96 protein-coding genes and 2 tRNA genes are annotated in these 95,552 nt (G+C 71.7%); 66 read left to right on the top strand and 32 right to left on the bottom strand.

Going from position 1 to position 95,552, the window contains the following annotated elements; translation table 11 throughout:
- Positions 1-48 precede the first annotated feature (48 nt).
- A complete protein-coding gene (locus ACO1X9_RS02785) occupies positions 49-1,068 on the bottom strand; it encodes an endonuclease/exonuclease/phosphatase family protein (RefSeq protein WP_486349301.1) in 1,020 nt (339 codons plus the stop codon).
- 25 nt (positions 1,069-1,093) lie between these two features.
- Between ACO1X9_RS02785 and ACO1X9_RS02790 the strand changes: the two genes are divergently transcribed.
- Positions 1,094-1,963: a PHP domain-containing protein gene (locus ACO1X9_RS02790; protein ID WP_486349302.1), complete on the top strand. Its 870-nt coding sequence runs from the start codon at positions 1,094-1,096 to the stop codon at positions 1,961-1,963.
- A gap of 30 nt (positions 1,964-1,993) precedes the next feature.
- Here ACO1X9_RS02790 and ACO1X9_RS02795 read toward each other — a convergent pair whose 3' ends face one another.
- From ACO1X9_RS02795 to ACO1X9_RS02810, 4 genes are read right to left on the bottom strand one after another with little or no spacing between them, the layout of a single operon-like run.
- Positions 1,994-2,494, bottom strand: coding sequence for a hypothetical protein (locus ACO1X9_RS02795; RefSeq protein WP_486349303.1), 501 nt, complete (start codon positions 2,492-2,494; stop codon positions 1,994-1,996).
- Positions 2,491-3,180, bottom strand: coding sequence for a hypothetical protein (locus ACO1X9_RS02800; RefSeq protein WP_486349304.1), 690 nt, complete (start codon positions 3,178-3,180; stop codon positions 2,491-2,493). Before ACO1X9_RS02800 ends, ACO1X9_RS02795 begins: the two co-directional genes overlap by 4 nt.
- Entirely contained in the window at positions 3,177-3,545 is a 369-nt protein-coding gene (locus ACO1X9_RS02805) for a PadR family transcriptional regulator (RefSeq protein ID WP_486349305.1), read from the bottom strand. Before ACO1X9_RS02805 ends, ACO1X9_RS02800 begins: the two co-directional genes overlap by 4 nt.
- A gap of 45 nt (positions 3,546-3,590) precedes the next feature.
- The gene (locus ACO1X9_RS02810) at positions 3,591-4,148 is read right to left on the bottom strand and encodes a hypothetical protein (protein WP_486349306.1); all 558 of its coding nucleotides are present in this window, start codon (positions 4,146-4,148) and stop codon (positions 3,591-3,593) included.
- Between the two features lie 74 nt (positions 4,149-4,222).
- Here ACO1X9_RS02810 and ACO1X9_RS02815 point away from each other — a divergent pair, with 74 nt between their 5' ends.
- Positions 4,223-4,990 (top strand): lysophospholipid acyltransferase family protein, encoded by a 768-nt coding sequence (locus tag ACO1X9_RS02815; protein WP_486349307.1) that lies wholly within the window; start codon positions 4,223-4,225, stop codon positions 4,988-4,990.
- Between the two features lie 19 nt (positions 4,991-5,009).
- Here the strand turns inward: ACO1X9_RS02815 and ACO1X9_RS02820 are convergent, their stop codons facing one another.
- Positions 5,010-6,479: a DEAD/DEAH box helicase gene (locus tag ACO1X9_RS02820; protein WP_486349308.1), complete on the bottom strand. Its 1,470-nt coding sequence runs from the start codon at positions 6,477-6,479 to the stop codon at positions 5,010-5,012.
- A gap of 113 nt (positions 6,480-6,592) precedes the next feature.
- Between ACO1X9_RS02820 and ACO1X9_RS02825 the strand changes: the two genes are divergently transcribed.
- Positions 6,593-7,237: a ferritin-like fold-containing protein gene (locus ACO1X9_RS02825; RefSeq protein WP_486349309.1), complete on the top strand. Its 645-nt coding sequence runs from the start codon at positions 6,593-6,595 to the stop codon at positions 7,235-7,237.
- A 61-nt stretch (positions 7,238-7,298) separates the two neighbouring features.
- On the opposite strand, the gene ACO1X9_RS02830 is transcribed toward ACO1X9_RS02825, so the two are convergent.
- Together ACO1X9_RS02830 and ACO1X9_RS02835 are read right to left on the bottom strand one after the other, a co-directional pair.
- The gene (locus ACO1X9_RS02830) at positions 7,299-7,595 is read right to left on the bottom strand and encodes a hypothetical protein (RefSeq protein WP_486349310.1); all 297 of its coding nucleotides are present in this window, start codon (positions 7,593-7,595) and stop codon (positions 7,299-7,301) included.
- A 28-nt stretch (positions 7,596-7,623) separates the two neighbouring features.
- On the bottom strand, positions 7,624-7,848 hold the full coding sequence (locus ACO1X9_RS02835; protein ID WP_486349311.1) for a DUF3107 domain-containing protein: 225 nt from the start codon (positions 7,846-7,848) through the stop codon (positions 7,624-7,626).
- A gap of 269 nt (positions 7,849-8,117) precedes the next feature.
- On the opposite strand from ACO1X9_RS02835, the gene ACO1X9_RS02840 reads away from it, so the two are divergent.
- The 3 genes from ACO1X9_RS02840 to ACO1X9_RS02850 are packed head-to-tail and all read left to right on the top strand — an operon-like array spanning position 8,118 to position 15,790.
- Complete coding sequence (locus tag ACO1X9_RS02840; protein ID WP_486349312.1) at positions 8,118-11,213, top strand: PD-(D/E)XK nuclease family protein; 3,096 nt, start codon at positions 8,118-8,120, stop codon at positions 11,211-11,213.
- Positions 11,210-14,413 (top strand): ATP-dependent helicase, encoded by a 3,204-nt coding sequence (locus tag ACO1X9_RS02845; protein ID WP_486349313.1) that lies wholly within the window; start codon positions 11,210-11,212, stop codon positions 14,411-14,413. Before ACO1X9_RS02840 ends, ACO1X9_RS02845 begins: the two co-directional genes overlap by 4 nt.
- Positions 14,414-14,440: 27 nt before the next feature.
- The gene (locus ACO1X9_RS02850; protein WP_486349314.1) at positions 14,441-15,790 is read left to right on the top strand and encodes an MFS transporter; all 1,350 of its coding nucleotides are present in this window, start codon (positions 14,441-14,443) and stop codon (positions 15,788-15,790) included.
- On the opposite strand, the gene ACO1X9_RS02855 is transcribed toward ACO1X9_RS02850, so the two are convergent.
- Positions 15,781-16,242, bottom strand: a complete 462-nt coding sequence (locus ACO1X9_RS02855) for an SRPBCC domain-containing protein (RefSeq protein WP_486349315.1) — start codon at positions 16,240-16,242, stop codon at positions 15,781-15,783. The genes ACO1X9_RS02850 and ACO1X9_RS02855 overlap by 10 nt on opposite strands.
- A gap of 16 nt (positions 16,243-16,258) precedes the next feature.
- Here ACO1X9_RS02855 and ACO1X9_RS02860 point away from each other — a divergent pair, with 16 nt between their 5' ends.
- Positions 16,259-16,579, top strand: coding sequence for an ArsR/SmtB family transcription factor (locus ACO1X9_RS02860; RefSeq protein ID WP_486349316.1), 321 nt, complete (start codon positions 16,259-16,261; stop codon positions 16,577-16,579).
- Between the two features lie 15 nt (positions 16,580-16,594).
- Here ACO1X9_RS02860 and ACO1X9_RS02865 read toward each other — a convergent pair whose 3' ends face one another.
- Positions 16,595-17,581 (bottom strand): NAD-dependent epimerase/dehydratase family protein, encoded by a 987-nt coding sequence (locus tag ACO1X9_RS02865; protein ID WP_486349317.1) that lies wholly within the window; start codon positions 17,579-17,581, stop codon positions 16,595-16,597.
- Positions 17,582-17,668: 87 nt separating this feature from the next.
- On the opposite strand from ACO1X9_RS02865, the gene ACO1X9_RS02870 reads away from it, so the two are divergent.
- Both ACO1X9_RS02870 and ACO1X9_RS02875 read left to right on the top strand, forming a co-directional pair.
- The gene (locus ACO1X9_RS02870) at positions 17,669-18,133 is read left to right on the top strand and encodes a hypothetical protein (RefSeq protein ID WP_486349318.1); all 465 of its coding nucleotides are present in this window, start codon (positions 17,669-17,671) and stop codon (positions 18,131-18,133) included.
- On the top strand, positions 18,130-18,435 hold the full coding sequence (locus tag ACO1X9_RS02875) for a hypothetical protein (RefSeq protein WP_486349319.1): 306 nt from the start codon (positions 18,130-18,132) through the stop codon (positions 18,433-18,435). The genes ACO1X9_RS02870 and ACO1X9_RS02875 overlap by 4 nt, the downstream gene beginning before the upstream one ends.
- 125 nt (positions 18,436-18,560) lie before the next feature.
- Here the strand turns inward: ACO1X9_RS02875 and ACO1X9_RS02880 are convergent, their stop codons facing one another.
- Entirely contained in the window at positions 18,561-18,971 is a 411-nt protein-coding gene (locus ACO1X9_RS02880) for a DoxX family protein (RefSeq protein WP_486349320.1), read from the bottom strand.
- Between the two features lie 86 nt (positions 18,972-19,057).
- Here ACO1X9_RS02880 and serA point away from each other — a divergent pair, with 86 nt between their 5' ends.
- Together serA and ACO1X9_RS02890 are read left to right on the top strand one after the other, a co-directional pair.
- Complete coding sequence (gene serA, locus ACO1X9_RS02885) at positions 19,058-20,653, top strand: phosphoglycerate dehydrogenase (protein ID WP_486349321.1); 1,596 nt, start codon at positions 19,058-19,060, stop codon at positions 20,651-20,653.
- A 44-nt stretch (positions 20,654-20,697) separates the two neighbouring features.
- Positions 20,698-21,075 (top strand): hypothetical protein, encoded by a 378-nt coding sequence (locus ACO1X9_RS02890; RefSeq protein WP_486349322.1) that lies wholly within the window; start codon positions 20,698-20,700, stop codon positions 21,073-21,075.
- Between the two features lie 18 nt (positions 21,076-21,093).
- Here the strand turns inward: ACO1X9_RS02890 and ACO1X9_RS02895 are convergent, their stop codons facing one another.
- Entirely contained in the window at positions 21,094-21,975 is an 882-nt protein-coding gene (locus ACO1X9_RS02895) for a neutral zinc metallopeptidase (protein ID WP_486349323.1), read from the bottom strand.
- A gap of 191 nt (positions 21,976-22,166) precedes the next feature.
- Here ACO1X9_RS02895 and ACO1X9_RS02900 point away from each other — a divergent pair, with 191 nt between their 5' ends.
- The 4 genes from ACO1X9_RS02900 (at position 22,167) to ACO1X9_RS02915 (ending at position 26,107) form a co-directional block, all read left to right on the top strand.
- Entirely contained in the window at positions 22,167-23,135 is a 969-nt protein-coding gene (locus ACO1X9_RS02900; RefSeq protein ID WP_486349324.1) for a hypothetical protein, read from the top strand.
- A gap of 20 nt (positions 23,136-23,155) precedes the next feature.
- Complete coding sequence (locus ACO1X9_RS02905; RefSeq protein ID WP_486349325.1) at positions 23,156-24,208, top strand: 3-isopropylmalate dehydrogenase; 1,053 nt, start codon at positions 23,156-23,158, stop codon at positions 24,206-24,208.
- 26 nt (positions 24,209-24,234) lie between these two features.
- The gene (locus ACO1X9_RS02910) at positions 24,235-25,347 is read left to right on the top strand and encodes a branched-chain amino acid aminotransferase (RefSeq protein WP_486349326.1); all 1,113 of its coding nucleotides are present in this window, start codon (positions 24,235-24,237) and stop codon (positions 25,345-25,347) included.
- Between the two features lie 133 nt (positions 25,348-25,480).
- On the top strand, positions 25,481-26,107 hold the full coding sequence (locus ACO1X9_RS02915) for a DUF998 domain-containing protein (protein WP_486349327.1): 627 nt from the start codon (positions 25,481-25,483) through the stop codon (positions 26,105-26,107).
- On the opposite strand, the gene ACO1X9_RS02920 is transcribed toward ACO1X9_RS02915, so the two are convergent.
- Complete coding sequence (locus ACO1X9_RS02920) at positions 26,100-26,714, bottom strand: alpha/beta hydrolase family protein (protein WP_486349328.1); 615 nt, start codon at positions 26,712-26,714, stop codon at positions 26,100-26,102. The two genes, ACO1X9_RS02915 and ACO1X9_RS02920, sit on opposite strands and share 8 nt — an antisense overlap.
- A gap of 74 nt (positions 26,715-26,788) precedes the next feature.
- On the opposite strand from ACO1X9_RS02920, the gene ACO1X9_RS02925 reads away from it, so the two are divergent.
- Positions 26,789-27,580, top strand: coding sequence for a fumarylacetoacetate hydrolase family protein (locus ACO1X9_RS02925; protein ID WP_486349329.1), 792 nt, complete (start codon positions 26,789-26,791; stop codon positions 27,578-27,580).
- 19 nt (positions 27,581-27,599) lie between these two features.
- On the opposite strand, the gene ACO1X9_RS02930 is transcribed toward ACO1X9_RS02925, so the two are convergent.
- The gene (locus tag ACO1X9_RS02930; RefSeq protein WP_486349330.1) at positions 27,600-28,373 is read right to left on the bottom strand and encodes a TetR/AcrR family transcriptional regulator; all 774 of its coding nucleotides are present in this window, start codon (positions 28,371-28,373) and stop codon (positions 27,600-27,602) included.
- Positions 28,374-28,451: 78 nt separating this feature from the next.
- Here ACO1X9_RS02930 and ACO1X9_RS02935 point away from each other — a divergent pair, with 78 nt between their 5' ends.
- The 9 genes from ACO1X9_RS02935 to ACO1X9_RS02975 all read left to right on the top strand — a co-directional run bounded on the left by ACO1X9_RS02935 (position 28,452) and on the right by ACO1X9_RS02975 (position 34,358).
- Positions 28,452-29,402, top strand: a complete 951-nt coding sequence (locus ACO1X9_RS02935; protein WP_486349331.1) for an ATP-binding cassette domain-containing protein — start codon at positions 28,452-28,454, stop codon at positions 29,400-29,402.
- A complete protein-coding gene (locus tag ACO1X9_RS02940) occupies positions 29,399-30,184 on the top strand; it encodes an ABC transporter permease (protein ID WP_486349332.1) in 786 nt (261 codons plus the stop codon). The genes ACO1X9_RS02935 and ACO1X9_RS02940 overlap by 4 nt, the downstream gene beginning before the upstream one ends.
- Positions 30,185-30,254: 70 nt before the next feature.
- On the top strand, positions 30,255-31,490 hold the full coding sequence (locus ACO1X9_RS02945) for an MFS transporter (protein ID WP_486349333.1): 1,236 nt from the start codon (positions 30,255-30,257) through the stop codon (positions 31,488-31,490).
- Positions 31,491-31,517: 27 nt separating this feature from the next.
- Positions 31,518-31,754, top strand: coding sequence for a type II toxin-antitoxin system Phd/YefM family antitoxin (locus tag ACO1X9_RS02950; RefSeq protein WP_486349334.1), 237 nt, complete (start codon positions 31,518-31,520; stop codon positions 31,752-31,754).
- Complete coding sequence (locus ACO1X9_RS02955; protein WP_486349335.1) at positions 31,751-32,131, top strand: type II toxin-antitoxin system VapC family toxin; 381 nt, start codon at positions 31,751-31,753, stop codon at positions 32,129-32,131. The genes ACO1X9_RS02950 and ACO1X9_RS02955 overlap by 4 nt, the downstream gene beginning before the upstream one ends.
- Before the next feature lie 10 nt (positions 32,132-32,141).
- Positions 32,142-33,638, top strand: coding sequence for a glutamate--tRNA ligase (gltX, locus tag ACO1X9_RS02960; protein ID WP_486349336.1), 1,497 nt, complete (start codon positions 32,142-32,144; stop codon positions 33,636-33,638).
- Positions 33,639-33,640: 2 nt separating this feature from the next.
- Positions 33,641-33,937, top strand: a complete 297-nt coding sequence (locus ACO1X9_RS02965; RefSeq protein ID WP_486349337.1) for a DUF1905 domain-containing protein — start codon at positions 33,641-33,643, stop codon at positions 33,935-33,937.
- A 74-nt stretch (positions 33,938-34,011) separates the two neighbouring features.
- Positions 34,012-34,083 (top strand) — tRNA-Gln (locus ACO1X9_RS02970).
- Between the two features lie 104 nt (positions 34,084-34,187).
- A complete protein-coding gene (locus ACO1X9_RS02975) occupies positions 34,188-34,358 on the top strand; it encodes a hypothetical protein (RefSeq protein ID WP_486349338.1) in 171 nt (56 codons plus the stop codon).
- Positions 34,359-34,396: 38 nt separating this feature from the next.
- Here ACO1X9_RS02975 and ACO1X9_RS02980 read toward each other — a convergent pair whose 3' ends face one another.
- Complete coding sequence (locus tag ACO1X9_RS02980) at positions 34,397-35,671, bottom strand: ArgE/DapE family deacylase (protein ID WP_486349339.1); 1,275 nt, start codon at positions 35,669-35,671, stop codon at positions 34,397-34,399.
- Positions 35,672-35,798: 127 nt separating this feature from the next.
- On the opposite strand from ACO1X9_RS02980, the gene ACO1X9_RS02985 reads away from it, so the two are divergent.
- Entirely contained in the window at positions 35,799-36,197 is a 399-nt protein-coding gene (locus tag ACO1X9_RS02985; protein ID WP_486349340.1) for a hypothetical protein, read from the top strand.
- On the opposite strand, the gene ACO1X9_RS02990 is transcribed toward ACO1X9_RS02985, so the two are convergent.
- From ACO1X9_RS02990 to ACO1X9_RS03000, 3 genes are read right to left on the bottom strand one after another with little or no spacing between them, the layout of a single operon-like run.
- Complete coding sequence (locus tag ACO1X9_RS02990; protein WP_486349341.1) at positions 36,179-36,934, bottom strand: hypothetical protein; 756 nt, start codon at positions 36,932-36,934, stop codon at positions 36,179-36,181. The two genes, ACO1X9_RS02985 and ACO1X9_RS02990, sit on opposite strands and share 19 nt — an antisense overlap.
- Before the next feature lie 2 nt (positions 36,935-36,936).
- On the bottom strand, positions 36,937-37,842 hold the full coding sequence (locus tag ACO1X9_RS02995; RefSeq protein WP_486349342.1) for a rhomboid family intramembrane serine protease: 906 nt from the start codon (positions 37,840-37,842) through the stop codon (positions 36,937-36,939).
- Positions 37,843-37,846: 4 nt separating this feature from the next.
- On the bottom strand, positions 37,847-38,332 hold the full coding sequence (locus ACO1X9_RS03000) for an ATP-dependent zinc protease family protein (protein ID WP_486349343.1): 486 nt from the start codon (positions 38,330-38,332) through the stop codon (positions 37,847-37,849).
- 43 nt (positions 38,333-38,375) lie between these two features.
- Here ACO1X9_RS03000 and ACO1X9_RS03005 point away from each other — a divergent pair, with 43 nt between their 5' ends.
- Positions 38,376-39,590, top strand: a complete 1,215-nt coding sequence (locus tag ACO1X9_RS03005) for a RimK family alpha-L-glutamate ligase (RefSeq protein ID WP_486349344.1) — start codon at positions 38,376-38,378, stop codon at positions 39,588-39,590.
- Here the strand turns inward: ACO1X9_RS03005 and ACO1X9_RS03010 are convergent.
- On the bottom strand, positions 39,587-40,102 hold the full coding sequence (locus ACO1X9_RS03010; protein WP_486349345.1) for a MarR family winged helix-turn-helix transcriptional regulator: 516 nt from the start codon (positions 40,100-40,102) through the stop codon (positions 39,587-39,589). The genes ACO1X9_RS03005 and ACO1X9_RS03010 overlap by 4 nt on opposite strands.
- Before the next feature lie 95 nt (positions 40,103-40,197).
- On the opposite strand from ACO1X9_RS03010, the gene ACO1X9_RS03015 reads away from it, so the two are divergent.
- Complete coding sequence (locus tag ACO1X9_RS03015; protein ID WP_486349346.1) at positions 40,198-42,315, top strand: MMPL family transporter; 2,118 nt, start codon at positions 40,198-40,200, stop codon at positions 42,313-42,315.
- On the opposite strand, the gene pntB is transcribed toward ACO1X9_RS03015, so the two are convergent.
- The 4 genes from pntB to ACO1X9_RS03035 all read right to left on the bottom strand — a co-directional run bounded on the left by pntB (position 42,302) and on the right by ACO1X9_RS03035 (position 46,890).
- Positions 42,302-43,714 (bottom strand): Re/Si-specific NAD(P)(+) transhydrogenase subunit beta, encoded by a 1,413-nt coding sequence (pntB, locus tag ACO1X9_RS03020; RefSeq protein WP_486349347.1) that lies wholly within the window; start codon positions 43,712-43,714, stop codon positions 42,302-42,304. The genes ACO1X9_RS03015 and pntB overlap by 14 nt on opposite strands.
- Positions 43,711-45,264, bottom strand: a complete 1,554-nt coding sequence (locus ACO1X9_RS03025; protein WP_486349348.1) for a Re/Si-specific NAD(P)(+) transhydrogenase subunit alpha — start codon at positions 45,262-45,264, stop codon at positions 43,711-43,713. The genes pntB and ACO1X9_RS03025 overlap by 4 nt, the downstream gene beginning before the upstream one ends.
- A gap of 271 nt (positions 45,265-45,535) precedes the next feature.
- On the bottom strand, positions 45,536-46,003 hold the full coding sequence (locus tag ACO1X9_RS03030) for a heme-degrading domain-containing protein (RefSeq protein WP_486349349.1): 468 nt from the start codon (positions 46,001-46,003) through the stop codon (positions 45,536-45,538).
- Positions 46,000-46,890 carry a cytochrome b/b6 domain-containing protein gene (locus ACO1X9_RS03035; protein WP_486349350.1) on the bottom strand — a complete coding sequence of 297 codons (891 nt, stop codon included), beginning with the start codon at positions 46,888-46,890 and terminating at the stop codon, positions 46,000-46,002. Before ACO1X9_RS03035 ends, ACO1X9_RS03030 begins: the two co-directional genes overlap by 4 nt.
- A gap of 47 nt (positions 46,891-46,937) precedes the next feature.
- Here ACO1X9_RS03035 and ACO1X9_RS03040 point away from each other — a divergent pair, with 47 nt between their 5' ends.
- Positions 46,938-47,762 carry a sulfite exporter TauE/SafE family protein gene (locus ACO1X9_RS03040; RefSeq protein ID WP_486349351.1) on the top strand — a complete coding sequence of 275 codons (825 nt, stop codon included), beginning with the start codon at positions 46,938-46,940 and terminating at the stop codon, positions 47,760-47,762.
- Positions 47,763-47,807: 45 nt separating this feature from the next.
- Here the strand turns inward: ACO1X9_RS03040 and ACO1X9_RS03045 are convergent, their stop codons facing one another.
- Positions 47,808-48,443 carry an MBL fold metallo-hydrolase gene (locus tag ACO1X9_RS03045; RefSeq protein WP_486349352.1) on the bottom strand — a complete coding sequence of 212 codons (636 nt, stop codon included), beginning with the start codon at positions 48,441-48,443 and terminating at the stop codon, positions 47,808-47,810.
- A 58-nt stretch (positions 48,444-48,501) separates the two neighbouring features.
- On the opposite strand from ACO1X9_RS03045, the gene ACO1X9_RS03050 reads away from it, so the two are divergent.
- The 6 genes from ACO1X9_RS03050 (at position 48,502) to ACO1X9_RS03075 (ending at position 53,492) form a co-directional block, all read left to right on the top strand.
- Entirely contained in the window at positions 48,502-48,780 is a 279-nt protein-coding gene (locus tag ACO1X9_RS03050) for a metal-sensitive transcriptional regulator (protein ID WP_486349353.1), read from the top strand.
- Positions 48,780-50,969: a copper-translocating P-type ATPase gene (locus tag ACO1X9_RS03055; RefSeq protein ID WP_486349354.1), complete on the top strand. Its 2,190-nt coding sequence runs from the start codon at positions 48,780-48,782 to the stop codon at positions 50,967-50,969. Before ACO1X9_RS03050 ends, ACO1X9_RS03055 begins: the two co-directional genes overlap by 1 nt.
- 107 nt (positions 50,970-51,076) lie before the next feature.
- Positions 51,077-52,012 carry a diacylglycerol/lipid kinase family protein gene (locus ACO1X9_RS03060; protein WP_486349355.1) on the top strand — a complete coding sequence of 312 codons (936 nt, stop codon included), beginning with the start codon at positions 51,077-51,079 and terminating at the stop codon, positions 52,010-52,012.
- Positions 52,013-52,102: 90 nt separating this feature from the next.
- Positions 52,103-52,178 (top strand) — tRNA-Glu (locus ACO1X9_RS03065).
- Between the two features lie 110 nt (positions 52,179-52,288).
- Positions 52,289-52,750 (top strand): thioredoxin family protein, encoded by a 462-nt coding sequence (locus tag ACO1X9_RS03070; RefSeq protein ID WP_486349356.1) that lies wholly within the window; start codon positions 52,289-52,291, stop codon positions 52,748-52,750.
- 7 nt (positions 52,751-52,757) lie between these two features.
- Positions 52,758-53,492 carry a cytochrome c biogenesis protein CcdA gene (locus ACO1X9_RS03075; RefSeq protein WP_486349357.1) on the top strand — a complete coding sequence of 245 codons (735 nt, stop codon included), beginning with the start codon at positions 52,758-52,760 and terminating at the stop codon, positions 53,490-53,492.
- Positions 53,493-53,520: 28 nt separating this feature from the next.
- Here ACO1X9_RS03075 and ACO1X9_RS03080 read toward each other — a convergent pair whose 3' ends face one another.
- On the bottom strand, positions 53,521-54,150 hold the full coding sequence (locus ACO1X9_RS03080) for a hypothetical protein (protein ID WP_486349358.1): 630 nt from the start codon (positions 54,148-54,150) through the stop codon (positions 53,521-53,523).
- A 101-nt stretch (positions 54,151-54,251) separates the two neighbouring features.
- On the opposite strand from ACO1X9_RS03080, the gene ACO1X9_RS03085 reads away from it, so the two are divergent.
- Together ACO1X9_RS03085 and ACO1X9_RS03090 are read left to right on the top strand one after the other, a co-directional pair.
- Complete coding sequence (locus ACO1X9_RS03085; RefSeq protein WP_486349359.1) at positions 54,252-54,905, top strand: hypothetical protein; 654 nt, start codon at positions 54,252-54,254, stop codon at positions 54,903-54,905.
- Between the two features lie 9 nt (positions 54,906-54,914).
- Complete coding sequence (locus ACO1X9_RS03090; RefSeq protein WP_486349360.1) at positions 54,915-55,550, top strand: SOS response-associated peptidase family protein; 636 nt, start codon at positions 54,915-54,917, stop codon at positions 55,548-55,550.
- Here the strand turns inward: ACO1X9_RS03090 and ACO1X9_RS03095 are convergent.
- Complete coding sequence (locus ACO1X9_RS03095) at positions 55,547-55,864, bottom strand: 2TM domain-containing protein (protein WP_486349361.1); 318 nt, start codon at positions 55,862-55,864, stop codon at positions 55,547-55,549. The genes ACO1X9_RS03090 and ACO1X9_RS03095 overlap by 4 nt on opposite strands.
- Positions 55,865-56,077: 213 nt before the next feature.
- Here ACO1X9_RS03095 and ACO1X9_RS03100 point away from each other — a divergent pair, with 213 nt between their 5' ends.
- The 16 genes from ACO1X9_RS03100 (at position 56,078) to ACO1X9_RS03175 (ending at position 77,623) form a co-directional block, all read left to right on the top strand.
- Complete coding sequence (locus ACO1X9_RS03100) at positions 56,078-56,284, top strand: Flp family type IVb pilin (protein WP_486349362.1); 207 nt, start codon at positions 56,078-56,080, stop codon at positions 56,282-56,284.
- 26 nt (positions 56,285-56,310) lie between these two features.
- Positions 56,311-56,694: a TadE/TadG family type IV pilus assembly protein gene (locus ACO1X9_RS03105; protein ID WP_486349363.1), complete on the top strand. Its 384-nt coding sequence runs from the start codon at positions 56,311-56,313 to the stop codon at positions 56,692-56,694.
- On the top strand, positions 56,691-57,848 hold the full coding sequence (locus ACO1X9_RS03110) for a pilus assembly protein TadG-related protein (RefSeq protein ID WP_486349395.1): 1,158 nt from the start codon (positions 56,691-56,693) through the stop codon (positions 57,846-57,848). Before ACO1X9_RS03105 ends, ACO1X9_RS03110 begins: the two co-directional genes overlap by 4 nt.
- Before the next feature lie 37 nt (positions 57,849-57,885).
- Positions 57,886-58,536 carry a Flp pilus assembly protein CpaB gene (cpaB, locus tag ACO1X9_RS03115; RefSeq protein WP_486349364.1) on the top strand — a complete coding sequence of 217 codons (651 nt, stop codon included), beginning with the start codon at positions 57,886-57,888 and terminating at the stop codon, positions 58,534-58,536.
- Positions 58,533-59,708, top strand: a complete 1,176-nt coding sequence (locus ACO1X9_RS03120) for a CpaE/TadZ family protein (protein WP_486349365.1) — start codon at positions 58,533-58,535, stop codon at positions 59,706-59,708. Before cpaB ends, ACO1X9_RS03120 begins: the two co-directional genes overlap by 4 nt.
- A complete protein-coding gene (locus tag ACO1X9_RS03125; protein ID WP_486349366.1) occupies positions 59,705-61,108 on the top strand; it encodes a TadA family conjugal transfer-associated ATPase in 1,404 nt (467 codons plus the stop codon). Before ACO1X9_RS03120 ends, ACO1X9_RS03125 begins: the two co-directional genes overlap by 4 nt.
- A 1-nt stretch (position 61,109) precedes the next feature.
- The gene (locus tag ACO1X9_RS03130; RefSeq protein ID WP_486349367.1) at positions 61,110-62,003 is read left to right on the top strand and encodes a type II secretion system F family protein; all 894 of its coding nucleotides are present in this window, start codon (positions 61,110-61,112) and stop codon (positions 62,001-62,003) included.
- A gap of 10 nt (positions 62,004-62,013) precedes the next feature.
- A complete protein-coding gene (locus ACO1X9_RS03135) occupies positions 62,014-62,871 on the top strand; it encodes a type II secretion system F family protein (protein ID WP_486349368.1) in 858 nt (285 codons plus the stop codon).
- A gap of 159 nt (positions 62,872-63,030) precedes the next feature.
- The gene (locus ACO1X9_RS03140) at positions 63,031-64,074 is read left to right on the top strand and encodes a TerC family protein (protein WP_486349369.1); all 1,044 of its coding nucleotides are present in this window, start codon (positions 63,031-63,033) and stop codon (positions 64,072-64,074) included.
- A gap of 36 nt (positions 64,075-64,110) precedes the next feature.
- A complete protein-coding gene (locus ACO1X9_RS03145) occupies positions 64,111-65,595 on the top strand; it encodes a serine/threonine-protein kinase (RefSeq protein WP_486349370.1) in 1,485 nt (494 codons plus the stop codon).
- Between the two features lie 255 nt (positions 65,596-65,850).
- Positions 65,851-71,364, top strand: a complete 5,514-nt coding sequence (locus ACO1X9_RS03150; RefSeq protein ID WP_486349371.1) for an Ig-like domain-containing protein — start codon at positions 65,851-65,853, stop codon at positions 71,362-71,364.
- Positions 71,365-71,394: 30 nt separating this feature from the next.
- The gene (locus ACO1X9_RS03155; protein WP_486349372.1) at positions 71,395-72,363 is read left to right on the top strand and encodes an AAA family ATPase; all 969 of its coding nucleotides are present in this window, start codon (positions 71,395-71,397) and stop codon (positions 72,361-72,363) included.
- Positions 72,364-72,368: 5 nt separating this feature from the next.
- Complete coding sequence (locus ACO1X9_RS03160) at positions 72,369-73,586, top strand: DUF58 domain-containing protein (protein ID WP_486349373.1); 1,218 nt, start codon at positions 72,369-72,371, stop codon at positions 73,584-73,586.
- Positions 73,583-75,898: a transglutaminase TgpA family protein gene (locus ACO1X9_RS03165; protein WP_486349374.1), complete on the top strand. Its 2,316-nt coding sequence runs from the start codon at positions 73,583-73,585 to the stop codon at positions 75,896-75,898. The genes ACO1X9_RS03160 and ACO1X9_RS03165 overlap by 4 nt, the downstream gene beginning before the upstream one ends.
- A gap of 10 nt (positions 75,899-75,908) precedes the next feature.
- A complete protein-coding gene (locus tag ACO1X9_RS03170) occupies positions 75,909-76,883 on the top strand; it encodes an FHA domain-containing protein (RefSeq protein WP_486349375.1) in 975 nt (324 codons plus the stop codon).
- Between the two features lie 2 nt (positions 76,884-76,885).
- Entirely contained in the window at positions 76,886-77,623 is a 738-nt protein-coding gene (locus ACO1X9_RS03175) for an FHA domain-containing protein (RefSeq protein ID WP_486349376.1), read from the top strand.
- A 20-nt stretch (positions 77,624-77,643) separates the two neighbouring features.
- On the opposite strand, the gene ACO1X9_RS03180 is transcribed toward ACO1X9_RS03175, so the two are convergent.
- The 3 genes from ACO1X9_RS03180 to ACO1X9_RS03190 are packed head-to-tail and all read right to left on the bottom strand — an operon-like array spanning position 77,644 to position 80,482.
- Entirely contained in the window at positions 77,644-78,675 is a 1,032-nt protein-coding gene (locus ACO1X9_RS03180) for a hypothetical protein (RefSeq protein ID WP_486349377.1), read from the bottom strand.
- Complete coding sequence (locus ACO1X9_RS03185; protein WP_486349378.1) at positions 78,672-79,835, bottom strand: sensor histidine kinase; 1,164 nt, start codon at positions 79,833-79,835, stop codon at positions 78,672-78,674. The genes ACO1X9_RS03180 and ACO1X9_RS03185 overlap by 4 nt, the downstream gene beginning before the upstream one ends.
- Complete coding sequence (locus tag ACO1X9_RS03190; RefSeq protein WP_486349379.1) at positions 79,835-80,482, bottom strand: LuxR C-terminal-related transcriptional regulator; 648 nt, start codon at positions 80,480-80,482, stop codon at positions 79,835-79,837. The genes ACO1X9_RS03185 and ACO1X9_RS03190 overlap by 1 nt, the downstream gene beginning before the upstream one ends.
- Before the next feature lie 178 nt (positions 80,483-80,660).
- On the opposite strand from ACO1X9_RS03190, the gene ACO1X9_RS03195 reads away from it, so the two are divergent.
- From ACO1X9_RS03195 to ACO1X9_RS03215, 5 genes are all read left to right on the top strand, one after another.
- Positions 80,661-81,341, top strand: a complete 681-nt coding sequence (locus ACO1X9_RS03195; protein WP_486349380.1) for an FHA domain-containing protein — start codon at positions 80,661-80,663, stop codon at positions 81,339-81,341.
- Positions 81,342-81,488: 147 nt separating this feature from the next.
- On the top strand, positions 81,489-82,961 hold the full coding sequence (gene leuC / locus ACO1X9_RS03200; RefSeq protein WP_486349381.1) for a 3-isopropylmalate dehydratase large subunit: 1,473 nt from the start codon (positions 81,489-81,491) through the stop codon (positions 82,959-82,961).
- A 2-nt stretch (positions 82,962-82,963) separates the two neighbouring features.
- Complete coding sequence (leuD, locus tag ACO1X9_RS03205) at positions 82,964-83,560, top strand: 3-isopropylmalate dehydratase small subunit (protein WP_486349382.1); 597 nt, start codon at positions 82,964-82,966, stop codon at positions 83,558-83,560.
- Between the two features lie 19 nt (positions 83,561-83,579).
- Positions 83,580-84,974 (top strand): UDP-N-acetylglucosamine 1-carboxyvinyltransferase, encoded by a 1,395-nt coding sequence (gene murA, locus ACO1X9_RS03210; protein ID WP_486349383.1) that lies wholly within the window; start codon positions 83,580-83,582, stop codon positions 84,972-84,974.
- A gap of 41 nt (positions 84,975-85,015) precedes the next feature.
- Positions 85,016-85,762, top strand: coding sequence for a lysophospholipid acyltransferase family protein (locus tag ACO1X9_RS03215; RefSeq protein ID WP_486349384.1), 747 nt, complete (start codon positions 85,016-85,018; stop codon positions 85,760-85,762).
- On the opposite strand, the gene ACO1X9_RS03220 is transcribed toward ACO1X9_RS03215, so the two are convergent.
- A complete protein-coding gene (locus tag ACO1X9_RS03220) occupies positions 85,743-86,726 on the bottom strand; it encodes an AraC family transcriptional regulator (RefSeq protein WP_486349385.1) in 984 nt (327 codons plus the stop codon). The genes ACO1X9_RS03215 and ACO1X9_RS03220 overlap by 20 nt on opposite strands.
- 80 nt (positions 86,727-86,806) lie before the next feature.
- On the opposite strand from ACO1X9_RS03220, the gene ACO1X9_RS03225 reads away from it, so the two are divergent.
- Complete coding sequence (locus ACO1X9_RS03225) at positions 86,807-87,454, top strand: NAD(P)-dependent oxidoreductase (protein WP_486349386.1); 648 nt, start codon at positions 86,807-86,809, stop codon at positions 87,452-87,454.
- 28 nt (positions 87,455-87,482) lie between these two features.
- On the opposite strand, the gene ACO1X9_RS03230 is transcribed toward ACO1X9_RS03225, so the two are convergent.
- Complete coding sequence (locus tag ACO1X9_RS03230) at positions 87,483-88,244, bottom strand: EI24 domain-containing protein (protein WP_486349387.1); 762 nt, start codon at positions 88,242-88,244, stop codon at positions 87,483-87,485.
- A 67-nt stretch (positions 88,245-88,311) separates the two neighbouring features.
- On the opposite strand from ACO1X9_RS03230, the gene ACO1X9_RS03235 reads away from it, so the two are divergent.
- Genes ACO1X9_RS03235 through ACO1X9_RS03260 form a run of 6 tightly spaced genes read left to right on the top strand, consistent with a single transcriptional unit; the run spans position 88,312 to position 94,775 of the window.
- Complete coding sequence (locus ACO1X9_RS03235) at positions 88,312-89,343, top strand: NAD(P)H-dependent glycerol-3-phosphate dehydrogenase (RefSeq protein ID WP_486349396.1); 1,032 nt, start codon at positions 88,312-88,314, stop codon at positions 89,341-89,343.
- A 43-nt stretch (positions 89,344-89,386) separates the two neighbouring features.
- Positions 89,387-90,145, top strand: coding sequence for an alpha/beta fold hydrolase (locus ACO1X9_RS03240; RefSeq protein WP_486349388.1), 759 nt, complete (start codon positions 89,387-89,389; stop codon positions 90,143-90,145).
- Positions 90,142-91,716 carry a Mur ligase family protein gene (locus ACO1X9_RS03245; protein ID WP_486349389.1) on the top strand — a complete coding sequence of 525 codons (1,575 nt, stop codon included), beginning with the start codon at positions 90,142-90,144 and terminating at the stop codon, positions 91,714-91,716. The genes ACO1X9_RS03240 and ACO1X9_RS03245 overlap by 4 nt, the downstream gene beginning before the upstream one ends.
- 43 nt (positions 91,717-91,759) lie before the next feature.
- Positions 91,760-92,920 carry a D-alanine--D-alanine ligase family protein gene (locus ACO1X9_RS03250; protein ID WP_486349390.1) on the top strand — a complete coding sequence of 387 codons (1,161 nt, stop codon included), beginning with the start codon at positions 91,760-91,762 and terminating at the stop codon, positions 92,918-92,920.
- Positions 92,920-94,110 carry a hypothetical protein gene (locus ACO1X9_RS03255; RefSeq protein WP_486349391.1) on the top strand — a complete coding sequence of 397 codons (1,191 nt, stop codon included), beginning with the start codon at positions 92,920-92,922 and terminating at the stop codon, positions 94,108-94,110. The genes ACO1X9_RS03250 and ACO1X9_RS03255 overlap by 1 nt, the downstream gene beginning before the upstream one ends.
- Positions 94,107-94,775, top strand: a complete 669-nt coding sequence (locus ACO1X9_RS03260) for a M15 family metallopeptidase (RefSeq protein ID WP_486349392.1) — start codon at positions 94,107-94,109, stop codon at positions 94,773-94,775. The genes ACO1X9_RS03255 and ACO1X9_RS03260 overlap by 4 nt, the downstream gene beginning before the upstream one ends.
- 6 nt (positions 94,776-94,781) lie before the next feature.
- On the opposite strand, the gene ACO1X9_RS03265 is transcribed toward ACO1X9_RS03260, so the two are convergent.
- Complete coding sequence (locus tag ACO1X9_RS03265; RefSeq protein WP_486349393.1) at positions 94,782-95,273, bottom strand: DUF3515 family protein; 492 nt, start codon at positions 95,271-95,273, stop codon at positions 94,782-94,784.
- 23 nt (positions 95,274-95,296) lie between these two features.
- On the opposite strand from ACO1X9_RS03265, the gene ACO1X9_RS03270 reads away from it, so the two are divergent.
- Positions 95,297-95,552 (top strand): AIR synthase related protein (locus ACO1X9_RS03270; protein ID WP_486349394.1); only part of this gene is annotated, 256 nt, incomplete at its 3' end.

The raw sequence follows: 95,552 nt of genomic DNA on the forward strand, positions 1-95,552 counted from the left end.
AGGGAGGGGCTGGGAGTCGGAGCGGGCTGATCGGCCATGCCTCCATTCTCATCCCGCGGGGCGCAACTGCGCGACGACCGGGCGGTGGTCGCTGCCCGCGCCGTCGAGCGAGGCGACGACGCGGAAGCCGACGAACTCCCAGTTCGACGTCGCCATGACGTGATCGATCGGCGCCCCGAGCAGGGTCGGCAGCAGCACGGGCCAGGTGCCGACCGCCGCGTTGCCGGTCAGACGGGCGCCGTCGCGGCAGCCGCCGAGCCCGCCGCTCGCGTTCGACGCCGCGTCGAGACCCGTGTAGTGGTCGAGGGTGGAGTTGAGGTCGCCCGCGAGGATCACGTCCTCCCCGGCGCAGCGAGCGGCGAGCCACTGCAACCCCTGCCGCCACTCGGCCATCTCGCCCGGCACGGGGGCGACGGGATGCGCGCCCACGATCACCGGGCCGGTGCCGTCGAGCGGCACGGCGAGCACCGACGGCAGGGTCTCGGTTCCCCCGCGGCTGTCGTCGCGGGCGTACTCCCCGAGCTCGGTGCTGATCAGCACCACCGTCGAGCGGGCGATCGAGATGTCGTCGTAGGCGAGGTCGAGCACCTGCAGATCGAGTCCCGACGAGAGCACGGTCGCGGCGACGGCATCCCCGTAGGCCCGTGTCGTCTCGGGCAGCACGACGATGTCGGCATCCTGCTCGACGATGAGCTGCGCGACGATGTCGATGCCGACGGATTCGCCGAGGGTGTTCCAGGTGAGCACCGTGAGATCGCCCGCCTCCTTCGCGGCGAACTGCTCGTCGCCCGCGCCGCGCGTCGAGAGCACCGCGAGTTGGATGCCGGTGAACGCCAGCAGGAGCAGGGCGAGCGCACCGGCGAAGCTGCGCAGGGCGCGCGAGGAGAGCGCGAGGGCGGCGAACAACAGCACGGCGAGGATGGCGACCGCCGTGAGCAGCCCGCGCATCGTCGTGAGCTGCACGACGCCGGCCTCGCGTTGGATGCCGAGGAGCTGCGGCCAGACGGCGAGTAGCAGCACGACGCCGGCGGCGACGAGGAAGAGGGCAGAGAGTACGCGGCGGAACATGGCTGGTCGAGCCTACGATGATCGGATGCCAGGTCGTTCAGAAGCGCCGCCTGTGATCGACCTGCATGCGCACAGCAGTGTCTCGGACGGCACGGAGACTCCGGCGGAACTCGTGGCCGCGGGGGTCGCCGCCGGGCTCGACGTGCTCGCCATCACCGATCACGACTCGACGGCGGGGTGGGTCCCCGCGTTCGAGGCGGCCGAAGGCACCGGGATCACGATCGTTCCGGGTATGGAGCTCTCGACGCAGCTCGACGGTGCGAGCGTGCACCTGCTCGGCTACCTCATCGACCCCGCGCATCCCGGTCTGCTCGCCGAGACGGAGCGCATCCGTGCCGAACGTCTGCACCGGGCGGAGGCGATGGTGCAGCGGATCGCCGTCGACTACGCGCTCGACTGGGACGACGTGCTCGCGCAGACGACCCCGGGAGCCACCGTGGGGCGCCCCCATATCGCCGACGCCCTCGTCGCCCGCGGGCACGTCACCGATCGCAGCGCGGCGTTCCAGAGCATCCTGCACTGGCGAGGCGGCTACTACCGCCCGCATCAGGCCCCGAAGCCGGTCGAGGGCGTCGAGCTCATCGTCGCGGCGGGCGGTGTGCCGGTGCTCGCACATCCCGGCGGTCGCGGACCCGACCGGGTGTTCAGCGAGAAGCGCATCCGCGGACTCGTGGATGCCGGACTCGCCGGCGTCGAGATCCGTCACCGCGACAACCCGGAGTCGTCGCGTGCGAAGTGGCTCGACGTCGCGGCGCGCTACGGGCTGCTCACGACCGGGTCGAGCGACTACCACGGCACGGGAAAGCCCAACCTGCTCGCCGAGAACACGACGACGCCCGACGACTACGCGCGCATCCTCGAGCTCGGCACGGGGTCGAACCCGTTCGAGGGTTAGCCGCTCAGCGGGTCCCGCGGTGCCGGCGCGTCAGCTCGTGATGCCGAGCTCGTGGATCGCCCAGCCGCCGCAGCCGGCGTCCTCCCACCGGTAGGCGTCGCCCGCCCCCGTGCTCCCGCCGATGGTCTCGCGCCAGCCCGCGGGCTCCTCGGCGTTCATGACCGTCGGCGGCACACGCGGGTCGTACCAGAACCCCGCGTCGGCCATGCACTCCACGATGAGGGTCTGCGTCGCGACCCACTCAGGCGCGGTCTCGGGCGGGACGCGCCACGCGTTGCCCTCGGCGTACTCGACGAGCTCGTCGCGCGTGACCGGCAGGTCGTCGGGTCGCAGAACGTCGGCGCGGCGCTGACTCGGGAACATCCCGGTCGGCTGCGGCTGAGGTTCCCAGGCTTCGGGCGTCGGCAGCGAGGTCATCGTCGGCGGTGGCTCGTACGGCGGGATGGTGGTCGAGAACAACAACGCCCCGCCGGTCAGACCGACCGCGAGCAACGCGACGCTGCCGACGACGAGGAGCACGCTGCGGTTCACGCCACCTCCTCTCGCGCCGGGGCGAGGGCGAGCGCGACGAGCGCCGGCACCGCCGAGATCGCTCCGACGACGAGGAACCACCCTGGGAGCCACGCGTCGACGGAGTAGTTGGCGAGGCCGTAGAACGCCGTTTGGAAGGTCGCGCTCAGGGTGATGAGGACGAGCGACCCGAAGTGCACGGCGACGCCGGTCGCGACGGCGAGCCAGAGCAGACCGAGACGACGGGTGCGGAGACGTGCGACGAGGAGGAGGCCGAGCAGCAGGGCGGCGACACCCAGCGCCGTCGACGACACGGTGACGAGCGAGGGCAGCGCCTCCCCGCGCGAGAGTCCGACGGCGGTGCGGCCGAGGGCTCCGAGGCCGAGTGCGAGTGCCGCTCCCGAGATCACGAGCGCGCTCGTGAGCCCGACCCGCACGACGCCGGTCTCCCGCGGCGCGCGGGACGGCATCCGCCACCGCCACGCGAGGTCGGCCGGGACGCCGCGCAGCACGCGTCCGACGATCGACGCGGCGAGAGCGGCAGCGGGACGATCCGCCTGCCCCGCTGCCTGCTCCCACACGTCGCTCGCGATCTCGTCGCGTCGGTCACCGGCGACCTCCGGGTCGAGGTCACGGGTGTACCAGCCCGCCCAGGAGAGGGCGAATCGGGATGCCGTCCGCACGACGGGAGGGATGCGGCGGCTCACGCGAGGCCCCGCGCCGCGGTGGCGCCCGTCGCGTCTCCCGTGACCGGAGCCGCAGCCCGTGCGGCGGCGAGGGCGAGCGAGCCGTCCGGCGTCACCGTGTAGTGGCGGCGGCGGGGTCGACCCTCGCGCTCGCCGATCGCCGGGTCCTCCCACTCGGCGGTGAGCAGACCGGCCTCGGCGAGCCGGCCGAGCGCCTTGTAGAGCGTCCCGTGCGCGGTGAGTGGGCGCGCGTCGTCCTCGCCGCGCGAGAGTTCGGCGGCGAGGGCGAAGCCGTGGAACGGCGCGCCTCCGCGCTGCAACTCGATGCCCGATTCGAGGATGCGCAGTTCGAGGGGGAGGAGCACTCCGGGCTTGCGACGGGCCATGGAGAAAGAATAGGAAGATATCTTCCTATTCGCAACCCGACGCGCTCAGCGGGTCCAGCGCGCCGACAGCGGGGCGTCCGGGCCCTGCAGGACGAGTTCGTTCGCCGAGCACGCCGCCGACACCGTCGGGATGTCGGTGTAGTCGATCGAGGGCACGGCGGCGTCCGGGTCGACGGGCGCGTCCGGGTCGGGCACGTTCGCCCAGTTCTCGAGGTCGATCGTGTCGTCGGTCGAGCCCGTCTCCCAATCGCCGGAGCCCGTGTAGGCCGACAGCTGGTCGAGCGGCACCGAGGTGTCGCCGGCGACGATCGTGCCCGTCGTCGTGAGCGCGATGTCGGTCGCGACCAGGCCGTCCTCGGTGAACGTGATCGTGCCGGCCCCGGTCATCGCGAAGCCGACGATCGGGAGGCCCAGACCGAGCACGAACGCCTCCGACTGGCTCGCGTAGTCGGCGACATCGAGCTGCCACGTGCCGACGACGCAGGGCGTCTCGTCGCCTCCCGGCTGATCGGCGGGCTGCTCGTCGGCCGGCTGCCCGCCCGGGGCGGTGCAGCCGGCGAGCAGGAGCAGAGCGGCGGCGCCGGCGATGAGATGGGTGCGCATGGGTCCCCGTTCGTCAGGTGTACATTCCCACGACGCCCCCCGGGTCGTCCAGGGTTGACGGCTACGCTCGGGTGATGCGCCGCCGCTACCGGAACGAGCCGATCTACACGGGTGCGATCACGCTCGGCCGGATGCTGTTCGGCACTCTGCGGGTGAAGCTGCGGGTCGCCGGTCGCGAGAACCTTCCGCTCGACGGCGGCGCGGTGATCGCCATCACCCACTTTGGGTATCTCGAGTTCGCGATCGTCGAATGGACGACGTGGCTCGCGAATCGACGCCGCATCCGTTTCATGGCCAAGAAGGGCGCCTTCAAGGGCTGGCCGCTCGGCGCCTTCATGCGCAACATGAAGCACATCCCGGTCGACCGGGCCGCGGGGTCGCACGCCTACGACGAGGCGATCACGGCGCTGCAGCAGGGCGAGCTGATCGGCGTCTTCCCCGAAGGGACCGTGAGTCGGAGCTTCGAGGTGCAGCGACTCAAGGCAGGAGCCGCCCGTCTGGCGCAGCAGGCCGGAGTGCCGCTCGTGCCGGTCGCCGTCTGGGGTGCCCACCGCATCCTCACCAAGGGCGCGAAGGGGAAGCAGCGCGAGCGTCTCGGCGTGCCCGTCTACGTCGCGATCGGTGAACCGCTCACGGTGGGGCCGGACGACGACGTGCACGACGCGTCGGATGCTCTGCGCGCGACGTTGCAGACGATGACCGACCACCTGCAGGACATCTACCCCGTGTCGGGGGACGGCCAGTGGTGGCAGCCCGCGCGACGCGGGGGCGCGGCGCCGAGCGTCGCGGAGGTCGAACACGAGCAGCGTGGATCGCGTCGCCCCGACGACCTCGCGGTGTGAGGAGATCCCGGGCTGTCGACTACGGCGTCGTGGGGGCGCCGCCGCCGGAACCGCCGCGGCGACGGCGGGTGCGGCTGCGACGCGCGGGCGTCGAGCCGTCGTGCGTGCCGCCGCCCTCCTGGCGGGGAGCGCCGTCGGCCGTGGTCGCGCCGGCCGAAGCCGCCTGCTGACCGCGGCCCGAACCCGAACCGCCGCGTGAACGCGTACGGGTGCGCGGCGGGCGGTCGCCGCCCTCGCTCTCGCGGGCCGGTCGCGGCTCGCGCTCGAGGTGCGGGGCGGCGGGCGTCGACTTGAGCCGACCCTTCGCCCCGACGGGGATGTCGAGCTCCTCGAAGAGGTGCGGCGAGGACGAGTAGGTCTCGGTCGGCTCCGGAATGCCCATCTCGAGGGCGCGGTTGATGAGCGCCCACTTGTGCATGTCGGCCCAGTCGACGAACGTCACCGCGATCCCGGTCTTGCCGGCGCGACCGGTGCGACCCGCGCGGTGCAGGTAGGTCTTCTCGTCCTCGGGGATCGTGTGGTTGATGACGTGCGTGACGTCGTTGACGTCGATGCCGCGCGCCGCGACATCCGTGGCGATCAGCACCTCCTTCTTGCCCGCCTTGAATGCGGCCATCGAGCGCTCGCGCGCCTCCTGGCTCATGTCGCCGTGCACGGCCGCGGTGCTGAAGCCGCGGTCGCTGAGCTCTTCGACGAGCTTCTGGGCGGCGCGCTTCGTGCGCGTGAAGATGACGGTCTTGCCGCGACCCTCGGCCTGCAGGATGCGGGCGACGACCTCGTCCTTGTCGAGAGAGTGCGCGCGGTAGACGACGTGCTTGATGTTCGCCTGCGTGAGTCCCTCATCCGGATCGGTCGCACGGATGTGGATCGGCCGGTTCATGAACCGTCGGGCGAGGGCGACGATCGGCCCGGGCATCGTCGCGGAGAAGAGCATCGTGTGGCGGGTGGCCGGGGTCTGCGCGAAGAGCTTCTCGATGTCGGGCAGGAAGCCCAGGTCGAGCATCTTGTCGGCTTCGTCGAGCACCATCTCGGACACGTTCGCGAGCGATAGCAGGCGCTGCCCGGCGAGGTCGAGGAGGCGACCCGGGGTGCCCACGACGATCTGCGCGCCGGCCTTGAGCTGCTCGACCTGACCTTCGTAGGCCTTGCCGCCGTAGATCGCGACGACCTTCGTGTTGCGCTTGCTCGTGGCGAGCTCGAGGTCTTCGGCGACCTGCACGCACAGTTCGCGCGTCGGCACGACGACGAGCACCTTGACGCCGGGCTCCGGGTCGAGACCGATGCGCTGGATGATCGGCAGACCGAATCCGAGGGTCTTGCCGGTTCCGGTCTTGGCCTGGCCGATGATGTCCTGGCCCGCGAGGCCGAGGGGGATCGTCTGGGTCTGGATCGGGAAGGGCTCGATGATGCCCTTCTCGGCGAGGGCGTCGACCATGTCCTGATCGATGTTGAGATCGCTGAAAGTCAAAGGAACTACCTGTCTGCTCATCTTCGGTGCCCACCGCGCCGAAGACCGGACAGTAGGCTGGTTGCGTGTTGGGCTGGCTGCGTCGTCGACGGATCCGCGCCCGGGGAGTGACTCGGCCGGTGCGATCGGAGGCCGTGGAGGCCACCCGCGTCGAACTCGCCGAACTCGCCCCCGCGCCTGAAGCCTACCTGGGCCAGCTCGCCTACCTCACTCTCGTGCTGTTCGAGAACCTCGGGCGTGGCGCCGCCGTCGCGCCGACGGTGTCGGGCAAGAGCCGTCTCGGACGCGTCGCCGCGGAGGTGCTCGAGATCCACGAGGCGGTGCTCGCCGAGTTCGAGGCGCGCCGTCTCGACCCGGCTGCGGCGATGCAGCCCTACCGCGCGGGGCTCGACGACTTCCAGCGCCGCACGCAGGGCGACGACTGGCACGAGGTGCTCATCACCTGCTACCTGACGTCGGGCTTCCTGCTCGACTTCTACGCGGGACTCGCCGCGGGCCTTCCCGGTGGTCTCGCCGACCGCATCTCGGCGCTGCTCTCCGACGACGACGCCGAAGACCTCCTCGTCGAGGAGCTGCGCGAGTCGATCGACGGCAACCCGCGGCTCGCCTCACGACTCGCGATGTGGGGTCGCCGGCTCGTCGGCGACACGATGCTCGTCGCGCGTTCGGCGCTCGACATCGACGGCCGTTCGGATGGTGAGGAGCGGATCGAGCCGATCTTCACCGAGCTCATCGCGGCGCACACCCGCCGGATGGATGCCCTCGGCCTGACTGCCTGACACCTCAGTTGCAGATTGCTCCCGGAGGACGGAGCAATGTGCAACTAACCCGACAAAACCCTTACGCCCGGCCGCCCGAGAGCACGTGCCGCTGGTGGGCGTCCCACGCGATGCGACGACGCGAAAGCGCCACGGCGACGACCGCAGAGGCGACGGTCGCGGCCGCGAGCGACCCGATCCAGATCCACGCGTTGTCGAACGTGATGCCGAGCCACAGCATCCCGACCCAGGCGACGGCGGTCGCGGCGGCGCCGACGGCGGGGAGCAGCAGCACCCCGTAGACCTGGCGTCCCGGCAGCACGTAGCGCAGGAGCAGGCCGATCCCGGCGCCGATGACGGTGATGTAGACGAGTTCCATGGTGGCTCGAGGCTAGTGGAGCCCGGGGTCAGGCGACGAAGCCGACCCGACGCGCCGACTCACTGCCGACCTCGAGGTACGAGAACGACGCGGTCGGCACGATGTAGAGCTTGCCCTTGTCGTCGGTGAGGCGGATGAACTTCGCGTCCGAGTCGAGCGCGGCGGCCACGACCTTCTCGACCTCGGCCGGGGTCTGCGACGACTCGAAGCTCAGTTCACGCGGGGAGTTGGCGATGCCGATGCGAATGTCCACGTGTTCAGCGTAATGGCGGTCGTTTGCTCGGCACGGCCGTTTCGCCGGGGGCGGAACGCGCGGCGCTCGACCACGTCAAGGAGATTCGCCCCCGACGTCCGCGCCAACCGCGTCGTGCGCCGCGGCGACGGCAGATTCTCCTTGAACTGGTCGAACCCCACCGCCGACACATGGATGTCATGTCGGCCCCGCCGGTTAACCTCGGCCTAGTGAGTGGGCTGGTTGGTGATCGCGGGGCTTCGGGTCAGGGTCCCGTCGAACCTTCCCTCGTGCTCGATCCCTCACAGGCTGCGATCGTCGACCTACCCGACGACTCGTTCGCCGCCGTGCTCGGGGCGGCGGGGTCGGGCAAGACCACGACGATCGTCGAGGTCGTGGCGGATCGCATCCTGAACCGGGGGTGGGAGCCGCGCTCGGTGCTCGTGCTCACGTCGGCGCGCGGCGCGGCGACCCGCCTGCGCGACCGCATCGCGGTGCGGCTCGGAGTGCCGACCGACGGGCCGCTCGCCCGCACGGCGCCGTCGCTCGCCTACGAGATCGTCGGTGTCGACGCCCGCGCCGCCGGCCGCACGCCGCCGCGGCTGCTCACCGGCGCCGAGCAGGATGCCGACGTCGCCGCGCTGCTCGACGGTCACGTCGGGAGCGGCTCCGGTCCCGACTGGCCCGAGCCGCTCACCCCCGAGGTGCGGGCGACGGCGCGCTTCCGCGCCGAGCTGCGCGACCTCCTCGCGCGTGCGACCGAGCAGGGCATCACGCCCGCGCGGCTGCGAGAGCTCGGCCGTGCTGCGGGGCGGCCCGAGTGGGTCGCGGCGGGAGAGTTCTTCGACGAGTACCTCGACATCGTCGCGGGGGCGCGCGAAGAGCAGCGCGATCCCTCCGAGCTCGCACGCCTCGCGATCGCGGTGCTCGACGCCGGCGGCGGGGGCGAGCGGGTCGAGGGGCTGCGGCTCGTGCTCGTCGACGACCTCCCCGAGGCGACGGAGGCGACGCTCGGCCTCCTCGCCGCGCTCGCGCGTCGCGGCATCCCGGTGATGGCGTTCGGCGACCCCGACGTGGCGGCGAACGCGTTCCGCGGCGGCGAGCCGGACGCGTTGGGTCGGCTGTCGTCGGTGCTCGGGGTGGAGGGCATCCCGACCCTCGTGCTCGAGAGCGCCCACCGGCCGAACTCGGCACTGCGCGCCTTCACCGCGACGATCACCGAGCGGGTCGGGGCCGCGGCCGCGGGCGCGCAGCGTCGGGCCGAGGCGCACCGCGCGCCCGGTCTCGACACGCGCCTTCGGCGCTACTCGACCACCGAGCGTCCCCCGCTCGCGCGCATCGAAGGCCCGACGGCGGCGCGCACGGCGGCGATCATCGCGCGCGTGCTGCGCGAAGAGCATCTGCTGCACGGGGTGCCGTGGCGGCGTCTCGCCGTCATCGCACGCTCCGGCGCGTCGGTGCCCGCGCTCGCCCGCGCCCTCGCGCTCGCCGAGGTGCCGACCCGCACGGGCGGCGGGGGTACTGCCCTGCGCGACGACGCCGCGGCCCGCGCCCTGCTCGCGGTCGTCGAGGCGGGGCTCGGCCGCCGCGAACTCGATGCGACGCTCGCGGCCGAGCTGCTCACCGGTCCCGTCGGCGGGCTCGACCCGATCGGGCTGCGACGGTTGCGGCTCGCGCTGCGCACCGAGGAGGCCGCGGTGGGCGGGATGCGTCCGAGCGGCGAGCTGCTCGTCGAGGCGCTCGCCGCACCCGGCCGTTTCTCGACAATCGACATGCCCGTCGCGCGCACCGCCGAGCGACTCGCGGGAACGCTCGACGCGCTCCGGAACGCCGAGCCGACGGCCACCGCCGAGGAGCTGCTCTGGCTCGCCTGGGAGCGCAGTCGCCTCGCCGGCCCCTGGCGCGCGCAGGCGCTCGGCGGCGGTGTCGCGGCGGCCGAGGCCAACCGCGACCTCGACGGGATCGTCGGGCTGTTCGCCGCGGCCAAGCGCTTCGCCGAGCACCGCACCGACGCCCCCGACGCCTCCGTCTTCTTCGACGAGCTGCGCGACGCCGAGGTGAGCGAAGACCTCATCGCCCCGACCCGTATGGACGACGCCGTGCTCGTCACCACCCCGTCGGGGGCCGTCGGGCTCGAGTTCGACACCGTCGTCGTCGCCGGGCTGCAAGACGGGGCGTGGCCGAATCTCCGTCCGCGCGGCTCGCTCCTCGCGCCGCAGGCTCTCGCGCGGGCGGCGGCGGGGGAGCAGGGTCCGCTCGATGAACGCAAGCAGGTGCTCGACGACGAGCTGCGGATGTTCGCGCTCGCCGTCTCCCGCGCGCGCGACCGCGTCATCCTCGCGGCGGTCGTCAACGACGACGAAGCTCGCAGCCGACTCGTGGACCTGCTGCCGCCCGACGCCCCCGTGCTCGCCGACGGCAGCCCGCTCACACTCCGCGGCACCGTCGGGCGCCTGCGCCGCATCCTCACGTCGCGCACGGCGGATGCGCGCACTCGGGCCTCCGCCGCCGCGACCCTCGCGTCGCTCGCCGAGGCGGGGATTCCGGGCGCGAGCCCCGACGAATGGCACGGCCTCGTCGCGCCGTCGACGGACGCGCCGCTCTTCGAGGGCGTGCCGATGCCCGTGAGCCCGTCGCGACTCGAGCGGTTCGAGGAGTCGCCGCTCGACTGGTTCCTCGAGACGGTCGGCGGGTCGACGTCGACGACGCTCATGGATGTCGGCACGATCCTGCATTGGGCGATGGAGACCGCGCCCTCGGCCGACGCCGATGCGGTGTGGGCCCGGGTCGAGCAGCGCTGGGGCGAACTGCTGTTCGAGAGTCCGTGGCTCGCCGAGCACCACCGGCGCTCGGCCCGCGTGCTCGCCGACGGGATCGCCGCCTACCTCGGCGACTTCGCGGTCGCGGGCGGCACGGTCGTCGGGGCCGAGAAGGCGTTCGAGCTCGACGTCGAGCCCGCCCGGGTGCGCGGCACGATCGACCGCGTCGAGCGGGCCGCCGACGGCAGCGTCGTCATCGTCGACCTCAAGACGGGCACGCCCGAGACGAAGCAGGCGAAGATCGAAGCCACGGCACAGCTCGGCGCCTACCAGCTCGCGTACCGCGCGGGGCTGCTCGACGACGTGCTCGACGAGCTCGGCGACCACCGGGCCGGCGGCGCGAAGCTGCTCTACGTCAAATCGGGGGTCGGCGGGAAGCCCTACCGCGAGGGCGTGCAGGCGCCGCTCGGCGAGGACGGGCTCGAGGCGTTCCGCGAGCGCATCCGGCAGGTCGCGATCGGGATGGCGGCGGCGTCGTTCGAGGGCGTGCTCGAGGTGGGCGGGTACGGGCTCGGCGCCGTGCCCGAACTGCGCCTGCATCGCGTGGGGTCGGTGAGCGGGGAGTGAGCGAGTCGACCTCGCCGATCAGGTACAGCGCGATCGACATCGCCGAAGCACTGTCGGCGGTGCGCGGCAAGCCGGTTCCGCATCCGACCGCGCAGCAGCGCGCCGTCATCGAGGCGCCGCTCGCTCCGGCGCTCGTCGTCGCCGGGGCCGGATCGGGCAAGACCGAGACGATGGCCAACCGCGTGCTCTGGCTGCTCGCCAACGGGCTCGTCGAACCCGCGCAGGTGCTCGGGCTCACCTTCACCCGCAAGGCGGCGGGCGAGCTCAGCGTGCGCATCCGCGAGCGCATCGCCGAGCTCGACGCGGCCGGCCTGCTGCCCGAGCGCGACGTGTTCGACGCCCCGGAGGTCGGCACCTACAACGCGTTCGCGAACAAGCTCTACCGCGACTCCGCGATCCTGCTCGGGCGCGAGGGCGACGCCCCGGTGCTCGGTGAGGCGGCGGCGTGGCAGCTGGCCCGCGGCGTCGTCGTCCGCAGTCGCGACGACCGGCTCGCGCGACTCGGCAAGAACCTCGACCCGCTCACCAAGGCCGTGCTGGCCGTCGCCCGCGGGGTCGCCGAGCACGCGGGCGACCTCGACGAGCTGCGCGCCCTCGGTCGTCGCCTCGGCGAGCTGGCCGACCTTCCGACCAACGATCCGCCCGACCGGTTCGAGCGCGCCGACGCCGTGACGCTCGCCGAGAGCCTCGGCGCGCTCGACGTGCTCGCCGACCTCGCCGCGGAGTACGAGGCGGAGAAGGTGCGGCGCGGCGTCGTCGAATACGCCGACCAGGTCGCCCTCGCGCTGCGGATCGCCGAGAAGCAGCCCGCGCTCGGCGAGGGGCTGCGCGAGCAGTACCGCGTCGTGCTGCTCGACGAGTACCAGGACACCTCCGTCGTACAGACGCGGCTGCTCGCGTCGCTCTTCGGCGGCGGAGCCGTCATGGCGGTCGGCGACCCGAACCAGTCGATCTACGGCTGGCGCGGCGCGAGTGCCGCCAACCTCGACCAGTTCGCGTCGCTCTTCGGGGCGGAGTCGCGGTTCGCGCTCTCGACGTCGTGGCGCAACGGCACCGGCATCCTCGCCGCCGCCAACGAGCTCGTCGCACCGTTCGCCGGGCGCGGCGTGCCGGTGGAGCGGCACGGGGCGTCGCCGGCGGCGACGCGCCACGCGGTCGAGCTCGCCTTCCCCGAGACGGTCGCCGAGGAGGCCGCCGCCGTCGCCGACTGGCTCGCCGCGCGCGTCGACGATCGCACGAGCGCCGCCATGCTGCTGCGCACCCGGGCGACGCAGCCGTACTTCCTCGCGGCACTGCGGGAACGCGGCATCCCGTTCCACGTGCTCGGCATCGGCGGGCTGCTGGCCGAGCCGGAGATCGCCGACCTGGTCTGCGTGCTCTCCGCGCTCGACGACCCGACGGCGGGCATCCAGCTGCTGCGCGTGCTCGCCGGGTCGCGCTGGCGCGTCGGGGTGGCCGACCTGCACGCGCTCAACCGTCTGGCCTCCTGGCTGCGCGCGCGCGACCACACGCAGCGCAAGCACGACGACGACGTGCGGGAGATCCTCGGCACGGCCGTCGCGCCGGGGGAGGGCGGGTCGATCGTCGACGCGCTCGACTTCCTCGCGGCGGCACCTCCCGCCCACGTCGCGCTCGAGGGCTTCAGCGAGACGGGCCTCGAGCGACTGAGGGATGCCGGGTCGACCCTGGCGGCGCTGCGGGCGCGGTCGCGGCTCGACCTTCCCGACCTCGTCGCCCTCGTCGTGCAGGAGCTGCGCCTCGACGTCGAGGTCGCGGCGAACGAGCACCGCGTGCTCGGCCCGGCGAACCTCGACGCGTTCTCCGACGCGCTGTCGGGCTATCTCGCGATCGCCGAGATCGCGAGCTTGGGAGGGTTCCTCACCTGGTTGCGCGAAGCCGAGCTGCGGGAAGACCTGTCGCCGCGCCCGGAGCCTCCCGAGGCGGGAACCGTACAGGTGCTCACGGTGCACGGCGCGAAAGGCCTCGAGTGGGATGTCGTCGCCGTGCCGCGGATGGTGACCGACGAGTTCCCCGCGAAGCCGCGCGAAGGTTTCCAGGGCTGGTTGACGTTCGGCCAGTATCCGTGGCCGCTGCGCGGGGACGCCGCCGAGCTGCCCGTCTTCGACGGCGACACCGCGAGCACCCGCAAGGAGCTGCTCGCCGCGCGCGACGCCTTCAAGGAGGGCGTGCGCCGTCGCGCCCTCGACGAGGAGCGCCGCCTCGCCTACGTCGCCGTCACCCGGGCGCGGCACGAACTGCTGCTGTCGGGATCGTTCTGGGCCGCGCAGACGAAGCCGCGCGAGCCGGGCGTGTTCCTCCGCGACCTCGCGGCGGCGGGGCTCGTGCCCGAGCTGCCCGAGGCGACACGGCACGACGAGAATCCCCTCGGCGACGACCTCGAGCGCATCGTCTGGCCGCTCGATCCGCTCGGCCGGCGCCGCCCCGCGGTCGAGGCGGCGGCCGCGGCCGTGCGTGCGGCGACACCGTCGCTCGTCGGACCCTGGGTGCGCGACCTCGAGCTCCTGCTCGCCGAGCGGGCGGCCCGGGGCACCGCGCCGCCGGTCGCCATCCCGACGCGCGTTCCGGCATCCCGATTCCACGACTACGTCAACGAGCCCGAGCGCGTCGCGGGCGAGCTGCGTCGCCCGATGCCCGAGCGGCCGTTCTCGGCGACGCGGCTCGGCACGCTCTTCCACGCCTGGGTCGAGCAGCGGTTCGGGTTCGGCACGGGCGCCGAGGAGCTCGATGCGCTCGACACCGAGTCGGATGCCGGTGCCGTCGAGGCGGTCGGCCCCGAGTTGGAGGCGCTGCGGGCCAGGTTCGAGGCCTCGGAGTGGGCGCAGCGCCGGCCCCGCGAGGTCGAGCGCGAGATCCATCTGCCGTTCGACGACCGCGTCGTCATCTGCAAGATCGACGCGGTCTACGACGAGCCCGACGGTCGCGTGCGCATCGTCGACTGGAAGACCGGCCGCGCCCCGAAGGACGCCGCCGACCTCGAGCGCAAGCAGCTGCAGCTCGCGCTCTACCGGCTCGCCTACGCGCGCTGGGCCGGCATCCCCGAGACGGAGGTCGACGCCGCGTTCTACTTCGTCGCCGAGGATCGCGTGCTCGTGCCCGACCGGATCGACTCGGAGGAGGAGCTGCTGGCACGCTGGCGCGCCGCCGTGCAAGCCCCGGATGCCGGCTCGGCGCGAGCGTAGGCTGGACGCCGTGAGGGCGGTACGGCGATGAGCGATCCGGCCACCGCCCCCATCGCCATCCAGCCCGGTCGCCCGTCGTGGCGCGAGCTGTTCGCCCTCTTCGGACTGCGCAACTACCGCGCCGTCGTCACCGCGCTCTTCGCGTCGAGCATCGCCTTCTGGATGTCGCGTGTGGCGATCGACTGGCTCATGCTCGAGCTCACGGGCAACCTCGCCCTCGTCGGCCTGGCGGTCACGCTGCAGTTCGGTCCAACGCTGCTGTTCGGCGCCCTCGCCGGCGTCGTCGCCGACCGCTTCCCGCGGCGCACGATCGTGATCATCACGCAGTCGGTCTCGGTCGTCAGCATGGGCACGCTCGCCGTGCTCGCCATCCTCGGCCTCGCCCAGGTGTGGCTCGTCTTCACCGTCGCCCTCATCGCCGGTGTCGCGGGTGCGATCGAGGGGCCGGCGCGCGGGGCGGTGCTCGGCCAGATCGTCGACCCGGCGCGGCTGCGCACCGCGGTGAGCATCAACGCGGGCGTCTTCCACATCGGCGGTCTCATCGGACCGGCGATCAGCGGCATCCTCATCGGCGTCGTCGGCTCGGGGTGGTCGATCGCCGTCAGCGTCGTCGTCACGATCGTCGCGCTCGTCGCGTTCGCGTCGCTGCGCACGCACGAGCTCTCGCCGGTCGTGCGTCCGGCGAAGGGTTCGGGGGGCGTACGGGTCGCCGTCCGGTACGCGACGCGCAAGCCGACGATCCTCTGGCCGCTCGTGCTGCTGTTCTTCATCGCGACCTTCGGCATGACTCTGCCCGTGCTGTTCACGGCGGCCGCCGGGGAGCGCGGGTTCGACACCGGGTCGGAAGGCTACGGGCTCTACACGTCACTCGCCGCCGTCGGGGCGGTCGTCGGCGCAGTGCTCTCGGCGCGGAGGAAGTCGCTGCGGCTGCGCTCGATCGCCTTCCTCACGGGGGCCTACGGCCTGGCGATCCTGATCGCCGGCGTCGTGCCGATCTACGGGGTGTTCCTCGGCGGCGTCGTCGCGCTCGGGGTGTTCCGCATCCTGTTCGCCACGGGCGCGGATGCCATGGTGCAGCTCTCGTCGAACCCCAGCATCCGCGGTCGCGTGATCGCGATCTACACGATCGTGCTCATGGGCGGGCAGGCCGCGGGCGGCCTCATCATCGGCTGGATCGCGGAGGTGATCGGCATGCACGTCGCCTTCGCGGTGGCGGGCGGGGTGCCGCTCGTCGCGGCGATCGTCGTCGCCGGCATCCTCGCGTTCCGGCACGAGCTCACCCTCAAGGTCAACCTGCGCGACTTCCGCCGGGTGGTGCGGATCGTCAAGCGACGTCGACCCGCCGCCCCGCCGTCGACCTCGCGAGATCAGGCGTAGAAACCGTCGCGCAGGTTGATCCCGTGCTCGAGCCAGACGCGCATCGCCATGAGCATCCCGGTCCACCCCTCGCAGTTGCCGAACGCGTTCTTCGCGCCGTCGGGCGTCGCGCGCCACGACGACTCGGTGATCGTCACGAGGGTGCGGCTTCCTCCGTCGATCGGCTCGAACTCGAACGTCGTCGTCGTGTACGGCTCGACCGATTCGTTGCCGTCCCAACGGATCACGATGCGGCGCGGCGGGTCGGCCTCGACGACCGTCACGGGGAATTCCCCGGGGAAGTCGTGGAAGTCCCAGTGGGCGGTCGCTCCGGTCTCGAGTCGCCCGCGAGCGCCGCCCGTCGCGAAGTACTGCGACAACTGGCCGGGGTCGGCGACCGCCTCGTACACCTCGGCTGCGGGCCGCGACACGCGACCCGACACGGTGAAGCTCAGTTCCTTCAGCTCAGTCATGTTGTATTTTTACAACATGATTGAGGACGACGGCAAGGGCGACGACGACGCCGTCTTCCGGGCGCTCGCCGCACCCGTGCGCCGGCGCATGCTCGACGCGCTCAAGGAGTCGACGCTCACGACCGGCGCCCTGTGTGCGGCGTTCCCGGAACTCGACCGCACGACGGTGCTCCAGCACCTCCGCGTCCTCGAAGACGCCGAGCTCGTCACCGGTCGACGGCTCGGACGCGAACGGCACCTCGCGCTCGCGCCGCTGCCGATCAAGCGCCTCCACGACCGGTGGATCGGCGACTACGCCCGCGCCGCCGTCGAACTCCTCGGCCGGCTCGACGACTGAGCGCCGTCGCGCCGTCTACGCGAACTCGGCGAGCAGGGCGAGCTCGTCGGCATCCGACAGCCCTGCTCCAAGCATGATCTCCGGATGCGCCTCCCGCCAGGCGAGCGTGTCGGCGAGCGTCTCGGCGAGGGGGCGACGGCGCAGCCCGAGCGACTCGGCGCGCGCCGTGCTGTTCGAGTTGAGTCCCACCGCCTCGGCCGGGAGCCAGAGGGGCAGCGACCGCGGACCCGACCACGGCTGCACCTCGTGCGCTTCGAGCCATGCGTCGTCGACCGGCACGGGCACCGCTCGCCCGCCCGCAACCTGACGCGCGATCGCGAGGTGCTCGGCGAGGGTGAAGGTCTCGCCGCCGACGTTCGCGATGCCGGGCGCGCGGGTCTCGGCGGCATCCACGAGCCACGCGGCGAGGTCTCGCACGTCGATGAGCTGCACGGGATGCGCCGCCTCGGGCACGAGCACGCGACCGTCGACCGACGAGGGATGCGCGAATCGCCACGGCCAGTAGACGCCGCGTCCGGACCGATCACCGGGCCCGCCGATGAGACTCACGCGGGCGACGTGCGACCGCTCCTCGCCGAGCGCGGCGAGCACGAGGCGTTCACAGGCGACCTTCGCCGGCCCGTACTCCGACATGTCGGCCATGACGTCGGCGTCGAGCGGGTCGAACGTCGCGCCGGATTCGTCGCGCCCGATCTCGGCCGGGTCGGAGTACACCGAGCTCGTCGAGACGAGCACCCAGTGCGTCGTGCGCTCCGCGAGCGCGTCGACCGCCGCGCGCACCTGGCCGGGCTGACGTGCGACGTCGATCACGGCATCCCAGTCACCTGTCGCCTCGTCGAAGGCGGGCGGCGCCGTGCGGTCGGCGCGCAGGAATCGCGCACCCTCCGGCACCGCGCCCGACTCGCCGCGGGCGAGGGCCGTGACGTCGTGCCCGCGGGAGACGGCGTCGGCGACGACGAGGGAGCCGAGCCAGGCGGTACCGCCGAGGACGAGAATGCGCATGCGCGTAGTCCAGCACGCGGACGGGGCGCGGGCGAGGGGCTCCGCCGAGAGCGGACCGCACCGCGCTGACCCGGGTAGCGTGAACGGGTGGCCCGACCGCACGACGACAGCATCGACGAGGACGACGACGCCCTCCGCTGGGCGGGTGACGAGGAGCAGGGGCGGGCCGCGCCGCGCCTCGGGACCGACGCCGCCACCGCGACCACCGCGGCCGACGACGCCGAAGTCGAGGAGACGCCCGGAGGCCGAGGCCGCCGCGCCGCGACCGTCGGTTTCGCCGTCCCCTACCTCGCGCTCACGATCGGCTGGGTGTTCTCGGTGCAGCTCGCCGACAGTCCGGCTCAGCTCTTCCCGGCGATCCTCTGGCAGTTCGGCGAGTTCCTCGCGATGCTCGCCGGGCCGCTCTGGTTCGCCGCGACGCTCAACCTCACGCGCGACTTCCGGCCCCGGGTGCGCGTCGGCTGGCTCGCGCTCGGCACCCTCGTGCTGCTGCCGTGGCCGATCATCCTGCGGTTCCTCGCCGCCCTCCAGGTCGCCGGGAGCCTCTCGTGATCGTCGTCGCCCTCGTCTTCGCGGTGCTCTTCGCGCTCGCGCTCGTCAGCCCGGTGTCCGACCTGGTCGCGTTGCCCGGCCTCTACGAGGCGTACGGGATCGGGGATGCCGTGCCGTGGCCGCTGCTCGTGCTCGCGGTCGCCGTGCCGCCCGCCCTGTACGTCGCGGGCCTGCTGGTGAGCCGCGGCCGCAGCCCGTTCGCCCGCGCGCTCATCCTGACGGTCGCCCTCGCGGCATCCTTCGCCCTGTACTTCGGCATCGTCGCCCTCGTCGGCGCGATCCAGCCCCCGCTCTCGTTCTGACACTTTCGGCGGGTTAGTTGCACATTGCTGCGTCTTCCGGGCGCAGTCTGCAACTGGCTCGCGGCTCCAGGAGATGGCCTGCCCGCCAGTTGCAGAACGTCGCCGGAGAACGCAGCAATGTGCAACTAACGCGACAGTCCGTCGAGGGGCCAGGCGGCGAGCAGCACGAGGGCGGCGAGCAGCACCTGCCCCACCAGACGCGGCCAGAACGGGATGGCGGTGCGGCCGAAGCGTTGCGGGTCGCGTGCAGCGTAAGCGTTCGCGGGGAACACCGCCGCGAGGAAGACGACGAGGCAGATGCCGGCCGCGAGCCGGACGCCGTCCCACGGGACGAGCATCCCTATCCCGCCGAGCAGTTCGCAGACACCGGTGATCACGACGAGAGCCGCGGGCCAGCCGGGGCGGCGCAGCGGTGGAGGGATCATCGCCCGCATGCCGCGGGCGACCTTCGGCACGAAGTGCAGCACCCCCATCAGCACGAAGACCGCGGCGACCGCGAACCGCAGGGCGAGTTGCGTCGTGTGAAGCGCGTCCATGAGCCCATCGTCGCACTGGCTAGACTCGGGGGCGCTGCATCCGCCCACCACCGAAGCAGCACTCGTCGACCTCTGGAGAAACCTCAGTGGCCAAGCCGATCGTCCTGATCGCCGAAGAACTCTCTCCCGCCACCGTCGAGGCCCTCGGGTCCGACTTCGACATCCGCTCGGTCGACGGCACCGACAGGCCCGCCCTGCTCGCCGCTCTCGCGAGCGCGAGTGCGGTGCTCATCCGATCGGCGACGCAGATCGACGCGGAAGCGCTCGCTGCCGCCCCCGAGCTCAAGGTCGTGGCGCGCGCGGGCGTCGGCCTCGACAACGTCGACATCAAGGCGGCGACCGAGGCCGGCGTCATGGTGGTCAACGCGCCGACGTCGAACATCATCAGTGCCGCCGAGCTCACGATCGGCCACATCCTCTCGCTCGCGCGCCACATCCCGGCCGCCCACGCGTCGCTCGCGGCCGGCGAGTGGAAGCGCTCGAAGTACACCGGCACGGAGCTCTACGAGAAGACCGTCGGCATCATCGGCCTCGGCCGCATCGGCGCCCTGATCGCCGCGCGGCTGCAGGCGTTCGGCGTCGAGATCGTGGCCTACGACCCGTACGTCACGGCGACCCGGGCCCAGCAGCTCGGGGCGACGCTCGTGCCTCTCGACGAGTTGCTGGAGCGCAGCGACTTCGTGACCATCCACATGCCGAAGACGCCCGAGACGACGGGCATGATCGGCACGGCCGAGCTGAAGCGCATGAAGAACACCGCGTACGTGGTGAACGTCGCCCGCGGCGGGCTCATCGACGAGGACGCGCTCCACGACGCGCTCACGAGCGGCGAGATCGCCGGCGCGGGGCTCGACGTCTTCGTGCAGGAGCCGCCGGTCGAGAAGAAGCTGCTCCCGCTGCCGAACATCGTCGTCACGCCGCACCTCGGGGCGTCGACCGACGAGGCGCAGGAGAAGGCCGGCGTCTCGGTCGCGCGCAGCGTGAAGCTCGCGCTCGAGGGCGAGCTGGTTCCGGATGCCGTCAACGTCGCCGGGGGAGTCATCGACCCGTTCGTGCGGCCGGGCATCGCGCTCGCCGAGAAGCTCGGCCAGGTGCTGGCCGGCGTCGCGGGACACGAGGCGCTCACGAGCCTCGAGGTCGACGTGCGCGGCGAACTCGCCGCCTACGACGTGAGCGTCTACCGGCTCGCGGCGCTCAAGGGCTACTTCACCAACCTCGTCACCGAGAACGTCTCCTACGTCAACGCCCCGCTGCTCGCCGAACAGCGCGGCATCACCTCGACGCTCACCGTCAGCGAAGACAGTGTCGACTACCGCAACACGACGACACTGCGCGGCGTGCTCGGCGACGGCTCGGTCGTCGAGGTGGCGGGAACTCTCGCCGGCACCAAGATGGCGCAGAAGATCATCGGGCTGAACGGCTACGACATCGAGGTGCCGCTCGCCGACCACCTCATCGTGATGACCTACGAAGACCGCCCGGGCATCGTCGCGACCTTCGGGCGCGAGCTCGGCGACGCGAAGGTCAACATCGCGGGCATGCAGATCGCGCGGCAGCGCGCCGGCGGGCAGGCGCTCAGCGTGCTCACGGTCGACTCGCCCGTGCCCGACGAGGTGCTCGAGCGCATCGCGGACGCGATCGAGGCGACGAGCCTGCGCGCGATCGAGGTCGTCGAGGCCTGAGTCAAGCCCCGCCGACACACTCCTGCCCCCGATAGGGTTCGGAGATGACGAACGCTCAGACTCCGCAGCCTTACCCGCCCACGCCCGCCGCCCCGACCGGGAACGCGGCCGGGGCCGCGGCCCTCGTCATCGGCATCATCGTGGTCGCCTTCGGAGTGACGCAGCAGGTCCTCGGCTACACCGCGTCGCTCTGGATCGACGCGGTCGGCGGGTTCGACCAGATGGGGGTGCTGTTCACCGGCATCTCGCTCGTGTCGGGCGCGTTCGCGATCGCCGGGGTCATCGCCGGGGCGGTCGGCATCCAGCCGTCGCGCGGACGCGGCCGGCCGGCGGCGGCGGCCGGCCTCGCGCTGTCGGCGGCCCACCTGCTGGGCACCCTCGTCGGCTTCGTCATGCCGCTCCTCCTCGATCTGTTCCTCTGAGACCCGAGGCGGGCACGTTCAGTCGGCGTCCGCCTCCGTCGGGTCGTCGGTGCGCCAGTACGTGCTCACGCACGCGTTCGGGTCACCGGCGCCGAATTCGGCGTTCCCCTGGTAGCCGAGCAGGAACGCGTCCGTGCGCTGCTCGGCGGTGCCGTGGTCGACGACACCCGGGGAGTCGCCGATGACCGCGAGCACCGCGCCCGCCTCCTGGAGGTCACCCGTCTCGAGCGCACCCTTCGCATAGGCGGTCGCGGTCCAGTTGCCGGCGAAGCAGTCGGCCATGAGCTCGAACCACATCACGTGGCCGAGCGGGGGAGCGTCGAGCTGCATCGCGAGCTCGAAGGTGATGTGATGCCCGAACTCGTGGGCGACCACGAGCGCGGCGCCGAAGTCGCCGCCGACCTCGATCGGCATCCCGAAGGCGTCGCCGAGCCACATCCGCTGCATCGTCTCGGCGCCGAACATGATCGCGCCGACCGGGTCGCCGTTCTCGTCGGCCGAGCCGTCGAGGGAGCAGAAGAACGCGTTGTTGGTGTCGCTCTCCATGACGATCGGCTCGTCGTAGCCGCAGTTGCTCACCCACGGCTCGTCGCCGGGTTGCACGATGACGTACTCGAGCACGGGCTCCTCGAGTCCGGATGCGAGGAAGTACTCGGTCCAGACGGCGTCGGCGTCTTCGATCACGGCGATGAGGAACTGCTCCACCTCCTCGAGCGAGGGCGGGCCGTCGAGGTCGAGGCGCGGCGGGATGTCGCCGTCGACCGCGACGGGAAGCTCGGCCGCGTCGGCGATGGTCGGCACGGGGGCGGGCACCGGTGCGGCGGCGGGGGCGACGCAGCCGGCGAGGACGGCGACCGCGGCGAGCCCGGCGAGGGCGGGAAGGAGTCTCGGGACTGTCATGCCGACAGGATGCCCACGCACTGCCTTCCCCCGTCCGCCCGCTCGCGTTCTGCAACGCCGCTGCAACGTCCCCGGGTAGTGGTGGCGGCCCCCTCGGGATGCCGCTACCTTCGCGGGTAGATCAGGCGTCACGCTGCCCTGGACCACCCCCGAGGTCCTCGACGCCTCCGTCCCCCCGAACGGAAACCCGCATGACCGTCGTCACCCGCACCTCCGCCCGCCTGCTCGTGCTGCTGCTCGCCGTGGTCGCCTTGCTCGCGGCCCAGTCGTGGAGCGCGGGCCCGGCCCGGGCCGCCGGAGCACCGGTGTACGACTCGATCCCCGCGTCACCGCCGAAGTCCTACCCCAGCCTCGGCTATCAGGCGACGCAGACGGCGGAGTTCGGCGACCTCGTCGAGCTCTCCGGCACCGATCGCGACCTCGAGACCGTCACGGTCGGGCTCGTGAGTTGGGCCTGCGAGTCGGGCAGCTGGAGCGCGGCCTGCATCACGACGCCGGGCACCTCGTTCACCCACGACATCACGATGAACATCTACGAGGAGGGCGTCGCCCCGGCCCCCGGTGCCGCGCTGGCCACGCTCACGAAGTCGGTCGCGGTGCCCTTCCGTCCGACGTCCGACCCGACATGCCCCTCGGCGACCCAGTGGCGCGACCCGGTCTCGAGCTCGTGCCAGAACGGCTTCCTGTTCCTCGAGGAGTTCGACTTCGCGCCGCTCGTCGTGAGCCTCCCCGATCGGGTGATCGTCACGATCGCCTTCAACACGAATACCTGGGGCGCGGCTCCGATCGGCGCCCCCGGCCCCTATGAGTCGCTCAACGTCGCGGTCGTGAACACGACGCCGACCGTGGGCACCGACGTCGACACCGACTCGATGTACTGGAGCGGTGGTGCAGGCCCCTCGGCGCTCGCGGCGGACACCGGGTGGCAGAACCCGTCGCCGCAGTACGGACTCTCCCTGCGTATCGTGGCGACCGATCTGCTCTCGACGCTGCCCCTCCCGGGCGGCGGCGGAGGTCCGGCCGGCGGCGGTCTGCCGACCCTCGCCGCGACGGGATCGGAGCCGAGCCCGGTGACCGGCATCCTCGGCGTGGCCGTGCTGCTCGTCGGCGTCGCGCTCGTCGCAGCGGCACCGCGTCGCTCGGGAGCCCACCGCGCGTAGCCCCGAATAGGCTGTGGGTCGTGACCCGCACCATCGACCTGGCCCTCATCCCCGGCGACGGCATCGGACCGGAGGTGGTCGCGGAAGCCCTCAAGGTGCTCACGGCGGCGCTCGGGTCGGATGCCGAGCTGACGACGACCGAGTACCCCTACAGCGCGCGGCACTACCTCGAGACCGGCGTCATCCTCGAGGATGACGACCTCGCAGCACTCGCGAAGCACGAGGCGATCCTCCTGGGCGCGGTCGGCGGCGACCCGCGTGACCCGATGCTCGCGGGCGGCATCATCGAGCGGGGCCTGTTGCTCAAGCTCCGGTTCGCGTTCGACCACTACGTGAATCTGCGTCCGACGAAGCTGCTGCCGTCGGTGACGAGCCCGCTCGCGAATCCCGGTGACGTCGACTTCGTCGTCGTGCGGGAAGGAACCGAGGGACCGTACGTCGGCAACGGCGGCGCTCTCCGCGTCGGCACACCCGCCGAGATCGCCACCGAGGTGAGCGTCAACACCGCCTACGGCGTGCAGCGCGTCGTGAAGTACGCGTTCGACCTCGCGTCGAGGCGGCGCAGCAAGGTCACGCTCGTGCACAAGACCAACGTGCTCGTGCACGCCGGCGGATTGTGGGCGCGCGCCGTGCGCGAGGAGGCGGCCCATCACCCGGGAGTGGAGTGGGATTACCTCCACGTCGACGCCGCGACGATCTTCCTCGTGACCGACCCTGCTAGGTTCGACGTGATCGTCACAGACAACCTCTTCGGCGACATCCTCACCGATCTGGCCGGCGCCATCAGCGGCGGGATCGGACTGGCGGCCTCGGGCAACATCAACCCCGACGGCACGTTCCCCTCGATGTTCGAGCCCGTACATGGCTCGGCCCCCGACATCGCGGGACAGCGGAAGGCCGACCCCACGGCCGCGATCCTCTCCACCGTTCTCCTGCTCGACTCGCTCGGGCTCGCGGAGGCGGCGAGGCGGATCGAGGACGCCGTGACGGCGGACCTGGCCGAACGAGGAGCGACCCCGCGGACGACGGACGAGGTCGGCACTGCCATCGCCGCCCGTCTGGCCGCAGACTAGACACGAACGCTTCGAACGGAGCCACCATGACGATCATCAACCTGCCCATGGCCACGCCCGACCTGCTCTGGCAGGTCACGAAGAACGACGCCGCGAAATCGGCGGAGACGCGCGCCGAGATCCTCGCGGATCCGGGCTTCGGAAAGTTCTTCACCGACCACATGGTCGACATCTGCTGGTCGGAGAGGGGCGGCTGGCACCGCCCGCGCGTGCAGCCGTACGGCCCGATCTCGCTCGACCCCGCAGCGGCGGTGCTGCACTACTCGCAGGAGATCTTCGAGGGGCTGAAGGCCTACCGTCACGCCGACGGTTCGATCCACACCTTCCGCCCGATGTCGAACGCCGCGCGACTGCGTCGTTCGGCGAAGCGTCTCGCGCTGCCGGAGCTTCCCGAGGAGTACTTCCTCGATTCGATCAAGCAGCTCGTCGCCGTCGACGCCGACTGGGTGCCGACGGCGCCCGAGACGAGCCTCTATCTGCGGCCGTTCATGTTCGCCAAGGAGGCGTTCCTCGGCGTGCGGCCGGCGGCGAAGGTGAATTACTACCTCATCGCGAGCCCCGCGGGCGCCTACTTCCACGGCGGCGTGACACCGGTGAGCATCTGGCTCTCGACCGACTACGCCCGCGCGGGCAAGGGCGGCACCGGGGCCGCGAAGACCGGGGGAAACTACGCGTCGTCGCTCGTCGCCCAGGCCGAGGCCTACGAGCATGGCTGCGCGCAGGTGCTGTTCCTCGACGGTGACGGTGTCTACCTCGAGGAGCTCGGCGGCATGAACGTCGTGCTCGTCACGCGCGACGGACGGCTCATCACGCCGGCGAGCGACAGCATCCTCGAGGGCATCACGCTCGACTCGATCCTGCAGCTCGGTCGCGACCGCGGCCTGCGCACCGAGCAGCGCAAGGTCACGCTCCAGGAGTGGATCGACGGTGTCGCCTCGGGCGAGATCGTCGAGGCCTTCGCGTGCGGCACCGCGGCGGTCATCACACCGATCGCCGAGCTCAAGGGCGAGAGCGTCTCGATCGTGATGCCCGAGCCGGAGGGTGAGCGGGTGTCGATGTCGCTGCGCCAGGAGCTCACCGACATCCAGTACGGCCGCGTTCCCGACCGGCACGGGTGGATGGTGCGCCTCACCGACTGAGGTCGGCTGCTCGCCCGGAAAGGCCCCTCCGCCCGGCGTGGAGGGGCCTTTCCGCGCAGAGAGCGCCAAACGTTGAACCGATGAGTGCAGTGTCCTATAGTGAACCAAACGGTTCACCTAAAGGAGCATCGCCATGACCCGACCCACCCGGCACCTCCGCGTGCTGCTCATCGGCGGCATCGTCGCCGCACCGCTCTTCGTCGCACTCTGGGCGCTCCAGGCGTTCACGCGCGACGGCTTCCGGCCGACGTTCCATCCGCTCAGCCTGCTCGCGCTCGGTGAGGGCGGAGGGGTGCAGATCGCGAACTTCGTGATCACCGGCCTCCTGCTCGTCGGCGCGGGCCTCGGCCTGCACCGCGCGACGGGTGCGCGCACCGTCGCCGTGCTGACGGCGCTCATGGGCATCGGCCTCGTGATCGCCGGGGTGTTCGTGACCGACGCCGGTGCAGGATTCCCCGCAGGCGCGCCCGAGGGTGCCCCGACCATGAGCTGGCACGGCGCGGTGCACGAGGTCGGGTTCGTCCTGACCCAGCTCGCCTTCGTGGTGCTCGCCCTCGTGCTCGTCGCGCGATTCGCCCGCGCCCGCCGGTGGGGGTGGATGCTCGCGAGCCTCGTCGCGCTCCTCGCCGCCGTCGGGGTCGCCGCCCTCGGATCGCCGGAGACCCTCGCGATCCGGCTCGTGGCGAGCTCCGCGATCGAACTCGGGTTCGTGGCGGCCGTCGCCGGAGACGCCCTTCGGCGAGAGCCGCGGCCTAGCTGACGCGCGTGACGAAGGCGGCCACGGCATCCGCCGCGGTGTCGAGATGCTGCGCGTGCGTGAAGCCGCTCAGCGCCGTGCGCGGCCGGAGGTCGTGGTCGCCGTCGTCGAGCCAGAGCAGGTCGATCGTCGGGGGCAGGCCGTACGCCGCCACCTCGTCGGGCGAGCCGAACGGGTCGCGCGTGCCCTGCACGACGAGGGTCGGCGTGCGCAGCGCGAGCAGGTGGGCGGTGCGCGGCTGCGTCGGCCTCTCCGGCGGATGCCACGGGTACGACAGGCAGGCGAGGCCGGCGACGGTGCCGGCAGCCAGTCCCTCGTCGGCGACCATCGATGCGACGCGTCCGCCCATCGACCGCCCGCCGATCACGACGCGCCCACCGACCTCGGCGAGCACCGTGCGGTACTCGTCGAGCAGGGTGTCGGCGCGCGGCGGCGGGCGGCGCACCCCGTCGCGGCGGGCCGCCATGTACCCGAACTCGAAGCGCACCACGCGGATGCCGCGCGACGCGATCCGGGACGCCACGTCGGTCATCCCGCGCGAGTCCATCGCCGCGCCCGCGCCGTGGGCGAGCACGAGCGTGGGGCCGTCACCGTCGATGAGGAGTTCCACGAGACCATCCTGGCGTCCCGTGCAACGGATGCGTGCGAAACGCGAACGCACGGGCCGGGCTAGGCTCGGACATCGTGAAGGTCGCCCGGTTCGCCACCCCGGATGCCGCCCCCCGGTTCGGCGTCGTCGACGGCGAGGATCTCGTCGTGCTCGCCTCCGACCCGCTGTTCGCGGGATTCGAGACCACGGGGGAGCGCATCCCGCTCGCCGACGCCCGCCTGCTCGCGCCGGTCATCCCGCGCTCGAAGGTCGTGTGCGTCGGGCTCAACTACGCGGACCACCGCACCGACATGGCGGGCAACGTCGACGCGCCGGAGAACCCGCTCATCTTCCTGAAACCGAACACCGCGGTGATCGGTCCGGGGGAGGCGATCCAGATGCCGCCCGTCGAGGGGCGCATCACGCACGAGGCGGAGCTGACGATCGTCATCGGCAAGGTCGCGAAGCAGGTCAAGGCGGAGGACTGGGAGCAGTACGTCTTCGGCTACACGATCGCGAACGACGTGTCGGCGCGCGACCAGATGTTCGCCGACGGCCAATGGGCGCGGGCGAAGGGGTACGACACGTTCTGCCCGATCGGACCGTGGATCGAGACCGAGCTCGACCCGACGAACCTCGAGATCAGCTCGACCGTCGACGGGGAGCCCCGGCGGCACGGCAACACGCGCGACCTCATCCACAAGATCCCCGATCTCATCGCCTACATCTCCGACGTCTGGACGCTCCTGCCGGGCGACATCATCTGCACCGGCACGCCCTCGGGGCTCGGCGGGTTCCTCGACGGGCAGAAGGTCGAGATCACGATCGAGGGCATCGGCACGCTGAGCAACCCGGCCCGCTACCGCGACGGGGCGCCCGCGGCCTGACGCACGCGCTCCCGACGGATCAGCGCAGCAGCGCCTCGACGCCGTCGAGCAGCAGCCCGAGCCCGAAGACGTACGCCCGGTCGGGGTCGCCGAGTCCGTACTCCTGTCCGGCGGCCGCGCCGACGCGATTCGAGACCTCCCAGTCGCCGTCGGTCATGACCTCCTCGAGCACGGGCGCGTTGAGCTCCCACCACTCGAGATCGCTCATGCCGGAGGCCGTGCGGCTGCGTTCGGCGACGACCCGGCTCTGCGCGGCGCCCGCGACGTAGGCGGTGACGGCGGTGATCACCTGGTCCATCTGGAGGTCGTCGAGTCCGACGCCGTCGACGGCTCGGAGCTGCCACTCGTAGCGGGTCGACTCGCCGGGTCCGAGCCAGGGGCGTCCGATCTGCAGGTCGATGAGCCAGGGATGCCGCAGGTACTCCTGCCAGAGATCGTCGGCGACGCGCGTGAGGTTCTCGCGCACGCCTCCCGTGTGCGGCGGACGCTCGCCCTCGGCGGCGACGGAGTCGCGCACGAGTCCGAGCAGGGCGGCGCGGTCGGGCACGTAGGTGTAGAGCGTCATGACGCCGATGCCGAGGCGGTCGGCGACGCGGCGCATCGAGAACGCGTCGAGGCCCTCCTCGTCGGCGAGGGCGGTCGCGGCGGCCACGACCTCGTCGACGCTGAGCTTCGCGCGGGGACCGCGCGCACCGCGGGGATCGCCGAGTCCGCGCCGCCAGAGCAGCCGCAGCACGCGCGTCGGGTCGCCGCTGTTGTCGGCGGCGCGCGGGTTCGCGGCGGGCTGGTCCATGTCCCTAGCCTACTTTCTCCGTACGGTGTACGATCAAGCTCCGCACTAATCAGTACAACGTACGAAGTAAGGAGTTCCATGAGTTCGACACCCCCGCTCGTCGCCCGCGGGTTGCGCAAGAACTACCGCGCGACCGCCGCCCTCGACGGATTCGACCTCGAGGCCGGCCCCGGCATCCACGGTCTGCTCGGCGCCAACGGCGCGGGCAAGAGCACCGCCGTCAACGTCTTCACCACGCTCACCCGACCCGACGCCGGGGAAGCCTGGGTGGCCGGCCACGAGGTGCGCCGCGACCCGCGCGCCGTGCGCCGTGCGATCGGACTCGTCGGGCAGGCGCACGCCGTCGACGAGGTGCTCGGCGGGCGCGAGAACCTCGTCATGTTCGCCCGACTGTTCGGGCTCGGTACGCGCGCCGCAACCGCGCGTGCCGACGAGCAGCTCGAGCGGTTCGGGCTCACCGAGGCGGCGACGAAGGCGGTCGGCGGCTACTCGGGCGGCATGCGGCGACGCCTCGACATCGGCGTCGCCCTGCTGCTCGACCCCGCCGTGCTGTTCCTCGACGAGCCGACGACCGGCCTCGACCCGCGGGCACGCAACGAGGTCTGGCGTGCCGTGCGCGAGGTCGCCGGTCGCGGCACCACGGTGCTGCTCACGACGCAATACCTCGACGAGGCAGACCAGCTCGCCGCCCGCATCTCGGTGATGGATGCCGGCCGCGTGATCGCGGAAGGCACCCCCGACGAGCTGAAGCGCGCGATCGGAGGCGACCGCATCGTCGCCACCCCGAGCGACGCCGAGCAGCTGACGCGTACCGCCGAGGTGCTCGGTGAGGCGATGGGCGTGCCCACGGTCGCCGACCGCGACTCCGGGAAGGTGACCGTCACCGCCCCGGCCGGGCTGGCATCCCTCTCGCTCGCCCTGACGTCGCTCGAGGCGGCCCGGATCGAGCTCGCCGACCTGGAGCTGCGCCGTCCGACCCTCGACGACGCCTTCCTCGCCCTCACCGACCGCAGCAAGGAGAACGCATGAGTACGACGACCCTCGGACACGCCGGAGTCCTGACCACACGGGTGCTGCAGCACTGGCGCCGCCAGCCCGCGACGCCGCTCTTCGGGCTCGCCTTCTCGATCATGCTGCTGCTGATCTTCGCCCTGCTGTTCGGGGGAGCGATGCGGGTGCCGGGCGCCGACGAGGGGTACATCTCGTTCCTGCTGCCCGGCATGCTCACCCTGGCGATGATGTTCGGCGTCGAGGCGACGATGAGCGCGATCACGACCGACTCGAAGAAGGGCATCACCGATCGCTTCCGGTCGATGCCGATCTCGAGCGGTGCGGTCGCCCTCGGTCGCAGCGGTGCCGACATGATCACCTCGGTCGTCGAGCTCGGAGTGCTCATCGTCGGCGGGCTGCTCATCGGCTGGCGCATCGAATCGGGGCCGCTCGGCGCGCTCGCCGCGATCGGACTGCTGCTGTGGCTGCGTTTCGCGCTGCTCTGGGTCGGCATCTTCCTCGGGCTGACGCTGCGCAGCGACGGGGCGACGACGGCCGTGCAGGTGCTCGTCTGGCCGCTCGGCTTCGCCTCGAACGTGTTCGTCGCGCCGGAGACGATGCCCGCCTGGCTCGGCGCGATCGCCCAGTGGAACCCGATCTCGGCGACCGCGACGGCGGCACGCGAGCTGTTCGGCAACCCGACCGGGATCACCTCGGGGTGGCTCGCCGAGGCGGCCGTCCCGCTCGCGATCGCCTGGCCCGCGGTGCTGTTGCTCGTGTTCATGCCGCTCTCGGCGCGCGCCTTCCGCCGGCTCCGGTGAGCCGGCTCCGTGGGTGCGCTCAGGTGAGCCGCGCGTGATCGGTGCGGGGGCGGTCGTAGGCTCGACAGCGATGACCGCCCCCGCCCTCAGCGACCACGACGTCGCCCGCATCCGCCGCCGCAGCCACGCGGTGATCATCGCCGGCCAGGCGCTCGCCGGCATCGGCATGGGGGCGACCTTCTCCGCCGCCGCCCTGCTCGCGACCGAGCTGTCCGGGTCGCCCGCCTGGTCGGGCACCGCGACGACGATGTCGACGCTCGGCGCGGCCGCCGCCGCGGTGCCGCTCGCCCGACTCGCGCGACGATCCGGACGCTCGCCGGCCCTCGCGACCGGTGCGGGCATCGCGGCCCTCGGCGCCGTGCTCGGTCTCGTCGCGAGCGCGGTCGACGTCTTCCCGCTCTTCCTCGTCGCGATGGCGATGCTCGGCGTCGGCACCGCGGTGAACCTGCAGTCGCGGTTCGCCGCGACCGACCTGTCCGAGCCCGGTCGGCGCGGCCGCGACCTGTCCGTCGTGGTCTGGTCGACGACCCTCGGCGCCGTGCTCGGCCCGAACCTCATCGGCCCCGGCGACGTGCTCGGCCTCGCGATCGGGTTGCCCACGCTCTCCGGCGTGTTCGTGTTCGCGCTCGCGGCGCAGCTCGTCGCGGTCGCGATCTACCGCTTCGCCCTCCGGCCCGATCCGCTGAAGACCGCCGAGCGGCTCGGGGTCGAGCGCGGCGTCCCCGCCGTCGAGGCCCGTGCCGCCGACCGGAACGGCGTGCTCACCGGCATCCTCACCCTCGCGCTCAGCCACGCGACGATGGCGTCGGTCATGGCGATGACGCCCGTGCACCTGGTCGACCACGGCGCGACCCTCGTGATCGTCGGACTCACCATCAGCCTCCACGTCGCCGGCATGTACGGGCTGTCGCCGCTGTGGGGTGTGCTCTCCGACCGCTGGGGCCGCGAGCCCGTCATCGGCCTCGGGCAGGGCATGCTGCTCGCGGCCCTGCTGTGCACGTCGTTCGGCGCCGAGTCGTCGGGCTGGGTGCTCGCGGGCCTCATCCTGCTCGGCCTCGGCTGGAGCGCCGCGACCGTCTCGGCATCCGGTCTCGTCACCGACAGTGCCGAGCCCGCGCGCCGCACGATCGTGCAGGGGCGCGCCGACCTCACCATGAGCCTCGCCGGCGCCGTGGGTGCGGGCAGCGCCGGGCTCGTGCTCGCCCTGATCGGATACTCGGGGCTCTCGTTCGTCGCGATGGCGCTCGTCGCCGTCGTGCTCGGCGCCCTCGCCATCCGGACAGCGGGGCGGCGCGCGCTGGTCTGACCAGACTTGACCAAGTACGATCGGGCCATGAGCGCCGTCAACATCTACGAGGCCAAGACGCAGCTGTCGAAGCTCGTCGCGCGGGCGGAGGCGGGGGAGGAGATCACCATCTCCCGCAACGGCCGGCCCGTCGCACGCCTCGTCCCGGTCGCCCGGCGCACGGCCCCTCGCGTGCCGGGTGCGTTGAAGGGCCAGTTCTGGATGGCCGACGACTTCGACGACTTCACGCCGCAGGACGAGGCCGACTGGTACGGCGACGAGTGAGCATCCTGCTCGACACCCACATGGTGATCTGGTGGCTCGATGACGCGCCCGAACTGCCTGTTTCGGTGGCGGGCGCGATCGCGGATCCCGACGCCGCGGTTCTCGTCTCGGCGATCTCGTTGGCCGAGATCTCGGTCAAACGTTCCGTCGGCAAGCTCCGGGCACCGTTCATCCCCGACGCGCTGCTCGACGAGAACGGCCTCGAGGTGCTCGACTTCACCGCGTCGCACGCTCGACGGATGCTCGACCTTCCCCTGCATCACCGCGACCCGTTCGATCGGATGCTGATCGCCCAGGCGCTCGAGGGGAACCACCTCTTCGCGACGATCGATCGGCGGGCGTCGGTCTACGGAGTCCGGATGCTCGGCGCGGCCTAAGCTCGACCCGATGTCCTCCCTCCCGTTCTCCACCGCCACGGGCGCCGACGTGCGCGTCCGCTTCTGCCCGTCGCCCACCGGCACCCCGCACGTCGGCATGGTGCGCACGGCGCTCTTCAACTGGGCCTACGCGCGTCACACCGGCGGCAAGATGGTATTCCGCATCGAAGACACCGATGCGGCCCGCGACAGCGAGGAGAGCTACCTCCAGCTGATCGACGCGCTCACCTGGCTCGGCATCGACTGGGACGAGGGCGTCGAGAAGGGCGGCCCGCACGAGCCCTATCGGCAGTCGCAGCGCACCTCCATCTACCTCGAGCTCGTCGAGAAGCTAAAGGATGCCGGGCTCCTCTACGAGAGCTACGTCACGCCCGAGGAGATGGAGGCCCGCAACGTCGCGAACGGCCGCGATCCGCGCCAGGGTTACGACAACTTCGAGCGGTCGCTCACGGAGGAGGAGCGCGCGGCGTTCCGGGCCGAGGGGCGGTCGCCGAGCCTGCGCCTGCGGGTGCCCGACACCGACCTCTCGTTCACCGATCTCATCCGCGGCGAGATCACCTTTCCCGCCGGTTCGTTCACCGACTTCGTCGTCGTGCGCCCGAACGGCGCGCCGCTCTACACCTTCGTGAACCCCGTCGACGATGCGCTCATGGGCGTGACGCACGTGTTCCGCGGCGAGGACATCCTGTCGTCGACCCCGCGGCAGATCGCGCTCTACCTCGCGCTCATCGAGATCGGCGTCACCGACGTCATCCCGCAGTACGCGCACATGCCGCTCGTCTACGGCGAGGGCTCGAAGAAGCTGTCGAAGCGCGACCCCGAGTCGAGCCTCTTCGCGCACCGCGAGCGCGGCTTCGTGCCCGAGGGGCTGCTCAACTACCTCGCGCTGCTCGGCTGGTCGATCGCCGCCGACCGCGACGTGTTCACGCAGGAGGAGTTCGTCGCCGCCTTCGACATCCGCGACGTCAACCCCAACCCCGCGCGCTTCGACCAGAAGAAGGCCGACGCCATCAACGGCGACCACATCCGGATGCTCGCGCCCGCCGACTTCGAGGCGCGCCTCGTGCCCTACCTGTCGGGGCTCGTGTCCGACCCGCCGACGGCGGGGGAGGCCGCGATCCTGCGCGAGGCCGCCCCTCTCGTGCAGGAGCGCATGACGGTGCTCTCGGAAGCTCCCGGGCTGCTCGCGTTCCTCTTCACCGCCGACGACGCTCTCGAGTACGACGCCGACGCGCTGCCGAAGGATGCCGACCAGGCCCGGCTCGTGCTCGACGCGTCCTACGCGGCGCTCACGCAACTCGACGACTTCTCCACCGCCGCGATCGAGGAAGCGCTGCGACGCGAGCTCATCGACGGCGCCGGCCTCAAGCCGCGCGACGCGTTCGGGCCGTTGCGCACCGCGATCTCCGGACGCCGGATCTCGCCGCCGCTCTTCGAGTCGATGGAGATCCTCGACAAGGAGTCGACTCTGACGCGACTCGAGCGGTTCCGTCGGAAGCTCGGCTGATCGTGGCGAAGCTCGAGCACCCCGTCACGCTCGATCACGAGTTCATCGCGCCGATCGGCGTCGACGTGAAGGGCGAGGTCTGGGCCTGCGTCGAGATGCCCGGATCGGCCGAGTTCTTCGGAACCGGGTCGACGGTGCGCGTGGATGCCGTGGTCGACGGGGTGCCGCTGCCGAACGTGGGACTCATGCCGACAGGCACCGGCGGGCACATGCTGTCGCTCAATGCGAAGCTGCGCGCACAGCTGGCCAAGGGCATCGGCGACGAGGTCACGGTGCGACTCGAGCGCCGTCTGAGCTGACTCGCGCCATCGGTCCGACAGAGCGCTCGCGTACGGTAATGTGGTCACTCGGTCCGGGCTTCGGTTCGGTGCCCTGGGGTATGGTGTAATTGGCAACACAGCGGTTTCTGGTACCGCCATTCTTGGTTCGAGTCCAGGTACCCCAGCACGTCGAAACCCCCGCTCGTCGGGGGTTTTCTCGTCCCCTGCGCGATTCGCCGGATTCCGCAACCCCTGACGGCCTCACCGCGATCCGGCGTACCGTCGCGCCGTGAGCGACACGAATCAGAACATGGACACCAGCCCCGACAGCGAAGCGGACACCGCGTCGGGAGGTGGCGCGGAGCCCCGAGGTGACGACCACCGCGACACCAGCACACCCGCCACCGACGAGGCCGCGACCGACGACGACGGCACCCCGGTCGAGAACCCCGCGGGCTGATCGGCCTCGTGCGTCGAGTCGCCTCCGGGTGACTCGCCCTACAGGTGCGCCCCGCAGCGCCGCGCGGCGAGCAGCGCAAGCGACCGGGTCGAGCGCAGCAGCTCCTCGATCGCGACCTGCTCGCGCGGGGCGTGCGCGAACCGCACGTCGCCCGGGCCGTAATGCAGGGTCGGGATGCCTCCGATCCCCGAGTAGAGCCGCAGGTCGCTGCCGTAGGGGGCGGCGCCGAGGGGCGCCTCGCGGCCCTCGGCATCCCGGATCGCCTGTCCCATCTCGCCGATGAGCGGGTGCCCCGCCGCGATGCCGCCGCTCGCGAACTGCCCGCCCGGCCAGGTCACCGTGACCGGGTTGTCGTGCAGCCACGGGTCGGCGCGGGCGGCCTCGGCGACGACGGCCTCGAACTCTGCTCGTGCGACCGCCGGCTCCTCGCCGAGCCGCACGCCGAGGCGCCCTTCGGCGACCAAGAGGTCGGGAACGCTGCTGGCCCAGTCTCCCGCGCGGATCGTGCCGATCGAGAGCGGGTAGGGCAGCGGGTTGTCACCGAAGAGCGGGTCGATGCGGGTGTTGCGCGCGCGCTCGAGTTCGATGAGAGCGCTGTAGAGGGGGAGGAATGCGTCGAAGGCGCTGTAGCCCTCGCGTCGCGTGCTGCCGTGGGCCGCGCGTCCCGGCACCCGCAGCTCGAACGTGAGGGCGCCCGCGTTCGCGACGACGATCCGCTCGCTCGTCGGCTCGGTGAGCACGGCGACCTCGCCTCGGTGCCCGCGCAGCATCGTCGCGAAGGCGCCGAGTCCGCCGTCCTCCTCGCTCACGACCGAGTGCATCGCGAAGGGCCGCTCGAGCGCGACGCCCGAGGCCACGAGCGCGCGGGCGACGGCGAGGTTCGCGGCCGCCCCTGCCTTCATGTCGCACGCGCCCCGACCGTGCACGACGCCGTCGCGCACGTCGCCCGAGAACGGGTCGCGATCGATCCACTTGTCGAGGTCGCCCGTCGGCACGACGTCGACGTGCGACTGCAGCACGAGCGCCGGCATCCCGTCACCGCCGAGGGTTCCGACGACGCCGTAGCCCTCACCGCGCGGCGCCTCGGTACCCGGGAAGTCGGGATGCGACTCGAGTGAGGGGAGGTCGAGCTTCCAGGCATCCACCGAGAACCCCAGCTCGGTGAGCTGCCCCGCGGCGCGGTGCTGCAGGTCGGACTCGGCGTCGGTGCCGGTGACGCTCGGCACCCGGATGAGGTCGATCAGCTCGCGCACGAGCGCCTGGTCGTCGATCGCCGCGAGCACCCGCTCCTCGGCACGCGTCAGCTCCGTCACTCCGCACCTCCGCCCCCGACCGTAGCCGACCGGATGACCGTCGCGAGTCGCGGATCGACCGGGAGGACGACGCGGATCGCTCGCCCTGCCGACGCGCCGTCGCCGGTGGGTGGGGTGGGCTGGACGCATGACCATTTCCCACCGCCTCCTGCCCGCCGCCGCGCTCGTCCTCGCCGTCCCACTGCTCGCCGGCTGTCAGGCGTTCGGGATCAACGAGGAGTACGACGCGTTGTACCCGAACCTCGAGAACGCGCAGGAGTCGTGGGATGCCGTGAAGATCCCGAAGCTCGTGCCTGACGATGCCCGCACCATCCGGATCGCGTACAACACGATCGACGAGGGACAACTCATGTCGTTCACCTCGGAGACGGGGTTGACCGCCGACTACTGCGAGGAGGGCGACGTCGTCGGCACCCCTGCTTTCGAGCCCGGGTGGTGGCCCGCCGAGGAGCTGCCGAGCGCCGGGTGGGTGTGCGGCGACTGGAGCGTCGTCGTCGACGGCGACCGCTACCTCGTCTGGGACTGATCCGTCGAGTGCCGTAGCTCGGCGTCCCGCGCGAGCACGGTGAGGATGGCCGTGACCGCGACGACGAGCACGAGCAGCGCGCGCACGATCCAGAGCACGAGCTCGGAGGCGACCTCGTACCAGCCGGGGATGCCGAGCAGCGCGCTCACGATCTGCACGACGGTCAGGCGGTCGAACTCGACCCCGCCGAACGCGACGATCGCGATGACGATGAGCGCGACGATGACGAGCACGGTCGCCGACACGGTCGCGCCGTTCGGGCCGCGACCGACCACGACGCCCGACGCCGGCACCGGGGAGCCGCCCAACCATCGCGCCCGAGCGTGACGCAGCAGGGTCGCGGCGGGCAGCACGACGACGCCCCAGATGAGGATGCCGAACGCGATCCCCAGCGCGATGATGAAGGTGAACCCGCCGAGCGTCGCGAGCATCCCGCCGACGGTCTCGGCCGCGTAGTACCGCGGCTCGAGGAGCGTGGCCGGGATGCCGAGGAACAGCAGTCCGAGCGCGACCCCGCCCACCCACGGGAGCAGCGCGACGACGAACCTCTGGTCACCGTGCTTCGGCCGCGCGATCTCGACGAGCGCCGCCGTCGCGAACGCCGGGATGCCGAAGAGGGCGGTCATCGACGCCGCGCCGTCGTTCGCCGAGGCGTCGAGCAGCAGCATCGGGATCACCGCGACGACGAGCGCGAGGGCGACGACCGCGGCTTTCCACACGGTGGCGACGGCGGGCACGGTCAGAGGCCGTAGTAGGCGGGGGCCGCGACGACGAAGAGCACGAAGACGACGATCAGCGCCGCGGCGATGCCGGCGACGGCGAGCACCTGCGTGCGGCGCTGCTCGGGTCGACGGGTGCGCGAGTACACGGCGGCGATCCCGGCGCCGACCGCGAGCCCGCCCAGGTGGGCCTCCCACGCGATGCCGCTCGCGAGGAAGCCGATGACGACGTTGATGGCGAGCACGATCGCGAGCTGACCGATGTTGACGCCGATGGCCTTGCGCAGGGGGATGTAAGCGCCGAAGAGGCCGAAGATCGCGCCGGACGCTCCGACCGCGACGACGCTCGGCGACAGGAACCCGCCCGTCAGCTCGATGCTGGCGCCCCGGGTCGCGACGGCGAGCGCGTAGAGCGCGACCGCGCCCAGCGAGCCGCCCAGGCCCGAGATCAGGTAGAGCGCGAGGAACCGCGCGCGGCCGAGGAACGACTCGAGCGCCGGGCCGAGGGCGTAGAGCGCGTAGAGGTTGAACAGGATGTGGATGAACGTCGCGGGGGAGTGCAGGAATGTCGAGGTGAGCAGCCGCCACGGCTCGGCGCCGACGATGCGCGCGTCGAATTGCCACGCCTGGGTGAGCCAATGGCCGGTGAGCCACTGCGCCGCGTAGGCGAGCACGATGAGCCCCATGAGCACGAAGGTGACGATCGAGCGTCGCGGGACGAGCGTCTGCGTCCAGCTCCCCGCGCGACGCACGGCCGGGGTCTGCGCCCCTCGGACGCACTCGGGACACTGCACGCCGACGGCCGCCTGGTTCTGGCACTCGGGGCAGATGTGCCGCCCGCAGCGCTGGCAGCTGATGTAGGTGGGCCGGCCGGGATGCCGGTAGCACGTCGGCGGGGCGTCGGTGGCGGCGTTCGGGTCGGTCACCCGCCTATTCTTCCGGACGTCCCCTGTTTCGACGCCGCACGGGCTTGGGCGCGCGCCCCCCGAGGAACGACCTGCCCGACGCGACGGCGAATCCGCGCCGCAGCGCCTCGCGACCGATGAGCATCCGGAAGCCCATGGCATCCCGGTTCGTGAGCGTCACCTCGGCGTCGACCTCCCGGCCGATGAGGACAAGCCGCATGAGCACGACGATGCGCTCCTCGACGTGGCCCGACGACGACCGCACGCGCCGTCGGTCGTGCACGGGGCACTCGACGAGCGTCTCGTCGTCGGCCGACTCCTGCCAGGGTCGTACGCGGAAGCGCACCCACTCGTCGCCGTCGCGCTCGAAGACCTTGATCTTGTAGGCGTGGAGCGACGACGTGCGGGCGCCGGTGTCGAGCTTCGCCTTGATCCAGGGGATGCCGATGCCGGGGAGCTGAACCCATTCCCGCCACCCCGCGAGGGTGTTTGAATGGGTGGGCTCGTTCACGCCACCATCCTGGCAGTCCCCACCACTACGACTGGCCCTCCCCATGAAACTCGCCCTCCTGTCGCGCGCGCCCAAGGCGTACTCGACCCAGCGGCTCAAGGCCGCGGCGCAGCAGCGCGGACACGACGTGCGCGTGCTCAACACCCTGCGCTTCGCGATCGATCTCTCCGGGCCTGAGCCCGACCTCCAGTACCGCGGCATCCGCCTCTCCGACTACGACGCGATCCTCCCGCGCATCGGCGCCTCCATCACCTACTTCGGCACCGCCGTCGTGCGTCAGTTCGAGCAGATGGATGTCTACACGCCCAACACCGCGAACGGCATCTCGAACGCGCGCGACAAGCTGCGGGCGACGCAGATCCTCTCCCGCCACAACATCGGGATGCCGGCGACGACGTTCGTGCGCAACCGCGGCGACGTGCGCGCCGCCATCGAGCGGGTCGGCGGCGCCCCCGTTGTGATCAAGCTCCTCGAGGGGACCCAGGGCATCGGCGTGATCCTCGCGCCCGAGGTGAAGACCGCCGAGGCGATCATCGAGACCCTCCAGTCGACCAACCAGAACGTGCTCATCCAGCACTTCGTCTCCGAGAGCAAGGGCCGCGACATCCGCGCGCTCGTGGTCGGCGATCGGGTCGTCGCGGCGATGCGCCGACGCGCGCAGGGCGACGAGTTCCGCTCGAACGTGCACCGCGGCGGCAGTGTCGAGCCCGTCGAGCTGTCGCCCGAGTACGAGCAGGTCGCGGTGCGCTCGGCGCAGATCATGGGTCTGCGGGTCGCGGGCGTCGACATGCTCGAGGGCGACGAGGGTCCGCTCGTCATGGAGGTGAACTCCTCACCGGGGCTGCAGGGCATCGAGACGGCGACCCAGCTGGATGTCGCGGGCGCGATCGTCGACTACATCGCGAACCAGGTGGCCTTCCCCGAGATCGACGTGCGCCAGCGGCTGTCGGTGTCGACCGGCTACGGCGTGGCCGAGATCCTCGTGCACAACAACGGCGACTTCGTGGGCAAGACCCTCGGGGAGTCCGAGCTCGGCGAACGCGACATCACGGTGCTCACGGTGCACCGGGGCACGACCGTCATCCCGAACCCGCGGAACCGCGTCGTGCTCGAGGTCGGCGACCGGCTGCTGTGCTTCGGCAAGCTCGACGAGATGCGCTCGATGATCCCCGAGCGACGGAAGCGCCGCACCCGGGTGCGCAAGCTGCCCGCCGAGCCGATCCCGGCTCCGGCTCCGGCTCCGGCTCCGGAGAGCTAGCCCCCGGACGCGGCGGGCTCGGCCGGCTGCCGCTCGGCGGCGTGCTCGCGGTACAGGGCGACCACGCGGCGCAGGTAGCGCGTGATCGCGTCGCGCTCGTCGTCGTCGAAGTCGTCGAGCTCGGCGTTCACGCCCATGATCATCGGGATGATGCGGGCCATCGCCTTGTCGCGCGAGGCGGGCTTCGGCACGACGAGGAGGCGCCGGCGGTCGGCCGGGTCGGCTTCGCGGGTCACATGCCCCACAGCGACGAGGCGGTCGATCGCGGTCGTCGTCGAGGCGGTCGAGATGCGCAGCCGTCGGGCGAGCTCGCCGGGGGAGAGCGGCCCGCTCATGAGCAGGTGCTCCATCGCCTCGAGGTCGGTGGGGTTCACCGACAGTTCGGCCCCGAGGGTGCGCTCGAACTCGTCGCTCACGTCGAGGAACTCGCGCAGCAGCCGGGTGGCCTCGTGCATCCTTCCGGGGTCGCCGAAGGTGGCCGGAGCGGCCGCGGCGGTCTCGGGCTGATGCATGCTCACATCGTATCCGCGCTGTCGCTAGATAGACTGATAGTTTGATAATCTAGCGAAATCGCCCATCGCGCCATCGATCGACTCGAGGAGAAACAGTGTCCGGCCTGCTGCGTTTCATCACGTCCGCGAAGACATCCTGGATCCTGCTCGTCCTCGCAGCCGTCGCCGCCGGGGCGCTCTTCGCCGTCGCGGGGAGCGAGGAGGCCGAGACCGCGCCGACCGTCGGGCTGCCCGCCTCCGCGGAATCGGAACGCGCGCAGCAGCTGCTCGATGAGTTCCCGAGCGCCGACGGCACGTCCTCGATCCTCGTCTTCGCCGCGGACTCCGGCGACCTCACCGAGGGCGAGCTCGCGACGATCGCCGCGAACGCGTCGGGCGACCTCGCAGACCTCTCGGCCGAGGGCTTCGTGCCGCCGGCCCAGGTCTCCGACGACGGTTCCGTCGCCTTCCTCGTCGTGCCGCTCGAACCCGAGTCCGACGTCGCGGCGCAGGCCGACCGCGCGCAGGAGCTGCGGGATGCGGCCTCCGCCGACCTCGACGGGGTCACGGTCTACCTCACGGGCGCCGAGGGCTTCGAGGTCGACATCGCCGCGGTGTTCGCCGGAGCGGACTTCACGCTGCTGCTGACGACGGTGATCGTCGTCGCCATCCTGCTGCTCATCGCCTACCGCAGCCCATGGCTCTGGCTCGTGCCGCTCATCGTCATCGGCGTCGCCGACGCGCTCGCCGGCATCGTCGCACGGCTCGTCGCGTCGGCGGTCGGCGTGCAGCTCGACGCGTCGATCACCGGCATCCTCTCGGTGCTCGTCTTCGGCGCGGGCACCAACTACGCCCTGCTGCTCATCTCGCGGTACCGCGACGAGCTGCGCCTCCATGAGAGCCGGCGCGAGGCGATGCAGAAGGCGCTCCGCGGCGCCGGCCCCGCGATCATCGCGAGCGGGTCGACCGTCGCGCTCGCCCTTGCGACGCTGCTGCTCGCCGAGCTCGCCGGCAACCGCGCGCTCGGCCTCGCCTGCGCCGTCGGCGTCGTCGTCGCGATGATCTTCGCGCTGTTCGTGCTCCCTGCGGCGCTCGTGCTCTTCGGGCGCGGACTGTTCTGGCCCTACGTGCCCCGGTTCGGCTCGCGCGACGCGATCTCGACGAGCCTGTGGGGTCGGCTCGGGCGCGGGGTCTCGAAGCGGCCCCTCGTCGTCGCCGCCTCCGGGTTCCTCGTGCTCGCCGCGATGGCGAGCGGACTGTTCTTCGTGCAGACCGGGCTGTCGCAGAACGACCGGTTCCGCCAGGTGCCCGAAGCCGTGCAGGGTCAGGAGGTGCTCGCCGACGCGTTCTCGGCCGGCACGACCTCGCCCGCGACCCTCGTGGTGCCGGTCGACGACGCGGAGGAGACCGTCGAGACGATCACCGACCTCGACGGGGTGGATGCCGCCGCGATCCGGGAGACCACCGACGACTATGCCTCGATCGCCGTCACCCTCGACGCCGCCGCCGAGACCCCCGAGGCCTTCGCGACCGTCGAAGCGCTGCGCGCGGCACTCGACGACATCGGCACCGGCGAGGGCCTCGTCGGCGGGCTCGACTCGCAGGCCCTCGACGTCTCGCAGGCGCAGGCCCGCGACCAGGCGCTCATCATCCCGCTCATCCTCGTGCTGGTCTTCGTCGTGCTGCTCGTGCTGTTGCGTGCCCTCGTCGCCCCGCTGCTGCTGCTCGTCGCGGTCGTGGCGAGCTACTTCTCGGCGGTCGGCTTGAGCTGGTGGCTGTTCCAGACGCCGCTCTTCGGGTTCCCCGCGATCGACGACAACGTGCTGCTGTTCAGCTTCCTGTTCCTCGTCGCGCTCGGCGTCGACTACAGCATCTTCCTCGTGACGCGAGCCCGCGAGGAGGCGGAGCGGCTCGGCATCACGCAGGGCATGATCCGCGGCCTCGCCGCGACCGGCGCCGTCATCACGAGCGCCGGCATCCTGCTCGCCGCCGTCTTTGCGGTGCTCGGCGTGCTGCCGCTCATCACCCTCACCCAGATCGGCGTCATCGTGTGCGTCGGCGTGCTCATCGACACGCTGCTCGTGCGCACGGTGATCGTGCCCGCGCTCGCGTTCCTCACGAAGGACCGCTTCTGGTGGCCCCGCCGCCCGCGGCTGACCGATGCGGAGGCTGCGGCGCAGGGTGCCGACGGTCTCGCCCCCGTCGGCACCCCGGAGCCGGTCAGAGCTGCTTGACGATGTCCTCGACGCGGTCCTTCGCGTCACCGAACAGCATCTGCGTGTTCTCCCGCCAGAACAGCGGGTTGGCGACGCCGGCGTAGCCCGACGCCATCGAGCGCTTGAACACGATGACGTTCTCGGCCTCCCAGACCCGCAGCACCGGCATCCCGGCGATGGGGCTCGACGGATCCTCCGACGCGGCGGGGTTGACGGTGTCGTTGGCGCCGATGACGAGCACGACCGACGTGCCGCTGAGCTCGTCGTTGATCTCGTCCATCTCGAACACGATGTCGTACGGCACCTTCGCCTCGGCGAGCAGCACGTTCATGTGCCCCGGCAGGCGGCCCGCGACGGGGTGGATGCCGAATCGCACCTCGATCCCGCGGGCGCGGAGCTTCGCCACGAGGTCGGCGACCGGATACTGCGCCTGCGCCACCGCCATCCCATAACCCGGGGTGATGACGACGCTCGTCGCGGCTTTGAGCAGCTCGGCGGCGCCGGCGGCATCGATCTCGCGGTGCTCGCCCTCCTCGGCTGCGTCGCCCTTCGGCGCCTCGATGCCGAAGCCGCCCGCGATGACCGACAGGAACGAGCGGTTCATCGCCGTGCACATGATGTAGCTCAGGTACGCACCCGAGGCGCCGACGAGGGCACCGGTGACGATGAGCAGGTCGTTGTTCAGCAGGAAGCCCGCCGCGGCCGCCGCCCATCCGGAGTAGCTGTTGAGCATCGAGACGACGACCGGCATGTCGCCGCCGCCGATCGACGCGACGAGGTGCAGTCCGAGCAGCAGGGCGAGCACCGTGAGCGCGATGAGCAGCGGGAGACCCGGGGTGATCACGTACCAGACGGTGAGCCCCGCGAACACGACGAGGGCGCCGAGGTTGAGGGCGTTCTTGCCGGGCAGCATGAGCGGCTTCGACGAGATGCGCGCCGCGAGCTTGAGATACGCGACGACCGATCCGGTGAAGGTCACGGCGCCGATGAAGATGCCGATCGCGACCTCGGCCGAGTGGATCCCTTCGAGCTCGGGCGCCACGTGGGCATCCCCGAGCGCGCCGTTCCAGCCGACGAGCACCGCGGCGAGGCCGACAAAGCTGTGGAACAGCGCGATGAGCTGCGGCATCCCGGTCATCTCGACGCGCGCCGCACGCCAGAGGCCGATCGCTGCGCCGACGACGAGCGCGCCGCCGAGGAGGGCGAGGCCGAGCAGGCCGTTCTCCTGCTCCAGCAGGCCGAGCACGACGAGCACACCCGTCGCGAGGAGGGCGAGCGCCATGCCCGCGATGCCGAAGCGGTTGCCGCGGCGGGCGGTCTCGTGCTTGGAAAGTCCCGCGAGGCTCAGGATGAAGAGCAGCGCGGCGACGATGTAGGCGGCCGTCGCGGCCGCCGAGGCGAACTCGACGACGTTCATCGGGTCACCTCCTTCGCGACGGTGCCCTTGGAGAACATCGCGAGCATCCGTCGGGTGACCGCGAAGCCGCCGAAGATGTTGATGCTCGCGAGCAGCACGGCGACGGCGGCGAGCACCTGTCCCGGCAGCGACGGCGTGACGAGCTGCACGAGTGCGCCGACGACGATGATCCCGGAGATCGCGTTCGTGACGCTCATGAGCGGCGTGTGCAGCGCGTGGGCGACGTGGCCGATCACGTAGAAGCCGACGACGACCGAGAGCGTCAGCACGAGGAAGTGCTGCGGCAACGGCGGTGGGGCGAACGCGCAGACCGCGAACAGCAGGGCGATGCCGAGCAGGATGAGCGCGGTGCGCAGCCCGGGGCGCGGCTCCTTCTTCGCGATCGCCACGGGGGCGGGGGCGGATGCCGCGGCCGGGGCGGCCGAGACCGTCACGGGCGGAGGCGGCCAGGTGGTCTCGCCGCCGCGGGTCACGGTGATCGACCGCTGCACGACATCCTCGAAGTCGAGCTCGAGGGCGCCCTCCTTGCCGGGCGTGAGCAGCTTCAGGAGGTTGAGCACGTTCGTCGAGTAGAGCTGCGACGCCTGCCCGGGAAGGCGGCCCGCGAGGTCGGTGTAGCCGAGGATCACGACGCCGTTGTCGGTGACGACGCGCTGGCCGGCGACCGAGCCCTCGACGTTGCCGCCGGAGCCTGCGGCGAGGTCGACGATGACGCTGCCGGGCTTCATGCTCGCGACATCCGCCGCCGTGAGCAGCCGGGGTGCGGGACGGCCGGGGATCGCCGCGGTCGTGATGACGATGTCGACCTCGCGCGCCTGCTCGGAGTAGATCTCGGCGGCGCGGCGGTCGTAGTCGGCGCTCGTCGCCTTCGCGTAGCCGTCGGTCGAGACCATCTGCTCCTCGACCTCGACGGCGAGGTACTCTCCGCCGACGCTCTTCACCTGGTCGGCGACCTCGGGACGCGGGTCGGTCGCGCGCACGATCGCGCCGAGGCTCGCGGCGGTGCCGATCGCCGCGAGGCCCGCGACGCCGACCCCGGCGACGAGCACCTTCGCGGGCGGCACCTTGCCGGCAGCCGTGATCTGCCCGGTGAAGAATCGTCCGAACTCGTTCGCCGCCTCGACGACCGCGCGGTAGCCGGAGATGTTCGCCATCGAGCTCAGCACGTCGAGCGACTGCGCGCGCGAGATACGCGGCACGGCATCCATCGCGAGCGCCGTCACGCCGCGCTCGCGGAGCGCCTCGAGCAGCTCGGGTCGCTGGGCGGGGGCGAGCAGGGCGACGAGGGTCGCGCCCTTCGTCAGCAGCGCGATCTCGTCGTCGGTCGGTGCGGCGACCTTGAGCACGACGTCGGACGACCACGCGCCCTTCCGAGTGACGAGGGTCGCGCCCTGCTCTTCGTACGCCGGGTCGCGGAACGACGATGCGGAGCCCGCGCCGCGCTCGACGACGACCTCGTAGCCGAGGCCGCGGAGTTTCGCGACGGAGTCGGGCGTCGCGGCGACCCGGGTCTCGCCCGGGCGTTCGGCGACGATGCCGATGGTGGTCATCTGAGAGTCACTCCTGCTGTGGTGGTAGGGAACAACGATGTTCTCGACGCAGGGTGAGGAGTGGGTGGCGCCCGCCGATCAGCCCCCGGTCGACCGGGCGCATGCCTCTCGCGGAACACTGGCAGAGCATCCCGCGATCGTCAAATCGCAGCTGACGCGCAGCGCCGACCGCGGGTTGAGTGCCCGCCGTAGGCGGGTGTATCGAAACCCCACGTTCGACGAGCCTGGTTTCGATACACCGCGCTGCGCGCGGCACTCAACCCGCGGCTGATTATCGGGCAAGGTAGCGGCGGATGGCCTCGGCCGAGGTCGCGTGGTCGACGACGTCCGGTTCCCCCGAGGTGGTGATCGACCCGACGACCTCGCCGTCGACACGCAGCGGGATCGAGCCACCGTGCGCCTTGAACGCGTCGTGGTCGATGTCGGGCAGCGCCTCGAACGGGGTGCCCGCCTCCTCGTGACGTCGCCGCACGAGCAGCGACGATTCCCCGAAGCGCATGACGACGGCGTGCTTGCCGGCGAGCCACGGGTCGTTGCCGGGGCCGGAGTCGCCGAGCTTCGCCTGGAAGACGATGTCGTCGCGCAGCACGATCCGCACCGCGAGGTTGAGCCCGCGCTCGTCGATCACCTCGACGGCGGCGAGTCCGAGGTCGACGGCGTCGTCGTTGTCGAACGACGGGAGGTCGAGCGCGTCCTCCCGCTCGAGGTCGGCGGCCGTGTACTGCGGAAGATCGGTCATTTCCGTACGGTACCGCCGAGGGCGGCGAGCCGCTCGAGCACGGCGGGGCGGGCGACCACCCACCCGACGACCATGACGACGACGGACACGGCGAAGACGACGAGCCCGATCCACGACTCGTCGTCGCGCCCCGCGTACATGTGGTTGAGGTTGCGGATCGCTCCCGTCGCGAAGATGAGCACGACGTGCACGAACGTGAACGCGACGAAGTAGACCATCACCGCGATGTGCAGCCAGCGCGTCGGCTTCTCGGGCACGAACCGCCACGCAGGCGGCCAGATCGACGACAGCCGCAGCCCCGTGAACAGCGCCAGCGGCGCCGCGATGAACACCGTGAACCCGTACATGAGCAGCTGCAGCGCGTTGTAGTGCACCCAGCCGTCGTGCACGGGCCAGTCGAGCGACAGGTACTGGATGAACACGCTCAGCGCGTGCGGCACGACATCCCACGACACCGGCACGAGCCGCAGCCACTGGCCGGTCGCGAACAGCAGCACCCAGTACAGGATGCCGTTGCCGACCCACAGCGCATCGAGCACGAGGTGGAACCAGACGTGGATGCTGAGCCGCTGCGGCGGGTTCGTCGTGCGGATCAGGCCGTCGTTGCGGCGGGTCCAGAACGACGGAGGACGCTTGCCCGAGCCGATCTGCCAGCCCGTGCGCACGATGAGCACGAGGAAGAACGCGTTGAGGGCGTGCTGCCACTGCAACCACCACGGGAAGCCGACGGGCGTCCCTTCGGGGATCGCCGTCTCGCCGGGATACTGCGCGATGAAGCCCTGGATGTCGGGTGTCGTGCGCAGCCACTGGGCGACGAGGACGGCGGCGACGAGCAGCACGAGTGCGATCGGCAGGAGCCACAGCAGAGGGATCCAGCGCCGCGCCACGGGACCAACTTATCGTCCGCCGGGCGCGGCCTAGGATCGGGCACATCGTGACTTCTCCGAACACCCCCGCGCCCGCCCGTCCCGGGGGCCGCCGCATCCTCGCGCTCCTGCTCGTCGGGCTCATCGGCGGGGTCTTCTCGGGCGCCTTCGGAGTGGGTGGCGGCATCGTCATGGTGCCGCTCATGCTGTGGCTGCTGCGGTTCGACCAGCGTCAGGCAGCGGCCACCTCGCTCGCCGCGATCGTGCTCTCGTCGATCTCGGGCAGCATCACCTACCTGGCCACGGGTCACGTCGACGTGGTCGCGGGTCTGCTCGTCGGTGCGGGCGGGATCGCCGGGTCGCTCATCGGCGCGCGGCTGCTGCGCATCCTGCCCGTCGTCTGGCTGCGCTGGGGTTTCATCGCGCTGCTCGTCGTGATCGCGGTGCGGATGTTCCTCACGGTGCCCGATCGGGGTGCCGACATCGAGCTCTCGACATGGACGATCGTCGCGCTCGTCGTGACGGGGCTCTTCATGGGCATCGCGGCGGGGCTGTTCGGGATCGGCGGTGGCGTGCTCGTCGTGCCGATCTTCATCGCCCTGTTCGGGGCGAGCGACCTCGTCGCCAAGGGAACCTCGCTGCTCGCGATGATCCCGATCTCGATCGCCGGCAGCGTCGCGAACGTGCGGGGCGGCCTCGTGCGACCGCTCGACGGCGTCGTGATCGGCTCGGCGGCGGTCGTCGCCTCGTTCGGCGGTGCGCTGATCGCGCTCGTCATGCCGCCGCTGCTGTCGACGATCCTGTTCGGGATCTTCGTCTCGATCACCGCGCTGCAGCTCACGCTGCGCGCGATCCGTCAGCACCGCGCCGCGAAGGACGGCGACGCGACCTGACCCTCGGTGGTCGAGTAGCGCGCGCAGCGCGCGTGTCGAGACCCGTCAGACGTCGAGCGTCTCGCCCGGCTGCAGTTCGCTGAAGGTGCCGCCACCCTGCTCGGTCGCCCACTTCAGGCGCGCCCCGGCCATCTGCTTGCCGGCGACGGAGAGCGTCATGTCGTGCACGTAGAACGCGCGCTTCGGCTTCACCGCGAGCACGTAGTCCATCGCCTCGCCGATCTTGAGCCACGGTGCGCCCACCGGTGCGGCGAGTGTGCCGACCTCGACGCCCGGCTCGGTGTAGGAGTCGCCCGCGTAGTAGAGCTCGTCGTTGACGAGCACCCCGACGTTGTCGATCACCGGGATGGAGGAGTGGATGACCGCGTGCTTCTCGCCGAAGAACTCCAGCTTGAACGCGCCGACCTCGACGACGTCTCCCGCGGCGACGACCTGGACGGAGAACTCGTCGCCTGCGGCGGTCGCGACCCCCTGCGGGGCGAGGATGCGGGCATCCGGGTTCTTGTCGAGGATGCGGCGCACCTGCTCGGCGGTCCAGTGGTCCGCGTGCTCATGCGTGATGACGATGCCGACGACCTCGGGGAAGTCGGGCGGCGTCAGGAAGCTGCCCGGGTCGATGACGAGGTTCTCGTCGCCGAGGGAGACGAGCAGGGTCGCGTGTTCGTACTTCGTGATGCGCACGGTGCGACCCTACCGCCGCACCCGGCGCGCGAATACCCCCAGGGGGTATAGTGTTGACATGATCGACGACTTGAAGAAGCGCTCGCTGCATCGGGCGCGCATCCTCGAAGGCCAGCTGCGCGGGGTGACGAAGATGATCGAGAACGAGGAGTACTGCGTCGACATCATCACGCAGACCCTCGCGATCCAGAAGTCGCTCCGCAGCCTCAACAAGCTGCTCGTCGAGAACCATCTCCGCACCCACGTCGCGGAGATGTTCGCGCAGGGCGGCACCCAGCAAGATGCCGCCGTCGCCGAACTGCTGACCGTCTACGAACTCGAGAATCGGAGCAAGTGATGACCTCGCACGACCACTCCGCCCACACCTCCGGCGGTTCGTCCCACCACGACCACGGCGGCGGCGATCACGCGACGCACGACCACCCCACTCCTCGGTCGTCGAGTAGCGAGCACCGCGAGCGTGTCGAGACGCACGACCACGGCGCGCACGACCACGGCGCGCACGACCACGGCGCGCACGACCACGGGGGTGGGCACGACCACGGGGGCGGGCACGACCACTCCCACCATCACGCGAACTTCCGCCTGCTGTTCTGGATCAGCCTCGGACTGACCGTCCCCACGCTCGTCTTCTCGACCGGCCTGCAGGAGATCCTGGGCCTCGCCGGCCCGCGGTTCCCGGGCAGCGAGTACGTCTCGGCGGCGTTCGGGGTCGCGGTCTTCGTCATCGGCGGGCGCGTATTCCTCCAGGGCGCCATCGGCGAGCTCCGGGCACGGCAGCCCGGGATGATGACGCTCATCTCGCTCGCCCTGCTCGTCGCGTTCGGCTACTCGGTGGCCGTGCTGCTCGGCTTCCCCGGCATGGACTTCTGGTGGGAGCTCGCGACCCTCGTCACGATCATGCTGCTCGGGCACTGGATCGAGATGCGCGCGATCTCGGGCGCCCGGGATGCGCTCGGCGAGCTCGCCAAGCTCCTGCCCGACGAGGCCGAGATGGTGCACGGCGATCACGTCATGACCGTGCCGCTCGCACAGCTCAGCGTCGGCGACCATGTGCTCGTGCGCCCCGGCGCGCGAGTGCCGGTCGACGGCGAGGTCGTCGACGGCGAGTCGGAGGTCGACGAGTCGCTGCTCACGGGCGAGTCCGCGCCGGTCGCCGCGTCGGTCGGATCGTCGGTCGTCGGGGGCAGCGTCAACGGCGCCGGCGCCCTCACCGTCGCGGTGACGAAGCTCGGCGACGACACCGCGCTCGCGGGTATCTCCCGTCTCGTCGCCGAGGCGCAGGCGAGCCGTTCCGGTGCGCAGCTGCTCGCCGACCGCGCCGCCGCGCTGCTGTTCTACGTCGCTCTCGGCACCGCCGCGGTGACGCTCCTCGCCTGGCTGCTGCTGCGGCCCGACGACCCGGCGTTCGTCGTCGAGCGCGTCGTCACCGTGCTCGTCATCGCGTGCCCGCACGCGCTCGGCCTCGCCATCCCGCTCGTGCTCGCGATCCAGACGAGCCTCGGGGCGCGGCGCGGCATCCTCGTGAGGGACCGCGCGGCTCTCGAAGACGCGCGCAACGTGGATGTCGTGCTGTTCGACAAGACCGGCACCCTCACCGAAGGGCGGCAGGGGCTCGTCGGGCTCACCGTCGCCCCGGGTGTCGACGAGGACGAAGCACTCGCGCTCGCGGCCGCCGTGGAGTCGAAGTCGGAGCATCCGATCGCCCGTGCGATCGTCGCCGCCGCGACCGAGCGGGCACTCAAGATCCCGCGCTCGGCCAAGTTCGCCGCCCTCGCGGGCCGGGGAGCGCAGGCCACCGTCGGAGGCCGCGACCTGCGGGTCGGGAGTTCCCGTGTGGCGACCGAGGGTGGCATCCACCTGCCCACCGCGCTCGTGCACGCCTCGCGCGACGCCCAGCGGGATGGCTCGACCGTCGTGCACCTGCTCGAAGGCTCGGAGGCGCTCGCGACGTTCGCGCTCGCCGACGTCGTGCGGGCGGAGTCGGCCGAGGCCGTGGCCGCGCTGAAGAAGCGCGGGGTGCGCGTCGCGATGCTCACGGGCGACTCGCACGAGGTCGCGCACGTCGTCGCCGGTCGCCTCGGGATCGACGAGGTGTTCGCCGAGGTGCTGCCCGCGCAGAAGTCGGAGACGGTCGCGAAGCTGCAAGCCGGGGGAGCGCATCGCGTGGCGATGGTCGGCGACGGCGTCAACGACGCCCCCGCGCTCGCCCGCGCCGACGTCGGCATCGCGATCGGTGCCGGCACCGACGTCGCGATCGAGTCGGCGGGTGTCGTGCTCGCCTCGGACGACCCCCGGGGCGTCGTCGACATCCTCACCCTCAGCCAGGCGGGCTACCGCAAGATGCTGCAGAACCTCGCCTGGGCGACCGGCTACAACGTGCTCGGTCTGCCGCTCGCCGCCGGCGTGCTCGCGGGCGTCGGCTTCCTCATGCCGCCCGCCGTGGGTGCCGTCGTGATGTCGGTGTCGACGATCGTCGTCGCCCTCAACGCGCAGTTGCTGCGGCGTCTGCGCTTCCGGAGGTAGATCGTCGCGCTTGGCTCCAGCCGAGCGCGGTCGGACCCCGCTCGAGGTGGGTCCGACCGCCGATGGCTGGAGCCAAGCGACACTTTCGAGGCCCTACACTCGGGCCCATGCCCGCGACGTCGCGCCCGAAGAAGATCGTCGTCGCCATCAACCCGTCGGCGTCGTTCGGCGCCAGCCGGGATGTCGGGCCGGCGGTCGTGCAGACGCTGCGGGCGATGGGGCACGAGGTGACGTCGCTCACCGAGCCCGACTTCGCGTCTCTCCTCACGTCCGCGCGTGCCGCCCTGAAGAAGCGCCCCGACGCCCTCGTCGTCGTCGGCGGCGACGGCATGGTGAACCTCGGCACCAACCTCGTCGCGGGCACGAAGGTGCCGCTCGGACTCATCCCCTCGGGCACGGGCAACGACATGGCGCGCGGCCTGGGCATCCCGCACGACGACACCGAGGCGGCGATCCGCACCCTCGACGCCGCGCTCGCCGCCGGACCACGCACGATCGACGCGGGCCGCATCAGCTGGGTGGATGCCGTGACCGGCGCCGTCGGGGAGCGCTGGTTCGCATGCGCCTTGAGCGCCGGCTTCGACGCGATCGTCAACGAGCGCGCGAACGCGATGCGGCATCCGAAGGGGCCGAGCCGCTACATCATCGCCCTGCTCGCCGAGCTCACGCGCCTGAAGCCCATCCACTACAAACTCACGCTCGACGGGAAGCCGGTCGAGACGGCCGCCGTGCTCGTCGCGCTCGGCAACTCGGTGTCGCTCGGCGGAGGGATGAAGATCACGCCCGACGCGATGCTCGACGACGGGCTGTTCGACGTGCTCATCGTGCAGCCGCTCTCGCGCGTCAACTTCCTGCGCATCTTCCCGCGCGTCTTCAAGGGTGAGCACGTCGGGCATCAGAAGGTGCGGATCGAGCGCGCGAAGAAGGTGCGGATCGAGGCCGACGGGATCGTCGCGTACGGCGACGGGGAGCGTATCTCGCCGCTGCCGATCGACGTCGAGGTCGTGCCGGGAGCACTGCGGTTCCTGGCCCCGAAGCCCTGACGCGCGGGTCTCGACACGGCCCTCGGCCCACTCGACCACCGATTTCACGACCACCCGAGAGGTGTGGCATACTCATACGGTTGTCGTGACGGCCCCATCGTATAGTGGCCTAGTACGCCGCCCTCTCACGGCGGTAACGCGGGTTCGAATCCCGCTGGGGTCACCAACCGAGAGCCCTGGTCCGCCAGGGCTTTCCGCATTCTCGGCCCCCGTTCACCGTCGCGCGGCTACCGTGGACGATGGAGCGGGGCGCGCCCGCAGAACGGACGGTCCGCGATGACGCCACGATCCCTGGCCACCGCAGGAGTGCTCGCCGTGACGCTGCTGATGGCAGGCTGCGCGGCTGCGCCGAACACTGCGCCGACGACGGACGCCGTCGACCCGGCCCCGTCGGCATCCACCCCGCAGACGCCTGACGCGTCGGCCTCCTCGACGGGTGCCTACCTCGACTACACCGACGGCGCGATCGAGGCGACCGCGGGACCCAAGGTGCTGTTCTTCCACGCGAGCTGGTGCCCGCAGTGCCGCCAGCTCGACGAACAGCTGGTCGCCGAGGGCGCGCCCGACGGGCTCACGGTCTTCAAGGTCGACTACGACAGCCGCACCGACCTGCGCCAGCGGTACGGCGTGACGCTGCAGACGACGGTCGTGTTCGTCGACGATCGCGGCGAGGCGATCTCGAGTTCGGTGCTCTACGACGACCCGTCGATCGCCTCCCTTCTCGCGGCGATGCCGTGAGCCGCGGGTGACCGCCTCTCTGCTGCTGAGCCTCGTCGCCGGGGTGCTCACCGTCGCGGCGCCGTGTGTGCTGCCGCTGCTGCCCGTCGTCGTCGGCGGCGGGATGGTCACGAACGGCGACGAACGCCGGGCCCGCTGGCGGCCGTACGTCATCGCCGCATCGCTCGCCGTCAGCGTCGTGGTCTTCACCCTGTTGCTCAAGGCGACGACGGCGCTGCTCGGCATCCCGCCCCAGGTGTGGCAGATCATCTCGGGCGGCATCATCATCCTGCTCGGGATCGACCTGCTCTTCCCCGTGCTCTGGGACCGCCTGTCGTCACGGCTCGGACTGCAGGCGCGCAGCGGGAAACTCCTCGACGACTCGGTGGCCCGCCAGAGCGTCGTCGGCGACATCCTGACCGGCGCCGCGCTCGGACCTGTCTTCTCCAGCTGCAGCCCGACGTACGCACTCATCCTCGTGACGGTGCTGCCGGTGTCGCTCGCGGAGGGGGTGCTCTACATCGTGGCGTACGCGGTCGGCCTCGCGGCCATGCTGCTGCTCGTCGCCCTGCTCGGCCGCGCCCTCGTGCGGCGGCTGGGCTGGCTCGCGGATCCGCGCGGGTGGTTCCGCCGGGTGATCGGTGTGCTCTTCCTCCTCGTCGGAGTCGCGATCATCGTCGGGTTCGACAAGCAGCTGCAGACCTGGATCCTCGACGCGGGGTGGTACGACCCCATCGCGGGCCTCGAGGCGCTGTTCGGCTGATCGGGGCGGCCCGTCGTCGCGACAGGGCTCAGGGCCGACGCGCCTCGATCGCCCGCAGCACCGAGGCGGTATCCGCAGCGTCGAGAGCCATCGTGACGATCCCCGCCGCGCTGCCCAGGTCGGCGGTGAGCGGCACGTCGTAGGGCTTCACGTCGACGGTGACACTCCAGCGGGAGTCCCCGCCGACCGTGGCGGTGCGCACCATCGTGATGTCGCCGATCTCCGCCCAGTCCATCAGCAGCAGCTCCTTCGGGTCGCGCCCCGGGGAGAAGACGGCGACTCCGCGCCGATCGGCGAGCGCCGTGTACCAGCCGTCGCCGATCTGCACGTCGAGCCCCTTGGAGCGGATGAAGGCGGGCAGGTCGGACACCACGGGCGGCAGTCGGCGAGCCAGGAAGACGACGTCGTCGGGATGCCGCAGCGCGACGGCTCGCATGGTGACGGAGTGCCGCGCGGTGATGACGGCGAAGCTGACGATGAGCCCCAGGATCGCGAGCGCGGCCACGAGGTAGGCCACGAGGATGCCGTCGCGCGGTCCTCCACTCGCGGCGATCGCGATCGCGCCGCCGAGTATGACGACGACCCCGGCGCTCAAGGCGCCGACGGTGATGATCCGGGCGCGGGACCGGAACCGTCGAGTGATGACGTGCTGTGGCATGGGCCGAGTTTCTGTTGTACCCCGATCCGCACCGTATCCGTCACCCGGTGACACCGTCAACCGGCTCGCCGCGGGGTGGGACATTACCTAGCTTGGCTGGTATGGGCGGCGACGATTTCCGGAACTTCATCGAGCGGCTCCTCGACGCACTCGAGGGCATTCGCGATGAACTGTCGCGTCTGGAGACCCCCGAGCCGACGGTCGTCGAGGCGGTGCAGCCCGATCCGTGGCCGGCGATCGCGGCGATCGTGCTCGCCGTCGTCACGGTCGCGGTGGCGGTCGCGGCGCTGCTCATCGCGTGGCGCGCGCTCGGGGTGCTGTCGAGTTTCCGCGACGACCGGGTGATCGCGGGACGCCGGGGGGAACGCGCAGATTACGGCGCGCGAGTGCGCCGCTACTCGGAGCTCCTCGGCATCGAGGCGGTCACTGGGCGGGAGGCTGCTCGTGGCGAGACGGCCGCGTCGCTGCGCTCGAGCCTCGAACACCGGCTCGGGGTCGACCGGGAGCACGGCGCGCTCGAACTGCTCGAAGAGGTCGCCGCCTCGCGCGCGGGCTTCGCCGACCTGCCGCGTGAGTCGCGCGCCTCCGCGAACGGTCTCGCGGCGATGACGACCGAGTGGTCCATCGACCGCTGGGTCGCCGATCCGGATGCCTGGCTGCGCGATCACCGCGAGCGGCACCGGCTCCGCACCCTCGCCGCGCGACCCGCCTCCCCTGAGCCCGAGCCGGTCGAGGGTGACACCCGTCTCTCGTAGGGTGGCGGCATGTGCGCGAGCTACGGGTTGCAGGTGAGGCCCGACGACATCCACTACGGCTTCGCCGTGATCGACGACAAGGCATCGTCGGCCGACCTCGCGAACTGGCTCGAGGAGTTCCGCGACGAGCCGGTGAAGCCGACGGGGGTGCACCGGCGCAACCTCAACCCGATCGTGCGGGAGCGCACCAAAGACGACGCGACGCTGCGCACCGTCGACCTCGCGTGGTGGAAGCTCTGGGTGCGCGGCGAGCCGGCGAAGTTCCCGGCCATCAACGCGCGCGTCGAGGGGCTCGTCGGGTCGGGCGCGTGGAGCGGCCCGCTGAAGAGCCGCCGCGGCCTCGTGCCGGCCACCGAGTACTACGAGAAGGGCCACCGCTTCGGCTTCGGCGGCGACCTGTTCGCCTTCGCCGGGCTCTGGAACATCACGAAGGTCGACGACGACTGGATGCTCTCGTACACGATCGTCACCCAGCCCGCGTCGCCGCACATCGCGTCGATCCACGACAGGATGCCGCTCATCGTGCCGCGCGACCTCTACGACGAGTGGCTCGACCCGCACCGCGTCGGCGACCAGGAGCTGCTCGACGAGGTGGTCGCGGCGAGCCGCCCGCTCGGCGAGAAGCTCGCGATCGGCGACCTCTAGGCCGCGGGCGGCTCGCTCGGGTTTCGGCGGGCGTGCATCCGCGCGATCTCGGCGTCGACATCCGCCTCGGTGATGTAGCGACGGGTCACCCCGTACGCGTCGAGCCCGACGAACACGGCGGCGATCGTCATGCCGATGATCGGCCAGACCGGCCAGAAGTAGGCGGTGAAGTTCGAGGGCAGGCCCGTCGAGAACAGCCAGATCGCGAGCAGCAGCAGGATGATCACGCCGAAGATCACGAGCATGATGTGGAAGTCGTTGCGCGCCTTGAGGCGGGCGCGGGCGGCGGCGCGGATGTCGTCGGTCTCGCTCATGCGATCGACACTATCGGCGGCCCTGAAGAGACTCCAGAAGCGGCCGAGTATGACGCGGACGAGTCGCCCCTTTTCTGGGGCCTGCGGGTGACGCACGGGTGACCCTACCCTGGCGTCACGGAACACCGGACGACGGAGTCGGGACCCAACCACCCCAACGCCATCCGTCGCCCGAGTGCCCGGATCAGGCAAGACACTTTGGGGAGAGAAACCGTGTTCAATTCTGCGTCGGCTCGCATCGGAGCCGTCATCCAATCCCGCCTCGTCCGCGAGGAGAGGGGCGCCACGGCCGTCGAGTACGGCCTCATCGTCGGTCTCATCGCGGTCGCCATCATCGGCGCCGTCGTGCTCATGAGCGGCGCGCTGCAGGACATGTTCGGCGTCATCCAGGGCGAGCTCGAGGACGCGCAGACGCCGTAACCGGCGTCGACGAGCGGATCCGTGTCGTGTTCACGCGACGCGGGTGGGGGAGTGAGCGCGGCGCCGCTGCGGTGGAGTTCGCGCTCGTCCTGCCCATCCTGGTGCTCATCCTCTTCGGGGTGATCGAGTTCGGCGGGGTGTACAACGCCCAGCTGATGGTGACGGGGGCGGCCCGAGAGGGCGCGCGCGAGATGGCGGTCGGGGGAGACCCCGCGGATGCCGAAGCCGCGGCCGTGGAGGCGGTCGTCGTCGCCGGCGCCGAGGCTCTCGACGTCACCGTGTCGCCCGCGACGTGCGCGGCCGGCTCCGACGTCACCGTGACGGTCGTGTACGACCGGCCGTTCCTCACCGGGCTGTTCGGCGCGACGCTCGAGCTGACGGGTCTCGCGACGAGGCGGTGCCAGGGATGATCGGCGGCGGGGCGTTCGCTCGACTGCGCCGCGAGGAGCTCGGCGCGACGAGCGTCATGGTCGTGCTGCTCATGACGGCGCTGCTCGTGAGCGCCGCCCTCGTCGTCGACGTCGGCGCGATGCAGGCGCGCAAGGCGCAGCTTCAGGATGCCGCCGATGCCGCCGCGCTCGCGATCGCCCAGGAGTGCTTCGAGCACGCGGGCACGTCGCCGCTCGGCTGCGCGCCGGCGGTGGCCGCTGACGCCGTCGCGACCGCGGGCGACTTCGCGGTCGCCAACGTCAACGATCGACTCGCCGACGTCGAGATCGTCGAGTTCCCGACCGCCGACACCGTGCGGGTGACCCTCGCGAGCACGCAGGACGGATTCTTCGGCAGCCTCGCCGGGGCCGACAGCACCGCCCTGCGCGCCGCCGCCACCGCGAGGTGGGAGCAGGATGTCGTCCCCCTGCCGCTCGCGCTGGCCGCCTGCAACTTCCCCGGCGAGGGGGAGGAGACGGTGCTCCAGGTCTCGCTCGCCGTGTCGAACGCGGTCTCGAGCCTGCTCGGCACCAGCTGCGGACTGCTCTCGTCGGAGAACCTGCTCAGCAGCCTCAACGGCACGGTGGGCATCGTGTCGGGCGGCTGGATCACGAGCAGCGACCCGATCCTCGGGGCGACCGCCGGCAGCTGCGAGTACGACCCCAACCTGCTCACGACGGTCGCGTCGACGATCTCGAAGATCGCACCGACCTCCTGCGCGAACGCCCTCCGCGGGTGGAACCCGTCCCCGATCAACCCGCAGCGGGTCGTCATGCCGGTGTTCGACAGCGGACTCGAGCAACTCGTCTTCGACGATGTGCTCGGGATCGGCACGATCGACCGCTACGCCGTCTTCGATGTCACCGGCTACTCGATGAGCGGGCTTCTCGGCCTGAGCACGGTGGCGGGCAGTGACACGACGCTGTGCAAAGACTCCGACGGCATGATCGCCCGAGACCTGCAGCAGCTCCTCGACTCGCTCGGGGTGCTCAACCTCCTGCGTCCGGTCCTCGAGCTGCTGCTGAACGCCACGACGCCCGTCACCGGGTGCCAGGCGCTCGAGGGCACCTTCGTCGGCTACGTCGACTCCGTCGAGGCCGCACAGCTGCTCGTGGGCGTCCAGCTCGTCGAGTGATCGCACCATCCGTTTCAGGGGAGAGAAGGAACAACCGATGAGAACCCGCATCATCGCCGTCGTCGTGGCGGCCGTGCTCGCGATCGCCGGGGCCGCGGCCCTCGTGTTCGCCGTCCAGGGGGCGTCGCAGAGCGCCCTCGCCGGCACCCGAACCGAGACGGTGCTCGTCGTGGTCGCTCCGATCCCCGCGGGAACCCGGGGCGAGCAGGTCGGCGACCGTATCGAGGAGCGCGAGATCCCGGTCTCGTACCTCGCCGACGGAGCCGTCGGCGACCGCGACCTCCTCGCCGGACTCGTCTCGCTCGTCGGGCTCGAGCCGGGCGAGCAGATGATCGCCGCGCGGTGGGGTGCGCCCGAGGACCTCGTCGCCGTGGGCGGCCGGGTCGCAGCACCCGACGGCACCCAGGAGGTGTCGCTCGCGCTCGAGCTCGAACGTGTGGCCGGCGGGGCGATCCTGCCCGGCAGTTCGGTCGGCGTGTGGAGCAGCCGCGACGGGGGCACCGCGCTCCTGCTCGACGGGGTGCTCGTGACGGCGCTCGCCTCGACCGTCGCCGCCGACGATCAGGGCACGAGCACCGACGGCGACGTGCTCGTCACGTTCGCCCTCACCGCCGACCAGGCCCGCGCCCTCGTCGAGGCGGCGGAGTACGGCCAGGTCTGGCTCTCGCTGCAGGGACAGGGCTCGTGAGCCGCGTCGTGCTCATCGGGGCGGATTCCCTGCTCGAGCACCAGGCCCGCGTGCTGCTCGGCGACGAGATCGTCACGCTCGCGCCCGCCTCGAGCGACGTGCTCGTGACGAGGATCATCTGGCTCGACCGTCGCCCCGAGCTCATCGTCTTCGGTCCGATGATGCCGACCAGGCTCTCGCTGAGCCTCGGCGGCGCCCTCCGTGACCTCGCCGACGTGCTCGCGCTCGTGAGTGACGACCCCGAGATCATCCCCGCGGCGAAGGCCGCCGGGATCACCGAGTTCCTCGACCACGATCCCGAGCTCGAGCACCTCGACGCGCTCTTCGACTCGGCCCGCGAGCGCGTCGCGCGCGTGCGCGGCGTCGCCGACGTGCGACGTGCGGTCCCGGGGCGTGCGCCCGGGCGGATCCTCGTCGTCGCGAGTCCGAAGGGCGGAGTCGGCAAGACGACGGTCGCGGTCAACCTCGCGGTCGCGCTCGCCGAGACCGAGCCGAGCCAGGTCGCGATCGTCGACCTCGACCTGCAGTTCGGCGACGTCGCCGCGCAGCTCGGCATCTCGCCGCGACACTCGACGGTGGATGCCATGAGCAAGGCGGCGGCACGCGACGAGTTCGTGCTCGGCACCTTCCTGCACGAGCACGCCGACGGCTTCTTCGTGCTCCCCGCGCCGACGAGTCCGGCGGGCGCAGACCACGTCGACCCGAAACGTGTCGGACACCTCCTGCGGCAGCTCGCCGCGCGGTTCCGCTACGTCGTCGTCGACACGACGCCCGGCCTCGGCGACCTCGCCCTCGCCGCCGTGGAGCAGGCGTCGTCGCTCGTGGTCGTCGCCGGACCCGACCTGACGAGTGTGCGCGGCGTGCGGTCCGCCCTCGAGGTGCTGCGCGAGCTGCAGCTCCTGCCGGTGTCGGCGCCCCTCGTGCTCAACGGCCTCGAGCGCAAGATCGGGCTCGACCCCGACGAGGCCGCGACCATCATCGGCGCGCCGATCGACGTCGTCGTGCCGCGCAGCCGAGCCGTCCTCCGCGGTGGCAACGCCGGCATCCCCGTGACGCTGGGCGCCCCGCGCGACCCGGCGTCCCGTGCCCTCCGCGACCTCGCGAAGCACGTCGAACAAGGCCTCACCCGTCGCGAGTGGCGGGATGAGAACACGCGGAGGAAGGTCTCATGAGCCTCTCGGAACGACTCGATGCCAACCGGTTCCGCCGGTCCCCTCAGACTTATGTGCCGGCCGAGGTGGAGCTCGCTGAGACCCTCGACGCCGTGCACGCCCCCGTCGTGCCGCTCACGCCCGCGACCGCCCTCGACGAGCTCAAGGACCTCGCGGTCGAGCAGCTCTACGACCGGATGGGTGCGCGACTCACCGATTCGTCGCTGAGCGAGGAACAGCTGCTCGCGTCGGCCCGACAGGAGCTCGCGATCATCATCGGCGAACGCGGGGGCTCGCTCGGTGAGGACGAGCGCCGCGACCTGATCGAGGATGTCGCCGACGACGCGCTCGGGCTCGGCCCGCTGCAGCGTCTGCTCGACGACCTCACCGTCACCGAGGTCATGGTCAACGGACCCGACCACATCTACGTGGAGCGTCACGGCCGCCTGCAGCGCACCGGGCTCTCCTTCCGTTCCGAGGAGCGACTGCGCCGCGTCATCGAGCGCATCGTCTCCCGAGTCGGGCGGCGCATCGACGAGTCCTCTCCCCTCGTCGATGCCCGCCTCCCCGATGGATCGCGCGTCAACGCGATCATCCCGCCGCTGGCGGTGAACGGGTCGGCCCTGACCATCAGGAAGTTCGCGGCCGACCCGTTCCAGACGCGCGACCTCGTGGAGCTGGGCACCCTCAGCGCGGAGTTGGGGGAGGTGCTCTACGCGTGCGTGCAGGGACGGCTCAACATCGTCGTCTCCGGCGGCACCGGCACGGGCAAGACGACGCTGCTCAACGTTCTGTCGTCGTACATCCCCGCCGACGATCGAGTCGTGACGATCGAGGATGCCGTCGAGCTGCAGCTGCAGCAGGAGCACGTCGTGCGGCTCGAGTCGCGACCGCCGAACATCGAGGGGCGCGGGGAGGTCACCATCCGCGACCTCGTGCGCAACGCCCTCCGGATGCGTCCCGACCGCATCGTCGTCGGGGAGTGCCGCGGCGGCGAGGCGCTCGACATGCTCCAGGCGATGAACACGGGGCACGACGGCTCGCTCTCGACGGTGCACGCCAACGCGCCGCGCGACGCGATCGCGCGGCTCGAGACGCTCACCCTCATGGCGGGTATGGACCTCCCGCTGCGCGCCGTGCGTGAGCAGATCGCCTCCGCGGTCGACCTCATCATCCACATCACGCGGCTGCGCGACGGCACCCGTCGGGTCACGCAGGTGACCGAGGTGGTCGGCATGGAGGGCGACACCGTCACGATGCAGGACGTCTTCGCGTTCGACTTCGCCGCGGGCGTCGACGACACGGGTCGGTTCCGCGGCACCGTGAAGCCGACGGGCCTGCGCCCGCGTTTCACCGAGCGGCTCGAGGAGCTCGGCATCCCGCTCGATCGCCGGGTCTTCGACCGCGAGGGCGGGTACTGAGATGACGCCCCTGCTCGCTGTCGGGCTGGCCGCGGTGTTCGCGGCGCTCGCGATCGTCGCCGCCGTCGTGCTGCTGCCGCGGAGCACGCCGTCGGCGGCGGGGATCGCCGACCGCCTCCTCGGCGACGGTGCCCGCCGCGCCGACCTCGAGGATCGGCTCGAGCTCGCGGGCATCCGCTCGACGGCGTCCGGTTACACGTTGCGGGTCGTCGTCGCGGGAGCCGTCGCGCTCCTCGCCGGAGTCGCCGTCGCCGTGCTGCGACCGTCGGCGCTCGCCGTGGTGCTCCCCGTCGTGCTCGTCGTCTTCGTCGTGCTCGGCGCGCGGCTGCTGCTCGAGCGTCGGATCACGAAGCGCCGCGGCGCGTTCGCCGACCAGCTCGACGACTCGCTCTCGCTCATCGCGAGCGGGCTCCGCGCCGGGCACAGCCTGCCGCGCGCGATGGACGCCGTCGCACAGGAGGCCGAGTCGCCGACCGCGGAGGAGTTCGCGCGTATCCTCAACCAGCACCGTCTGGGGCGCGACCTCGGTGAGGCGATCGGCCTCTCCGCCGAGCGGATGACGAGCGACGACCTCGCCTGGGTCGCGCAGGCGGTCGCCATCCACCGCGAGGTCGGCGGCAACCTCTCCGAGGTGCTCGACCACGTCGGCGAGACGATCCGCGAACGCGGACAGGTACGCCGCCAGGTGGCGACGCTGAGCGCCGAGGGACGCATCTCGGCCAACATCCTCATCGCCCTGCCGGTGCTCATCGCGCTCGTGCTCGCCGTGATCTCGCCCGGCTATCTCACGGTGTTCCTCACCACCCCGCTCGGCTGGGCTCTCATCGCCGGCTCCCTCGTGCTGTTCGGGATCGGCGTCGTCTGGCTGCGAGCCGTCGTCCGAGTCGACTTCTAGGAGGCCCGCCGTGACCACCCTCCCGCTCGTCGCCGCCGCGCTGCTCGCGGTCGCCATCCCGTTCGCCGTCTACGCCGTGCTGCCCGCCCGGGTGCCGGTGGCCGACCGTGTGCCGTCGCCCGACGGAGCCGCGGGTGCCGCCCCCGATGCCGCGTCGCCGTTGCGCTTCCTCGTCACTGCGCGCGCACTCGAGCGTCTCGACCGGTCGCTCCAGCTCGCCAGCCTGCTCCCGGCGTGGAGCGTGCATCGCGTGCTGCACGCGAAGCTCGTCGCGACGATCGCGGCGCTCGGTCTGGGCACGGTGTTCGTCGCCGCCGACCCGGCGCCGTGGCGCGTCGTGGTCGCGCTCGTCGCGCTCGTCGTCGCCTACCTCGGGCCGGATGCCGTGGTCGCGTCGCGCGCTCGCGAGCGGCAGGATCGCATCCAGCGCGAACTCCCGGACGCCCTCGACCAGGTGACGATCGCGATCGAAGCCGGCCTCGGGCTCGAGACCGCGGTCGCCCGCGCCGGCCGGTTCGGCGACGGCCCGCTCGCCGAGGAGCTCACCCGCACCATCCAGGACATGCGCGTCGGTTTCTCACGCAAGGAGGCGTGGCTCGCGCTCTCCGCCCGCACCGATGTCGCCGACCTGCGTCGCTTCGCGCGGGCCATCATGCAGGCCGACCAGTACGGCGTCTCCGTCGCGCACGTCGTACGCACGCAGGCGAAGGAGCTGCGGCTCAAGCGCCGGCAGCGGGCGGAGGAGAAGGCGATGAAGGTGCCGGTGAAGATCCTCTTCCCGCTCATGTTCAGCATCCTGCCGGTGCTGTTCATCGTCGTGCTCGGGCCCGGCGTGCTGAACCTGCTGCACGTGCTCGGAACCCTCTAGACTTCTCGCAGCGAAGGGGAGTATCCCACCTCGTCACGGTCGTCATCACGGGTTCCAGCGCTGCAGCCCCGGTCGTGATCGCAGCGCACCACGGTCCTCGGACCCGACGCGCCGCGCGGGAGAGACGTTCGGCCCGTCAACCTGCCCCGAAAGGCTCCCGTGGAACTCTCCATCCCGCTCTGGTTCGAGATCGGCACGTACGTCGGCCTCGCGCTGATCCTCGGCTTCGACATCTTCTGGGCGTTCCGACGCCCGCACATCCCCTCGACGCGCGAGTCGGCGATGTGGATCACCTTCTACGTCGCGCTGGCTCTCGTCTTCGCGGGGCTGCTGCTGTGGTTCGACGGCCCCGAGCATTCGGGCCAGTTCGTCGCGGGCTGGCTGACCGAGTACAGCCTCTCGATCGACAACCTGTTCGTCTTCATCATCATCATGGCGAGGTTCTCGGTACCCCGGAAGTACCAGCAGGAGCTGCTCATGGTGGGCATCATCCTGGCGCTGCTCTTCCGCGGCATCTTCATCGTCATCGGCGCCGTCGTGATCGAGCAGTGGAGCTGGGTGTTCTACATCTTCGGCCTGTTCCTGCTCTACACGGCCGCCAACCAGGCGTTCACGAGCCACGACGACGAGGCCGAGACCGAGAACAAGCTGATCGGCTTCCTGCGCCGGCGCATCCCGATCACGGAGCGCTTCGAGGGCGCCAAGCTGCGCACGACGATCGACGGCCGCCGCGTGTTCACGCCCGTCATCGTCGTGCTCATCGCGCTCGGCACGACCGACCTCGTCTTCGCGCTCGACTCGATCCCCGCCATCTTCGGCATCACGCAGGAGCCGTTCCTCGTCTTCACGGCGAACGTCTTCGCACTCATGGGGCTGCGGCAGCTGTACTTCCTGCTGGGCGACCTCGTCGACAAGCTGATCTACCTCAAGTTCGGCATCGCGTTCATCCTCGCCTTCATCGGCGTGAAGCTGTTCTTCCACGCCCTCCACGAGAACGAGCTGCCGTTCATCAACGGCGGGCAGCACGTCGAGTGGGCGCCCGAGATCGACACTTTCGTATCGCTGGGCGTGATCGTGGGTGCGATGGCGGTCGCGGTCGTGGCGAGCCTCATCAAGCTGCGCATCGACCGCGCGCGCGGCGTCGAGCCGAAGGGGCCCGTGCACGAGATGCAGGAGCACCTCGAGGAGCACGGGCAGGAGTAGCACCGAGGGCGCGTCCCACTCGTTAGAGTCCGAAGGGTGACGCGCACCCCGTCGACCCCGCCCGAGCTGGACGGGTACCGCTACGTGCGGGCCCTCGGCCGCGGCGGATTCTCCGACGTGCACCTCTACGAGCAGCTGCTGCCGCGTCGTGAGGTCGCCGTGAAGGTGCTGCTCACCGATCTCGGGCCGGCCGGGCTCGCGTCGTTCACGAGCGAGGCGAACCTCATGGCGCGCCTGTCGACGCATCCGTACATCGTGACGATCCACGACGCCGGCATCTCCGCCGACCGTCGCCCCTACCTCGTCATGGAGTACTGCTCGCAGCCCACCCTCGCGGAGCGATACAAGCAGCGGCCGCTCGCCGTCGACGAGGCGCTGCGCACGGGGGTGCGGCTCGCCTCGGCGGTCGAGACGGCGCACCGCGCGGGCATCCTGCATCGCGACATCAAGCCCGGCAACGTGCTCACCAACGATTACGGCTGGCCCGCGCTCACCGACTTCGGGATCGCCGCCGCGGCCGACGCGGCACCGTCCGGTCGCGACGGCGACGGCTCCGACCCCGAAGCGTCGACCGGCGGATCGATCGGGCTCTCGGTGCCGTGGTCGCCGCCGGAGATGTTCCTCGACGTGCCCGAGCACGACGTGCGATCGGATGTCTTCTCGCTCGCCGCGACCCTGTACACGGTGCTCGCCGGACGCACGCCCTTCGAGGTGCCGGGCGGCCCGAACGCGGCGGTCGACCTCATGGCCCGCATCGACAGGGGGCAGATCACTCCCCTCGATCGCACCGACGTGCCGCGGGCGCTCGTGCAGGTGCTCGAGCGGGGGATGGCGACGCGCCGCGAGGACCGCTGGCCGACGGCGCTCGACCTCGGGCGCGCACTCCAACGTGTCGAGCTCGAGCTCGGTCTCGCCGCGACCTCCCTCGAGATCGCCGCCGCGATCGCCCCCGCCGCGGCCGCCGTCGACGGCGACGATGCCGAGACACGGGTGCGGGCGATCCCCGCGGTGCAACCCGACCTCCCGCCGCGGCTGACCGCGGCTCCCGAGCCCCTGGCCGCTCCCGAGCCCTCCCCGAACGCCGCGCCCGTCGCGCCCGCGGGTCCGTCGCGCACGCGCCTCGTCGGCATCCTGGTCGGCGTGCTGTCGCTCCTCGTCGTGTCGGCCGTCACGCTCGCGATCGTGCTCACCGGAGGAGCGCTCGACCGGCCGGGAGGGCAGCCCAGCCCGTCCGCGACGGGTGGATCGGCGGTCGGTGCCGACCGCATCCCGGCGGCCGTCGACGGCCAGGCGCTGCCGAGCGTCGACGGCACCTCGGTCGAGTTCAGCTGGACCCACCCCGACCCGCGCGACGGCGACCTCTACTACTGGGCGCGCTCCGAGACCCCCGACGACCGAGCCGCCGTGCGGGAGCCCGCGGTCACCGTCGACGACATCGTGCCGGGCAGTCGGGTGTGCATCAACGTCGAGATCGGCCGCGCCGGCCGCACGTCCGAACCCCTCGCGATCTGCACCGGCTGACCGGTCGGAGCACCGCACCGTCGGCGTGGGTGGCTTTCCGTTTTCAGGAGGATCCGGTGCCGGAGTGAGGGATGTCGCCGCCCCAGCCACTCTGGTCGACGTCGGTCACAGAAAGTCCTGAAAACGGAAGGCGGCTTTCCGAAGCGCCTCTCCATCTGCACCGAGACGTAACCCGGGGAAGCACTTTGGGGGACGCCGGAGCCCCGTGCTACGTTGAATCCTCCGATTCGGCAGGGCGAACCGAAGGTACGACGCATGGGGATCGTCGGGTCCATCTCACGCAGGCGCAAGCCGATCGCGTCGGTGCTCGGGATCGCGCTTCTCGCGGGAGTGCCCGTCACGTTCGCGGTGCTGCACGAGGGATTCCCGGTCAGCGATGTCGACCTCGCGGCGCGCGAGGTCTGGGTCACGAACGGCGACGCGCTGCTCGGCGGCCGCCTCAACCGGCAGATCGAGGAGCTCACCGGTTCGGTGAGCGCCCAGTCGCCCGCCCTCGATGTCGTGCAGGACGGCGAGGACGTCTTCCTCGTCGACCCCGATCTCGGCTCGCTGTCGCGCATCGACCCCGCGTACACGACGCTCGTCGAACCCGCGGAGGTGCCTGCCGGCGCGAGCGTCGCACTCGGCGGCGGCACCCTTGCGATCCTCGCGCCCGACGGCGACCTGTGGGCGCTCGACGCCGCGAACACCCTCGTCTTCGATCCGACGTCCACCCCGGCGGCCGAACTCGGTCGGGGCGCGCTCGTGACGGTCACCCGCGACGGTGTCGTGCTCGCGACGAGCGCCGAGCGACAGGTCGCGGTGCGCATCCCCGGCCCGGGGGCCCGCCCGGTGGAGCGCGCTCTCGCCGTGCCCGACGCCGCCCAGCTCGCCGCCGTCGGCGACCGCCTCGTGCTGCTCGACGAGGACGCCAACCGCCTCGTGCGGGACGACGGCTCGGTCGTCGACCTGCCGGATGCCGCCTACCGGCTGCAGCAGACGGGCGCGGCGAACGACGAGGTCGTGCTCGCCACCGCCGACTCGCTGCTCTTCGTGAGCGACGGCGGAGCCGTGCGTGAGGTGCCGGCCGACCTGTCGAGTCCGGTCGCGAACGCACGCGGAGTGAGCGCTCCTGTGTTCGTCGACGGCTGCGCGCACGGCGCGTGGGGCGGCGCGCAGCGCTACCTGCTCGCCTGCGACGGCGCCGAGCCCGAGCCGCACGACATCGCGCAGCGCACGCAGGGCTCGCGGCTCAAGTTCCGCGTCAACGGCTCGGTGGTCGCGCTCAACGACCTCGACACCGGCAACGTCTGGCTGCTCGACGACGAGATGCGACTCGTCGCCAACTGGGATGAGGTCACCCCGCCCGAGGAGCAGGAGGCCGAGGAGGGCGACGAGAAGGCGAGCACTCAGTCGTTCGAGGACACCCTCGCCGAGCGCACCGAGGTGAACCGTCCGCCGGTCGCGCGCGACGACGACTTCGGCGTGCGCGAGGGCCGCACGACGATCCTCCCGGTGCTCGACAACGACACCGACCCCGACGGCGACGTGCTCACGATCCCGAGGCTGAGCGACGTGCCCGAGTCGGTGGGCCTCGTCGACCTCATCGACGGTGGACGCGCCCTGCAGTTCACGCCCGCCCTCGGGTCGACGGGCGCCACCCTGCGCTACACCGTCGACGACGGCCGGCCGGGCGGGGTGGCGGAAGCGATCGTGACCCTCCGCGTCGTGCCCGATGACGTCGAGACCGCTCCGGTCGCACGGCGCGAGACGCTCGTGAGCGTCGAGTCGGGCGGATCGATCGAATACAACGTGCTCGCCGACTTCCTCGACCCGGACGGCGACGACCTGTACCTCGTCGACGCGACGCCGGCATCCAGCGATGTCGTGCGTTTCACCCCGGATGGCGTGGTCACCTTCGAGCACCGGTCGGGGGAGCCGGGCGACAAGGACATCGCCGTCGCCGTCACCGATGGCACCCTGACGACGACGGGTGTGCTCACGGTGAGCGTCGAGCCGCGCGGGTCGCTCGCGCCGATCGGCATCCCCGACTTCGCGACGGCGTTCGTCGGCGAGTCGATCGCGCTCGAGCCGCTCGCCAACGACCTCGCCCCGAACGGCGCGGCCCTCACGCTGCTCGGTGTCGACGACGTGCCGACGGATGCGATCGTCGCGCCGAACCTCGACCGCGGCACCGTGACGTTCCAGGCCCCCGCGGCGGGCAGCTTCTACTTCCTCTACTCCCTCGCGGCCGGCCCGACCTCGAGCATCGGCATCGTGCGTGTCGAGGTGCTGCCCGACCCCGAGGGCGTGCTGCCGCCGATCGCCGTGAAGGACACGGCGTTCCTGCGGGCCGGCGAGCCGACGACCGTCGAGGTGCTCACCAACGACGTGTCGCCCGACGGGAGCGTGCTCGCCGTCCAGTCGGTCGACATCGAGGGGATCGCACCGGGTGTGACGGTCGAGGCGCTCGGCAACGCCGTCATCCGCATCACGTCGTCGGGTGCGCTCACCGGGCAGACGCAGTTCCGCTACACGGTCTCCGACGGCGTCTCGTCGGCGACCGCCGGCGTGACGATCGTGCCCGTGCCTCCTCTCGTGACACGCCAGCCACCGCTCGCGAAAGACGACAGGGTGCGCGTGCGCGTCGGCGACGTCGTGAGCAAAGACGTGCTCGCGAACGACGAGCATCCCGACCAGGCGCAGCTCATCCTGCAGGAGGAGCTCGTCGAGACCGATCAGGCGGGCGACGGGCTCGCGTTCGTCGGAGGCGGACGGGTGCGCTACCAGGCCGGTCAGACGCCCGGCGAGTACAGCGTCGTCTACCGCGTCGCCGACCAGTACGGCGAGGCCGCGACGGCGCGCGTGACGTTCGTCGTCGTGCCGGAAGACGCCGAGACGAACCAGCCGCCCGTACCGCTGCCCCAGACGGCACGCGTCTTCGCCGGGTCGACGATCCCGATCGAGCTGCCGCTCGAGGAGATCGACCCCGACGGCGACTCGGTGGTCATCGTCGGCATCGAGCGCTCGCCTGTGCTCGGTGTGCCCGAGTCGGTCGGTCCCACGACGATCGTCTACACGGCCGGCCGGTCGTCGGGCGGCACGGACACGATCGCCTATGTCGTCGAGGACTCGTTCGGCAGCCAGGCGGTCGGCATCCTCACGATCGGGGTGATCCCGCGTCCGGGCGAGGTGCCGCCGCCGAACGCCGTCGACGACCGCGTCGAGCTCGAGCCCGGTCGCACCGCCTCGGTCGCCGTGGTCGCCAACGACTCCGACCCGAGCGGGTACGAACTCACGCTCGACGCCGAGCTGCTCGAAGTCGACCCCGGCATCGAGGCGAGCGTCGAGGGGAGCGCGATCGTCGTCGAAGCGCCGGAGGCCGAAGGCACGTTCACCATCCGCTACGCGATCACGAACGGGAACGGCGGTGAGGACGACGCATTCCTGCTCGTCACCGTGACCGAGGATGCCCCGCCCGTCTACCCCGTCGCGCTCGACCATCATGTGCCCCTCGCCGAGGTCGCCGGGGAGGAGGCGGTCGAGGTGTCGCTCGAGGGTCTCATCGCGAGCCCCGCCGGGCGTGCCGACGAACTCGTCGTCTCGCTCGAGGGCGCGCACGCGGGATCGGCGTCGGTCGATGCGGACACGCAGACCGTCGTCGTCAACCCCGGCGACCGCCGCATCGCGATCGCCTACCGCGTCACCAACCCCGACGACGGGCTCTCGGCGACGGCGTTCCTCGTCGTGCCCCCCGCCGTCTCGGGCGACTACTCGCCGCCCCCGCGGCTGCGCGACGACCTCGGGCCGCAGGTCGTCGAGATGAACGGGTCGCGCGACTGGAACCTCGAGGACATCCTCGTCGTGCCGTCGAAGCGGCCGGCGATCCTCGTCGATCCGGCGACGGTGACGATGACGCACGGTGACGGGAGCCCCGGCGGTGTCGACGCCGACACGATCCGGTTCACGGCGGGGGAGGACTTCCGCGGCATCGCCTCGATCACCTTCCGGGTGACCGATGGCGCGACGGCCGACGACCCCGACGGGCGGTCGGTGCTCCTCACGATGGCCGTCATCGTCGGCGACCCGGAGTTCACCGACGTGCCGCCGACGTTCGCGACGCAGAACGTCACGATCGAGGCGGGCGACGCGGCGCGGGTCGTCGACCTGCGCGCCGCGACCTCGCATCCGAACCCCGCCGTCGCGGGCGACTTCCGCTACGACGGGCTCGGCGGCCAGACCGCCGACATCTCGGGCTCGATCTCGGGTGGCTCGCTCACGGTCTCGGCGCCGTTCGGGGTGCAGGCGGGCACGACCACGACCCTGGACTTCACGGTGCGCTACCGCGACTTCGAGGTGCCGGGGTCGGTGCGGGTCACGGTCGTGAGATCGACGCGCCCTCTCCCGCAGGCCGTCGAGGATGCCGCCAAAGGCCGCCGCGGCGTGACCGACACCGTGAACGTGCTCGCGAACGACTACAACCCGTTCGCGGCCCAGGGCGAGGTGCTGCGCGTCGTGGCCGCGGCGATCGAGAACGCCGCGGCGTCGCAGGCGTCGATCTCGTTCACGGCCGACGGCGACGTCACCGTGCAGCCGGGCCCGTCGTTCATCGGCGTCGTGAGCGTCGTCTACACGATCGAGGACGCGACGCGCGATCCCGACCGCCGCGTGCAGGGCCGCCTGCTGTACACGGTGCGCGACGTGCCGTCGAAGCCCGCGCCGCCGACGTTCGTCGAGGGCGACGGCCAGGTCACCGTGCAGTGGAACGCACCGGCGACCAACGGCGAGCCGATCACGCAGTACACGATCTCGTGGTCGGGCGGCTCGCCCGTGACCGTCCCGGGGTCGGCGGCGTCGCACGTCTTCCCGGGGCTCACGAACGGCACGGCGTACACCTTCCAGGTGCGGGCGACCAACGTCGTCGGGCAGGGCGAGCTCTCCGACCCGAGCGCGGCCGCACGGCCGTTCGGCGCCCCGAGCGCCGTGACGACGGCGACCGCGACCGGTTCCGCGGACGGCTCGGGCAACGTCGTGCTGAACTGGGGCGGCGCCTCGGGCAACGGTCGCGCGATCGACGGCTACCGCATCACGGTGAGCCCGGGCGGTGCCGTCTACTCGGTGGGCAACGTCACCACGACGACGGTGCCGGGACGGGTCGGCACGGCGTCGTCGTACGCGATCGTCACGCTCGGCCCGGGTGGCGAGAGCGTCCCGTTCTCGTCGACCAACTCCGGCACCCCGCGCCCCGGGCCGCCCGCCGGCGCGTCGGCGTCGTGGCCCGGCCCGCAGGGCAGCCGGGTGGTGAACTTCTCGTGGTCGGCCGCGCCGTCGACCGAAGCCATCACGCGCTACGAGATCCTCGTGAACAACTACCACTCGAGCTGGGTGGACGTCGGCACCGCGACCTCGTTCCAGATCACCGACGCCCAGTTCGGCACGTCGTACTCGATCCAGGTGCGAGCCGTGAGCGCCGGGCAGACGGGCGATCCGCGCACGTCGAACGCCGTGACGCCGCAGAACATCCAGCCGCCGAGCTATTCGCTCTGCTACCACTCGCAGTACGGCGACTCGTGGAACATCGGCATCCGCTACGCCAACCAGACGTCGGACACGACCGTCAGCACGAACGTCGGCGGCTCGAGCGGCACCGCCGCGGGAGCGAGCGGCACGGCGCGGCTCGCCTCCTGGCATGCGCGCAACACCGCGAACGACCTCAACGCCCAGATCACGATCACCGTCAACGGCGCCGCGTACTCCACCACCCGGTGGGGTGACGCGCCCGCCTGCTGAGACCCGACCCGAGAGAGAGAAGAGCCCAGGATGCCCGTGACGCCCGAGCAGGCGAGGTGGTTCGCCGACGCGTTCGGCCAACTCGTCGACCATCTGGACCAGGCCATCCTGGGCAAGAAGGACAGGCTGCGCCTCGTGCTCACGGCGCTGCTCTCCGACGGGCACGTGCTGCTCGAGGACGTGCCCGGCACCGGTAAGACGGTGCTCGCGAAGGCGCTCGCCAACACGATCACGAGCACGCACTCGCGCATCCAGTTCACGCCCGACCTGCTGCCCTCCGATGTGACCGGCGTGTCGATCTGGGACCAGTCGAAGGGCGTCTTCGTCTTCCACCCGGGGCCGATCCTGAACTCGATCGTGTTGGCCGACGAGATCAACCGCGCCTCACCGAAGACCCAGTCGGCGCTGCTCGAGGTCATGGAGGAGGGCGTCGTCACGGTCGACGGGGAGGGCCATCCGGTCGGCAAGCCGTTCCTCGTCATCGCGACGCAGAACCCCATCGAGCAGTCGGGCACCTATGCGCTGCCCGAGGCGCAGCTCGACCGGTTCCTCATCAAGACCTCGCTCGGGCATCCCGACCACGCGACCGCGGTCGAGTTGCTCATGGACTCCGGCAACCGGGCGCGTGCGTCGAAGATCACCCCGATCATCGACGGGGCGGCGGTCGCGTCGATGGCCGCCCTCACGAGCGAGGTGCACGCCGACGAGGCCGTCATGGACTACGTCGCCCGCCTCGTCACGGCCACGCGCGACGACAAGGACGTCGCGCTCGGCGTGAGCATGCGCGGCGCCCTCGCCCTCGCCCGCTCGATCCGGACGTGGGCGATCTCCGACGGTCGCACCTACGTCGTGCCCGACGACGTCGCCGATCTCGCCGTCCCCGTACTCGCCCACCGCATCCTCGTCGACCCCGAGGCGGAGTTCGCGGGCGTCACGGCCGTGCAGATCGTCGAGCGCGCCCTCGCGACCGTTCATCCGCCCGCGAGCCGGGCGGCCTGATCCGCGTGTCGACGCTCCGGACCCTGCTCGGCCTCGCCCGACTCGCCCTCGCGCGGGTCGGCGCCGGCTTACGTCCGGTCGTCGGCGTCGTGAGCCCGCTCGGGTGGATCGTCGCGCTCCTCGCCCTCGCGTCGGGTCTCGCCGGGGCGCTCCTCGGCTGGCCCGAGTTCAGCTACCTCGCGCTCACCCTCGCGGCCGGGCTGCTCGTCGCGTTCGCGTTCCTGGTCGGCCGCGCGCGGTTCCGGGTCGAGGTCGGGCTGACGCCGCGCCGCGTGGTCGCCGGCCAGCGTGCCTTCGGCCGGCTGCTGCTCGTCAACACGGGGTCGCGCCGCTCGACGCCGACGCGGCTCGAGCTGCCGGTCGGCCGCGGCCTCGCCGAGTTCGGCATCCCGGCCGTCGACGCCGGCGCGGAGCACGAGGAGCTCTTCGCGGTGCCGACCGCGCGGCGCTCGGTCATCGTCGCCGGTCCCGCGGCATCGGTGCGCGGCGACGCCCTCGGGCTCGTGCGCCGCGTCGTGCGCTGGTCCGACCCGGTCGAGCTCTTCGTACATCCCGCGACGATCCGCCTGCGGCCGTCGGCGGCGGGGCTCGTGCGCGACCTCGAGGGTGAGGTCACGACGGCGCTCACCGACAGCGACCTCGCGTTCCACGCGCTGCGACCCTACGAGCCGGGTGACGACCGCCGCAACGTGCACTGGCGTACGACGGCGCGCATCGGCCGGCTCATGGTGCGGCAGTTCACCGAGACCCGGCGCTCGCAACTCGTGCTGCTGCACGCGTCGGACGAGTCGGGCTACGCGTCCGAGGAGGAGTTCGAGCTCGGCGTCTCGGTGCTCGCCTCGATCGCCCAGCAGGTGCTGCGCGACGGCACGCGCGTGCGACTCGCGAGCGGCATCGGGGAACTGCGCACGGCGACCGTCGTGACGATGCTCGACGACTCGTCGCGCATCGAGCCGACCGCGACGGGGGCGTCGCTGCGCGAGTTCGCCCGCGAGGCGACCCGCCGGATGCCGCCGCCCTCGGTGCTGCTCGTCGTCGTCGGGTCGCTCACGCCGCTCGCCGAGCTGCGCGCCGTCGACGCGTTGTTCGGCGCCGACACCCGCACGATCGGACTGCGGATGGAGGCCGGCGGCGGCCCCCGTCTGTCGATCGCGGGCGGCCTCGCGGTCGCGACGGTGGGCGGCCTCCCCGACCTGCCCAAGCTGCTCGGGAAGCTCTCGTGACGCCGCGCGCGTGGGTCGACGTCGCCGTGCACGCGGCGCTCGCCCTCGTCGGGATCGTGGGCCTCGCGACGAGCTTCGACGACCTGGGCTGGCTGCTCGCGGGCGTCGGGGGACTCCTGGTGGGCTCCGCCGCGGCCCTCGCCGCACGCGCGCTCAAGCTCGGCCCGTTCCCGACCGTCGGCCTCGCGGTCGCTGCGTACGCGCTCCTCGGCAGCGCCTTCGCGGTGCCGTCGCAGGCGCTCCTCGGGTTCCTGCCGTCGGGCACGAGCCTCACGAGCCTCGTCGTCGGTGCCGTCTGGGGGTGGGCCGACATCCTGACCCTGAGCGCCCCCCTCGACCTGCCCGACTACGTGACGGTCGTGCCGTTCGTGTCGGCGTGGCTCGTCGGCCTGGTCGGCACGACGCTCGCCGCCCGCTGGCTGCCCGCGCGCCCGCGCACCTCGTGGCGGGCGGCGCTGCTGCTCGTCGGCCCGATCGCGCTCTACCTGCTGTCGGTGCTGCTCGGCACGCGCGAGCCGTTCGCCCCGGGGGTGCGCGGCATCCTGTTCGCGGCGGTCGCGCTCGTCTGGCTCGGGTGGCGGCGCGGGCGGGCCGACAGGGTCGCCGTCCAGGCGCGGGGCGGCGGGATGCTGCGGCGTCGCCTCGGCGGAACGGCGGTGCCCGTCGGCGCGGCGGTCGCGCTCGGCGCGGTCGCGGGGACCGCCGTGGCCGCACCGCCCGACCGTTTCGTGCTGCGGGAGCGCATCGAACCGCCGTATGAACCGCTCGAGTTCGCGAGTCCGCTCGCCGGGTTCCGCGAGTACTCGAAGCTGCTCGACGACGAGACGCTCTTCACGGTGTCGGGGCTCGAACCCGGCCAGCGCATCCGGCTCGCCACGATGGACGCCTACGACGGGCACGTCTGGTCGGTCGCCGGTGCCCGCGTCTCGACGAGCGGGTCGGGATCGTTCGCCCTCGTCGGCCCCGAGCTGCCCGAACCGCCGCTCGTCACGTCGGCGGGCGAGCAGTCGGTCGCGTTCGAGATCGCCGCCTACGACGACGTGTGGCTGCCCGGGATCGGCTACGCCGAGGAGTTCGAGTTGCCCGGCACGTCGCGCGAGGAGTTGCAGGGTCTGCGCTACAACGCCGCGACGGGAAGCGCCGTACTGCTGGGCGGCCTGCGCGAGGGGGATGTCGTGCGCTCGACGTCGGTCGTGCAGCTCACCGACCTCGACGACGACGCACTCTCCGAGGTGCCCGTCGCGCGCCTCGAGCTCGCCCCGGTGACGGTGATCCCCGACATCCTCGCCGCGAAGGCGCTCGAGTTCGCGGGGGATGCCCCCTCCCCGATCGAACGTCTGCGCGCGATCGAGCTCACGCTCCAGTCGACCGGGTACTTCTCGCGGGGCACCGCGTCGGACAGCACACCGTCGGTCGCGGGTCACGGCGCCGACCGGCTGAGCGAGCTGTTCACGCGTGACGCGATGGTGGGCGACGAGGAGCAGTACGCGTCGGCGTTCGCGCTCATGGCCCGCAGCATGGACTACCCGGCGCGGGTCGTGCTGGGCTTCGCCCCCGAGGTGCGCGGCGACGGCCCCGTCGACGTCACCGGTCACGACGTCACCGCGTGGGTCGAGGTCGCCTTCGAGGGCGTCGGCTGGGTGCCGTTCTCGCCGACGCCCGACCAGACCGACGTGCCGCAGGACCAGGATCCGAAGCCGAAGACGGAACCCCAGCCCCAGGTGCGGCAGCCCCCGCGGGCGTCGAGCGAGAAGGACGACCTCGTGACGGCCGTCGACATCGCCGACGACGACCCGAGCGACGACGTCCTCGGGTTGCCGGCGTGGGTCGTCGCGCTCGCGCTCGCGGTGCTGATCCCGTCGGCGTTGCTCTTCGGCCCGATGCTGGCGCTCGCGGCGCTCAAGGCGTCCCGAGCCCGGCGTCGTCGGCTCGCGCCCGTGCCACATCTCGCGGTACAGGGCGCGTGGGAGGAGCTCGTCGACCGCTACTCCGAGCTCGGGCTCGCCGTGCCCGAGCTCGCGACCCGGCGGCGCACGGCGTCGGTGCTCGCAGCGCAGGTGCCGGTCTCGGGACTCGAGGCCGCCGCCGTCCGGGCGGACGAGGCGGTCTTCGGCGACCGGGTCGTGCATGACGCCCTCGTCGAGGCCGCGTGGGCCGAGACCGACGAGCTCGTGCGTGAGGCCGAGCAGCACGTCGGCTCGCGCGCTCGGCTGCTGAGCCGCTACCGGCTGAGCGCGGCGCGGGCGTGGCTGGCTCGGGCCGCCGCGCGCGTCGAGGCGGCCCGGCCGCGGGTCCACCCCGGACTCCGCTAGGAAGGATGCGATGGACACCCGATTCGTGCCCGACGCGCCCGGCGCGTGGCTCGTCTACGACCTCGGCACGCTCGTGCTCGCGCTTCCGCCGGAGTTCCGCGCGGCCGCCGACGCGGTCGCGGCGTCGCCCCGGTCGGGTGTCGCCGAGGTGATCGGCGCGCTGCGACTCTCCGGGGTCGCCGACGGTGCCTCGTTCGCCCTGCTCGACGCGACGGGCGAGGGCGTGCACGTCGCGCTGCGCGGCCCGGCGACGGTCGCGATCGGAACGGACACCCTCACCGGCCTCGGTGCGGAGCCCTGGTTCGAGCGGCGGCTGACCGACGTCGCGGTCGTACGTCTCACGGTGCCGGGCGGTGAGTGGACGTTCGCGCGGAACGGCGTTCCCGCCCTCCGACCGCACCCCGTCGCGACCGAGGACGACACCGTGGTCGCCGTGCCCGGACCACCGCCGCTCCTCGACGCGCGGCAGGAGATCACCGAGGTGCCGCGGACCGAGGAGCCCGCGACGGCTGCGGAAGACAGCACCGTGGTCGTCGACGAGATCGCTCAGCTGAGGGCGAAGCGCTCCGCGGGAATCGCGCCGCCCATCCTGTCGTCGACGGGGGCCGCAACTCCGGAACAGTTGCCCGCGCCGTCGCCGGAACCGGAACCGGAACCGCGTCCGCGGCTGAGCCTCGAGCTGCCCGACGGCGTGCGCCAGCCGATCGACTACTCCGTGCTCGTCGGACGCGCGCCAGGCCTGCCCGACGGCATCCCGACGCGCGTGCTGCGCTTCGCCGACGGCGACATCTCGCGCAACCACGCCCGCATCGCGGTCGAAGGCGGCACCGTCGTCGTCACCGACCTCGGTTCGCGCAACGGCACCGTCGTGCGCATCCCGGGGCGTGCCGCGCAGAAGCTGCGGGGGCACGAACCCACCCCGGTGCTGCCCGGCACCGTGATCGACTTCGGGGGCGGCATCGAGCTCACGGTGCGCGAGGACTGACCGTGGCCGCCCCGACCGTCACCCCGCCCGCCGCCGTGCCGGCGCCGCTCATCGTCGAGTTCGCCGGCGAGCGGGTCGAGGTGCCGCCCGCGACGGTGTTCGCGATCGGCCGCGACGGCGACCTCGTCATCGACGACAACCGCTACCTGCACCGCCGGTTCCTCGAGCTCTCCGCCGAGAACGGGATGTGGTGGCTGAGCAACGTCGGCTCGCGCATCGCCGCGACGGTCACCGACGGCACCGGTCGCGTGCACGCCCGGCTCGCCCCCGGCGCGCGGCTCCCCGTCGTCTTCGACCGGCTGCACGTGCTGTTCGGCGCGGGTTCGACGAGCTACGACCTCACGCTGCACGCGTCGGGCGGCTTCTCGGTCGACCCGGGGCCGCGCGCCGACGTCGGCGGCGACGAGACGATCGGCGCGGTGCCGCTCAGCCCCTCGCAACGCCTGCTCGTCGTCGCACTCGCCGAGAACGTGCTGCGGCAGACCGAGAGCGGCCGCGGCGAGATCCCGAGCTCGGCGGATGCCGCGGCGCGACTCGGCTGGACGCTCACGGCCTTCACACGGAAGCTCGACACGGTCTGCGGAAAGCTCGAACGCGAGGGCGTCGCCGGGCTGCGCGGCGGGCGCGGCAAACTCGCGACGAATCGACGCCTGCGGCTCGTCGAGCACGCCGTCGCGACGCGGCTCGTCACGCGCGACGATCTGGCACTGCTCGACGAGTCGGAGCGGCGCGCGATCTGACCCCGCGCTTCCGGAGGACGCTAGATCCTCGTGACCTCGAAGGCCTCGACGGTGTCGGCGGTCGCGAAGGTCATGGTCACGCGCCCCTGCACGGCGGCGAGGCGCAGGGTCGCCTCCCCGTCGTTCAGCATCGCGACGCGGTCGGCGGCCCACGCGATCGCGGGGGCGAGCTCGACCGCGGATGCGGACTCCTCGCGGAGGTCGTCGAGCACCACGATCTCGACGCCTCGGTTCCGCGCGCGGCGGAGAGCGTCGGGCAACGGTGCCCGAGCGAGCGCTCGCCCGCGGATCTGGTCGCGGAGCTCGGCTTCCAGCAGTCCGTGGGTGACGCGCGACGCCGCGGTCGTGCGCCCCGCGGCGATCTCCGCCAGGGCGGGACCGACATCCCGCCGTACCCGTTCGAGGTGGCGGCGTCGCTCGTCGGTCGCGGTCTCCTGTGCGGCCTCCGAGGCGAGCCGTCGGGCCTCGATGTCGCGGTACTCGGCGACCTGTCGCGCGGTGCGTCGCAGCAGGAGGGCGAAGAAGGCGACCGCGCAGTAGGAGAAGACCTGCGCGTAGGTGAGGTCGAAGCCGCGGCGCCAGTCGCCCGTCGTCGTGATCGTCCAGTGGATCGTGATCCCGACGACGACGGCCATGCCGAACGCACCCCACCCGACCCGCCCGCGCAGCGCGACCATGAAGAGCAGGAACGTGCTCGCGCCGAAGATCCACCCGCCCCAACCGGGCCAGCCGCTCGTCGGAAGCCGCCAGACGATCACAGCCGTTCCGACCGCGACGACCGCGACGACACCGAGGGCGAGCGGCAACGGCAGCGGATACGGGCCGGGCACGACGAGCGCGCCGGCCGCGGCGAGCACGAGGCCGAGCACGAGCCAGCCTTGGGGCGAGCGCATCGGCTCGCCTCCCGACAAGCCCGCGAGGGTCGTGAACGTCACCGCGAAGAGCGCCGAGATCGCCCAGGCCCCGGGGCCGGTGAGCCCGAGCAGCGGTCCGACGTCGGGCGCGAGAGCATCCCGTGCGTCGTGTGCGGGCACTCGCGGCGCGACGGTCACGCGGCCCTCCGCCAGGTGAGCGAGACGCGCGTGCCGACCCCGGGCCGGGAGACCACCGCCGCCGCGCCGCCCGGCACGGTGCGCATCCGCTCGAGGATGCTCACCGTGAGCCCGAGTCGTCCGGGCGGCAGCTGCGCGGGGTCGAAACCCGCCCCGTCGTCGAGCACGGTCACCTCGACGACCTCCTCGGTGATCCGTGCGTGCACCGCCCGCGACGCGGTCCCTGCGTGTTGGATGCTGTTGCGCACCGCCTCGGCCGTCGCCTCGAGCAGGGCGCGGCCGGCCTCCGCGGGGATTCCGTCGTCGTCGCTCGGGCGCTGCTCGTGACTGAAGCGGGCACCGGGTGCGAGGTCGGTGGTGAGGGCCTGCAGGCGCCAGACCCAGGTCGTGTCGTCGAGCGGCACCTCGTCGTCGGGCACGGCGTCGAGCTCCTCGAGGGCGGAGCGGGCCTGCGCCGCGGCCCGCTCCGAGCCCCGCGAGGAGGCCAGCAGGGCGACGAGCACGTTGTCGTGCAAGAGCGCCTCGACGCGCGTGCGCTCCCGCCGCCGGGCCGCGGAGGCCGCGGCGATCCGCGTCTCGGCGGCGGCGGCGTCGGCGGCCGCGTCGAGGCGGACACCCGCGCGACGAGTCGTGAGGGCGAGCGCGACGAACACCACGTTGAACATCAGCGTGTACAGCGCGTCCTGGACGGCGAGCTCGACGTTCGGCGAAGGCAGGGCGAGGTAGCGGTCGAGGCCGAGCAGCACGATGGTCGCACCGAGATAGCCGAACGCGGGACCGGCCCGCCACGCGACCGCCGCGGCCGTGGTGCCGGTGGCCGTCGCGGCGAGCGGCCAGGGGGTGCCGTAGTGCCCGCCGAGCGATCCTCCGGGCAGCGCCGGCACGAGCAGTGCGAGCCCGAGGAGCTGCGCGATCGCGGCACTCGCGGCGAGCCCCCGCAGCACGCGGGGTGGCACCCACGGCGAGAGCATCGCCGCCACGAGCGGCGGGACGAACATCCCGACCGCGACGGCCCACGTCCACACCGGGTGGGCGACGCCGTACTGCACGAGGAACAAGGGCAGCGCCACGATCGACAGCAGCACGGCGGCGACCCCGAGCGCGAGCGCCATCGTGCGGGTGACCCCGTCGACGGCTGCCCCGCGCCCGGCCTCGGCCATCAGGGGCCCGAGTCCGGCAGCGGCAGGAAGCCGTCCTCCACCGCGCGCTTGTAGAGATCGACTTTCGTGTCGGCGGTGCGTCCGATGCGCGCGTACTTGGCGCGGATGCGGCGGATGTAGTCCTCGACCGTTCCGGCCGCGACCTTGGTCGAGATCGCGACGGACTGCACCTTGAGTCCGGCGGCGAAGAGTCGTAGCACCTCCTGCTCTTTGACGCTCAGGCCGGCGGCATCCAGATCGGGATCGGACTCGACCGCGGCCGCCCACTCGGTCGACATGACCGGCCGGCCTTGTGCGACGAGTCGGAGGGCGTCGACGAGCACCGCGAGCGGAGCCGACTTGCGCACGATGCCGAGGATCGGCGCCGACGCGGCGAGGCGGAGCTGGTGGGGGTTCTCCCCGGAGGTGTAGGCGAGCACTGCGGCACCGCGCTCGACGAGACGATCGGCGTTGCCGATCGGCGACGAGCCGTCCGCCAGCCGCAGGTCGAGCACGACGAGACCGGCATCCGGGTGCTCCGCGAGCGCCGCATCGACGGTCGGCACGACGCCGACGAACTCGAGTCCGGGCACCTCGGCGACCGCCTCGCGGAGGGCGAGGGCGATGATCTCGTGGTCGTCGACGAGGACGACGCGGTTCGGGTCCATACCGTTCCCTGGGGGGTGGACGACGGTGCGCGAGCGGGTTTTCTTCACGGTAGCGGGTCGGCGGGGCATCGCGCTCAGATGCGGACGAGCGTTCTGTCCCCCAAACGGGTGCCAACGGAAACCGGGGCTTGGGGACACGTCCACCTCTGCCCAGGATGGGGACCGGAAGGGGACTCGAGTGTTGCACGCGCTGAGGATCGAGTACTGCGGCGAGTGGTTCGACGCGCGCGCGGGCGAGCCCTTCACGGTCGGGCGCGAGGGCGACCTCGTCATCGACGACAATCCCGACCTCGAGAGCACGCTGCTCGTGCTGACGGCGGTCGGTGGCACCTGGTGGATCGAAAGCTCGGCGTCGATTCGCGGAGTGCAGGTGAGCGACCCGGGCGGTCGCGTCTCCGCCGAGCTCCTGCCGGGCGACCGGGTACCCCTCGTCTTCGGACCCACGCAGGTGGTCTTCGCGGCCGGCCGCACCACCTACGAGTTCACGGTGCACGGAGAACTTCCCTATACCGCCACCGCGACCTCGGCCGAACTGCGTCCCGACCGCGTCGAACTCCCGCGGCTGACCCACAACCAGAAGCTGCTGCTCGTCGTGCTCTGCGAGCGCTCGCTGCGCCAGCCGGGCGCGGTCGCCGACTTCCCGACGTCCGCCGAAGCCGCCGCCCGTCTCGGCTGGAGCCTCATCGCGTTCAACCGCAAACTCGACAACGTCTGCGACCGGCTCGACCGGGCCGGCGTCGCGGGGCTGCGCGGCGGACGGGGGTCGCTCGCCACCCGACGACGGGCCCGGCTCATCGAGTACGCGATCGAGTCGCGTCTCGTGACCGTCGAGGACCTCGCGCTCCTGCCCTCGGCCTGAAGTACTCCACCGAGCGGTGCTACCCTCGGAGCATGCTCGCGCGGCTCCTTCTCCTTCCTCGCCGCGACGAGGCCTAGCCCCGGCCCCCTCGTCGCGGAGTGCCGTTGTGGCCGATCTCACTCGAGACCCTGAAGGAACCACGCACCCGTGAGCACCCAAGACCCCGCGGCCCCCGCGAAGACCCTCGCTGAGAAGGTCTGGCAGCAACACCTCGTCAAGCAGGGCGAGAACGGCGAGCCCGACCTCATCTACATCGACCTCCACCTCGTGCACGAGGTGACGAGCCCGCAGGCCTTCGACGGTCTCCGGCTGGCCGGTCGACGGCTCCGCCGCCCCGACCTGACGATCGCGACGGAAGACCACAACACCCCGACGCTCGAGATCGACAAGCCGATCGCCGACCTCACGAGTCGCACGCAGATCGAGGCGCTGCGCAAGAACTGCGCCGAGTTCGGCGTGCGGCTCCATCCGCTCGGCGACATCGAGCAGGGCATCGTGCATGTCGTCGGACCGCAGCTCGGGCTCACCCAGCCCGGCATCACCGTCGTCTGCGGCGACTCGCACACCTCGACCCACGGAGCCTTCGGCGCGATGGCGTTCGGCATCGGCACGAGCGAGGTCGAGCACGTCATGGCGACGCAGACGCTGCCGCTCACCCCGTTCAAGACGATGGCGATCACGGTCGAGGGCACGCTCCGCCCCGGGGTCACGGCGAAGGACATCATCCTCGCCGTCATCGCGAAGATCGGCGCCAACGGCGGCCAGGGCTACGTGCTCGAGTACCGCGGCTCCGCGATCCGCGCGCTGTCGATGGATGGCCGCATGACGATCTGCAACATGTCGATCGAGGCGGGCGCGCGGGCGGGCATGGTCGCCCCCGACCAGACGACGTACGACTACCTCAAGGGTCGCGCGCACGCCCCGCAGGGCGCGGACTGGGATGCGGCGGTCGCCTATTGGGAGACTCTGCGCACCGACGACGACGCGGTGTTCGACGCCGAGGTCTTCCTCGACGCGAACGAGCTGGAGCCGTTCGTCACGTGGGGCACCAACCCGGGTCAGGGCGTCTCGCTGAACGACACCGTGCCCGACCCGGCATCCATCTCCGACCCCAACGAGAAGGCCGCCGCCGAGCGGGCGCTCGAGTACATGGACCTCGCGGCGGGCACGCCGATGAAGGACATCAGGGTCGACGCCGTCTTCATGGGGTCGTGCACCAACAGCCGACTGGATGACCTGCGCACCTTCGCGTCGATCATCAAGGGCAAGAAGAAGGCCGACCACGTGCGCGTCATGGTCGTGCCGGGCTCGGCGCGCGTGCGGCTCGAGGCCGAAGCCGAGGGGATCGACAAGATCGTCGAGGAGTTCGGCGGTGAGTGGCGCTTCGCGGGCTGCTCGATGTGCCTCGGCATGAACCCCGACCAGCTCGCGCCGGGGGAGCGCTGCGCGTCGACGAGCAACCGCAACTTCGAGGGACGCCAGGGCAAGGGCGGGCGCACGCACCTCGTGTCGCCCGTCGTTGCGGCTGCCACCGCCATCCGCGGCACGCTCTCGGCACCGTCGGATCTCGGGGATCGAGTAGCCGACGAAGTCGGCGTATCGAGATCGGTGGAGGTCTGACCGTGGAGAAGTTCGAGACCGTCACCGGCACCGCCATCCCGCTGCCGCGCAGCGCCGTCGACACCGACCAGATCATTCCCGCGGTGTTCCTCAAGCGCATCGTGAAGACCGGCTACGACGACGCCCTCTTCCACGAGTGGCGCAAAGACGAGACGTTCGTGCTCAACCAGCCGTGGGCGGCCGGGGCGACCGTGCTCCTCGCCGGCCCCGACTTCGGCACCGGCTCCTCGCGCGAGCACGCGGTCTGGGCCCTCCGCGACTACGGCTTCAAGGCGGTCATCGCGCCGCGCTTCGGCGACATCTTCCGCGGCAACTCCGGCAAGCAGGGACTGCTCGCCGCGACGGTCACGGAGCCCGAGATCGAGGCGTTCTGGGCGGCCATCGAGGCGCAGCCGGGCGTCGCCGCGACGGTCGACCTCCTAGCACGAACGGTGACCGTCGGCGACCTCCAGGCGTCATTCCAGGTGGACGATTACACTCGCTGGAGATTGCTGGAAGGGCTCGACGACATCGGGCTCACGCTGCGCGACGAAGCGCGGATCACCGAGTTCGAAGCCGGGCGCGAGCCTTGGAGGCCGACGACTCTCCCCGTCCGCTGAACCGGAAGTCGCAGAAACAATGGGAACCCTCGTGAACGATGCCTCGGAGCTCGACGGGCTCGCGAAGGACGCGGCGAAGGCCGGGGAGCGCGTGGGCCTCAAGGCCGACTCGATCGTCATCCGCGGCGGGAAGCCGCTCCACGGCCGCGTCGACGTGCGCGGAGCGAAGAACCTCGTCACCAAGGCGATGGTGGCCTCGCTCCTGGGTCGCACGCCGAGTGTGCTGAGCGACATCCCGCAGATCTCCGAGATCCAGGTCGTCACCAACATGCTCCAGGCGTACGGGGTGGCGGTGACGAGCCCCGAAGACGGCGTGCTCGTGATGGACCCGTCCAACGTCGAGCGCGCCAAGTTCGCGGAGATCGACGCGCTCGCGGGCTCGAGCCGCATCCCGATCCTGTTCTGCGGGCCGCTGCTGCACGCCCTCGGCGAGGCGCTCATCCCCGACCTCGGCGGCTGCCGCATCGGCGACCGCCCGATCGACTTCCACCTCGACGCCCTCCGCGCCTTCGGGGCGATCGTCGACAAGTCCTACGAGGGCATCCGGATCACCGCTCCCCAGGGTCTCCACGGCGCGAACATCGAGCTGCCCTACCCGAGCGTGGGAGCCACCGAGCAGGTGCTGCTGACGGCCGTGCGCGCGAAGGGCGTGACGGAGCTGAAGAACGCCGCGATCGAGCCCGAGATCATGGACCTCATCGCGATCCTTCAGAAGATGGGCGCCATCATCTGGATGGAACCCAACCGCACGATCTTCATCGAGGGCGTCGACCAGCTCACCGGCTACGCCCACCGCGCGATCTTCGACCGCAACGAGGCCGCATCGTGGGCCTCGGCCGCGCTCGCGACCCAGGGTGACATCTTCGTCGCCGGTGCGCGCCAGCAGGAGCTCATGACGTTCCTCAACGTCTTCCGCAAGGTGGGCGGCGCGTTCGACGTGCAGGAGGACGGCATCCGGTTCTATCACCCGGGTGGGCCGCTCACACCGGTGCAGGTCGAGACCGACGTGCACCCCGGCTTCATGACCGACTGGCAGCAGCCGCTCATCGTCGCGCTCACGCAGGCCGAGGGTGTCTCGGTCGTGCACGAGACCGTGTACGAGAACCGCCTCGGCTTCACCGACGCGCTCGTCGAGATGGGCGCCGACATCGTCGTGCACAGTGACGGGCTCGAGTCGGTGACCCGGCGCGTGCCGCGACGCAAGCTCGAGCAGGCCGCCGTCATCACGGGTCCGACGAAGCTGCATGCGGCGGATGTGCGCGTCCCCGATCTGCGCGGCGGGTTCAGCTACCTCATCGCGGCCCTCGCGGCCGAGGGCACGTCGACCGTCAGCAACCTCGGGCTCATCAGCCGCGGCTACGAGCGTTTCGTGCAGAAGCTCGAGAGCCTCGGGGCCGACTTCGACCTCGTCTAGCCTCCGTTGCGGGCCCGGCGGGCCCCACTAGTCTCGGGTGCATGGCGCGACGCAGGCCCGAGAAGATCCTCCGCTGGCGGGTCGTGGCGGGCATCGCGATCCCGATCTTCGAGTTCGTCGCGCGGTACCGGATGCGCGGGCTCGACCACATCCCGAAGCGCGGCGCGTTCGTCATCGCGCCCAACCACGTCACCAACTTCGACCCGCTGACGACGGCCTACCTCGTCTGGCGAGGGGGTCGCGTGCCGCGGTTCCTCGCGAAGGCGAGCCTGTTCAAGGTGCCGGCCCTCGGCTGGCTGTTGCGCTTCACGGGCCAGATCCCGGTCGAGCGCGACGGCTCGGGACCCGACCCGCTCAAGGCGGCGACGCGGCTCATCGACGAGGAGCTCGCCGTCATCGTCTACCCCGAGGGCACGTTGACCCGCGACCCCGACGAGTGGCCGATGCGCGGCAAGTCGGGCGCCGTGCGGCTCGCCCTGCAGCACGACATCCCGCTCGTGCCGATGGCGCACTGGGGCGTGCAGCGCATCCTGCCCCGCTACGGCGGGCGACTCTCGCTGTTCCCCCGCAAGAGCGTCGAGATGCTCGTCGGAGCGCCGATCGACCTCACGCCGTGGGCCGGTCGGGCGAGCGACCCGAAGGCCCTCGTCGAGGCGACGACGGTGCTCATGGACGAGATCGCCCGTCTGGTCGGTGAGCTGCGCGGCGAGACACCGCCCGCCGAACGCTGGAACCCCGTCGCCCACGGTCAGACCGAATGGGGCAGGTTCACCCCGCCGACGCGGTGACGCGTGCCCTCCGCACGCGACCGGGCGTCTCGCCTGTGACGCGCGCGTAGGCGCGACTGAAGGCCGCCTCCGAGCCGTACCCGAACATCCCGGCGACGTTCGCGACGGTGTCGCCGGCGAGCAGCCGCCGCCGTGCCGCGCGCATGCGCCACTCGGTCACGTACTGCATGGCCGGGATGCCGACGGCGCTCGTGAAGCGGGCGGCGAACGCGGAGCGCGACATCCGGGCGCCCGAGGCGAGGTCGTCGAGTGTCCATGCCCGCCCGGGTTCGCGGTGCACGGCGGCGAGCACCGGTCCGAGTGCGGGGTCGCGGAACGCGGTGAGCCAGCCGACGCCGCCGTCGGGCTCCGCCGCGAGCCAGGCACGCACGGCCTCGACGACGAGCACGTCGGCGAGGCGGGTGGCGACGGCCTCGCCGCCGGGGCGCGGGTCGACCATCTCGTCGACGATGAGCGTCACGAGGGCGCGGAGGTTCGGATGCTCGGTCGTCGAGAGCACGATGACGTGCGGCAGGACGGCGAGCACCTCCTGCGCCTCCGCGGAGTCGAACGCGACGATGCCGCACAGCACCGCGACGGGGGCGGGGGCCTCGGGCGTCGCCTCGGGTCCGATCCGGAGCACCGAGAAGTGGTCGCCGAGGTAGGTCTGCGGCAGCTCGTCCGCGCGGCCCAGGGTCGGCATGCCCGGGCGGGAGCTCAGCACGTGACCGAGGCCACGGGGCACGATCGCGACGTGGCCCGGCTCGAGCAGCACGGGGTCGGCGTCGTCGAACTCGAGCCACACGCTCCCGCGCGCGGCGATGTGGAAGCCGAGCGCGTCGGGCAGGGTCGGCATCCGCACCGCGACGGGGACGGTCGACTCGGTCCAGGAGTAGAAGGCGCCGCGCATCCGCACGTCGTAGAGGGCGTCGGTGAGCGGGTCGCGCGGGCGCCACGGGGCGGTCAGGGCGAAGGTGTCCGTCACCGCACCTCCTAGGACGATCGATCAATCAATGCAGACGTTTGACGATAGAACGTCCCGCCCTGGGAAGGGAAGCTCGGGGCATGAGAATCCTGGTGATCGGCGCCTCCGGTGGATCCGGCCGCGCCGTCTGCGACGAACTGCTCGACCGCGGTCACACCGTGACCGCCTTCGCCCGCCGTGCGGGCGAGCTCCCCGACCGGCCCGGGCTCGCCCGCGTGCCGGGTGACGCGACGAACCCCGACGACCTCGACCGCGTGCTGCCCGGGCACGACGCGGTGGTCGTCATCCTCGGCATCTCCGAGCCGATGATGCGCGTCCGACTCCGCGGCGCGAGCGGCACCTACGACGACATCCGCTCGCGGGGTACGCACGCGATCGTCGCGGCCGCCCGCCGTGCCGGCATCGAGCGGATCGTCGTGCAGTCGTCCTACGGCGTCGGCGAGACGCGGCACCTGCTGCCGTTCGCCTCCAGAGTGCTGTTCGCCGTCATGATCAAGCCGCAGATCGCCGATACCGAGGTGCAAGAGCACATCGTGCGGGCGAGCGGCCTCGACTGGACGCTCGTGCAGCCCGTCTACCTCACCGACGGGGAACGCGCGGAGCCCTACCTCTCGATCGACGGCTCGACGCGGCACTCGAAGGTCTCCCGGGCGACGCTCGCCCGCGTGAGCGCCGACCTCGCCACGACGCGCGACCACGTCGGCGCGACGGTGAGCGTCTCGGGCTGAGACTCGGCGCCCGGTGGTCGGGCAGCGACTACTCGACCACCGGGTCGGGGGCCTCGAGCAGGTCCCGCGTGAGGAACGCCGACCCGGCGACCGCCGCGGGCATCGCGATCACCGCGCCGAGCGGAACGAGGTAGCACAGCTGCACGGCGACGCCGAAGCCGAACGCGCGGGCCCGGCGGCCCCGTCGCACGCGGGACCGGGCTCCGCCGTCGAGCCCGCGGCGGGCGAGCGGCGCGAAGGTCAGTTCGCGTGAGAGCCCCCACGCGGTGAGCACGAAGCCGATCACGGCGGCGAGCGCCGCCCCGACGGCGGGGATGAGGCCGAGCAGGAGCACGACGAGGCTCGCGCCGATCGACTGCAGGACGAGCACGAGGGTCGCGCCCGCCGTCGCCCAGAAGCCTGCCGGAGTGCCGGCGGCGATCTCTCCGCGCGACTCGTCGGCCGCCGCCTGGATGCGGTCGTAGAACGGTGCGCCGACCAGCAGGGTCACCGCCGTGAACGTGCGGGCGGCGAGGAACAGGGTCGCGATCACGAGGGCGACGCCGAGCAGGATGCGCAGCAGGTCGCGCCAGCCGCCCCAGTCGGCGGCGAAGCCGGTGAGCGACGTCGTGATCGGATCGACGAAGACCCCGAGCACGACGATCACCGCGACGATCGTCGCCGCCACGATCGCGGCGGGGAGCAGCCCGAGCCACATGAGTCCCGGCCGCTCGCGCCAGAAGGCGAAACCACGGCCCAGCGTTCCGAACCCGGCGACGAACTCGCGGATCGGACTCGTGCGAGCAGCCATGGGCTCAGGCTACCCACCCGGCAATCCGCCCACCCCCGCCCGGTACTGCGAGAATGGCCCGGTGACGATGACCCAGCCCCTCGTCCTCCCCGACATCGGTCGCCGGGTCGCCGTCCTCGGCGCAGGATCGTGGGGCACGACGTTCGCCAAGATCCTCGCCGACGCCGGCAACAGCGTCGCCCTGTGGGCCCGTCGCCCGGAGCTCGCGCGCGAGATCATGCAGTCGCGACGCAACTCCGACTACCTGCCGGGCATCAACCTGCCCCGCACGCTCGGCTCGAGCACACGCCTCGACGAGGTGCTGCGCGACGCCGAGCACGTCTACCTCTCGGTGCCGTCGCAGTCGCTGCGCGAGAACCTGCGCATCGTGAAAGACCTCATCCCGCCGGATGCGATCGTCGTGTCGCTCATGAAGGGCGTCGAGCGCGGCACGCTCGCCCGCATGAGCGAAGTGATCCTCGCCGAACTCGAGATCGACCCGGCACGCGTCGCGGTCGTGAGCGGCCCGAACCTCGCCCTCGAGATCGCGAAAGAGCAGCCCACGGCGGCGGTCGTGTCGAGCGCGAGTCTCGCCACGGCATCCGATGTCGCGATGGCGGCGACCAACCGCTACTTCCGCTGCTTCGTGAACACGGATGTCATCGGCACCGAGTTCGGCGGAGTGCTCAAGAACCTCATCGCCGTCGCGATCGGCATCGTCGACGGCGTCGGCTACGGCGAGAACACGAAGGCGTCGATCATCACGCGCGGGCTCGTCGAGATGACCGACTTCGCCGTCGCCTACGGGGCGCTCGCCGAGACGATGTCGGGTCTCGCGGGCCTCGGCGACCTCATCGCGACGTGCGAGTCGTCGCTGTCGCGCAACAACACCGCCGGTCGGCTGCTCGGCCAGGGCTACGACTACGCCGAGGTGGTCAAGCAGATGAACCAGACGGCGGAGGGGCTCGCCTCGGTCGCACCGGTGCTCGAGCTCGCCGCGGCGAAAGGTGTCGAGATGCCGATCGTCATGCAGGTCGCCGAGGTGCTCGCCGGCACGCTCCCGCCGCGCGACCTCGCGCCGCATCTGACCACCGACACCGTCGAGCCCCAGGGGGAGTGACCCGCGGGCTCCCGCGGCGAGAACCCTCGGTACGCTGGGGGACGTGATCACCGTGCTGGCGGAAGGACGCGTCCTCGCCGAGAAGATCGGCGGGGTTCCCCCGAAGGTCGTCGCCCTCCACGGCTGGGGCCGATCCGGCCGTGACTTCGTCGACCTGCTCGACGGTCTCCACGCCGTCGCCCTGCACCTGCCGGGGTTCGGCATCGCCGAGACGCCCGCAGAGGTCTGGGGCACGCCGGAGTACGCCGACCACGTCATCACCGCGCTCGAGGAGACCGGACCGGTCGTGCTCGTCGGCCACTCCTTCGGCGGCCGCGTGGCGGTGCGCATCGCGGCACGACGGCCCGACCTCGTGCGCGGTCTCGTGCTCACGGGGGTGCCGCTCGTGCGCGCGACCCCCGCCCGCCGGCCCGCCCTCGGCTACCGCGTCGTGCGGTGGCTCGCGCGCCGCGGCCTCGTGTCGCAGGCCCGACTCGATCGGCAACGTGAGAAGCACGGCTCCGCCGACTATCGCGCCGCGTCCGGCGTGATGCGCGACGTGCTCGTGCGCGTCATCAACGAGGACTACCGCGACGACCTCGCGCGCGTGACCGCGCCCACGCGGCTGGTCTGGGGCGCGCGCGACGATCAGGCGCCCGCCGAGGGCGGCCGGATCGCGGTCGGCCTCGTGGCGGGGGCGACCTACCGCGAGGAGGCGGGCGGCCACCTGCTCGAGGGCCCCGTCGCCGTCGCCGTCCGCGACGAGCTCGACGCGCTGCTCTCCGAACTCGACGGCGTCGCACCGCGAGGGGGTCGGGGATGATCGCCCTCGTCGAGCCCCTCGCCCTCGCGATCACCGCCGTCGTCGCGGTCGTGGCCGGCGTGCCGACCGCGAGCCGGTGGCTGCGGGTGGCCCAGCGGGAGCACTACATCCCGAGCTGGACGACGCGCCTCGCGCGGCTCTGGTACGCGCGGCAGCCGGTCAACCTCGCGGTCGCGGCGGTCGCGGTCGCCCTCGCGGTCGTCGCGGCGTTCGCCCCGCAGCTGCACGCCCTCGCGTACGCGGGTGTCGTCGCGGCCGCCGTCGCCGCGTTCGTGCCGCTCGGCCTCCCGGTGCGCGGCACGAGTTCACCCCTCGCACCGACGCCGCGCCTCCGCCGCCTCCTCGGCGTCTGGATCGTGCTCATGCTGCTCGTCGCGGCGCTGCTCACCCTCGCCGTGGGTACCGGCGGCCCAGCGATCGCGCTCCTGCTGGCGCCCCTCGTCACCGACGCGGCGCTCGGGGTGATGCGTCCCGTCGAGAAGCGGCTGCAGCGGCGCTTCCTGGTGAGCGCGCGGGAACGCCTCGCCCGGGTGCGGCCCAAGATCGTCGCCATCACCGGGTCGTACGGCAAGACGTCGACGAAGAACTACGTCGCGCAGGTGCTCGACGGCTCGTTCTCGGTCATCGCGTCTCCGGCATCCTTCAACAACCTCATGGGACTCTCGCGGGCCGTCAACGACCGCGTCGTGCCGGGCACCGACGTGTTCGTGGCGGAGATGGGGGTCTACGGCGAGGGCGAGATCCGCGAACTGTCGCAGAGCTTCCCGCCGGACATCGCCGCGATCACGACGATCGGTGAGGCACACCTCGAGCGGATGGGCTCGCGGGCCGCGATCGCCCGGGCGAAGTCGGAGATCACCGAGCGCGCCGCGACGGTCGTGCTCCCGGTCGACGAGCCGGAACTCGTCGCGCTCGTCGAGCGCTGCCGCGCCGAGGGCAAGCGCGTCGTCACGGTGTCGGTGCGCGCGGAGGCGGACGCCGACGTGGTCGTGAGTGCCGCCACCGGTCGCGTGTCGGTGCGCGGTGCCGCGGGGGAGCGGCAGACCGCGACCCTCGAACTGCCGCCGGCCGGTCACGCCGTGAACGTGGCCGTCACGATCGGTATCGCCGTCGCGCTCGGGCTCTCGCTCGACACCGTCGCCCCGCGGCTCGCGGGCCTGCGGGGCGCTCAGCACCGTGCCGAGATCGTGCACGCCGACTCCGGTGCCGCCGTGATCGACGACACCTACAACGCCAACCCGGTCGGCGCCGCCACGGCCGTGGCCACCGCGGCGGAACTCGCCCGCACCCGCGGCGGAGAGCTCGTCGTCGTCAGCCCCGGAATGATCGAGCTCGGCCCGGTGCAGTCCGAGCGCAACCGCGCCTTCGCCGCCGCGATCGCCGCCGAGGGCGGGCACCTGCTCGTGCTCGGACGCACCAACCGCCGCGCCCTCCTCGAGGGTGCCTCGGGCGGCCGCCACGCGCCGCGCGCGCTCGCCGACCGTCCGACGGCGGTCGCGGCCGCGCTGGAGATCGCGGGCGAGCGAGGCGTTATCCTCTACGAGAACGACATCCCCGATCACTATCCCTGAGCCAGGGCGTCGGGAAGCAGGCCAGGGAGTGGTGAGTACAGCGATGAGTGGCGTCAGCACGGGCCGGTCGACGTGGGCGGTCGTCTTCGGCGGTCCGTCCCCCGAGCACGAGATCTCGATCCTCACGGGCCTCCAGGCAGAGCGCGTGCTCACCGGCGCGGGCGACGAGGTCGTCGCGCTGTACTGGGCGCCGTCGGGCGAGTGGTTCCAGGTGCCCGCTGGCAGCGAGGCGAAGGACTACCTCGACGGCGTGCCCACGGGAGCCAAGCCCGTCGACCTGATCCTGTCGGGCGACCCGGGCCTCTACCGCCGCAAGCGCCTCGGCACCGACAAGATCGTCGTCGATGCGGCCCTGCTCTGCCTGCACGGCGGTGTCGGCGAGGGCGGCGGCGCGGCCGCGGTGTTCGACCTCCTCGGCATCCCCGCGACCGGGTCGAGTCTGTTCGCCGGAGCCGTCGGCATGGACAAGCTCGCCTTCGGTGGGCTCATGGGCGTGTCGGGTGTCGCGACGCTCCCGCGCGAGGCGTTGTCGCCGACCGTCGAGCCGACCTTCCCCGGGCCGTACATCGTGAAGCCGCGGTTCGGCGGATCGTCGATCGGCATCGAGATCGCCGACGACATCGCGTCGGCCCGCGGCATCGGTGCGGCGAGCGCCCAGCTGCGCGCAGGTGCCGTCGTCGAGCCGTACCGCCCTGAGCTCGTCGACCTCAACATCTCGTTCCGCACCTTCCCCGAGCTGCTCACCACGGCGGTCGAGAAGCCGCTGCGCGGCGACACGAAGACGGGCCTCTACTCGTACGCTGAGAAGTACCTCGCCGGCGGCTCGGGCGCCCACGCCGGACTCACGAGCGCTCCGCGCGAGTTCCCCGCCGACCTTCCCGCCGCCGTCGCGGCCGAGGCCGACCGGATGGCGCGCCGGGTCGCCGAGGTCACCGGGCTCACCGGCGTGGTGCGCGTCGACCTGCTCCACGACACCGCGACCGGCGAACTCTTCGTCAACGAGGTGAACTCGATCCCCGGGGCGCTCTCGCTCTACCTGTGGGCGCCGACCGCGTCGGCCGCCGAGGTGCTGCGCGCCGCGCTCGTCGAGGCCCGCGACCGCCCGTTCCGGCTGCCGGTCGGCGGGTTCGGTGCGGGGGCGGCGCTCCGGGCGGCCGGGGGCATCGCGGCCAAGCTCGTCGGTCTCGACGGGCCGCGCGGCTGATGCCCGCCCCCACGGTCGCTCGGCGGGCGACGGCAGCTCGCGAGGAGACCCGTGGCAGTCTGCTCGCGAAAGCCCTTCGCGCTCTCCGCCGACACCTGGCCCGACCGGTCATCCGCTTCAACATCGTCGCCGCGGCGCTCTGCTTCGTCGTCTACTTCGTGCTCTACACCGCGATCGACCCGGTGCCGCCGATCGTCGACGTCATCCAGCAGGTGCTCCTCGTGCTCGCCTCGGTGCTGATCGGTCTGTCCTTCGCACCCGAGCTGAAGCAGGACCTGTGGCGGCTCAAGCCTTCGCATGTGCGTCGGCTCATCCCCGTCAAAGACCAGGTGCTCCTGGCGAAGGCCCTCATCGGGGCGGCGAGCAGCGACGACGACGGACGCGCCCCGGACTCCAGCTGGTCAGACCTCGTCTGGCGGCAGGCGCTGGCCCCCCTGTTGGACGCCTCCCGTCACCGGTGGCAGGTCGTCTACGACATGGACTACCGCATCGAGGTGCACAAGCCCGAGGATCGCGACTTCGACGGTGAGACGCTCCGCGTGGTGCCGTTCACCGCCGACAGCCGCTCGGAACGCATCCTGGCCCGCGACGATCCGCGCGACAACCCGCCGAGCGCCGTGGTATCGATCACCCGCACGCGGGACGCGCTCATGCGCGAGTTCGAGAATCCCGAGTGCATCCTCCGCGAGCTCGTGCCGCTGGACGGCCTCGACCCCGAGGCGTGGCGTCGCGCCGTGATCGCGACGTGTCAGCCACTGCTCGAGATCGACTCTCGCGACGTTTCGCTCGTCGCCGTCGAGCCCGACCCCGAGGATGCCCGCGAGCAGGACGTCGTCCGATTCAGGACCAGGGATGTCTTCGAGCGATCGACCGAGCGGAAGCTCGTGAGGGTGCGCATCGACGCCTTCCTCGACCCGGCCGAGTGCGACTTCCCGGTAGCCTTCTCGGGCTACTACTGCGCCGGTCACACACAGGTCGAGTTCAAGTTGCGCGACCACCCGGGCGTCACCCTCAATGCCAGCCACTTCTTCGGCAGGGGGCTCCACCAGGAAGGCCATCCGGAACTCAGTCGACGCACGACGGGGAGCACCCAGGAGGTGCATTTCTCGACAGGCCGTGACGCGGTCCTCTGGCCCGGCAGCGGCATCCTTTTCCACTGGCAACGTCAGAGCGGCGGGGGCGCGGCGTGATCAGGCTCGACCCCATCCCCGCGGGGATGCGGGTTCCGCCGGCGCCGCCGCTCACGCTGCCCCCGTCGCTCGACGACGGTGCCCCTCCGCGCGTCCACGACCTCGGCGAACCGCTGATCGAGCTCCCGCCGGAACTGCCCCGGCGACTGGTCTACGACGAACTCCCGCTACCGGCACGCGCGTCGCCGCTGCTGCGCTCGGGCACGGTCGAGCGGCTCGTCGCGGCACACGCGGCGCTCCCCGAACCGTTCGGGTTACTCGTGCTCGATGGGTGGCGCAGTGTCGACTTCCAACATCGGCTGCTCGCGTACTACCGGGAGCGGCATCCCGACCTCGGCGAGGGGTTCGTCGCCGACCCGGACGATGGCCTGCTCGCGCCGCACACCACGGGCGGCGCCGTCGACCTCACCCTCACCATCGAAGGGCGGGCCGTCGCGCTCGGGACCGACTTCGACGCGTTCGACGCGGCGGCGGCGCTCACGTCGTTCGAGGATCAGCCGGGAGCGGTGCGAGACCTGCGCCGACTGCTCGCATCCTGCCTCACCGACGCCGGCTTCGCGCCCTACCCGCAGGAGTGGTGGCACTGGTCCTACGGGGAACAGTGGTGGGCCGCCGCGACCAGGCGCGACGCCACGATCTACGGTGTGGTCGACGCGCCGACCTGACCGCCCTCAACTCGACGGCGTGACGGTGTCGTCGGTGTCGAGGCACTGCCGCCCGTTCTCGGGCAGGTACGACACCGCCTCTGAGATCTCGTCGAGCGCCACTCCGGGACCACCGGTGATCTCGTCGTCGACGACGACGCGGATGGCGGGGTCGCGTCCGTAGGTCGTGAACGCGTAGCCGGCATCCACCACCTCGCGCAGCCAGAAGATGCCGTTGTACTCGATGCAGTCGACGTCGGACACCTCGGGCACCGGCACGCCGCAGTAGAGGAGTGCGACGGTCGGGGCACCCCACGCGGCGGTGCCCTGCGCGTCGGTGGTGCGCAGCGCGTAGTCGCCGATCGCCTGCGGCTCCGGGTGGTAGAGGCGGGCGATGACGTCGGCGCAGCCGGGATCGTTCGCGAACTGGGCGGCGGGGGACAGGGCGACCGTCGCCGAGCAGCCCGCGAGGCCCGTCGCGAGGGCGAGCGCGGCGAGGATGGCCGGAATGCGTCTCATCACGTCCAGGCTAGCCTGGCGGAATGACGGGGCTCGGCGAGACGGCGGTCGACACCGCCGGCGGGACGCTGGGCGAGCTGGGGGAGGCCGCGGTGCTCGCGCGCATCTTCCCGCGCCTGCCCGACTCGGCCTCCACCCTCGTCGGCTCGGGCGACGACGCCGCCGTGCTCTCCGCCCCCGACGGACGTTTCGTGGTCACGACCGACACCATGACCCACGGACCCGATTTCCGCCTGGCCTGGTCGACGCCGCACGACCTCGGCTGGAAAGCGGCCGCGA

It is taken from the genome of Pseudolysinimonas sp. (assembly GCF_057350545.1).

Excerpts from the sequence above, each read along its gene's own strand:
- ACO1X9_RS02785 (WP_486349301.1), bottom strand. The coding sequence starts at position 1,068 with ATGTTCCGCCGCGTACTCTCTGCCCTCTTCCTCGTCGCCGCCGGCGTC.
- ACO1X9_RS02790 (WP_486349302.1), top strand. The coding sequence starts at position 1,094 with ATGCCAGGTCGTTCAGAAGCGCCGCCTGTGATCGACCTGCATGCGCAC.
- ACO1X9_RS02805 (WP_486349305.1), bottom strand. The coding sequence starts at position 3,545 with ATGGCCCGTCGCAAGCCCGGAGTGCTCCTCCCCCTCGAACTGCGCATC.
- ACO1X9_RS02810 (WP_486349306.1), bottom strand. The coding sequence starts at position 4,148 with ATGCGCACCCATCTCATCGCCGGCGCCGCCGCTCTGCTCCTGCTCGCC.
- ACO1X9_RS02815 (WP_486349307.1), top strand. The coding sequence starts at position 4,223 with ATGCGCCGCCGCTACCGGAACGAGCCGATCTACACGGGTGCGATCACG.
- ACO1X9_RS02820 (WP_486349308.1), bottom strand. The coding sequence starts at position 6,479 with ATGAGCAGACAGGTAGTTCCTTTGACTTTCAGCGATCTCAACATCGAT.
- ACO1X9_RS02830 (WP_486349310.1), bottom strand. The coding sequence starts at position 7,595 with ATGGAACTCGTCTACATCACCGTCATCGGCGCCGGGATCGGCCTGCTC.
- ACO1X9_RS02850 (WP_486349314.1), top strand. The coding sequence starts at position 14,441 with ATGAGCGATCCGGCCACCGCCCCCATCGCCATCCAGCCCGGTCGCCCG.
- ACO1X9_RS02855 (WP_486349315.1), bottom strand. The coding sequence starts at position 16,242 with ATGACTGAGCTGAAGGAACTGAGCTTCACCGTGTCGGGTCGCGTGTCG.
- ACO1X9_RS02860 (WP_486349316.1), top strand. The coding sequence starts at position 16,259 with ATGATTGAGGACGACGGCAAGGGCGACGACGACGCCGTCTTCCGGGCG.
- ACO1X9_RS02865 (WP_486349317.1), bottom strand. The coding sequence starts at position 17,581 with ATGCGCATTCTCGTCCTCGGCGGTACCGCCTGGCTCGGCTCCCTCGTC.
- ACO1X9_RS02880 (WP_486349320.1), bottom strand. The coding sequence starts at position 18,971 with ATGGACGCGCTTCACACGACGCAACTCGCCCTGCGGTTCGCGGTCGCC.
- ACO1X9_RS02890 (WP_486349322.1), top strand. The coding sequence starts at position 20,698 with ATGACGAACGCTCAGACTCCGCAGCCTTACCCGCCCACGCCCGCCGCC.
- ACO1X9_RS02895 (WP_486349323.1), bottom strand. The coding sequence starts at position 21,975 with ATGACAGTCCCGAGACTCCTTCCCGCCCTCGCCGGGCTCGCCGCGGTC.
- ACO1X9_RS02900 (WP_486349324.1), top strand. The coding sequence starts at position 22,167 with ATGACCGTCGTCACCCGCACCTCCGCCCGCCTGCTCGTGCTGCTGCTC.
- ACO1X9_RS02910 (WP_486349326.1), top strand. The coding sequence starts at position 24,235 with ATGACGATCATCAACCTGCCCATGGCCACGCCCGACCTGCTCTGGCAG.
- ACO1X9_RS02915 (WP_486349327.1), top strand. The coding sequence starts at position 25,481 with ATGACCCGACCCACCCGGCACCTCCGCGTGCTGCTCATCGGCGGCATC.
- ACO1X9_RS02930 (WP_486349330.1), bottom strand. The coding sequence starts at position 28,373 with ATGGACCAGCCCGCCGCGAACCCGCGCGCCGCCGACAACAGCGGCGAC.
- ACO1X9_RS02935 (WP_486349331.1), top strand. The coding sequence starts at position 28,452 with ATGAGTTCGACACCCCCGCTCGTCGCCCGCGGGTTGCGCAAGAACTAC.
- ACO1X9_RS02940 (WP_486349332.1), top strand. The coding sequence starts at position 29,399 with ATGAGTACGACGACCCTCGGACACGCCGGAGTCCTGACCACACGGGTG.
- ACO1X9_RS02945 (WP_486349333.1), top strand. The coding sequence starts at position 30,255 with ATGACCGCCCCCGCCCTCAGCGACCACGACGTCGCCCGCATCCGCCGC.
- ACO1X9_RS02950 (WP_486349334.1), top strand. The coding sequence starts at position 31,518 with ATGAGCGCCGTCAACATCTACGAGGCCAAGACGCAGCTGTCGAAGCTC.
- gltX (WP_486349336.1), top strand. The coding sequence starts at position 32,142 with ATGTCCTCCCTCCCGTTCTCCACCGCCACGGGCGCCGACGTGCGCGTC.
- ACO1X9_RS02985 (WP_486349340.1), top strand. The coding sequence starts at position 35,799 with ATGACCATTTCCCACCGCCTCCTGCCCGCCGCCGCGCTCGTCCTCGCC.
- ACO1X9_RS03005 (WP_486349344.1), top strand. The coding sequence starts at position 38,376 with ATGAAACTCGCCCTCCTGTCGCGCGCGCCCAAGGCGTACTCGACCCAG.
- ACO1X9_RS03010 (WP_486349345.1), bottom strand. The coding sequence starts at position 40,102 with ATGCATCAGCCCGAGACCGCCGCGGCCGCTCCGGCCACCTTCGGCGAC.
- pntB (WP_486349347.1), bottom strand. The coding sequence starts at position 43,714 with ATGAACGTCGTCGAGTTCGCCTCGGCGGCCGCGACGGCCGCCTACATC.
- ACO1X9_RS03025 (WP_486349348.1), bottom strand. The coding sequence starts at position 45,264 with ATGACCACCATCGGCATCGTCGCCGAACGCCCGGGCGAGACCCGGGTC.
- ACO1X9_RS03030 (WP_486349349.1), bottom strand. The coding sequence starts at position 46,003 with ATGACCGATCTTCCGCAGTACACGGCCGCCGACCTCGAGCGGGAGGAC.
- ACO1X9_RS03050 (WP_486349353.1), top strand. The coding sequence starts at position 48,502 with ATGATCGACGACTTGAAGAAGCGCTCGCTGCATCGGGCGCGCATCCTC.
- ACO1X9_RS03055 (WP_486349354.1), top strand. The coding sequence starts at position 48,780 with ATGACCTCGCACGACCACTCCGCCCACACCTCCGGCGGTTCGTCCCAC.
- ACO1X9_RS03060 (WP_486349355.1), top strand. The coding sequence starts at position 51,077 with ATGCCCGCGACGTCGCGCCCGAAGAAGATCGTCGTCGCCATCAACCCG.
- ACO1X9_RS03070 (WP_486349356.1), top strand. The coding sequence starts at position 52,289 with ATGACGCCACGATCCCTGGCCACCGCAGGAGTGCTCGCCGTGACGCTG.
- ACO1X9_RS03080 (WP_486349358.1), bottom strand. The coding sequence starts at position 54,150 with ATGCCACAGCACGTCATCACTCGACGGTTCCGGTCCCGCGCCCGGATC.
- ACO1X9_RS03085 (WP_486349359.1), top strand. The coding sequence starts at position 54,252 with ATGGGCGGCGACGATTTCCGGAACTTCATCGAGCGGCTCCTCGACGCA.
- ACO1X9_RS03090 (WP_486349360.1), top strand. The coding sequence starts at position 54,915 with ATGTGCGCGAGCTACGGGTTGCAGGTGAGGCCCGACGACATCCACTAC.
- ACO1X9_RS03095 (WP_486349361.1), bottom strand. The coding sequence starts at position 55,864 with ATGAGCGAGACCGACGACATCCGCGCCGCCGCCCGCGCCCGCCTCAAG.
- ACO1X9_RS03110 (WP_486349395.1), top strand. The coding sequence starts at position 56,691 with ATGATCGGCGGCGGGGCGTTCGCTCGACTGCGCCGCGAGGAGCTCGGC.
- cpaB (WP_486349364.1), top strand. The coding sequence starts at position 57,886 with ATGAGAACCCGCATCATCGCCGTCGTCGTGGCGGCCGTGCTCGCGATC.
- ACO1X9_RS03125 (WP_486349366.1), top strand. The coding sequence starts at position 59,705 with ATGAGCCTCTCGGAACGACTCGATGCCAACCGGTTCCGCCGGTCCCCT.
- ACO1X9_RS03130 (WP_486349367.1), top strand. The coding sequence starts at position 61,110 with ATGACGCCCCTGCTCGCTGTCGGGCTGGCCGCGGTGTTCGCGGCGCTC.
- ACO1X9_RS03150 (WP_486349371.1), top strand. The coding sequence starts at position 65,851 with ATGGGGATCGTCGGGTCCATCTCACGCAGGCGCAAGCCGATCGCGTCG.
- ACO1X9_RS03155 (WP_486349372.1), top strand. The coding sequence starts at position 71,395 with ATGCCCGTGACGCCCGAGCAGGCGAGGTGGTTCGCCGACGCGTTCGGC.
- ACO1X9_RS03170 (WP_486349375.1), top strand. The coding sequence starts at position 75,909 with ATGGACACCCGATTCGTGCCCGACGCGCCCGGCGCGTGGCTCGTCTAC.
- ACO1X9_RS03185 (WP_486349378.1), bottom strand. The coding sequence starts at position 79,835 with ATGGCCGAGGCCGGGCGCGGGGCAGCCGTCGACGGGGTCACCCGCACG.
- ACO1X9_RS03190 (WP_486349379.1), bottom strand. The coding sequence starts at position 80,482 with ATGGACCCGAACCGCGTCGTCCTCGTCGACGACCACGAGATCATCGCC.
- murA (WP_486349383.1), top strand. The coding sequence starts at position 83,580 with ATGGGAACCCTCGTGAACGATGCCTCGGAGCTCGACGGGCTCGCGAAG.
- ACO1X9_RS03215 (WP_486349384.1), top strand. The coding sequence starts at position 85,016 with ATGGCGCGACGCAGGCCCGAGAAGATCCTCCGCTGGCGGGTCGTGGCG.
- ACO1X9_RS03225 (WP_486349386.1), top strand. The coding sequence starts at position 86,807 with ATGAGAATCCTGGTGATCGGCGCCTCCGGTGGATCCGGCCGCGCCGTC.
- ACO1X9_RS03230 (WP_486349387.1), bottom strand. The coding sequence starts at position 88,244 with ATGGCTGCTCGCACGAGTCCGATCCGCGAGTTCGTCGCCGGGTTCGGA.
- ACO1X9_RS03235 (WP_486349396.1), top strand. The coding sequence starts at position 88,312 with ATGACCCAGCCCCTCGTCCTCCCCGACATCGGTCGCCGGGTCGCCGTC.
- ACO1X9_RS03245 (WP_486349389.1), top strand. The coding sequence starts at position 90,142 with ATGATCGCCCTCGTCGAGCCCCTCGCCCTCGCGATCACCGCCGTCGTC.
- ACO1X9_RS03250 (WP_486349390.1), top strand. The coding sequence starts at position 91,760 with ATGAGTGGCGTCAGCACGGGCCGGTCGACGTGGGCGGTCGTCTTCGGC.
- ACO1X9_RS03255 (WP_486349391.1), top strand. The coding sequence starts at position 92,920 with ATGCCCGCCCCCACGGTCGCTCGGCGGGCGACGGCAGCTCGCGAGGAG.
- ACO1X9_RS03265 (WP_486349393.1), bottom strand. The coding sequence starts at position 95,273 with ATGAGACGCATTCCGGCCATCCTCGCCGCGCTCGCCCTCGCGACGGGC.